Origin of the sequence: Ancylobacter dichloromethanicus (genome assembly GCF_018390645.1) — a bacterium.
Classification (GTDB): domain Bacteria; phylum Pseudomonadota; class Alphaproteobacteria; order Rhizobiales; family Xanthobacteraceae; genus Ancylobacter; species Ancylobacter dichloromethanicus.
On record NZ_JAHBGC010000020.1, the window covers coordinates 1 to 112,797 of the forward strand.

Consider the following 112,797-nt stretch of genomic DNA (forward strand, 5'->3'; position numbering starts at 1 on the left):
GCTCGGATACAGGCGATCTTCACCTCAAACGACACGCCACTTGGGGAATGCAGGTCCATGACGTTCTTCATGAGATCGCGCTTCAGCTCCTTCTTCGCGGTATCGCTGGTCTTTTCGATTTTCATACTGGCGGGGGCGTTGTTTCCGGAACTTCCCCGTGGAATCGCCTACTTCACCAATCCGATCATCGTCGAATTCCTGTTCGGCGCCGCGCTGGCGCTGGTGGTGATGGAGTGGCGCGACCGCGGTGTGGTTCTGGGAGGTCGAGCCGCCTGCGTAGCCGTTGCCGTCGTCGTCCTCGCCGCCGGCTTCGTGATTGCGGTCGAACTGGCCGGCTTCCGCGTGCCCCTCGTCAGCCGGGCGGTCGTCTGGGGCGTGCCGGCCCTGATGATCGTCGGCGGGCTGGTCTGCCTCGAATATGCCGGCTACGCGCTCAAGGGCCGTGGCGTGCTGCTGCTGGGCGCGGCAAGCTACGCGCTCTATCTCTTCCACCCGGTCATCATGCAGGGCGTGGTCAAGCTGTTCGTCTGGTTCACGCCGGTTTCCGGAAGCGCGGGCGTCGTGCTGGTGGCGGTGGCTGCTCTGGTCGCGGCGTCGATCGGCGCCGTCATCATTCATCTGACGGTCGAGACGCGCATCCTGGAGGCGGGGCGCAGAATCGCCCGGCGGATGGACCTCTCCATCGCCCGGGCGCGCTTCGGCGTGTGAGGCGCCGGCCGCCGTACCCTGGCGACAGCGGCGTGCAACGACAGCGGCGCCCCTGAGGCCGAGACCCCCGGGGACGGCGCCTTCCGCGCGGGAGCGGATTACTGCCGGTATTGCTGGATGCGGGTGGTGCGCAGGCCGGCGAGGCCGTGGCGTTCAATCGACGCCTGCCAGGAAAGAAATTCCTCGGTGGTCAATGTATAGCGGCTGCAGGCTTCCTCAAGGCTGAGGAGCCCGCCACGGACGGCGGCGACCACTTCCGCCTTGCGGCGGATAACCCACCGCCGGGTGTTTGGCGGGGGCAGGTCGGCAATGGTCAACGGACTTCCGTCCGGCCCGATTACATATTTCACCCTCGGGCGATAGGGTTCTGTCATGTTTACGCTCACTCAATACACACGACCAATGCCAGAAGCATAGCGCTAGAGATTTAAATATTCTCCTAAGCGAATCACGTATCGGTGAGAGCCAAGTGTTTGCTGCTACGTTAATATTTGCGAAGGACTTTGTTTACTTTTCATGCCGCGACGGCAATGCCGGCGCCGACGGCGTGGGAGCATAAGGTTACCGCGCCGCCGCAGGCGCCGCCGGGCAGGGTTCATGAATCCGCCATCGTGGCCTATATAGGAGGTCACACCGCGCCGTTCCCTGTCCCGTGTCAGCCTGCGTCAGCCCCGCTCATGATCCGCCTCGACGACACCTCCCGTGCCCCCAGCCAGACCCGCGTGGTGGTGGCGATGTCGGGCGGCGTGGATTCCTCGGTGGTCGCCGCGCTCTACGCGCAGGCGGGCTACGACGTGGTGGGCGTGACGCTGCAGCTCTACGACCATGGCGAGGCGATGCATCACCGCCCCGGCGCCTGCTGCGCCGGGCAGGACATCTACGACGCCCGCACCGTGGCCGAGAAGCTCGGCATTCCCCATTACGTGCTCGACTATGAAAGCCGCTTCCGCCACGCGGTGATCGAGCGCTTCGCCGATGCCTATGCGGCGGGGGAGACGCCGATCCCCTGCGTCGACTGCAACCGCACGGTAAAGTTCCGCGATTTGCTGGAGACCGCGCGCGACCTCGGCGCCGATATCCTCGCCACCGGGCACTATGTCGCCAGCCGGCCGCTGGAGGGCGGGCGGCGCGGGCTGTTCCGCCCGCTCGACGAGAGCCGCGACCAGAGCTACTTCCTCTACGCCACCACCCAGGCGCAGATCGATATGCTGCGCTTCCCGCTCGGCGAGACCATCAAGCCGGAAGTGCGGGCGCTGGCCGAGGGCTTCGGGCTGAAGGTGGCGGACAAGCCGGACAGCCAGGACATCTGCTTCGTGCCCGACGGCCATTACACCGCCATCGTCGAGAAGCTGCGCCCGGAGGCGGCCGAGCCGGGCGAGATCGTGCATCTCGACGGGCGGGTGCTGGGCCGGCATGCCGGGGTGATGCGCTTCACCATCGGCCAGCGCAAGGGGCTGGGCATCGCCGCCGCCGAGCCGCTCTATGTGGTGGCCATTAACGCCGCGCAGCGGCGGGTGGTGGTGGGCCCGCGCACCGCGCTCGGCGTGTCGGCGATCCGCATCGACGAAGTGAACTGGCTCGGTGAGGAGACGCTGGAGGCCGCCGCCGCCCGCGCCCGTGAACTTCATGTGAAGGTGCGCTCGGCGCGCGCGCCGGTGCCCGGCCATCTCGCCCCGGCGGAAGGCGGCGGGGTGGAGGTGCGGCTGCACGGCATCGAGGAAGGCGTGGCGCCGGGGCAGGCCTGCGTGTTCTACGAGGATGGCGAGGCCGGCACGCGGATGCTCGGTGGCGGGGTGATCCGCCGCCCGGCGGCGCCGTTCACCGCAGTGACACGTGACGTGGAGATGATGGCACGTTCGGCGTGAGTCGAGCGTTGAGGGTGACACGGGCATGCGCCCGGGGCTGTTCAAGGGGAAACGCATGACGACCGATCTCGATCGCGCCACCGTCGAGGAGGCCTATGCCCGCTGGGCGCCGATCTATGACGTGGTGTTCGGCGCCGTGTTCGAGCCCGGCCGCAAGGCGGCGCTGCAGGCGGCGGAGCGGATCGGCGGGCGCATCCTCGATTTCGGCGTCGGCACCGGCTTCGCGCTGCCGGCCTACAAGCGCAGCAACCGCATCGTCGGCGTCGACATCTCCGAACCCATGCTGCGCAAGGCGCGCGAGAAGGTGGAGAAGGAGGGGCTCTCCCATGTCGAGGGCCTGTGCCTGATGGACGGCGCGCATATGGGCTTCGCCGACAATTGCTTCGACGTCGTCATGGCGCAGTTCGTCATCACCGTGGTGCCGCACCCGGAGGAGACGCTGGACGAGATGGCCCGGGTGCTGAAGCCCGGCGGCGAGATCATCCTGGTCAACCATCTCGGCGCCGAGGACGGGCCGCGCGCGGTGTTCGAGCGCTGGTTCGCCCGCCGCGCCCGCAAGCTGGGCTGGCGCCCGGAATTCCAGTTCGCCCGCCTGCACAACTGGGCGGTGCGCAACGGCACGGTGGACCTGCCGGTGAAGCGCGACGTGGCGCTCGGCATGTACACCATGGTGCGCTTCCGCAAGCGCACGCAGGCGGAGATGGCGGTGGCGGAGGAGAGCGTGGCGCTGGCGGGGTGAGGTTTCTCTCGCAAGGGCCGATGTGATATCTTTCCGTCCATGAAAGAGACCGTCGAAGCCGCCGTTCAGAAGGCTATAAGAGACCTCATCAAACAGGAGATGGGGCGTTTCGACGTTGAAGATGTCGCGGTCGATGTCGCGCCCGACCATGACGGCGATCCCAGTCTCAGAATAACGGTTACCTATGGCGACCGTGGGGAGCCGGTAGACACACGTGTAATGTCGGGTCTCGTTTCGAAACTGCGCGACGAACTCTGGAGGTTGGGCGAGGAGCGCTTCCCTTACATCCAGCATCATTTTCGCAGCGAACCGAAAGTCGTCGGCTTTCGATGAGCGAGGATTTGCTTGCGACAGCGCGGCGTCTCGCCAAGGCTAGTCCGAAGAAACCACGGCAAGCTGATCTGAAAAGAGCGATATCGACAGCTTATTATGCCGTATTCCATGCCGTCGCGCGCAACAACGCGGATCTTCTGATCGGTACGAGCGCCGATCGCCCCGACAAGGCTTGGACGCAAACCTATCGTGCTCTTGAGCATGGCAGCGCCAAGAGCGCTTGCGGCCAGCTAAGAAATCTGGGCTTTCCTCCCGCATTGTGCCTTGTTGGCGACGTGTTCGTCACGTTGCAGGAAGCGCGTCACAAGGCCGACTACGATCCGAGACATCGCGTCACCCGGGCGGATGCCCTGACTGCCGCCAACGAAGCCGCGGCCGCTCTAAGCGCTCTGAAAGCAGCAGACCGAAAGGATCGGAAGGCGCTTGCGATCCTGCTGCTCCTGAAGAAACGCTGATCGCTCACCCCCACCACACCTGCGGTCCCACCGGCACGATGCCGGTCGGGTTGATGGTCTTGTGGCTCTCGTAATAGTGCCGCTTGATGTGGGTGAGGTTCACCGTCTCGGCCACCCCGGGCAGGGCGTGGAGCGCCTTGGTCAGCAGCGACAGGTTGGGGTAGTCGGCGATGCGGCGGATGTTGCACTTGAAGTGGCCGACATAGACCGGGTCGAAGCGGATCAGCGTGGTGAACAGGCGGATGTCGGCCTCGGTCAGCGTGCCGCCCACCAGCCATTGGCGGCCGGCGAGCCGCTGTTCCAGCGCGTCCAGCTCGGCGAACAGCGCGGCCACCGCCTCCTCATAGGCGTCCTGCGTGGTGGCGAAGCCGGCCTTGTAGACGCCGTTGTTCACTGAATCGTAGACCCGCGCATTCACCGCGTCGATCTCCGCGCGCAGGGCGGGGGGATAATAGTCGTGGTGCTCGCCGGTGAAGGCGTCGAAGGCGGAATTGAGCATGCGGATGATCTCCGCCGACTCGTTGCTGACGATGGTGGAACGCCTGCGGTCCCACAGCACCGGCACAGTGACGCGGCCGGAATAGGCGGGGTCGGCGGCAAGATAGACCTCGTAGAGCCGCTTCATGCCGAGCACGGAATCGGCGGTGGCGCCGGCGCTGCGGCGGGCGGCGTGGTCGGCGAACACCCAGCCTTCCTCGCCCATGAACGGGTCGACCACCGAGACCGAGATCACGTCCTCCAGCTTCTTCAGCGCGCGCATGATCAGCGTGCGGTGCGCCCAGGGGCAGGCGAGCGAGACATAGAGATGGTAGCGCCCGGCCTCGGCGGGGAAGCCGCCCTCGCCGGAAGGGCCGGGCGCGCCGTCGGCGGTGATCCAGTTGCGGAACCGGGTCTGGGTGCGCACGAAGCGCCCGCCGGTGCTCTTGGTATCGTACCATTTGTCGACCCATTGGCCGTCGACCAGCAGTCCCATCGGTGCCTCCTGTTATACCGTTGAGAGTAGGGCGGTGCGGCGCATAAGCCAGCCTTCATCGCTTGCGCGACCGGCAGGGCGGTGTTGCGCCGATGCCCCCGGCGGCCGCGTCAGCCGCCTTCGGTGCCGAGGCGCTTGAAGTAGAGCAGCGTCGCGGTGAGCCCACCCCGCGGCTTCAGCGCGTAGTCGGGGAGGGCGCCGGCGCGGATGAAGCCGTGCTTCTCATACAGCCCGGCGGCGCCGTCCTCCTCCGCCGTGTCGAGCACCAGCAGGGTGCGCCCCCGCATCCGCGCCAGCCGCTCCGCCTCTTCGAGCAGCGCGCGGGCGAGGCTGCGGCCGCGAAAAGCGGGGTGCGTCATCATCTTGGCGATCTCGGCGCGGTGCGGCTGGTTCTCCGGCAGGGCGAGCTGGAGCGTCACCGTGCTGGCGAGTTCGCCGCCGACGAAGGCGCCGAGCACGAGGCGCTCGCCCCGCGTCGCCGCCTCCAGCGTGGCACGGGCGAAATCGCGCGCCCTGCCCGCCGCCAGCGGGTGCATGAAGCCGACCGAGCCGCCGGCCGCCACCGTCTCCACCAGCAGCGCGGCGAGGGCGTCGATCGTGGCCGGGTCGGGGGCGAGGGGACGGATGTCGGCAGCGCTCATGGCGGCGTCGAGGCTAATCCATGCGGCGGTGCGCCGGCAACGCTCGACCTTGCGCGCCGGCTGTGCTATCGGGCGCCTCCGATCGAGGAAAGCCGATGTTGCGGATGCCGACCCAGCGACGACGAGACGAGCGAGCCCGCCGCGCGATTGCGCGCGCCTGCCGCACCGTCCTTGTCCGCCGGCGTCCGTGAAACACGGCCGCTCGGCGCGGCAAGCTGCCGACCCTGAGCGCCGAGTATCCCGATGACCGAGCTTTCCATTTCCCTGCTGCCTGAAAACCCCGCCGACGACGCCGCCATCGAGCGGCTGGTGGCGCGCACCTTCGGCCCGGGCCGCTATGCCCGCACCGCCTACCGGCTGCGCGAGAACAACCCGCACCGGCGCGACCTGTCCTTCACCGCCTATATCGGCACCATGCTGGTCGGATCGGTGCGGCTGACGCCCATCGTCATCGGCGAGCTGCCGGCGCTGTTGCTCGGCCCGCTCACCGTCGAGCCGCCGTTCCGCTCGCACGGCATCGGCCGGCGGCTGGTGGAGCGCAGCCTCGTGGCGGCCAAGGCGGCGCTGGAAGGCGAGGGCGCGGCGCGGCTGGTGCTGCTGGTCGGCGACGAGCCCTATTACGGCAGCATGGGCTTCCAGCGCGTGCCGCACGGCCAGGTGAGCCTGCCGGGGCCGGTGGACCCGGCCCGGGTGCTGGTCTGCCCGCTCGACGCCACGCCGATGGACGTGGTGCGCGGCGCGGTGCGCAAGGATTTCGCCCGCGCGCCGATTCAGGAAAGTGCGTAGCGCAGCCGCACCATGCCGTTGGCGTAGCTTTCCGTCTCGACGAGCGTCAGCCGGCGGGCCGGCGTCGCCTCCGCCGGGAACAGCGGCACGCCGCCGCCGAGCAGCACCGGGATGACGAACAGGTCGAGCCGGTCGAGGGCCCCGGCGGCGATGAAGGCGGCCTGCAGCCCGCCGCCGCCGACCACCCAGACATCCTCGCCCGCGCTCTCCCCGAGATGGGCGATCAGCGCCGGCACCCCGTCATGCCAGGGCTCGACGCCGGCCGGGGCGCCGGCGAGCGGACGGGAGGTGACGACGAGGACGCGCGTGCCGGCGTAGAGCCAGTCGCCCGGCATCGCGGCGACCGTCTCGAAGGTCGTGCGCCCCATCACCACGGTGCCGATGGTGGCGATGAACGCCCCATAGCCGGAATCCACGTCGTCGAACGGGGTGAGCCAGTCCAGGCCGCCGTTGCGGTCGGCGATGTAGCCGTCGAGGCTGGCGGCGATGAAGCCGCAGACAATGCCCATGCTCGCGCTCCGATTCGAAAGGGAGCGGGAGCATGGCCGGCGGCGGGCGCCCCGGCCAGACCCTCACAGCGCGCCGAGCAGCGCCTTGTGGAATTCGTCGGGCGCCTCGACCTGCGGCGAGTGGCCGAGCCCCTTGAACTCGATCAGCCGGGCGCCGGGAATGGCCTTGGCAGTCTGCTTGCCCAGCTCGGCATAATTGCCGAGCGACTGCGCGACTTCCTTCGAGGCGCGGTTGGCGCCGGGGGCGGTCTTGTCGTCGGTGCCGATGAACAGCAGCGTCGGCACGCGGATGTTGCCGAATTCGTACACCACCGGCTGGGTGAAGATCATGTCCGAGGTCTGCGCCTGGTTCCAGGCAACGATCTGCTTGCCCGGGCCGGCGGCGAGGCCGGCGGACATGGCGACCCAGCGGTCATATTCCGGCTTCCACTGGCCGTTGTAGTAGAACTTCAGCTGGTAGGCCTTGATGCGCTCGAAGCTGGTCTTCAGCTCGCCCTGGTAGAGCTGGTCGATGGTGGCGTAGGGCACGCCCTTGGCCTTCCAGTCCTCCAGCCCGATCGGGTTGACCAGCACCAGCTTCTCGCTCGCCTCGGGGAAGGAGAGGGCGTAGCGCGCCGCCAGCATGCCGCCCATCGAGTGGCCCATGATCGTCGCCTTGTCGATGCCCAGCGAGGCGAGCAGGCGATGGGTGTTGTCGGCGAGCTGGTTGAGGCTGAACTGGTAGCCCTCCGGCTTGGTCGAGGCGCAGAAACCGATCTGGTCCGGCGCGACGACCCGGTAGCCGGCTTCGGTCAGCACCTTGATGGTCGCTTCCCAGGTGGCGCCGCAGAAATTCTTGCCGTGCAGCAGCACGACGGTGCGGCCATTGGCGTCGCCGGTCGGGGCGACGTCCATATAGGCCATGCTCAGCGTCTTGCCCTGCGAGGTGAAGTCGAAGCGCTTCTGCTCGAAGGGATAGGCGAAGCCCTCCAGTTGCGGGCCATAGGTCGGGTGGGTGTCGGCAAGGGCGAGCGTGCTCAGGCCGACGAGGGCGGCGGACAGGCACAGGCGGACGAGGTTCACGCGGTGGGATCTCCTGGTCAGGCTCCCGAGGCTTTGCAGCGGCAAAGTCTGGGTGGCCGGGTCAAGCCCGGCCATGAGGGAGGATGGGACGCCTGACAATAGAGCGCGCGCTGCCCCGGCCCAGTCACAAGGGCGGGAGACCGCTCACCGCCCCTCGCGCGCCCAGGCGGCGGCGACGCCGGCGAGCAGGATGAGCAGGCCGGACAGGCCGGCGAACAGCGGGAACAGGCCGAGCCCGCGCACCACCGAGACGTCGCGCATGGCGAGGCCCATCCAGTCCTCGCCGGCGAAGCGCTCGCCCGAGCGCACCGCGATCACGCGCGGCACAAAGCCGGCGAGGTCGGCCATGCGCCAGACCCCGCCCCCCGTCGCCTCGACGGTCGGGCGCAGCGTTTCGGTCGTGGAGGTCACCTCGGCGAATTCGCGCGGGTTGAGCGGGCCGATATTGACCAGCGCGGTGTGGGTGCCGTCGGTGGCACGCCACAGGCCCAGCCGGTCGGCCGGGAAGGTGGCGCGGAACAGGCCCGGCGCCGCCGATTCCAGCGTCACGCTCCGGGTCACGCCGGTGGGGGTGGTGACCGTCACCGGCGGGGCGGTGTCGCCCATGGTCTGGCGCTCGACCACGATGTCGCCGCCATGGGCGACCATCTTGAGCCGTTCCTCCTCGAGGTCCGGCTCCTTCATCAGCCAATGCGAGAGCCGGCGCAGCAGGTCGATATGCGGGCCGCCGCCCTCATAGCCGCGCGCCCACAGCCAGAAATGATCGGACAGCAGCAGCGCCACGCGGCCCTCGCCGACGCGGTCGAGCAGCACCACGGGCTTGCCGTTCGGCCCGTCCATCACGCTGGTGCCGCGGGCGCCGTCGGTGTCGACCAGGCGGAAGAAGCGCGACCAGGCCGGCGGCTCGCTCTGCGAGCCCGGCAGGGCGCGGGTGACGGGGTGGCGCTGGCCGGCCTGCGTCAGGTGGGCGCGGTAGGGCGTCTCCGTCATCTGGCCGGTGGGGCCGGCCGGCAGGATGGAATCGAGCGGGGTGTAGTAGACCGAGCCGTCGGAGACGTAGTCGGTGCCAGCGGCGACCAGCAGCGCGCCGCCTTCCTCCACATAGCGCACGATATTGTCGAAATAGATCATCGGCAGCACGCCCTGCTGGGCGTAGCGGTCGAAGATGATCAGGTCGAAATCCTTGATCTTCTGCTGGAACAGCTCGCGCGTCGGGAAGGCGATCAGCGACAATTCGTTGATCGGGGTGCCGTCCTGCTTCTCCGGCGGGCGCAGGATGGTGAAGTGGACGAGGTCGACATTGGCGTCGGATTTCAACAGGTTGCGCCAGGTGCGCTCGCCCACATGCGGCTCGCCCGAGACCAGCAGCACGCGCAGCTTGTCGCGCACCCCGTCGATGGAGACGGCGGCGCGGTTGTTCACCGGGGTGAGTTCGCCCTCCAGCGCGGCGGCCTCGATCTCGACGATGTTGGCCCCGGCATGGGTGATCTCGACATCGACCTGCGCCGGCTGGCCGGCGGTGACGACGGGGCGCGCCACCACCTCGCCGTCGCGGCGCACGGTGACGGCGACGCGCGCCCCGGCCGGGGCGCCCTCGTCCTCGACCCGGTAGCCGATGGTCTGGTTCTGCCCGACAATGCCGAAGCGCGGGGTGGAGGTGAGCGCCACGCGGCGGTCGCGCTCGCCCTCCTTGCCGGAGATGATGGCGTGCACCGGCGCGCGGAAGCCGAGCGCGGCGATGGTGGCGGGGATGTCGTGCACCCGTCCGTCGGTGAGGAAGATGGCGCCGGCCACGCGCTCGGGCGGCACGTCGGCGAGGCCGGCGGAAAGCGCGGTGAACAGCCGGGTGCCGTCCACCTCGCCGGCGCCGCCGCCGGCGTCGATGAAGCGGATCTCGGCGCCCTGCTCCCTCAGCCGGGCGAGGCGGGTGTCGAGTTCGGCGCGCGCGGCCTGCGTCATCTGCGTGCGGTCGCCAAAATCCTGGCTGGCGCTCTGGTCGACGACGACGGCGACCACGGTGGAGAGCGGCTCGCGCTCCTCGCGGGTCAGCGAGGGGTTGGCGATGGCCAGCACGGCGAGCGCGATGGCGAGCGCGCGCAGCAGCGAGCCGCGGGTGCGCGAGACCACCACCAGCAGCGCCACCGCGCCGGCCAGCACGGCGGCGGCGATCAGCCAGGGCAGGGGGATCAGCGGGTCGAAGGCGAGGCCGAGATTCATGCGAGGTGTCCGTCGAGGTGTCCGTCGGCGCGCGCGTTACCCCCTCGCCCCTCGGGGAAGAGGGGTGGGGTGAGGGGTCTACGCCAGCCGGCAGCGTCGTCGCCCCTCACCGACCCGCTGCGCGGGCCACCTCTCCCCGACGGGGAGAGGGAGGTGTGATGGGCGACCCAAGCGAAACTCACTGCCCCAGCCTTTCCAGCAGCGCCGGCACATGCACCTGGTCGGCCTTGTAGTTGCCGGTGAGCACATACATCACCAGGTTGGCGCCGGCGCGGAAGGCGAGTTCGCGCTGGCGCGGGCCGCCATCGGAAACCGGCAGCAGCGGCTGGCCGAACTCGTCGACCGCCCAGGCGCCGGCGAGGTCGTTGGAGGTGATGACCACCGGCGAGACGCCGTCGCCGGCGCGGGCCGGGCGCTCCTCGGCCGCGTCGGCCGCCGGCAGCGCCTCCACCCAGGTGGTGCCCCCGGTGAAGCGGCCGGGAAAATCGCGCAGCAGGTAGAACGCCTTGGTCAGCACATGGTCGCGCGGCACCGGCTCCAGCTCCGGAATGTCGAGGCCGGACAGGATGGCGCGCAGCGTGTCGTTGGCGGGCGAGCCGATGCCGTTCGAGCCGGGCAGGGTGGTCTCGGCGTCGCGCGTGTCGAAGACCACGGTGCCGCCCTGCTTCATGAAGGCGTCGATGCGGGCCAGCGTCTCCGGGCTCGGGGGCGCGGTGCCGGGGACGATCGGCCAGTAGAGCAGCGGGAAGAAGGAGAGTTCGTCGCGCGCGACGTCGACGCCCATCGGCTCGCCCGCCTCCAGCGCCGTGCGCTCGCCGAGAAAATCGGTCAGCCCCTTCAGCCCGGCGCGGCTCACCGCGTCGGTGTCGGCATCGCCGGTGATGACATAGGCGAGGCGGGTCGAACTTGTGGCCCGCACCGCGAAGTCGATCTCGCCCGGCGTCATCGGCTTTTCGGGCGCGGGCGTCGCCGCAACGGGAGGCGCCGGCGTGGTCGGCATCTGGGCGGTCTGCGCCTGCGCCGGCGCTCCCGGCAGGCCGGCGGCGAGGCCGAACGCCAGCAGCATCACGGCGGCCCCGCCGGCGGCGCCCTTCGCGGCGCGGCGGGCGGTGAGGCGGGAAAAGCCGCCGGCGAGCAGGAACACGATCATCGCATCGACCAGAATCAGCGCCAGCAGGGCCACGAGCAGCGGCGCGCGCAGATCGCGCGGGGTGATGTCGCGGTAGGGCTCCAGCCGGCCGAGGCCGGAGAGGTCAAGTGCCACCAGCCGGTCGCGCGGCAGCAGGGCGTTGACCGCCACCATCCCGTCCGGCGGGCCGTAGAAGCCCGGCGGATGATCGGCGCTGGCGCGGCCGCGATAGCCGACCGGGATCGCCTTGGCGGTGGGCATGCTCGGGCGGAAGGCGCCGAAGCCGTCGAGCAGCCGGGTGGGGGCGAGGGTCTCGCCATTCAGCACCGGGGCGCCGGCGGTGGCGGCAGCGGATTCCCCGGCCGCCTCGCTGGCGGCGGAGCCGCCGAGCGCCACCACGCGGCGCAGCATCTCGACGAAGGCGCCCGACAGCGGCAGGTTCGACCACGAGGTGTCGGCGGTGACGTGGAACAGCACCAGCGTGCCGGCGCCGCGCCGCTCGCCGGTGACGAGCGGGGTGCCGTCCGACAGCGTCGCCCAGGTGCGGGCGGCGAGCAGGCCGTCCGGCTCCGCCAGCACCTGGCGTTGCACGGTGATGTCGTTCGGCACCGGCACGTCGCGGAACGGGCCCTCGGCCGAGAAGCCGCCGAGCGATTGCGGCTGCTCCCAGGAGAGCGAGCCGCCGAGCACGCGCCCGCCGCGCCGCAGCGTCACCGGCACGAGGTCGTCCGAGCCATTGGCGAGGCGCGGGCCGGCGAAACGCACCAGCACGCCGCCACCCTCGACCCAGCGGGTGAGGCGGGCCTGCGTCTCCGGCTGCAGCGTGCCGACATCGGACAGGATGATGACCGGCAGCCTGGCGTCGATGAAGCGGTCCACCGCTTCGGAGGTGGAGGCGCCCTCGGCGGCGCGGATGTCGGCGAAGGGGGCGAGCGCCCGCGTCAGGTAATAGGAGGGGGCGAGCAGCGGCTGGCGCTGGTCGGCGCCGACGCCGGAGACCACGCCGACGGCGCGGCGGCGCCAGCGCTTGTCGAGCAGTTGCACCGCGCCGGCGGAAGGTTCGTCGCCAATGTCGAGCCGGGCCACCTCGTTGCGGATCTCCACCGGCAGGTCGAAGCGCGCCTCGGTCTCGGTGGCGCCGGGCTCGAAGCCGAAACGCGCCTCGCCGAGGGCGAGTCCGCGCATGTCGAAGGCGCGCACCGTGCCCGTGCGGGGCATGGTGGCGCGGTCGGCCCGCACCACCTTCACGGTGAGCGCGTCGACCGCGTTGTCGGCGCCCGCCAGCGCCAGCGGCTCGGCCACCCCATCCGCCAGCGTGGTGAGCGGGTGCTGGCCGACGACGGCGCGCAGGTCGGCCGGGGCGGTGCCGGCGCTGTCGAGGGCGACGCCGTCGGAAAGATAGATCACGCTGGCCTGCGGGGCGGCGGCGAGCGCCCTGGCGAGGCTGGCGAGGGCCTGCGCGCGGTCCGGCACGAACGGCACCGGGCTGAGCGTGCGTAGCCGCTCGCGGGCCTCGTTCGGCGCCATCACGCGCGGCTCCAGCGGCGGCTCGCCGGTGGGAATGAGCACCACGCCGCGCCCGTCGAGGTCGGCATCGGCCACCACGCCCTCGGCGCTGGCCTGCCGGGCGGCCCAGCCGGCGGCGGCCGGCCAGCCGGAATCGATCAGCAGCACCACCGGGCCGGAAGAGGCCGGGCCGGCCACGGGCGGATTCCAGATCGGCCCGGCGGCGGCGATGATGATGAGGGCTGCGAGCAGCAGCCGCAGCACGGTGAGCCACCACGGCGTGCGGGCCGGGGTCTCCTCCTTCGGCGGAATGTCGAGCAGCAGGCGCATCGGCGCGAAGGCGATCCGGCGCGGGCGCGGCGGCACGAGGCGCAGCAGGAACCACAGCAGCGGCAGCGCGGCGAGCGCGGTCAGCAGCAGCGGCGTGGCGAAGGCGAGGGGCAGCCCGAACAGACCGGTCATGCGGCATGCCCCGTCGGGTCGGCGGCGAGGGCATCCGCTCCGGTGCCTTCGCGCGGCGGCACGGCGCCGTGGCCGCCGCTCATGCGGGCATGCAGCGCCAGCAGCAATTCGCTCGCCGGGCGGTCGGTGCGGTGGACCAGGAAGCTCCAGGTGCGGCGCTCGGCCTCGCGGCGGATGGCGTCGCGATGGGCGGCGACGCGGCCGACATAGTCGGCGCGCACCGTCTCGGCCCGGCCGATGGTCAGCGTGGCGCCGCTCTCCGGCTCGCGGAACTCGACCCGGCCGGAATAGGGGAAGGTCTCCTCGGCGGGATCGCAGACCTGCACCACATGGCCATGCGCGCCGGAGGCGGAAACGCCGGCGAGGCTCGCCACCACCTCCCGCGTCGGGCTCCACAGGTCGCCGAGCAGCACCACCTCGGCCAGCGGCGAGGGGGAGAAGGGCGGCGGCAGGCTCTGCGGCAGGCTGGGGGCGTGAACCAGCGATTCCGCCATCTTCTCGACGATGCGGCGCGAGGCCGAGGGGGGCATGACGCCGGGAATGCCGACCCGCTCGCCGCCGCGCACCAGCAATTCGGCAAGGGCGAAGGCCAGAACCAAGGCGCGGTCGCGCTTGGTCTCCCACACCAAAGGCGAGGCGAACACCATGGAGGCCGAGAGGTCCGGCCAGATCCACACGGTGTGGGCGGCCTCCCATTCGCGCTCGCGCACATACAGATGGTCGTCGCGGGCGGAGCGGCGCCAGTCGACCCGGTTCGAGGGCTCGCCATCGTTGAAGCGGCGGTACTGCCAGAAATTCTCGCCGGTGCCGGCGCGGCGGCGCCCGTGCAGGCCGTGATAGACGCTGGCCGCGATGCGCCGCGCCTCCAGCACCAGCCGGGGCATCGCGGCAACGAGGCCCGCAGCGTCCTGCGCGGCGCTTCTCACGGCTGTGTCGGCGTCGAACTCCACCCGATCAGGTCCTCGTCACTCTGGTTCGCGGCTGTCGCCGTCACCTGGTTTCGCGGCTGTCGCCGCGGGCAATGCAATCCGTCAGCCAGCCGGCTGAAATGAAGGCGTCAGCCGATCCGCTTCGCCAGCTTGGCGATCACGCCCGGCACCGTCTCGCCATCGGCGCGGGCGGCGAAGGTGAGCGCCATGCGGTGCTTGAGAACCGGCTCGGCCAGCGCCACCACATCGTCGATCGAGGGGGCGTAGCGCCCGTCCAGCAGCGCCCGGGCGCGCACCGCCAGCATCAGCGACTGCGAGGCGCGCGGGCCGGGGCCCCAGGAAATGAACTTCGAGAGGTCGCCAGCGTCCGAGCCGGGACGGGCCGAGCGGACCAGAGTGAGGATGGCCTCGACCACCGATTCGCCCACGGGCAGGCGGCGCACCAGCCGCTGCGCGGCGGCGAGTTCGTCGGCCGTCATCACCGCGCGCGGCTTGGTCTCCTCGGCGCTGGTGGTGTCGAACAGGATCTTGCGCTCCGAATCGCGGTCGGGATAGTCGACGTCGATCTCCATCAGGAAGCGGTCGAGCTGGGCCTCGGGCAGCGGATAGGTGCCCTCCTGCTCCAGCGGGTTCTGCGTCGCCAGCACGTGGAACGGCTTGGGCAGGTCGTGGCGCACGCCGGCCACCGTCACATGGCCTTCCTGCATCGACTGCAGCAGCGCCGACTGGGTGCGCGGCGAGGCACGGTTGATCTCGTCCGCCATCAGCAGTTGGGCGAAGACCGGGCCGGGGATGAAGCGGAACGAGCGCCGCCCGCCGGCGCTTTCCTCCAGCACCTCGGCGCCGAGAATGTCGGAGGGCATGAGGTCGGGGGTGAACTGCACGCGCCGGGCGTCGAGGCCGAGCACGGTGCCGAGCGTCTCCACCAGCTTGGTCTTGGCAAGGCCCGGCACGCCGACCAGCAGGCCGTGGCCGCCGGAGAGCAGGGTGATGAGCGTGCGCTCGACCACCATTTCCTGGCCGAAGATCACCGCGCCGATGCCGGCGCGGGCGGCGCGCACATTGGCGGCGGTGGATTCCGCCGAGCGGATGATCATGTCGTCGAGGGATTCGAAATTCTCGCCGGTGGCGGACGTCATGCCGTTCTCCTGCAATCCCAAATCCCGTCGCGGGCGCGCCCGCTGCGAGACCATCCATGCCCAGCCTTGCCGGCTATTGTGCACCGCAACACGAATATTGCAATGCACCTATGCGGCGCCGCCTCTCGCGGACCCGCCTGCCGGCAAGGGCTTTCGAAGGGTCAAGCTTACGCTATCTTGCAACCGCGTCGACTATCGGGCGGGGGATCACGACTGCGCGATTGCACTGGTGTGACAGGGATTTACCCATGAACTCAGGAGCTTCCGGCCGATTTGACGAATTGGTGCGCTCGGTGGGAATCGGACAGGGGCGGGCCCTGCCGGCTGTGGAGAGCTGGAATCCGCCCGATTGTGGCGAAATCGACATCGTGATCGACCGCGAGGGCGTCTGGCATCACGAGGGCCGGCCGATCCGGCGGCCGGCGCTGGTGCGGCTGTTCGCCTCGGTGCTGAGGCGGGAGGGCGCGCGCCATGTGCTGGTGACCCCGGCGGAGAAGCTCGGCATCACGGTGGAGGACGCGCCGTTCCTCGCCGTCGAGATGGCGGTGGAACCCGGCGAGGGGGAGCCGTGCCTGGTCTTCCGCACCAATCTCGACGATCTCGTCCGCTGCGACCGCGACCATCCGCTGCGCGTCGAAACACGGGCGGATGGCGAGCCGAGACCCTATCTGTATGTTCGTCGCGGCCTGTGGGCGCGGCTGACCCGCGCCGCGTTCCTCGACCTCGCCGAGCGGGCCGAGGCGCGGGTGGTGGACGGGCGGGCGGTGTTCGGTGTCGCTTCGGGCGGGGCGTTCTTCGCCCTCGCGCCCGCCGGGACCGTGCAAGCCGTGACCGTGGAAGAGGAGAGATGAACGGAGTGTCTGTGAACGTTTCGCCCATTCCCGGCATGGAAGCCGCCGCCGGCGCGCCGCTCGATCTCGACGATTTTCTCATGAGGGCCCGCACCCGCCTGCTCGCCAGCCCGGACCTCGATGGAGACCCGGTGCGCGGCGACCACGAGCTGACGCCGGAAATCCGTGCCCTGGTCGCGGCGCTGCCGGCGCGCGGCGCGGCGGTGCTGGTGCCGATCGTCGCCCGCGCGCGGCCCACCGTGCTGCTGACGCTGCGCTCGGCGCACCTGTCCAGCCATGCGGCGCAGATCGCCTTTCCCGGCGGCAAGATCGACCCCGAGGACGACGGCCCGCTCGGCGCGGCGCTGCGCGAGGCGCAGGAAGAGGTGGGGCTGGCCCCGGCGCTGGTGGCGCCGCTGGGCTATCTCGACGCCTATCTCTCGCGCACCGGCTACCGTATCGTGCCGGTGGTCGGGCTGGTGCAGCCGGAATTCGGGCTGACGCTCAACCCGGGCGAGGTGGACGAGGCGTTCGAGGTGCCGCTCGACTTCCTGATGAGCCCGGGCAACCACCAGCGTGAAAGCCGCGAATGGCTCGGCATGATGCGCACCTTCCACGCCATGACCTACGAGAAGCGGCGCATCTGGGGCATCACCGCCGGCATATTGCGCAGCCTCTATGAGAGGATCTACGCCTGATGGCCCGCCTGCTCGCCGAGATCGCCCTGTTCCTGGTGCCGTTCGCCGCCTTCGCGGTCTATCTGCGCTATGGGCGCAAGGTGGATTCCGTGTTCGCCGGCTGGTCGCTGCGGGCGATGATCGGCTGCTCGGTGGTCGCGGTGCTGCTGGTGGCGCTGAGCCTGTATTTCCTGGAGGCTTCCAGCCGCGGCCCGACCACCGGCCGCTATGTGCCGCCGACCTGGGAAGACGGCGTGCTGGTGCCGGGCCATATCGAATGAACCCGCTGGTGGAAGGGCGCCCAAGCCTCGCCCGCGTGCTCGCCGCGCTCGACGGCGAGGGCGAGGAAGCGCGCATCGTCGGCGGGGCGGTGCGCGACTGGCTGATCGGGCGCGGCCTGCGCTCGGACATCGACATCGCCACCACCGCCCGGCCCGACGAGGTGACGCGCCGGGCCAGGGCGGCGGGGCTGAAGCCGGTGCCGACCGGCATCGAGCACGGCACGGTGACGGTGATCGCCGAGGGCGAGCCCTATGAGGTGACGACGCTGCGCGAGGATGTGGAGACCGACGGGCGCCGCGCCCGCGTCGTGTTCGGCCGCGACTGGGCCCATGATGCCGGGCGGCGCGACTTCACCATGAACGCGCTCTACCTCACCCGATCAGGCGAACTGGTCGACCTCGTCGGCGGCGCGGCGGACGCCCGGGCGGGCCGGGTCCGCTTCATCGGCGATCCCGATACCCGCATCCGCGAGGATTACCTGCGCATATTGCGGCTGTTCCGCTTCCATGCCGCCTTCGGCCGGGGACCGCTCGACCTGCCCGCGCTGGAAGCGGCGATCCGCAACCGCGAGGGTCTGGCGCGGCTCTCGCGCGAGCGGGTGCGGGCGGAGCTGATGAAGCTCATCGTCGCCCCGCGCGCCGCCGGGACGCTGGCGCAGATGCAGGCGGCCGGCCTGCTGGCGCCGGTGCTCGGGCGGGAGGGGGCGGTCACCGTCCTGGCGCGCCTCGCCGAGGTGGAGGCCGTGCTGGGGCTGGCGCCCGACGCGGTGCGCCGGCTCGGCGCGCTCGCGGTGCGGGACGAGGCGGATGCGCGGGCGCTGCGCGAAGACCTGCGGCTGTCAAATGCCGAAGCGGCGCGGCTGGAGGCGCTCGCCGGCCCGGCGCCGACGCCGGGCATGTGCGAGAAGGGGCAGAAGGCGTTCCTCTACCGCATGGGCCGCGAAGCGTTCCAGGACCGCGCGCTGATCGCCTTCGCCCGTGCCGGCGCGCCGCTGGAGGATGAAGGCTGGCGCGCGCTGGCGGCGCTGGCGGCCGACTGGCCGATCCCGACCTTTCCGCTCAAGGCCGGGGATTTCCTCGCCCGCGGCATGGCGCCCGGGCCCGCGCTGGGCGCCGCGCTCACGCGCGCCGAGGAAGCGTGGATCGAGGCCGGCTTCCCGATGGGGGAGGCGGCGCTGGAGGGGATCGTCGAGGGGGCGGTGGGCTGAACGCCCTCCCTCATGCCCGGGCTCGACCCGGGCCTCCACCTCCCGCGAGACGTTGTTCGTCATCGGTGTCCGCCATGGTGTTCATGGGCACAGGCTGAAGAATGGCCGACACGACGAGAGTGCTGCCGGTTGACGCGACCTGGAGCCGGGCCTCACTTCCGAGCGAACGTGCCCAGTCCGTTCTCATCGAGATATTCGATGGTAATGGCACCAATACCTGTGCCTTGCTTGCTGAAGGTGGCGAGGGAGATCGAGCCGTCGGTCGCATTCTCGCTGGACGGCTCAAACGTGAAGGCGTCGCCATCCCAATGCGCCAGCGCATATTGCTTCGCTGCCGGACCGAGCCTTACCGCCAGCCCCTCTCCGCTCCGAACGATGTCGAGGTTGCCGTAATAATCGCTGTGGTAGGTGCCGACATAATCCGAAAGCCTGGCGGCCGGTGCCGGGTTGCTCGGCCGTTCCTTCCCAACGAGGCTACCCAGTGGCCGGTTCACCGCGATCAGTCTGGGGCCGTAAGCCGCCAGCCAATCCCGCTCGATGGTGCCGAACTGCACCAGATCGGTGAATTCCGCGGCCAGCGCCTCCGGTACCCCGAGGGGCCACGCATTGGTGAGTACCATGATGCCCACGCCTGCCGACGGCAGCATCGTGAACGCCGTCGCGGCGCCACTTGAGAAGGCGCCGGAATGGGAGAGCTGGACCCGACCTGCGGGGTTAATGCTCACATTGAAGCCATAGCCATAAAAGCCGGGCCGGGCGGCGACGGCCGGCGAAGGGCTGGAGATCATCTCCGCCGAGACAGCCGGCAGCAACGCGTCGGGGTCGATGACCGGCTTGCCGTCATAGGTGCCATCCTGCAGCACCATGGCCATCCAGCGGGCCATGTCGTTTACCGACGAGCTGACGCCGCCGGCCGGCGATTGCGCGTCGGGCTCGCGCTGATATTTGTGAACGAAGCTGCCGTTCACCCGGACATGGTTCACGGCCTTGTTGGCGCGCTTGTCGAAATCGGCGAAGCGCGAACTGGTCGAGGTCATGCCCAGCGGCGTGTAGAGCACATCTTCGGAAAGCGTTGCCCAGTCCTTGCCGGCCGCCACCGCCACCGCTTCCGCACCCGCGGTAAAGCCGAAATTGGTGTAGGCATAGGAGATTCGGAACGGCTCCAGCGGCAGAAGACGCAGGCGCTCCAGCACCGCGCGCCGGTCAAAGCCGATATCCTCCAGAATGTCGCCGCCATGGTCCGGCAGGCCGGAACGATGGGACATCAGATCGGCGATGGTGGCATGCTCGCTGACCCATTGGTCCTTCAAGCGGAACCAGGGCAGATGTTGGATGACCGGGGTTTCCCAGCTCACCGTGCGGGCGCCGACCTCGTGGGCGACGACAGTGCCGGCGACCGCCTTCGACAGCGAGGCCAACTGGAACACGGTATCGGCGTCCACTTTGCCCGGCGCCCCCACCTGGCGGATGCCGAAGCCCTTCGCGTAGACGGTCTTGCCGTCCTTCACCACAGCAACCGCCATGCCCGGAATGCCGGTCTTCTTCATCAGGGCGTCGGCGAGGCCGTCGAGTTGCGTGACGGCCGCGTCGATCCGACCGTCGGGAATGGCAACGGCGGAGATGTACGGAGGCGGCGGAAGATCCTCGGCGCTCGCGGGCACGGCGGCGAACATCAGTGCAGACCCGACCGCAACTACACTACGTGTCTTCATCCAGGCATTCCTCCGCCGTGTCTAAAAATGAACCGCCGCGAAGGCGGCCCCTCTCACCAGCTCACGCTGACGCCGATGCGCCCTCCGATAGCGTGTCCCTGCTCGCTATCTACCCGCAGATCATAGTCCCCTGATGCGAACAGGCGCACGGTTTCGGACATCGTCATCGAGGTGTCGAGGCCGAGCTGGACCCATGTGCCGCCAAGGCCGGAATTGAAGGACGTCGCGTTGGTGCCGGACAGGTCGGCAAATGCGACCTCCGTGCCGTCGCCGAAGGCGTGCCACAGGCTGGCCCGCGCAGAGCCTGTCAGCCTGGTGCCGTTCTCCAGCCGCCACGCATGGCTGACACGCGCGCCGATGCGGCCGAGAACATCGTTGGCCGCGTCGTAGTCGATGAAGCCGAAGCTATCCGCGCCGTCATCGAAGGACAGGCGCTGATAAATGAGCTGCGCCTGCGGCTCTATCGCCCAGCCGTCGCCGAGGTCGAACCGGTAGCCCGTCTCCAGCGCGGCGATCAGGCCGAAGCCGTCCGTGCTCAGTTGCTCGCCAAGAACCGAACGCGCGCGGGCCTCGGTGAAGTAGGTGCCCTGAAGCACCGTATCGATATAGAGGCCGCTGGCCTGCGAATGCGTCCAGTAGGCGCCGAGCGAGTAGGCGTTCATCGACACCTTGCCGGCCGGACCGCCATAGACCGCATCGACGCTGCCGCGCGCCTCACCGGCACCGACATAGAGGCCGATGACATTCTGCACCGTTTCGCCTGGGTTGGAGATCAGAAGATCGTAGCCTGCCTGAAAGCCGGCAAGGTCGATGCTATAGCTCGGGCCGTTGCTCAGGAAGCGATTCAGCTGGGCCGCCGCATTGCCGCCGCTGGAGCCCTGGCTGCCCGTCTTGCCGAACAGGCGGGCCCAGCCGGCACGTGCGTGACCGTCAGGCTGGGTTGCCCGTGCGGCCGCGCGTTCGGCATGGCTGCCAAGCATCGCCATGCTGTAGTGCGAGGCGATGGCGGGCAGAGCGGTATCGACGGCGACTTCCGGCCGCAGGTTCGGCAATGCGCCGGGCCCGGTGGCACCGGCCTGCGTCGATCGCAGGAACCAGTCATCGGTCCCCGACGCGCCGCCGCGATAGAGACCGAACTCGTAGGCGCCGCCAGCGACGCGACGACCGAGGGAGAAGGCGCCCGGATCGGTCTGGCCGCCATTGATCGCCTGGATCAGGCCGATGCCATCGCCCGAGGTCAGGGCCGCAGTACCGAGCGGTTGGACGATGATGCTGGTTTGACCTGTGGCCGTTCCGCCGTCAATGACAAGCCGATCGGCAGTCCCTGCGCCCACGAAGGCGGCGTTCATCATGAGCGTGCCGTGGATGCCCTGATAGTCTCCGACGGTAAGATTCTGGAAGAATGTCGGCGACGAGCCGACCGGCGGCGCGAACGCGATTTTGCTGTCGCTGTTCACCAGTTGATCTACCTGAGAGTTAACGGCGCTTCCAGCGGCGGGAACCAGCCAGGTGCTGCCATTCTGGAGCGCGAGGCTGATGCTGGCATCGTTGGAGCGGGTGACGGCGCCGATCACCTGCGCGTTCGATGCGGTGAACCGCAGGTCGGTGCCGGCCGCGACCACCGCCGTGCCGCTGACGGCGGCGAGCGTGCCCTCGCTCATGGAAAGGTTGGCGGTGCGGCTGGCCGAAGCGCCCTCGATCGAGACGGCGGCGACCGCTGCTGCGGCCCCTCCATAGGCGATCACACTTGTCCCACTCAGATCGACCCGCGCGCCTTCGCCAACCACGATCGCATGCGCCCCGGCGCCATAGGTTGTCACCGAGCTATCGTTGAGGGCGACCGTCGCGCTGTCTCCCTGCGCGAGGATGCCGAGGCTGCCCGCCGCCTGCGTCTCGACCGTGAGGCGCGTGCCGAACAGCTGCGCCGGCCCATTCCCGCCGGTGATATGCAGGCCGCTGCCGGCGCCGTTCAGACGGATGGAGCTGTCGACGAGGGCGACCGTGCCGTTCGGCTCGACCCACACGCCGTCTCCACCGGTGAGGTTGATGTCGACCTCAGCGCCGCCGATCGCGGCCGGCGTCTCACCGCCGGCATGCAGGCCGGCGAGCGCGCTGCCGGTGAGGGTCACACGGGTCAACACGGCTTCGGCGCTGTCGCGCGCATCGATGCCGGTGCCGCTGACCTCGTCGCCGTTCAACAGGATATTCACGTCGGAGAGGACGAGCGAGGCCGTGCCGGTCTCGGCGCGCAGGAACGCGCCGTCCCCGCCGGGGGACGCGGTGATGTCACCCCCCAACCCCAGCTCGACGCGCCCGCCGCCGCCCACGAAGATCGCCGGCACATAGTCCTGCAGCGGCGCGAGCGTGACCCGGCCATCCGCGACGGCCGATCCGCCATTGGCGGCATAGACGGCGGCGCGCGCGCCGAACGGTCCGCTGACGAGTCCGGTCCAGATCGTGCCCGCTCCCACCACCGCGTTCGTGCCATCCGCCGCCACCTGGATCTGGCCGGCCGGGGTCCAGCCGAGGATGGCCAGCAACTCCTTGAACAGATGCGCCGGTGCGTCGGGATCGTCAGGATTGCTGGAATTGATGAGGATGGTGATCGTACGGTCGTTCGCCCGGTCATACATGACCAGCGCCTCGAACCCGAGGCCGTTGCCGGTGTGGCCGATGAACCCGGAGATCTCGCCCATGCCGAAGCCGTAGCTGTCATATTCCGGGCTTTGCGGATCGGACTTTGTGGAGCCGAACGACTTCAACCGTTCGACGAAGTCGCGCTTGCTCAGCAGTTCGCCGCTGCCGACCGCCTTTCCCCAGCGCTCGGCGTCGGCGATGACACCCACCAGCGCCCCCGAGGCGCCCGCGCCGGTGGCGTTGAAGGCGGCGAGCGATTCCGGACCGGTGCCGTCGTTGACGTCGATGTAGCCGACCGCGTTCGGTGTCGGCATCGAGCCGGCGCCCTGGTTGATCACCGAACTCAGGCCGAGCGGGCCTGTCAGGCGGCGACTTACCTCGTCCGACCAGTCATTTCCGGTCGCGGCCGTGATGACCTCGCCGAGCAGGATCGTGTTGCTGTTGGAATACTCATAGGAGGCGCCGGGCGTGAACTGCAGCGGCTCGGCGAAGGCGAAGGCGAGCAGCTCACGCGCGGTCCACGCCTTGCTCGGATCGAGGCCGAACTGCGCGGCGAAAGCGGCTGACTCGGTATAGTTGAACAGGCCGGATCGCATCTGTGCGAGCTGGCGGATCGTCATCACGTCGCCGCCGGGCACGCCGTCCACATAGTCGCTGACCGGATCATCCAGTCCGATGCGCCCCTCTTCGGCCAGTTGCATGATGACCGTGGTCACGAACGACTTGGTGATGCTGCGATAGCCGAAATAGGTGTCTGCGGTGGGTGCAATGCCGTTGGCGACATCCGCGAGGCCGGAATTCGACGTCCAGCGAATATCGCCCTGCCGGATCGCGACCGAGGCTCCCGGGATTCGCTTCTCGATCAGGGCCTGATCGATGGCGGCCTGAAGCTGCGCTGCGGTGGTCGAATTGTCCCACGGCACGCCGCCGGCAGGGGCCTGGGCGAGCGCGATCGTGCCAGGGGCGGAGAACATCAGAAGAGCGGCAAGCCGGGAGAGGCGCCGAGACTTCCTCACAGCCGAAATGTCGTTCAATACCCGCCCCCGATCGCTCGGGCACGATGGCCCATCAACAGGCGGCTCAAACTATCGATCCGCGATATGGCGGCAATCGTCGCAGAGTCCCAAATCACGGCGCCGGGTCTCAGCCCATGGGCAAACAGGAACCCCGTCGCCGGTGCCGCGCCTCGCCGAGCGAGGGCCGCGACCCGCTTTCCTGAGCCACCGATCCGGCTACGCGTCTCAATATTCGTCCTGCTGTATCAGTCGGCCCGCAAAGCCGAAAATCCCGTTGCGCCAGCGTCAACGATGATGCTTTCCAGTTGAATTGAGGATGCATCGCAGCGTGCCGTGAGCGCTCGGCGTGGATCCGCTTGGGAATACCTTGGCTGCCGGCGTCCGGGCAGCTGAACCCATAATCCATGCTTCGAAATTCTATGGAAGGTGCCGATGCCCCCGCTCATCAACCGCCGCCGCCATCTCGATGTGAATGCGACCGCGCTTCTCGGCCAGACGTTTCTGTCCTGCAGCTTTGGCCGCACGCTGCCTGGGCTGCTGCTGGCTCTGGGGCTCGGCATGGTGGCGACGCCGGCGCTGGCGGCGAATTTCGATGTCGCAAACGAGGCCCAGCTCGCCGACGCGGTAGCAAAGGCGGCCAATGGCGACACGATCACCTTCACGGCCGATATCGAGCTGAGCGGCAAGGGCAAGGCCGGCACCATCACGACCAACGTCACCATCAACGGCAATGGTCACAAGCTGCTCGGCAAGGAGGGCACGAACGCCAACGGCCTTTATGTCCAGTCCGGCACGGTGACGATCCAGAATCTCGATCTGTCCGGCCTGACCACCAAGGGAACAACCGGCGGAAATGGCGGCGGCGGCGGCGGCGGCGGGGCGGGCACGGGCGCCGGCCTTTTTGTCGGCACGGCCGCGAACGTGACCCTCACCAATGTGACGTTGCAGAACAACAGTGCCGTCGGCGGCAACGGCGGCGTTGGTGTCATTGATGGTAGAGACACCACCTCCCAGGGCGGTGGCGGTGGCGGCAGCGGCCCCAATGCAGGCAACGGGCAGGCCTCCACAGGCGGCAGCGTTGGGCAGGGCGGCCCCATCGGGGGCGGCGACGGGAATGGCGGCAATGGCCAGTGGGGCGCTGGCGGCGGGGGCAGTGGAAGTCAGGCAAAAGGTGGCAATGGCGGGTTCGGCGGCGGCGGCGGCGGCTCCCTGGATGCGAACATTGGCACCGGCGGATTTCTCGGGGGTAACGGCGGCGCGGGCAGGCCTCCTACGAGCGGCTACACGTGGTTTAACGGTGGTGGTGGCGGCGGCGCGGGAATGGGCGGTGCCATCTTCGTTCAGAATGGCGGCACGCTCTCCATCACCGGCACGCTGACACTTTCGGACAATACTGTCGCGGGCGGAACGGGCGGCAGCAGCAGGGCGGGAGCCGGCGGGATTAGCGGTGCCGCTGGCGGGAACGGCGGCGCCGCCGGCGCCGGCCTCTTCCTCGCGGGAAATGGCAGTCTCAATCTCTCCTCCGCAGCGGGCGAAACGCAGACCATTTCCGACGCCATCACCGATCAGACCGGCGCCGGCGGCACCGGCGCGAATGCCGGCAGCTGGGGGCTGGTGAAGACCGGCGCGGGCACCCTCACCCTCACCGGCGCCAACAGCTACACGGGCGGCACCACGGTGAGCGGTGGCGTGCTGCGCGGCAATTCGACGAGCCTCAAGGGCGGCATCGTCAACAATGCCAGCGTGGTGTTCGATCAGCCCGCCGCCGGGACCTATGCCGGCGCCATGTCCGGCACCGGCGCGCTGACGGTCACCGGGGGCAAGCTGACGCTTACCGGCGCCAACACCTATACCGGCCGCACCTCGGTGACGGGCAGCGGAACGGTCGAAGTCACCGCCGCCAACACGATTGCGGCGGCGAGCACCGTCGCTCTCGACGATGGCGCGCTGCTGATCGGCAGCGGGGTCGGCATCAACAACGCCATCACTGTCACCAACCGGGGCCGCCTCGGTTCCAGTGGCGGCATCGCGACCGTGAGCGGCGTCATCAGCGGTTCCGGGGCGCTGGACGTCAATGCCGGCACCGTCGCTCTGGCGGCCAACAACACCTTTACTGGCGGCCTGAACGTCACCGGCGGCGCGACCGCGCTTTTCACCGCCGATGCCAACCTCGGAGCCGCCGCTGGGTCTGTCACCGTGACAGACGGCGGCATGATCGGCGCGGCGGCGAATGCGGCGGGCAATTTCACGACCAACCGCAACCTTACCGTCTCCGGCACCGGCGGCATTTCCGGCGCGCAGCACGCCGTGAACTGGAAGGGCGCCATCGGCGGCACCGGGACTCTCGTCGTCAGCGGTGCCAATGTCGTCGAACTCAGCGGGACCAACACCTATTCCGGCGGAACCTCGATCCAGGGCGGCGCACTGAAGGTCGACTCCGACGCACGGCTCGGGGATCTCGCGGGCACGCTGGCATTCTCCAACAACGGCCGCCTGCTGGCATCCCAGTCGTTCACGACCGGACGGGCCATCAATGTGGGGACCGGCGAGGGCGGATTCGAACTGGGGGCGGGAACGACCCTCGGGCTGAGCGGCGCGATCACCGGCGGCATCGTCAACCAGACGGGCCAGGGCACGCTCGTCGTCACCGGCTCGAACGCACACGCCGGCTTCGCGAATTATGGCGGCACCCTTCAGGGCGATTCCTCTTCGCTCGGGCGTGGCATCCGGTTCGACAGCGACGCCTCCAACACCGCGTCCCGCAAGGTGGTCTTCGCGCAAGCCACGGACGGCACGTTCACCGGCACTATCGGGAGCACCGGCTCGACCCCGGGGCTTGGCAATGTCGTCAAAACCGGCGCCGGCAAGCTCACCCTGACGGGCGAGAGCAACTTCACGTCCCAGGTGGCCGGCACGGCGGAATTCCAGGTGCAGGAAGGCACCTTGCAGGGCAACAGCAAGAGCCTCGCCGGCAATATCGAGAACAATGCGGCGCTGATCTTCGACCAGTCGTTCGACGGCACCTATGCCGGCGCGATCACCGGCACCGGCTCGGTCACCGTCAGTGGCGCGGGCAAGCTCACCCTGGACGCGGCCAGCACGATTGCCGGCGCCACCTCCGTCACGGGCGGCGGCATCCTCGTCACCACCACCGCCAGCAATTTCGGCGCGTCCTCGACCCTCGGCCTCAGCGGCGGCACGCTGATGCTCGGCACCGGGGCGACCGCGTTCAACAAGGCGGTCACAGTCACCGGCATTGGCGGCATCGCGTCGACGGGCGGCACCACGCCGAACAACGCCGTCGCGACGATGAGCGGCGTCATCAGCGGCTCCGGCCAGCTGGATATCAACAGCAACACCGTCGTTCTGGCGGCGAACAACACCTTCACCGGCGGCCTGCGCGTCATCGGCAGCAATGCACAGGCGCTCTTCACCACCGACGCCAATCTCGGCACCGCCGGACAGGCCATCACGTTGCAGAATGGCGGTATCGTCGGCACGACGGCCGATGCCGCGCCCAATCTCACGATGACCCGCAACCTCAACATCGTCGGCTCGGGCGGGCTCTCCTCCGCGCTCCATCCGCTGGTCTATGCCGGCACCATCAGCGGCAACGGCACCTTCATCAAGTCCGGCGGCGGTATCGTGAACCTCACCGGCACCAACAACGCCACGGGCGGCACGGCGGTGCGCGCCGGCACGCTGCAGGTTGCCTCCGACGACAAGCTGGGTGCGGCGGGGGCGGGGCTGGAGCTCTCCGATAACGGCCACCTCTGGGCGACCGAGAGCTTCACCACCTCGCGGGCCATCACCCTCGGCGGGGTCGCGGGCGGCGGCTTCCAGCTCGACAGCGGCACCACGCTTACCCTCACGGGCGCGATCAGCGGCACTACGCTCAGCCTGCTCGGCACCGGCACGCTGGTGCTCGACGGCACCAGCACCTATGCCGGCATCACCAACAGCGGCGGCACCATCATAGGCAATACCGACACGCTGAAGGGCAACATTGTCTTCGATTACAACGCGGACAATACCAATGCCCGCTCGATCGTCTTCCAGCAAGATAAAGTCTACAGTGTATTTTCGGGCAACATCACAGGCCTCGGCACCGAGACAGGGTACGGCACCGTTGTGAAGACCGGCAAGGGCACCCTCGTCCTGACCGGCGAGACCAAGTTCACGGGGCTGGCCGACGGCTACGCCTTCGATCTGCAGCAAGGTTATCTTGAGGGTTCAAGCAAGAACCTCGTTGGCAAGATCCATATCGCCGAAGGAGCGGAGCTGACCTTCAAGGAGATCGTCGACGGCACCTATGCAGGCGGTCTTGAAGGCGAAGGCGAGCTCGCCAAGAACGGCGAGGGGACGCTGACCCTCAATGGCATCAACAGCGCCCTTGGCGGCACCACGATCAATACCGGTACCCTTGTCTTGAACGGCACCCTGAACACGGCCGGCGAGGGCACCACTGTCTGGGGCACCCTTGCCCTGAACGGCACCCTGAACAGCGCCGGCAACGGCACCAATATCAATAATGACGGCCTCCTCTCCGTGAATGGCACGCTGAACGGCGACGTGTCGGTCAACAAGGGGGGCACGCTTGAGGGGAGCAGCCGGATCAACGGCAAGGTCACCAACAATGGTGGCAAGATCAATCCCGGCAACTCCATCGGCCATATCACCATCAACGGCGATTTCGAATTCGACGATGGCGAGATGGTGGTGGAGGTGAATGCCGAAGGCGACAGCGACCGCATCATCGTCGTCGGCGCCGGCCACACGGCAACCATCAAGGCCGGCACCCTCAGCGTCATTCAGGAGCCCGGCGTCTATACGCCCGGCACTGTCTATACCATCGTCACCGCCGAGGGCGGCGGCACGGCGCATTTCGACTCCATCACCGGCGGCACCGCCTTCCTTTCCCCCGAATTGTTTTCGGACCCGCAGAATCTCTACCTCACCCTCGATTTCGCGGCCGACGCTTTTCGGGCCGCCGCCGTCACCGCCAATGAGCAGGCGGTGGGCAGCGTCCTTGATCTGGTGAACGCCGGCGGCAGTGCTCCCGCGCTTGTCAACGCGCTGGCCAATGTGCCGGCCGGCTCCGGCGCCGCCGCGCTGCAGCAGCTCAGCGGCCAGCCCTATGCCGACTTCGCCACGGTGAACATGCGGGGCAGCCAGCTGTTCATGAACACGGTGGGCCGCCAGATGGCGTCCGATCGCGGCGCGGGCCTTAGTGGCGGTCTTGGCGGCGGGCAGAGCGTCGCCCTCGGTGCGCCCGGCCTCGACGGCCAGTCCCGCTTCAGCGCCTGGGTCAGCGGCATCGGCACCAAGGGCAGCGTCGACGGCAACGGCAATGCGAACGACCTCTCCTATTCGCTGGGCGGCACCGCCTTCGGCATCGGCTATCGGGTCGACCCAAGCTTCCAGATCGGCATCGCCGGCGCGTATGTGGGCGGCTCGCAGTCGGTCGACGGCTTCATGGGCGATGGCGACACGGAGGCGGGCAGCGTCGCCCTGCATGGCTCGTTCACGCAGGGCCCGGTCTATGTGGATGGCCTGCTCGGCTATGCCTATGCCAGCAATGAGCTGGAGCGCATCATCGCGGTGCCCGGCGTCTTCGGCATCGCCAATGGTTCCTCATCCTCCAACCAGTTCCTCGGCCAGATCGAGGCCGGCTACCGCATCGCCATCGACGCCAGCTCCAACAGCGCGATCACGCCGTTCGGCCGCCTGCAGGTGGTGAGCGTCAATCAGGGGGGCTTCACCGAGACCGGCTTCAGCGATTTCAATCTGACCGCGGGCGGACAGACTCTGACCTCGGTACGCACCACGCTGGGCGCCGACGTCAGTACCCGGCTGGACGTCGGCGGCGTGCCGCTGGAACTCAGCGCGCGGCTCGGCTGGGTGCACGAATTCGGCGACACCACCCGCCCGTTCACGGCGGCCTTCACCGCCGCGCCCTGGGCGTCTTTCACCGTGTTCGGTGCGCCTGAGGCGCGGGACAGCGCACTCATCGGCGTCGGTGCGGAGGCCCGAATCCTGGACAATGCAACGCTGTTCGCCAGCTATGACGCGGAACTGGGCGGCGGCAGCGACAACCATCAGCTTTGGGGCGGCGTCCGCTTCTCGTGGTGAGCCGAATGCGGAACTGCTGTCTTGGCGGTTCCGCATATCCCCGCGTCAGCGCTGCTGCGGCGCGGGCTCAACGGAACTGGTCGCGCCACTCGCTGGGCGAGACGCCGAACCGGCTCCGGAACGCCCTTCCGAACGAGGACGCATCCTTGAAGCCGCAATCATAAGCAATGACCGAGATGCTTCGGCCGGTGGCCGCCTCGATCAGCTTGCGCGACATGGCGAGCCTTACCTCGCGAACGGTATCCATGATCGTCGCGTCGTGCTGCGTGAAGGCGCGGTAGAGGGTCGCGCGCGAGCAGCCGAGCGCCCGAGCGATCGCTTCGGGGGAGAGGTCGATTATGTTGTAGTGCGATTGGATATAGCGCTTTGCCGCAAGGAAGAGTGCGTTCACGTCGCTCACACGGGAGCCGTTCAAGTCCCGCCCTATGCGCTGGAGCAGGAGCAGCGCCAGCGTGTGAAGTGCATCGAGCGCGGTCGCCATCTCCTTGGGCTCGAGATGCTCGGCATGGCGATCGAGGCCCAGCATTTGCTCACGGACCATGACGCCGAGCGGGATCGTGTCGAGCGGCAGGAAAAGGCCGGGAATGCCACCGCCTAGGGCTTCGAGCGCCTTGGCACGCGGCAGAAGAAGATAGATCTCCCTCCCCGAACTCCAGTGATAACGCATGGGACGTGTCGCATCATAGGCGGCGAGCCGGCCATGCGGTGAGATGGACTGCGCGCCGCCGGGACTCTCCAGCCCGAGTTTGCCCACCGGCATCATCGAAATCACCACCGCGTCGCCCGCGCCGCTGAGGCTGGCAGCCCGCGAGAATACTGTCCGGTGCTCCGATCCTTCCTGGCTGGCGAACACACCCATTTCGCCGCTGACCGATCGCTTGATGGCGAACAGGTCGGCTTCCTCGGCGCGGGGCGCCTCGAGATCGACGACGCTGTAGGCCGTCTCGCGCCAGGCATCGAAACGCTCGGACAGGTCGAAGTCCGAGGTGGACAGCCTCTTCAGGCGGTAGAGGCCGGTATCGGCCTCCCGTGGGAATACCGTCTTGATATCGGCCCTGCCCCTCCGCTCGCTCATCGAAACAAGGCTCCCTGTTGAGCGCACAGATGAATGGCCGGGCGGGATGTCCAGGCAGCCACGGCAGCCACGGATCGGCCTATATCAGGCGATTGTTTGCCTGATATTTGAAAGCACCATCGTTCGGTGGGCGACCCTGTCGCGCACGATGCCGCTCTCGGCACATGTGGGCCGATCTCGCCCGTCCGCTGCGCCGTGGCAGGAAGAGGGGCAAGGGAACGGCAACGGGAACGGGAACAGGAACAGGAACGGCAGCGCATCCACATGCCCTGACGGCATGGACCGAAGGTCAAGCTTGGGACATTCTGGTATCGTGTGTTTTCGGGATTGTATGCCGTGCCGACCGGCAGTCGGGAGCGCGTGCGGGTGGAATCGGCAATGCTGCGGACGGACGGCTTTCTCTTCGACGATATCGTACTGGATGAGACGTGCCTGTTCGCCCATCGCAACGGGGAGCAGATTCGATTCACGCGCAGCGAGCGCGCACTCCTTCTTGTGCTGTCCCGGAATCCGCACCGCCTGATGCAGCGCAGCCAGTTGCTCGACGCGATCGCGCCAACCCAGGCCGATGCGTCCGACCGCAACGTCGACTTTCTCGTCAACCGCCTGCGCACCAAGCTCGGCGATAACGCACGGTCGCCAAGATTCATCGCCACGCAATATGGCGAGGGCTATGTCTGGATCGCGGCGAAACTGCCGGCCGTTGCACCGAAGCCTGATCCGGCGCCGGTTAGCGGGCTTCTGGCGATAGCCGCTGTCGTTCCACCGCATGACAGGCGCCTTGCCGAACGGGCGGAGGCCATTACCGGTCAAATGCGCGACATGATCGCGGGCCGGCTCGGCACCGACGAGAGCGTGATCGTCGTGGGGCGCGACGAGGGCTCGGTGATGCGGGCGATGCGCTATGTCCTGAAGGTGAGTTTCCAGCACAGCGGGGATCGGCTGGATTGCACCGCCACCCTGCGCGAGGGGCCGTCACGGCGCATCATCCGGGCCTTCCGGCTGGAGTTCGGCGACGCCACGACGGCCCCGCTCGCGCCGGAGGTGGAGCGCGCCTCGATCGGCATCAGCGAGGCGTTGCAGCGCAACTTGGCGGCGGCCTCGGAGGGGCTTGGCACGCCCGTTGACCAACCGCACGAAATCCGCCTGCGCAAGGCATCGACACTGTTGTCGGCGTCCAACCCGAAATGGCTGGAGAAGGGCCGGGAACTGCGCGACGCGCGGGCGCAGAATCCGGCAAGTGCGGACATTGCGCTGCAGTGGTGCCTGCATCTGTTTGCGCGCCTTGTCCTCACCAATCCCTTCACCGGCATAAGCCACGACGAGCGCGACGAGATCGAGAACGAGATCGAGGCGACGGTGCTGGATTGCCTGCCGCTTGTCGACACCAACCCGCTACTGATGCTGACCGCCGCGAAGCTGCTCTATTTCGTCGATCGCGGTCATCTCGAGCTTGCCGAGGATCTTGCGGACAGGGCCTTTGCCCATATGGCGGACTCTCCCGCCGCGCTGCCAGTGCTCGGGCAGCTGCGGCAGGCGCGCGGCGACTTCGCCGCTGCGGTGGCATTCTTCGATCGCGGCATCGCGATGGCGGACCCCGATTCCCCATTCGACTTGCACATGCGCGTCCTCAGATACATCGCGCTGCTGGCGGCAGGCGACCGCGAGGCGCTGAACGTGCCGGCGGCGTTCTTTCACGAGAGCCCGCATTCGCCGCCGGACCTCAGTGTGATGATCACCGTTCTGATCACGCCCGCCAGCCAGCAATTGCCGAAGGCCGTCACCGACGTGCTGATAGCGGCGGGCCGCGACGGGGCACGCAACGCGATCGAGTACACCTACATGACGTCAGTGCGACATCTGACCTCGGTGCCGGCGCGCGCCAACATCATGCAGGGGCTCGTCGGCCATCTGATCCGGCTGCATGGCCAGGACGTGGTTACGCCGTTCGTCCGGGTGGGAGCGGGCCTGAGCGCCTCGACTTGAGCCGGCGTTCACCGCTGTGTATCGCAGTGTTCGTCCGAGCTGGGCGTAACCACGTCTGGAACAGGTCTGACAGGAGTTCGACGAATTGAGCGTGGCGTTCGCAAAAGAGGAAAGTGCCGAGGCGGCATCGGAAACCATTCTGCCCGCGCGTCCGATTTCCGATCGGGCCAATCTTGTCACCGAACTCGGCCTGCAAATGCTGAAGAAGGAGTTGGCGGACGCGAGGAACGAACTCGCGGTCGCCAATGCACTTGAAGACCTAAATGAGAGGCGGCGGCAGTCGGCGGTTCCAATCCGCGACATCCGTTACTTTTCCCAGCGCGTCGAGACGGCACGGGTCTCGTCGCCGCCACCCTCAAATGACGTCGTGGCGTTCGGTCACACCGTTAGCTTCGAACGTGATGATGGACGCGTGCAGACCTACCGCATCGTTGGCGAGGATGAAGCGAACCCAGCGCAGGCGACCATTTCGCATGGTTCTCCCGTCGCCATCTCATTGATGGGTAAAGCCGTTGGCGACGTTGTCCAGCTAGGGCCGCACAATCTCGAAATCCTCTCCATCGCCTGATGGGGCGATAGCAGCAGCTCTCGTGCTCCACCAAGACGCATGCGGCGGGCGTTGAAGGCAGGATCCAGTCGACGCTGCGGGATAGGCTGGCTCCCTCCAAGGCGAGACCGTCAGATGTCGCTTTGGAGGGAGTGTCGGTTTCGGTTGAGACCGGCCCGGGCATGAGGGCGTGTGGGTTGGCGGCCGGGAGGCGTCAAACCCTCACGGCCACTTCACCACCGGGGGCATGGAGGAGAGGATGGAATCGACATTCCCCCCCGTCTTCAGGCCGAACAGCGTGCCGCGGTCGTAGAGCAGGTTGAACTCGACATAGCGGCCGCGGCGGATGAGCTGTTCCTCGCGCTCCTCTTCGTTCCACGGCGTCGCCATGTTGGCGCGCACGAGGTGGGGGTAGACGTCGAGGAAGGCGAGGCCCACCGCCCTGGTGAAGTGGAAATCGGCGTTCCAGTCGCCCGAGTCCAGCCAGTCGTAGAAAAGGCCGCCGATACCGCGCATCTCCTTGCGGTGCGGCAGGTAGAAGTACTCGTCGCACCATTGCTTGTAGCGGGGATAGTCGATCTGCGGGCGGCCCTCGCAGGCGCCGCGCATCGCGGCGTGGAAGGCGAGCGAATCCGGGTCTTCCTGCGTGCGTCGCGCCTCCAGCACCGGGGTCAGATCCGCCCCGCCGCCGAACCATGCCTTGGTGGTGACGACGAAGCGGGTGTTCATGTGCACCGCCGGCACGTGCGGGTTCGCCATGTGGGCGATCAGCGAGATGCCGGTGGCGTGGAAGCGCGGGTCTTCCTCGGCGCCGGGAATCTGCTTGCGGAACTCCGGGGCGAATTCGCCGTGCACGGTCGAGCAGTGGACGCCGACCTTCTCGAACAGCCGCCCGCGCATCAGCGACATGACGCCGCCGCCGCCCGGCGCGCCGGAAGGATCGGTGCGCTCCCACGGCGTGCGGGCGAAGCGACCGGGAGCGCCGGGATAGAGCGCGTCCGGCGCCTCGTCCTCCAGCCGCTCGAAGGCGGCGCAGATGCGGTCGCGCAGTTCCTCGAACCAGGCGCGGGTGGCGGCCTTGCGGCTGTCGATGGTGTCGGTCATGGCAACTCCCCGAGACGCGTGGCGGCGGTTCTAGCCGCTCGCGGGCGGGGCCGGAAGGGCGCGGCTACACCATCGTGCCCGACAGCGCGCCGATCGCCGCCGTCGCCGCCATGGCCAGCGCGCCCCAGAAGGTGACGCGCAGCGCCGCCTTTACCGGGTCGGCGCCGCCCGCCTTCGCCCCGGCCACACCGAGAATGGCGAGGAACACCAGCGCGGCGGCGGAGACGGAGACCGGTAGCCCGGCGACCGGCGCGACCAGCGCGGTGGCGAGCGGCAGCGCGGCACCGGCGGCGAAGCTGGCGGCGGAGGCGAGCGCCGCCTGCACCGGGCGGGCGGCGGTGATCTCGTTCATGCCCAGCTCGTCGCGGGCATGGGCCTCCAGCGCGTCCTTCGCGGTGAGCTGGCGGGCGACCTCGCCGGCGAGCGCCGGGTCGAGGCCGCGCCTGATATAGATCTGCACCAGTTCCTCCTGCTCGCCGGCCGGGTCGGTGGCGAGTTCGGCGGTCTCGCGGGCGAGGTCGGCGCGCTCGGTGTCGGATTGCGAGGACACCGAGACATATTCGCCCGCCGCCATCGACATGGCGCCCGCCACCAGCCCGGCGATGCCGGCCAGCAGCACCGCGTCCCGCTCGGCGCTGGCCGCGGCGACGCCGACGATCAGGCTGGCGGTGGACAATATGCCGTCATTGGCGCCGAGCACGGCGGCGCGCAGCCAGCCGGCGCGGTCGACATAGTGGTTTTCGTCATGGCGCGAGCGCATGCAGTCCTCACCCGTTCAAGGCGCCGGACGCTGGGCCATGAACATTGCAATCATATGATACCTCCGCATGGTTCTCAGTGCGCGGGGCGACACAAAGGTGCCGCATCGGCGGCGCAGAAGGCGCCCCATGTTCGCGCGCATCTTCGCCCTGTTCGAAAAGCTGGTCGATCCCTTCCACCCGGCGCCGGTCGCGCGGCCGCCGGAGGACCTTCTCGCGTTCTACTGGCACTTCGTGCGGCAGACCGGCTGGGTCTATGTGGCGGCGCTCGGCGCCGCCTTCCTGGTCGCCATCATCGAGGTCTCGCTGTTCCGCTATATCGGCCAGATCGTCGACCTGGTGCAGTCCTCGACGCCGCAGACGATTTTCGCCGACCATGGCGGGCTGCTGCTGTGGATGGCGTTCGTCGTGGTGGTGGCGCGGCCCTGCGCCAACCTGCTGCACGATTTGCTGGTGCGCCAGACGATCACCGCCAAGATCGGGCCGATGATCCGCTGGCAGTCCTATCGCTGGGTCATCCGCCAGAGCGTCGGCTTCTTCAACAACGACTTCGCCGGGCGCATAGCCACCCGCGTGCTGCAGGCCGGCCCCGCCGTGCGCGGCTCGGTGGTCGAGGTGATCGACGCGCTCTGGTATGCCGGCATCTATGCGGTGAGCGCGGTGCTGCTGTTCGCCGAGGCGGACTGGCGGCTCGCCATGCCGATGGTGGCGTGGATCGCCTTCTATGTGCTGGCGCTGGCAGTGTTCGTGCCACGCATCCGGCATCTGTCCAAGCGCACCGCCGAGAGCAATTCGGCGCTGACCGGGCGGGTGGTGGACAGCTACACCAACATTCTCACGGTGAAGCTGTTCGCCCATTCCGACCGCGAGGACCGCTATGTCCGCTCGGCGCTGGCGCGCAATGTCGAGGACAACAGTCGCCAGCAGCGCCACATCTCGCGCATGGCGTTCACCATCAGCGTGCTGAACAGCCTGATGCTGGGCGGCGTGGGCGGGCTCGGCCTGTGGCTGTGGTCGATCGGGGCGATCAATCTCGGCGCCATCGCGCTGTCCACCGGCCTCGCCATCCGCATCACCAACATGTCCGGCTGGATCATGTGGGTGGTGACCGGCGTGTTCGAGAATGTCGGCACGGTGCAGGAGGCGATCACCACGCTGTCGCGCCCGCGCGACGTGGCGGACGCCCCCGCCGCCCCGGCGCTGGAGGTGCGCGCCGGCGAGATCCACTTCGAGGATGTCTCGTTCCACTATGGCAAGGGCTCGGGCGTCATCGATCGTCTCTCGCTCACCATCCGCCCCGGCGAGCGGGTCGGGCTGGTCGGCCCCTCGGGCGCCGGCAAGTCGACGCTGATGAGCCTGCTGCTGCGCTTCTATGACCCCGAAGAGGGGCGGGTGCTGATCGACGGGCAGGATGTGCGCGGCGTGACGCAGGATTCGCTGCACGCGCAGATCGGCGTGGTGACGCAGGACACCTCGCTGATGCACCGCTCGGTGCGCGACAACATCGCCTATGGCCGCCCCGAGGCGGGCGAGGAGGCCATCCGCACGGCGGCCCGGCGCGCCCATACCGACGGCTTCATCGACAGCTTGAGCGACCCGCAGGGCCGGGTGGGGCTCGACGCCCATGTCGGCGAGCGCGGGGTGAAGCTCTCCGGCGGCCAGCGCCAGCGCATCGCCATCGCCCGCGTGCTCTTGAAGGACGCGCCGATCCTCATCCTCGACGAGGCCACCTCGGCGCTCGATTCGGAGGTCGAGGCGGCGATCCAGGCCAATCTCGACGAGCTGATGGCCGGCAAGACGGTGATCGCCATCGCCCACCGCCTCTCCACCATCGCCCGCATGGACCGGCTGGTGGTAATGGAGCACGGGTGCATCGTCGAGACCGGCACCCATGCCGAGCTGGTGGCCAGGGGCGGCCTCTACGCCCGGCTGTGGCACCGCCAGTCCGGCGGCTTCATCGACGCCGAGGAGATGGACGCGGCGGCGGAGTAGGGGTCAGGCGGGCCACGGCCCCTTTTCCATCCTCATCCCCGGGCTTGACCCGGGGACCCAGAAACGTTGCCATCGATGGATGGAGAAACATTGGGTCTACATCCTCGCCAGCGCTCGAAACGGCACGCTTTATGTTGGGGTGACGCGCGATCTGGCGAAGCGAATCCACGAACACCGCACAGGGCAGTTCCCCGGTTTCACTGAAAAATATGCGGTGAAGATGCTGGTCTTCGCTGAGCCGCACGACACGGCTGTGGCCGCAATCCAGCGCGAGAAGAACATCAAACATTGGTCGCGCAAATGGAAAATGTCGCTCATTGAGCGAGACAATCCTGATTGGCGCGATCTCTACGAATTTCTGGTGTGAGGAAGCCTGGGTCCCCGGGTCAAGCCCGGGGATGAGGGCGATCTATCGCGAGGCCCCAAATCCCCCCGTCTGCCGCAGCGCCTCGCCGAGGATCATCGCGCCGGCCAGCGCCACGTTGAGCGAGCGGGCGCCTTGCGCCAGCGGGATGACGATTCGTGCCTGCGCCGCCGCGTGCACCGCCTCGGGGACGCCGGCGCTTTCGCGGCCGAGCAGCAGCACGTCGTCGGGGGCGAAGGCGAAATCCGTGTAGGCCACCGCGCCGCGCGTGGTGCACAGCACCAGCCGCCGCCGCGCGCCCGCGCGCCAGGCTTCGAAGGCGGCGAAGCTGGCGTGGCGGGTGATCGCGGCGCGGTCGAGATAGTCCATTCCCGCCCGCCGGAAGCCGGCATCGCCGACCGCAAACCCTGCCGGCTCGATGATGTGCAGCGACACGCCGAGGCAGGCGCCCGCGCGCGCCAGCGTGCCCGCATTCTGCGCGATGTCCGGCTGGTAGAGGGCGAGCGCCAGCGTCATGCCGATCCTGATCCTTCGCGGTTTCCACCCCATCCCTAGCCGAGTGCCGCCGGCGCGGCGACCGCCCGTTCCGCGACGGGAGTGGATGGCAGGGGGGCAGGACGGGTTGCCGCACTGCCTTCATCTGGACAAGGGGCGGTTCGGATGCAATTAGAGGCACTCGAAGGTAGGGTCGACCGCGCGCCACGCGGACGCCTGCCCGTTTCGCGCGAGCGCTCGACATCGAGCCGGAACGGGAATGGCGGGGGCAGCGGTCACGGGTTCGAGGGGAAAGGAAACCATCGTGGCAGCAACAGAGACGGCGGGTACCACGCGCCGCGACTTCCTCTACATCGCGACCGGCGCCATGGGCGCGGTCGGTGCCGCCGCACTCGTGTGGCCCTTCGTCTCCCAGCTCCAGCCCGACGCGTCGGTCCTCGCCATGTCCACCACCGAGGTGGACCTTTCGCAGGTCGCGGAAGGCCAGATGGTGACGGTGAAGTGGCGCGGCAAGCCGGTCTTCGTGTGGAACCGCACCCCCAAGGACATCGCCGAGGCGAAGGCGACCGAGCTCTCCGCGCTGCTCGACCCGGTCGCCCGCAACGCCAACCTGGCGGCGGACGCCCCGGCGACCGACGAAAACCGGGCCGGCATCGACCATGAGAAGTGGCTCGTCGTCGTCGGCATCTGCACCCATCTGGGCTGCGTGCCGATCGGCCATGCGGGCGAATATGACGGCTGGTTCTGCCCCTGCCACGGCTCCGAATATGATTCGGCCGGCCGGGTCCGTCGCGGACCGGCGCCGGAGAACCTCGCGGTCCCGCCCTATAATTTCGTGTCCGACACGAAGATCTCCATCGGCTGAGCCGGCGTTCAGGGATATTCACAGATGAGCGGACACTCCACGTTCGAGCCGAAGCACCCGGCGCTCAAGTGGTTCGAGAGCCGGCTGCCGCTGGTCGGCCTGATCCATTCCTCCTTCGTCGCCTATCCGACGCCGCGCAACCTGAACTACTGGTGGACCTTCGGCGGCATCCTGTCGCTGATGCTGGTCTGCCAGATCGTGTCCGGCGTGGTGCTGGTGATGCACTACACGCCGCACATCACGCTGGCCTTCGATTCCGTCGAGCACATCATGCGCGATGTCAGCTATGGCTGGCTGATCCGCTACATCCACTCGAACGGCGCCTCGATGTTCTTCATCGCGGTGTACATCCACATGTTCCGCGGCCTCTATTACGGGTCCTACAAGGCCCCGCGCGAGGTGCTCTGGATTCTCGGCTGCATCATCTACCTCTTGATGATGGCCACCGCCTTCATGGGCTATGTGCTGCCGTGGGGCCAGATGAGTTTCTGGGGCGCCACCGTCATCACCAACCTGTTCTCGGCCTTCCCGGTGGTCGGCCCGACCATCGTCGAATGGCTGTGGGGCGGCTTCTCGGTCGACAACGCGACGCTGAACCGCTTCTTCTCGCTGCACTACCTGCTGCCCTTCATGATCGCCGGCGTCGTCGTGCTGCATGTGTGGGCGCTGCATGTGGTGGGCCAGAACAACCCGACCGGCGTCGAGCCGAAGAGCGCCAAGGACACCGTGCCCTTCACCCCCTACGCGACCATCAAGGACGCGTTCGGCATGGTGTGCTTCCTCATCTTCTTCGCCTGGTTCCTGTTCTACATCCCGAACTATCTCGGCCACGCCGACAACTACATCCCGGCCAACCCGCTGGTGACCCCGGCCCACATCGTGCCCGAATGGTACTACCTGCCGTTCTACGCGATGCTGCGCGCGGTGCCGGACAAGCTCGGCGGCGTGCTGACCATGTTCGGCGCCATCATCGTGCTGTTCTTCGTGCCGTGGCTGGACACCTCGAAGGTGCGCTCGGGCGTCTACCGCCCGCTGTTCAAGCAGTTCTTCTGGATCTGGATCGTGGTATGCGTCGGCCTCGGCTGGCTCGGCTCGAAGCCGGCGGAAGGCGGCTACGTGATCGCCGGCCGTATCCTGACGATCTACTACTTCGCGCACTTCCTGATCATCCTTCCGCTGCTCGGCCTGTTCGAGAAGCCGAAGGCCGTCCCGGCTTCGATCACCGAGGCGGTGCTGGGCAAGAACAAGGGCGCGGCACCGGCCTCGGCGGGCGTCTCGGCGCCACAGACCAAGGGTTGAGCGGATCATCATGAGCAACACCATGTCCTTCCGTTCCAGCCTTCTCCGCCCGCTCGCCGTCGCCGCGCTCACGCTCGGCCTCGCCGCCCCGGCGCTCGCCGCCGAGGGCGCGCCCCACCCGCACCGCGAGGAGTGGAGCTTTGCCGGCCCGTTCGGCACCTATGACCGGGCGCAGCTTCAGCGCGGCTTCCAGGTGTTCAAGGAAGTCTGCTCGTCCTGCCACTCGGCCCATCTCTTCGCCTTCCGCAACCTCGCCCAGCCGGGCGGGCCGGAATTCAGCGAGGCGCAGGCCAAGACGGTGGCCGAGGAATACCAGATCCAGGACGGGCCGGACGATGCCGGCGACATGTTCGACCGCCCCGGCCGCCTGTCCGACCGCTGGCCCTCGCCGTTCCCGAACGAGCAGGCGGCGCGCGCCTCCAATGGCGGCGCCTATCCGCCGGACTTCTCGACGCTGGCCAAGGCGCGCACTTATGAGGTCGGCTTTCCCGGCTTCCTGATCGACGTCGTGACCCAGTACCAGGAGCAGGGGCCGGACTACATCCATGCCCTGCTGGTGGGCTATGAGGAGCCGCCGGAGGGCTTCGCCCTGCCGGAAGGCGCGCATTACAACAAGTACTTCCCCGGCCACGCCATCAAGATGCCGCAGCCGATCTCGGACGGGCAGGTGACCTACACCGACGGCTCGCCGGAGACGATCGACCAGTATTCGCGCGACGTGACCGCGTTCATGATGTGGGTGGCCGAGCCGCACCTCGAAGCGCGCAAGCGCATCGGCTTCCAGGTGATGATCTTCCTCATCGTCTTCGCCGGGCTGCTCTACTTCACGAAGAAGAAGGTGTGGAAGAGCGTCGGCCACTGAGCGGCGGCGCGTTCCACCGGATACGTCTAAGCGAAGGGCCCCGGGAGGGGCCCTTCTGCTTTTGGGGGCGGGGCCTTTCAACCCGCGCACCGCTCAAATGCACGCGCATGGTCGGCTCGTCTCTGGGTGCCCGGGTCACGCCCGGGCATGAGGGAGGGGAATGCGTCCGGGTCCTGCCCGGCCATGAGGGCGCGGGCGGCGCCCCGCTCACGCCTCCAGCCGCTCGACGAAAACGCAGTTGGTGAACTCCAGCACCGGCGCCCCGGCGGGGTCGGCGGCGCTCTCGCGGGTGAAGACGAGGCCCCATTCCGGGCGGCTGGCGCTCGGCTTCTTCGCCGTCACCTCGCTGGCGAAGGCGAGCGTGTCGCCCGGGCGCACCGGGCGCAGCCATTTGAGGTTTTTGAAACCGGGGGAGGGGCCGAGGCGGGGCACGGGCCTGCCCTCGCGGCGCAGCGCCGCGTGCTGGCGGGCCCACGCCTGCGCCCGCAGCCGGGAGGATATCGCCACCGCGTGCCAGCCGGAGGCGACGAGGCCACCGAAATGGGTGCGCGCGCCCGCCGCCGCGTCGAGATGGAATGCCTGCGGGTCGAAGGCGCGGGCGAAGGCGACGATCTCGTCTTCCGTGAAGCTGTGCGAGCCGAGCCGGGTGATCGTGCCGATTTCGATGTCTTCGAAGAACAGCATGGCGTCCCTCAGGCTGGCCGGAAGCCGGGATTGCGCCGGCCGAACAGGATGGTGCCGACAATCTCGGCCACGACCTCACCGGCGGCGTCGAGCAACTCGAAGTGGAACTTCACCAGCCCCATCTCCGGCCGGCTTTTCGAGGACCGGGTCTCCAGCACCTTGCGGCGCAGGCTCAGCACCGTTCCCGGGTGGACCGGCCGGAGGAACCGCACCTCGTCGAGGCCGGGCGAGCCCAGGCAGTCGCTGCCGGCGAGAAAGCCGTCAACGGCGAGGCGCATGAAGATGCCGCACAAATGCCAGCCGGAGGCCGAAAGCCCGCCGAGCCGCGTCGCCCCGGCGGCGGCATCGTCGAGATGGATCGGCAGGGGATCGTACTCGCGGGCGAAGCCGACGATCTCCTCGCGCCCGACCACGTAGCGCCCGCTGGTCGCCACATGGCCCTCGTGAAAATCCTCCCAGAACAGCATCTGTCCTCCCGCGTCCGCGCCCATGACAGGCGAGCGCGCCGCCAAGGTCAAGCGGGGTGGCTGCAGTCCGATGCGCGCCGGCCGAGGCGGCAGCCGGGACGCTGCACGCCGCAGCCGGATGTTGCAGCTTGACGAAGCAGCCGCGCGTGCAGCCGCTTCTGCAGTTGGGCGCCGTGGCTCAGGTGTTGAAGCGGAAATGCAGCACGTCGCCATCGGCGACGACATATTCCTTGCCTTCCAGCCGCAGCCGCCCGGCGTCGCGTGCCCCCGCCTCGCCATTGCCCTTGACGTAATCGTCGAAGGCGATGGTCTCGGCACGGATGAAGCCCTTCTCGAAATCGGAATGGATCACGCCCGCCGCGCCCGGCGCCTTGGTGCCGGCGGTGATGGTCCAGGCGCGGGCCTCCTTGGGGCCGACGGTGAAATAGGTGACCAGCTTCAGAAGCTCGTAGCCGGTGCGGATGATCCGGTTGAGACCGGGCTCCTCAAGGTCGATGGCCTCCAGATAGTCCTTCTGCTCGTCCGCCGGCAGCACGGCGATCTCGCTCTCGATCTTGGCCGAGACCACCACCGCCTTGGCGTCTTCCTTCTTCGCCAGCGCGAACACCTCGGCGGAAAGCGCGTTGCCGTTCTTGGCCGAGGCTTCCTCGACATTGCAGACATAGAGCACCGGCTTGGAGGAGAGCAGGCCGAGCATGCGGAACGCCTTCTCCTCCTCCGGCTTCACCTCGACGAGGCGCGCCGGCTTGCCCTCGCGCAGCAGCACGAGGGCGCGGGTCATCAGCTCAAGGCTTTCCTTGGCTTCCTTGTCGCCGCCCTTGGCCCTCTTCTCCAGGGCGCCGGCGCGCTTCTCCAGGCTTTCGAGGTCGGCCAGCATCAGCTCGGTCTCGATGGTCTCGATGTCGGAGATCGGCGCCAGCTTGCCCTCGACATGGGTGACGTCGGAATCCTCGAAGCAGCGCACCACATGGGCGATGGCGTCGCATTCGCGGATATTGGCGAGGAACTGGTTGCCGAGTCCTTCGCCCTTGGAGGCGCCGCGCACCAGGCCGGCAATGTCGACGAAGGTGAGGCGGGTGGGGATGATCTGCTGCGAGCCGGCGATCTTCGCCAGCGTCTCCAGCCGCGGATCGGGCACCGCCACGTCGCCGACATTGGGCTCGATGGTGCAGAACGGGTAGTTCGCCGCCTGCGCCGCCGCGGTCTGCGTCAGCGCGTTGAAGAGGGTCGACTTGCCGACGTTGGGCAGGCCGACAATGCCGCATTTGAAGCCCATGGTGCGATGCTCGATCGAGAGGAACGGTTGCCGCCGTGGTTAGGCAAGATGGCGGGCGAGTGCAAGTGAGCGGTGCGCCGGGGAGGGCGCGGGGAGAGCCGTTCAGCCGGGCTTCCTGGCGGGTTTTTCCGCCGGCCCGAAGCCGCGTGCTTCCAGAAACAGGTGCAGCCGGTTCTGGAACTCGTCCAGCCGGTGGGTGGCGAGCAGGCCGGCAAGATCGGCGCAGCCCTCGCACACCGCCTCCACCCAGTCGCGCTCGGCCTTGGCGAAGTCGCTCAGCACATAATGGTGCACCAGCGCCTTGTCGCCGGGATGACCGATGCCGAGGCGGATGCGGGCATAGTCGTTGCCGCAATGGGCGGTGATGGAGCGCAGGCCGTTATGCCCGGCATTGCCGCCGCCGACCTTGTAGCGGATCTTGGCGGGCGGCAGGTCGAGCTCGTCATGGAAGACGAAGAGGTCGCGCAGTTCGATCTTGTAGAAGCGCTGCGCTTCCGCGACCGCGCGGCCGCTCTCGTTCATGTAGGTTTCGGGCAGCAGCGCGAGAATTTTCTGGCCCTCGATCTCGCCCTCGCAGGCCGCGCCCTGGAAGCGCCGCCGCCAGGGTGAGAAGCGGTGCCGGCGGGCGATGGCGTCTACCGCCATGAAGCCGATATTGTGCCGGTTGCCGGCATATTTCGACCCGGGATTGCCGAGCCCGGTGAACAGCAGCACCGCGCGTCTCCTGCTGGCTCAGAGGGAACTGAGAAACGACAAGAGCCGGAAGCGGACTTCCGGCTCTCCTCGCAGCTTCGGTCGGCCGGCACCCGCGGCGCCGGCCCGGATCAGCCGTCCCAAGGATCAGGCCTTGGCAGCGTCCGCGGCAGCGGCTGCGGCCTCATCCGCCTCCGCCTCCTTAAGACCCGACGGCGCGGTGATGGTGGCCAGGGTGTCGTCGCCATGACCGGCCCAGGTCACGCCCGCCGGCAGCTTGATCGCCGAGAGGTGGATCGAGTCGCCGAAATTGTAGTCGGTGAGGTCGACCTCGATGGCGTCGGGAATGGCGTCCGCCGGCACGTTCAGCGCAACGGTGTGGCTGACAATGTTCAGCGTGCCGCCCTGCTTGATCGCCGGCGCGGTGTCGGCGTTGAGGAAGTGCACCGGCACGTCGACCGACAGGCTGGCGCCGACGGCGACGCGCAGGAAGTCGATGTGCAGCGGGAAGTCCTTCACCACGTCGAGCTGGTAGTCGCGCGGGATGACGCGGTGCTTCTCGCCGTTCACATCGACGTTGAACAGCGTGGTGAGGAAGTGGCCGGCATAGATGATCTTGTTGATCTCGACATGGTCGAGCGTGATGCCGACGGGGGCCTTGCCGTCGCCATAGATGACGGCGGGCACGCGACCGGCGCGGCGTTCAGCACGAGCGGCCCCCTTGCCGACCTTCGTGCGCGCCTGCGCCTTCAGTTCCTTGATGGCGGTCATTGTTGTCCTCAATGGTTGCAAACGAACGAGGCCGCTCGCGCGGCCCGTTCCGTCAGGCTTGGTACGGTCAGGGTCTCGGCGCGCCTCCAGGGGTGCGGAAAGGCCGGGACCGGGCGGGCTCATAGCAGCAAAAGCCTTGAACGGCAATGTTGGCCATGCGCCGGGCGGCTCAGAACTTGCCGAGGACGCCCGCCTTGACGATGCCGCTGCCGACGGAATCGGGGCTGATCGAGCGCTGCACCGAGATGAATCGCTCATAGGACCCCACCGGCGCGCGCAGCTCGACCCCGGTGGTGACGGCCTGGACGTTGTTCACCTCGACGCTGGCGCCGAGCTTCTCCTGCCCGAGGCCGAGCGGGGCCAGCGGCACCGAATAGGTGCTGCCGACCGCGACATTGTCATAGATCGCGGCCGCGCCGGGGCTGGCCGAGGCGCCGAGCGTGCCGGTGCTGTAGACGGTCAGATTGTCCTGCTCCAGCCCGACGCGGCCCTTGATCTCGCCGCTGCCGCTGGTGCTGGTGGTGGCCAGCGCCCCGGAGGCCGGCGCGGTGGCGCTGGCGCTGGAGGAGACGGAGAGGCTCGCCGCTCCCTGCCGCAGCTCCATCCGGGTCGGCAGTTGCGCGCGCGCGCGCTTCACCGGCGCCTCGCGCTCGGGCAGGAGCTGATAGGGCTTGGGCGTCTCCGGCTCGGGCTCAGTGGGGATGTCGCCGAGGCCGAGATCGATGGTCTCCCAGAGCGAGGGCATGGCGCCCGCTTCCCGTTCAGGGTCGAACGGCTCGACCGCCGGCGTTTCGGCCTCGGGCTGGTCGGCGACGGTCGTCGCCGCCTCGGCGGCGCGATGGGCCGCCTCATAGGGCGAATCCGCGTCATGCGGCGTGATGATGATGACGCCGTGCCACGGGTCCGGCAGGTTCGGTTTGGTCACCGCGCCAATGGACTGCGCTCCGGCCGGCTGGGCCAAGGCAAGGCCGGCCACCAGCAGCGACAGGCGTGCGAGGGGCGCGGCAAGGCGAATCCCGGAGAGGCGCGACGACGAAGGGCGCGACGGGAGGGGGCGCAGCATGGGGTGGTCCGGATCGTTGAGCGAGCGGGCAGCCTGCGGCGGAACTGTGGAATGAAAATGGCGCAGCGCACCATCGCGTCGCGGCGCGCCTGTCTTCACGGCGGCACGGCGCTCAGTCGAACAGGCTGGAGACGCTTTCCTCGTGCGCGGTGCGCCCGATGGCCTCGGCCAGCAGGCTGGCGATCGAGACGACGCGGATGTTGCGCGCCACCCGCACCGCCTCGGTCGGCTGGATCGAGTCGGTGATCACCAGTTCCTTGAGGTTGGAGGCGGTGACGCGCGAGACCGCGCCGCCCGACAGCACGCCATGGGTGATGTAGGCGTGAACCTCGGTGGCGCCGCGCGCCAGCAGCGCATCGGCGGCGTTCACCAGCGTGCCACCGGAATCGATGATGTCGTCGACCAGGATGCAGCGCTTGCCCTCGACATCGCCGATGACGTTCATCACCTCGCTCTCGCCCGGGCGCTCGCGGCGCTTGTCGACGATGGCGAGCTGGGCGTCGATGCGCTTGGCCAGCGCGCGGGCGCGGACCACGCCGCCGACATCCGGCGACACCACGGTGATGTCGGACAGGTCGAAGCGGGACTTGATGTCCGCCACCATCACCGGGGCCGAGAACAGGTTGTCGGTCGGGATGTCGAAGAAGCCCTGGATCTGCCCGGCATGCAGGTCGACGGTGAGCACGCGGTCGGCGCCGGCATGGGTGATCAGATTGGCCACCAGCTTGGCGGAAATCGGCGTGCGGCCGGAGGAGCGCCGGTCCTGCCGGGCATAGCCGAAATAGGGCAGCACGGCGGTGATGCGGCGGGCCGAGGAGCGGCGCAGCGCATCGGTGATGATGAGCAACTCCATCAGGTGGTCGTTGGTGGGGAAAGAGGTGGACTGCAGGACGAAGACGTCCTTGCCGCGCACGTTTTCCTGGATTTCGACGAAGATCTCCATGTCCGCGAAGCGGCGGACCACGGCCTTGGTCATCGGCGTGCGGAGATACGCCCCGATCGCCTCCGCCAGCGGACGATTTGCGTTGCCGGCGACGAGTTTGATCGAACCGTTATTCTGAGACATTCCGGCGTGCTCCCAGCCGTAACCCTACCGCCCGACCGTCGTACAGCCGTCGCGCTGACCTGATAGGCGGGCCGGCCCGGCCTGTAAAGCTTCCAAAGCCGTGCATCGCCCGCTTGTCCCTAGGCGTGGCCGCATAGGTGGTGTGCGCCCATCAGGGGTGGGCGGCGAAGGTGAGCGCGCGGGTGGAATCGCCCGTCGGCGGGGCTTCCGCAACGACATCGGCCGGTATGTCGTCGGAACCCGCGCCGGCGACGACGGGGCCGTCGCCCGGCATCACCGGCGGCGCATCCGCGGGGTCGAGTTCGGGTGCGGTGGCGGACGACGCACCGGCGGCGGGGACGCCACCGGCGAGGCGGGTCGAAATCTCGTCAAGGCTCTGCGCGGCGATGCGCTGCACCGTCGCGTCGTCGAGCTTGTCCCATACATCCTTGCCGGGACCGAGCTTCTCGCGGCCGGCGACGCGCAGCACGCGGTCGCTGTCGGCGTCGAACACGTCCCACACCCAGTCCACCTCGCCCTTGCCATCGGCGACGCTGGCGGCGAGGTAGCCGCGCACGCGGTAGGCGGCGGAGGATTCGCGCGAGACGACCGGAAGCTGCCGCGCCTTCGCCTCGGTGGTGAGGTTGGCCACCAGCCGGTCGAACACCGGCTCCGGCGGGCCGTCGATGGATTCGAAGGCGATGGTCTTGGTGCCGGAGGATATCGACGTCGCGGCGACCGGCCTGTTGCCATTGGTCTGGCAGGCGCCGAGGGCAAGGGCGGCAAGCAGGATCGCGGTCGTCGGCAGGTGTCGGCTGCTCGGGCGTCGGCTTCCAGGGCATCGGCCCAACTGGCGGCGAAGGCGATCGAGCATGAACCATTCCCTGCGTGCCGGTCGCGCCGCGTATCTCCGCCGACGCGGATTCGCGACCGTCGCCGACGGACGGGGAATGGTTAAGACTAATTAACGATCAGGTCCAGAGGCGCCGGCGTTAAGCACTCGTTACCGTTAACGCCAACGAGGTAGGTGCGCCCGAGGCACATCGCCGTGCCGGTATCGCTGTCCATCAGGATCATGTGGGCGAACAGCACCATGCCGGCCTCCAGCACCCAGGGATTCCCGGCGTAGAACATCGGCGGGTCCATCCAGGAGGGGGTGAACTTGGCGCCGAGCGAATAGCCGCAGGCCGCCAGCCGGTGGCTCGAAAGCCCGTGGCCGTCCATCACATGGGCGTGGGCGGCGAAGACCTCGCCGGCGGTGCGGCCGGGCACCATGACGTGGGCGCAGGCCTCCAGCGCCTGCTTCGCCGCCGCGAACAGCTCCAGGTGCCGGTCGCGCGGCGGGCCGATGACGACCGTCTCCATCATCGCCGCATGGTAGTGGCGAAAGGCGCCGGCCCATTCGAGGGTGAGCTGGTCGTCCTCCCCCAGCACCCGCCGCCCGCTCTTGTAGCGGCAGAGCAGGGCATCGGTGCCGGAGCCGATGATGAACTCGTTGGCGGGATAGTCGCCGCCGCCGCGGAAGATGGCGCCCTGCATGGCGGCGAGCACCTCGCCCTCGTCGACGCCGGGGGCGACGGTGGCAAGCGCCGCCTCGCGCGCGGCCAGCGCCAGCTTGCCCGCCTGTCGGGCATAGAGGATTTCCGCCGGCGACTTCACCGCCCGCAGCCGGTCGACCATCTGCGAGGCGTCGATGAGCGTGGCGACGCCGTCGAACGCCGCGTCGAGCCTTTTGCCGTTGGCGGCGGTGAGGCCGTAGCTCTCATATTCCACGCCGATGCGGCCACCTGTGCCGCCCAGCTCCGCCACCATGGCCCGCAACTGCTGCTGCGGCGTGGCGTCGGCGCGGTCGGTCCAGACGCGGATGTCCTCGATCAGCGAGGTGTGCTGCGCCTGCCGCAGATCCGCCGAGCGGGTGAGCAGAGCGAGCCGCCCGTCGGCGCCGAGCCAGAGCGACTGGAAGAAGCAGAAGCCGAACGTGTCGTAGCCGGTGAGCCAGTACATCGATTCCTGCTGGAACATCAGCAGCCCGTCGAGGCGCTGCTCCGCCATCACCGCGAGCAGGCGCTGCCTGCGGCGCTCGAATTCCGGCCCGGTGAAATGCAGCGTCATGGCAAAGCTCACACCAGGGTGATGGCGGCGATCAGCCGACCGTAGTCCGGTTCGCCGCGATGGGTCGAGCGGCGATAGGAGTAGAAGCGCGCCTCGTCGGCATAGGTGTCGAGGCCGAGATCGTCGATGGTGCCGACGCCGAGCCCCGCAAGCCGCGCGGCGATGTAGCCGGGCAGGTCGAACAGGGCGTGGTCCGGCCGCGCCGAGGGAATGAAGAAGCGCTCATTGGCGAGGTCGAGGCCCGACAGCGTGGCGATGAAATCCGGCCCGACCTCGTAGCTCTGCTGCCGGATCAGCGGGCCGATGGCGGCGACGATGCGCGCGCGCCGGGCGCCGAGTTCCTCCATCCGGGCGAGGGTGGCGTCCAGCACGCCGCCGACCGCGCCCTTCCAGCCGGCATGGGCGGCGCCGACGACGCGGGCCTCCGGGTCGGCGAACAGCACCGGCCCGCAATCGGCGATGGTGACGGCGGCGGCAAGGCCGGGGGTGGCGGTGGCCACCGCATCGGCCTTGGGGCGCTCGTCCCAGAGCCGGTCGGCGACGACGCAATCGGGCGAATGGACCTGCCAGGCGGTGAGCAGGTGCCCGGCCGGCACATCGAGCGCGGCTTCCATGCGGGCGCGGTTCTCCGCGACATGGGCGGGGTCGTCGCGCGAGCCGGTGCCGCCATTGAGGCCGGCATAGATACCCTGCGAGATCCCACCTTCGCGGGTGAAGAAGGCGTGGCGGATGCCCGGCAGCGCCTTCAGGGCAGGAGATTCAACCTTCATGCGGAGATGTCCTCGAATGCCTCGGAGGGGGCGAATCCGGCCACCATGTCCAGCGCAGGATGCACCAGGGCGAGCGCCTTGAAGAGGGCGCCCATCTGGCCTTCGTCCGGCCCGGCGAGGCGCAGGCGCGCGGTCTCGACCATCTCGCGGTCGGCCTCGTTCGCGGCGCGCTTCAGCCGGAAGGCGCGCTCGTCGAGGCCGAGGCGCTCCAGCAGCGCGCCCTGTCCGATCGGGCCGAACACACGCGCGCCGGCTCCCCGTGCCGCGCGGGCGAGGGCGGCGAAATCGACATGGGCGGTGAGGTCGGCTTCGCCCGGATGGGCCAGCACATCGTCATAGGCGTGCCGGTAGAGGGCCTGCAACGTGTCGCCAAAACCTCCGGCGTGGCCATAGTCGACCAGCAGCGCCGCGCCGCCGGAGGCGGCGATGCGGGCGCCGAGCTTTTCCGCGATGGAGAGGCCGAGCGGGCAGATTTCGATGAGCGCACCGGGCGGGGCGGCGGCAAGGCGGGTCTCGGCGCGGGCATCGAGCCGGGCGCCGGGACGCAGGCCGAAGGCGAGGCGGCCCCGATCGTCGAGACCGACCATGCGCTCGGCGATGCCCTCGGGCACGCGCAGGAACTGCCGGATCGGCAGTGCGTCGACGAATTCGTTGGCGAGCGCGATCAGCGGGCCGGGCGGCAGGGCTTCGATCCGCTCCACCCATTCGACGGAGTGGGCGGATAGCGTTTCGGCCTGCTTCGCGCGCAGCCGGGGCGAGGCCTCCACCAGCACCACCCATGCCGCCGCGTGGAAGCCGGGGACGCGGGCGGTGGCGCGCAGCATGTCGGCCATCATCGTGCCGCGCCCGGGGCCGAGCTCGGCGAGGACGAAGGGCGAAGGGGAGCCGAGGCGCAGCCACGTCTCTGCCGCCCACAGGCCGAGCAGTTCGCCGAACATCTGGCTGATCTCGGGCGCGGTGACGAAGTCACCCGTGGCGCCGAACGGCTCGCGCGTGGTGTAGTAGCCGAGCGTCGGGTGGAACAGGCACTGTTCCATATAGTCCGCCACGGTGATCGGCCCGGTGAGCGCGATCTGGCGGGTGAGTGTTTGCGCCAGCGCCGTCATGCCGCGTCGGCGCCCGGGGGCGGACGGCGGCGGGCGTGCCAGACCAGCCAGCTTCCCAGAGCCAGCATCGGCAATGACAGCAGCATACCCATGGTCAGCCAGCCGCCGGCGAGATAGCCGAGCTGCGGGTCGGGCTCGCGGAAAAATTCCACGAAGATGCGGGCGCAGCCATAGAGGAAGACGAACATGCCGGCGACCGTGCCCGGCCGCACCAGCGCGCCGGCCCGTACCGCGATCTGCAAGATGATGAAGATCGCCAGCCCCTCCAGTCCGGCCTCGTAGAGCTGGCTCGGATGGCGCGGCTCCGGCCCGCCATGGGGGAAGACGAAGGCCCAGGCGACATCGGTGGGGCGGCCCCACAATTCGCCATTGATGAAATTGGCCAGCCGGCCGAGGAACAGCCCCACCGGCACCACGGTGGCGGCGATGTCGAGCATCGACACGAAAGGCAGGGCGCGCCGCCGGCAGAACAGGTACATGGCGAGGATGGAGCCGAGAAAGCCGCCATGGAAGGCCATGCCGCCATGCCAGAGGGTGAACGCCTCCCACGGGTTCGCGGCGTAATAGGGCAGATTGTAGAACAGCACATAGCCGATGCGCCCGCCGAGGATGACGCCGACCGCGATCCACACCACCGCATCATCGAACTCCTCGGGCTGGATCGGTGAGCGCCCGCCCCACAGCGCCGGCCGGGCGCACAGCCGCTTGGCCATCCACCAGCCGAACAGCAGGCCGCCAATATAGGCGAGGGCGTACCAGCGTATGGCGAAGGGACCCAGCTCGATCAGAACCGGGTCGATGTTCGGGAACGGCAGGGCGAAGAGCGGCGGGGCGAGCATGGGCATGAAAATCTCGGCGGGGAGGACACGCGGCCGAATGCCGGCGCGTGCGCGAGCAGGCAGGCTCCGCTTTGCCCCCGTTGCGTGACGGGATCAAGGCGTGAGGTTGCAATGCGTGGCCTGCCGGGCGGCCCGGCTCCCCTTGCGATCGCCGCGCCGGCGCCCCATTGTCTCGGCAAAGGCACGGCTCTGTACCGGCCTCAGTCGGGAGATGACCATGACCCAGACCAGCGGCCGAATTTTCGACGATTTCGCCAAGCTGATGAACGATGTGGCCGGCGTCGCCACCGGGGTACGGCGCGAGGCGGAAGGCGTGATGCGCGCGCAGGCCGAGCGCGTCCTGCGCGAACTCGACGTGGTGACCCGCGAGGAATTCGAGACGGTGAAGGAACTCGCCGCCGCCGCCCGCGAAGAGAATGAGCGGCTTGCCGCCCGCATCGCCGCGCTGGAGGCCCGCGAGGCCAAGCTCGAGGCGACGATCGACCCGCCAGATTCGCTCGGCTGACGATTTCGCGCGTAACCCTTGTGGATGCGCGGCCACGGCGCTTGCCGGGCCGGGGCGAATCCCGCGACAAGATTCGGACAGTCAATTTTCGCCGTGGTCGGTTTTTCCGCGGACCATGGTACAACGGTCGTAGCGAGGTACGGATTCAGCGCGATATAGTTGGCGAGGCGGCGATTCGTTCGATTCCTGAACGGCTTGTCGGTAGACCCTGCGCGTTGCGTGCGTTCGACCCCCTCCGCGTCCACCCTCGCGAGGTCGAGCATGACCTATACTAGTGACTTCGAGACCGATACCCGCCTCAACCCCCTCGACCTGGTCGAGCGCATGGCTGCGCTCAACGAATGGGCGTTCGAACGGTCGGCCGACGACGAGATCACCATCTCGCTCGAAGGCCGCTGGACCGACTGCCACGTCTCGTTCCAGTGGATGGACGAGGTCGAGGCGCTGCACATTGCCTGCGCCTTCGACTTGAAGGTGCCGGAGAAGCGCAAGACCGAGGTGCTGCGCCTGCTCTCGCTGATCAACGAACAGATGTGGGTCGGCCATTTCGACCTCTGGTCGAAGGAAGGCGTGATCATGTTCCGCCACGCCCTGCTGCTGGCCGGCGCGGAAGCGACCGACCGCCAGTGCGAGGTGCTGATGGAATGCGCCATCGAGGCGGTGGAACGCTATTTCCCCGCCTTCCAGTTCGTCGTCTGGGCCGGCAAGACCGCGCGTGAGGCGATGGACGCGACCCTGTTCGAGACCGTCGGCGAGGCCTGAGGACCCGGTCAGGATCGATCCTCCCATTGCCAAGGGCGCGCGGGGCCGGCACTAAAGCACGGTGACGGCGCGCGGTGCCGCGCGGGCAGGGGGGTTCGATCATGGCCACACTTTCCGATATTCCCGGCCGGGTGCTGCTCGTCGGCGCCGGCAAGATGGGCGGCGCCATGCTGGAAGGCTGGCTCGGCCTCGGGCTCGACCCGGCGATGGCGGCGGTGATCGATCCCGGCCCGCCGCCCGAAGTCGCGGCGATGATCGAGGCGCGCGGCATCGCGCTCAACCCGCTCAATGGCGGCCCGCCGGCCGTGATGCTGGTGGCGGTGAAGCCGCAGGTGGCGCCCGACGTGCTGGCCCGGGTGGCGCCGCTGGCGGGGCCGCACACGCTGGTCGTGTCGGTGATGGCCGGGCGCACGCTCGGCTTCCTCGAATCCTTCTTCGCGCCGGCGACCGCCGTGGTGCGCTCCATTCCCAACACGCCGGCGGCGATCGGGCGGGGCGTCACCGTGGCGGTGCCGAACGCCGAGGTGACGCCGGAGCAGATGGCCATTGCCGACGCGCTGCTGCGCGCCACTGGCGGGGTCGAATGGGTCGAGGACGAGGCGCTGATCGACGTCGCCACCGCCGTCTCCGGCTCCGGCCCGGCCTATGTGTTCCTGCTGGCCGAGGCGCTGGCCGCGGCGGGCGCGGAGGCGGGGCTGCCGGCCGACATGGCCGGCCGGCTGGCACAGGCCACCGTGGCGGGCGCCGGTGAACTGATGCTGCGCACCGGCATCGACCCGGCGCAGCTGCGCCGCAACGTCACCTCGCCCAATGGCACGACGGCGGCGGCGCTTGCCGTGCTGATGGACGAGGAAAAGGGCTTCGGCCCGCTGCTGGCCGAGGCGGTGGCGGCCGCGGCGCGGCGCTCGCGTGAACTCGCCAGCTGAGCGGCGCTGCCGCATTTGTGCGTTGAACGGCATGCGTCCGGCCGGCAGGGTCTTCTCCTCGGCGAGGGCGCGCCTTAAGTAGAGGTGGGGCACCGTTCAGCACAGGAGGTCATCATGGCACGCTCTCCGGGAACGAAGGCGAACGCCGACAAGCCGTCCGAAGCCCGCACCCTCGCGCTCGACAGCTTCACCACGCTGCTGGCGCGCAAGCCGTTCGAGCGCATCAGCCTGGGCGACGTGGCCGACGAGGCCAAGCTTTCCCTCGCCGAACTGCGCGCGTCGTTCGGCTCCACCTTCGACATGCTGGCGGCCTTCCTGCGGGATGTCGACGCCCGGGTGCTCGCCGACACCGGCGACGACATGGACGACCAGCCGGCGCGCGACCGGCTGTTCGACGTGCTGATGCGCCGGCTCGACGTGCTGGCGCCGCACAAGGGCGCCATCCGCTCGCTGGCGGAATCGGCCCGCCGCAACCCGTTCTTCGCGCTGGCGGTGAACAAGCTTTCGGTCCGCTCGCAGCAATGGATGCTGGCGGCGGCCAAGATCGACACTGCCGGCCTCAGGGGCGCGGTGCGGGCGCAGGGCCTCGCGCTGGTGTTCGCCCGGGTGCTGCAGACTTTTCTGACCGACGAGGACCCGGCGCTGGCCCGCACCATGGCGGTGCTCGACCGCGAGCTGGCCCGGGGCGAGCGGGCGCTGGGCCTGATCGAGGGGGCGGTGTGCCTCGCCACGCGCGGCCGTCGCGGGCGTCGCGGGCCGGCGGCGGGCGCCGAGCCGACGCCGGGACCGGCGACGCCACCCGAAGCGCCGGCGGCGGCTTGACAGCGGCGGCACGCCCGCTTCAGTAGCCAGCCCCGGGACGTGTTGCGGCGCGCCCGCCGTGACCCGCCCGATGGCGATGAGCCCGTTGTGAGGAGGCCCGCGTGAGTCTTGCGCCGCTCGAACAGATCACGATCGCCGATTTCCTCAAGGTGGACATCCGCGTCGGCACCATCATTCAGGCCGAGCCTTTTCCCGAGGCGCGCAAGCCGGCGATCAAGCTGGTGATCGATTTCGGGCCGCATATCGGCTGCAAGAAGTCGTCGGCGCAGATCACCGTGCACTATGCCGCCGAGGACCTGATCGGGCGGCAGGTGGCGGCGGTGGTGAATTTTCCCCCGCGCCAGATCGGGCCGATCATGTCCGAAGTGCTGACGCTGGGCTTTCCGGACGAGGATGGCGCGGTGGTTCTGTTCAAGCCCGACCAGGACGTGCCGAACGGCGCTCGGCTGTTCTGAGCCGTTGCTAGAGCATTTTCGAGCGAAGTGGGTTCCGGTTCGCGTGAAGAAAATGCGTAAAAACAAACGGCTGGAGCCCGTCCGATAACCCGGCTTTCACCGGACGGGCTCTAGACCGGTATCCTTATCGCCGCGCGCAGGCCGCCAAGCGGGCTCTCGCCGAGAATGACGTCGCCGCCATGGGCGCGGGCGGCGTCGCGGGCGATGGTCAGGCCGAGGCCCGAGCCGCCGGCATCCTGGTTGCGCGCCTCGTCGAGGCGGAAGAACGGCCGGAACACGTCCTCGCGCAGCGCGGGGGCGATGCCGGGCCCGTCATCGTCGACGGCGACGGTGAGCCAGCGCTCGTCGCGCGTGCCGCTAAGCGCGATGCGCGAGCCATGGCGCCCGGCATTGCCGACCAGATTGGCGAGGCAGCGGCGGAACGCATCCAGCCGCACCATGACCATGGGGTCGCCGGTATAGCTGGCGGTGACCTTCGCGCCATGGCGCTCGGCGTTGACGCGCGCTTCCTCGATCAGCCGCGCCACATCCGCCACCACCGGCGGCTCGCCGACGTCTTCGCGGGCGAAGGCGAGATAGGCCTCCAGCATGCTCTGCAATTCGTCGACATCCCTGCGCAGCGCCTCGGTGTCGGCGGAATCGCCGAACAGCGCCAGTTCCAGCTTGAAGCGGGTGAGGATGGTGCGCATGTCGTGGCTGACGCCGGCCAGCATGGTGGTGCGCTGCTCGATCTGCCGTTCGATGCGGCGCTTCATCTCAAGGAAGGCCAGCGCCGCGCCGCGCACCTCGCGCGCGCCGCGCGGGCGGAAGCCGGCGACGTCGCGCCCCTTGCCGAAGGCGATGGCGGCGTCGGCCAGCGCCTCGATCGGCTTGATCTGGTTGCGCAGGAACAGGATGGCGACGGCCATCAGCACCAGCGCGGTGCCGACCATCCACAACAGGAAGATGTGCGAGTTCGACAGATAGGCCTGGCTGCGGCGGGCGAACACGCGAATCACCATGCCGTCCATCTGCACTCGCACCTCGATGAGGTTCGAATTGCCGACGGTATCGGTCCAGAACGGCCGGTGCAGCCGCTTCGCCAACTCCCCGGTGAAGGCCGAATCGAGGATGGAGAAGAAGGGCTTCGGGCCGGGCGGCGGCAGGCGCTCGCCGGGCAGGAAATCGACGGTGAGGCCCATGGAGATCTGCGCGATGCGCTTGATCCGGTTCTGGTCTTCCTCGGTCGGGAAGGCGACGGCAAGCTGGGTGACGGCGGCGATATCCTGCGACACCGCGGCCGAGAGGCGGCGCGTGACCGTGTTGTAGTGGCGCTCCATGAAGACGAAGGCGAGCACCGACTGCAGGATCACCACCGGCGTGACGATGATGATGAGCGAACGGGCGAACAGCCCCTTCGGCATGATGCGGTTGAACCACGCGCCGAAGCGGGCATTGTTCTCGCGCATGCGCCGCTGGGTCATGCGCAGCCGCGCGCGGGCGGCGCCGACGACGCTGGTGTCGAGCACGCTCAAGGGGCGACGACCAGCCGGTAGCCCACGCCCCGCACCGTCTGCACATAGGCGGGATTGGCCGGGTCGCGCTCGATCTTGCGACGCAGCCGGTTGACCTGCACGTCCACCGCGCGGTCACCGGCGGCGACGCCGGGCGCGACCAGGTCCTGGCGCGGCACGGTCTGGCCCGGCGCCTCGCCGAGCACGCGCAGCATGTCGCGTTCGCGGTCGGTGAGACGTACCGGATCGCCCTCGCGGGTCAGTTCGCCGCGCGCGAGATGGAAGGCGAAGGGGCCGAAGCGTACGGTTTCGATCGCCTGCGCTGGCGGGGTGGCCGAGCGCTTGATGATGTTGCCGATCCGCAGCAGCAGTTCGCGCGGTTCGAACGGCTTGGCGAGGTAGTCGTCGGCGCCGATTTCCAGCCCCTCAATGCGGTCGCCGGCATCGGACCGCGCGGTGAGCATGAGGATCGGCACCGCCGAGGTCTCGCGCACGGTGCGGGCGAGGTCGAAGCCGGTCTCGCCGGGCATCATCACGTCGAGGATGAGCAGGTCGAAGGTGAGGCCGGCGAGGCGCGCGCGGGCGTCGCCGCCCGATTCCGCCGTGGTCACCCGATAGCCGTGCTCGCTGAGGAAGCGCGACAGCAGGTCGCGGATGCGCCGGTCGTCGTCGACGATGAGAAGATGGAAGGCGTCGTCGGCGGGCATGGTGCGGGCGTTCCTTGCAGCCGCAACCGGGCTTCGGCTGGAGTCGAGCATCGCGTTTCCCCCCGTCAGCCGGCCGTGGGGCCGCGGACGAGGCTGCGCGCCTCCACCGCCTGATCGGCGCGGGCGATAAGCTTTTCCGTCGGGCTGCGATCTTCGGGGTCGATCATGGCGACAAGAAAGCGGCGCACGAGATCGCGCGAATCCGTGCCGCTCTCCTCCAGCGCCCGTTGGATGCGCCGGGACTGGATGGCGACGAATTCCCGCGTCAGCTCCTCGCCCTTCGGCGTCAGATAGAGCAGGCGCTGGCGGCGGTCGGAAGCGCCGGCGCGGCTGTCGATGAAGCCCTGATCGACCAGTTCCCGCAGCACCCGGCCGAGGCTCTGCTTGGTGATGCGCAGGATGTCGAGCAGGTCGGTGACGCGCATGCCGGGGTGCCGATTGACGAAATGCAGCACGCGGTGATGCGCGCGGCCGAAGCCGAAGCCATGCAGTATCTCGTCGGGATCGCTGACGAAATTCCGGTAGGCAAAGAACAGGAGCTCGATCAGGTCGAGCATCGGCTCGCCCTCCGCGGCAGCGGGCGGGCGCGTGGCAGCGGCCGGGTCGCTCTTGCCCGGGCGCGCATTCAGCGAGACATTTATGTCAGCCATGTTGACTTTTTTCGTTATGATCGTTACTCAGATGTCCCGTTCAACGAAAGGATCGTTCGGGTGACCGACCGATCCGCTCCGGAACAGGATCGTGTCGACCCCGCTCTTCGGAGCGGCGAACGATAATGGGACTTCGGCCGCGAGGCAAAGCGTCGCGCTCTCGTGTAACAGGCCGAGGCCACATGCCGAAGGAACAGGAGGGCTCCGGCGCCACCCATGGCGCGTCGGCGCCCCGGTTGGGAGACTTACCATGGCGAGCGAACCTTTCGACAAACGCAGCGGCTGGATCTGGTATGACGGCGCCTTCGTGCCCTGGCAGGACGCGCAGGTTCATGTACTGACCCACGGGCTGCATTATGGCAGCTGCGTCTTCGAAGGCGAGCGCGCCTATGGCGGCGAGATCTTCAAGCTCGACGAGCACACGGCGCGGCTGAAGGAAAGCGCCCGGCTGCTCGACTTCGAGATTCCCTACAGCGAGGACGAGATCAGCGCCGCCTGCCGCGAATTGCTGACGCGGCAGAAGCTGACCGACGCCTATCTGCGCCCGGTCGCCTGGCGCGGCTCGGACATGATGGGCGTTTCGGCGCAGGCCAACCAGATTCACCTCGCCATCGCGGCGTGGGAATGGCCGAGCTATTTCGACCCGGCGCAGCGGCTGAAGGGCATCCGCATCGGCATGGCGAAGTACCGCCGTCCCGACCCGCTGACCGCGCCCTCGACCTCCAAGGCCGCTGGGCTCTACATGATCTGCACTATCTCCAAGCACGCCGCCGAGCGCGAGGGCTATGCCGACGCGCTGATGCTGGACTGGCGCGGCCGGGTGGCCGAGTGCACCGGCGCCAACGTCTTCTTCGTCAAGGACGGGGTGATCCACACGCCGGAGGCCGACGCGTTCCTGAACGGCATCACCCGCCAGACGGTGATGGCGCTGGCCAAGCGTCGCGGCTTCGAGGTGGTGGAGCGGGCGATCATGCCGGAGGAACTGCCGAGCTTCGACGAGTGCTTCATAACCGGCACCGCCGCCGAGGTGACGCCGGTGTCCGAGATCGCCGGCCAGCACTTCCAGCCCGGCGCGGTGACCACGGCGCTGCTGGAGGACTACATGTCCGAGGTGCAGCCGAAGAAGGCCAAGGCGGCCTGAGGGTCGCAAAGATCGCAGAATGGAAATGCCGGCCTTAGGGCCGGCATTTTTCGTTTGTCCGGCTGTTTCGTCGTCATCCCGGCCGCAGGGCGGAGAGCCGGATGGCTTCCCAATCTGCCAACGATCCCGGATCGGCCTGCGGCCGTCCGGGATGACGGGCACTGCGACACGATCTAGTTCCACCGCTCCGCCGCCGCGTCGTCATCGTCCTTGGCGGCGACCCAGCCGTTGCCGTCGTCGCGCTCTTCCATCTTCCAGAACGGGGCGCTGGTCTTCAGCCAGTCCATCAGGAATTCGGCGGCCTCGAAGGCGGCGGTACGGTGGGCCGAGGCGGTGACGACGAGAACGATGTTGTCGCCCGGCACCATGCGCCCATAGCGGTGGATCACCGTGGCGCCGACGAGCGGCCAGCGGGCGCGGGCTTGCTCGACCAGACGGCCGATCTCCTCTTCCGCCATGCCGGGATAGTGCTCCAGCGTCAGCGCGATAAGCGGTGCGCCGCCCGGCGCGTCCTGGGCCCGGCACAGGCCGGCGAAGGTGACGAGGGCGCCGATATCGGTGCGCCCGCGCGCCAGCGCCGACGCTTCCGTGGCCGCATCGAAATCCTGCGCCTGTATGCGGACGGTGAACATGCTCACCTCGCGGGTTCAGCCGCCCGTCATGGGCGGGAAGAAGGCCACTTCGCGGGCGGCGCCCAGCGGTGCATCGGGCCGGGCGTGCCGCCGGTCGAGCGCGGCCCGCACGATGCGCGGATTTTCGAAGGCGTGGGCATAGCCCTCGCCGCGGGTGCCGAGAAAAGTGGCGAGGTCGGCGACGGTGCGCACCGCCTCCGGCAGATCGATCTCTTCCGTCTCGATCCCGATGCGCTCGCGCACCCAGGCGAAATAGAGGATCTTCACCGGTCGTCCTCGATCAGATGGCGCGCGCCGGCACGGAAATAGTCCCAGCCGGTATAGAGCGTCAGCAGCGCCGCGATCCACAGCAGCACGATGCCGAACAGGGTGATGCCGGGCGCCAGCTTGTCGGCGGCCGGGCCGGCGAGCAGCACCGCCACCGCCACCAGCTGCGCCGTGGTCTTCCATTTGGCGAGCCGGGTGACAGGTACGCTGACCCGCAGCTCGACCAGAAACTCGCGCAGGCCCGAGACCAGCAGTTCCCGGCACAGGATCACCACCGCCGCCCATAGCGACCAGCCGCGAATCGTGCCGTCGGAGGCCAGCATCAGCAGCGAGGTGGAAACCAGCAGCTTGTCGGCGATCGGGTCCAGCATGCGGCCGATGGCGGATTGCTGCGACCAGGCGCGGGCGAGATAGCCGTCGAAGAAATCGGTGACGGCGGCGACGACATAGATGGCGAGCGCCACCCAGCGCAGCCAAACCCCGCCCTCGAAAATATCCGACCAGAACAGGCAGGCGGCCACCAGCGGCACTGCCACGCAGCGGCCATAGGTGAGCAGGTTGGGCAAAGAGAAGGCGTGACCGCGAGTCACCTTGACCGGCTCCCGTAGCGTTTGCGGCTGTGATGCGACATCGACCATGCTGTGCCGGCTCCCTTCACAGGCAGGTAAACACGCCGACCCCGAACGTCAATCGCGTCCGGGTGCCTGTGTGCGATCCTGTGGCGCTTTCACCATGCGGCAGCGCTGTGGCCATCCCGTGACGCCGACGGGCCGAGGGGCGGTTCATGTCGGTTTGGCGTGAAAGAAATCGTAGACGGCACGCGCGGTTGCCGCGTTGACTCCCGGAACGCCTTCGAGATCGGCGAGCGAGGCGCGCTCGATCGCCTTCAGCGTGCCGAAATGGTGCAGCAGGGCGCGCTTGCGCGTCGGCCCGATGCCGGGAATTTCCTGCAGGCCGCTCTGGGTGATGTCCTTCTTGCGGCGGGCGCGGTGCGAGCCGATGGCGAAGCGGTGCGCCTCGTCGCGCAGGCGCTGCACGAAATACAGCACCGGGTCGCGCGGCTCCAGCCGGAACGGCTCGCGGCCGTCGATATAGAAGGTTTCGCGGCCGGCGTCGCGGTCGGGGCCCTTGGCGACGCCGACCATCGGCACGTCGGTGACGCCGAGCCCGGCGAGGGTCTCGCGCGCGGCCTTGAGCTGGCCGGGACCGCCATCGATGAGCAGCAGGTCGGGCCAGGCGGAAGAGGTCGCGGAGGCTTCCCTGTCGGAGCCTTCGTCCTCGGCGCCTTCCCTTTCCCCGCCGGGGAGAGACGGCACGCCAGGTGGATCGGTCGGGGGAAGGACGTTGGCCACGTCCGGCGCGGTTTCCCCCTCGGGGAGAGGCGACAGAGCGCGCGGGTTCTCCTTCAGCAGGCGCGCGAAGCGGCGGGTCAGCACCTCGCGCATCATGCCGTAATCGTCGCCGGGGGTCAGCTCGGTCGAGCGGATGTTGAACTTGCGGTACTGGCTCTTGGCGAAGCCCTCGGGTCCGGCGACGATCATGCCGCCGACCGCGTTAGAGCCCATGATGTGGCTGTTGTCGTACACCTCGATGCGCGCCGGCGGCGCCTTGAGGTCGAAGGCGCGGGCGAGTTCCTCCAGCAGCCGGGCCTGGCTGGCGCTTTCCGCCAGCTTGCGGCCGAGCGCCTCGCGGGCGTTCTGCAGGGCGTGCTCGACCAGTTCGCGCTTCTCGCCGCGCCTGGGTGCCGCCACCTCGACGCGGTGGCCGGCGCGGGTGGAGAGCGCCTCCTCCAGCAGTTCGCGCTCGGCGATGTCGTGGCTGATGAGCACGAGGCGCGGGCAGGGCTTGTCCTCGTAGAACTGGGCGAGGAAGGATTCCAGCACCTCGCCGATCCCCAGCGTCCGGTCGGCGCGCGGATACAGCGCGTGGTTGCCCCAGTTCTGGCCGGTGCGGAAGAAGAACACCTGCACGCAGGTCGCCCCGCCTTCCTGATGGATGGCGAAGACGTCCGCCTCCTCCACCGAGCGCGGGTTGATGCCCTGCGTGCCCTGCACCGCGGAGAGGGCGGCGAGACGGTCGCGCAGCGCGGCGGCGCGCTCGAATTCCAGCTCCTGCGCGGCGATTTCCATCTCGCGGGCAAGCTGCTCCTTCACCGCCTTGCTGCGGCCCGAGAGGAAGTCGCGCGCCTCGCGGACATATTCGGCGTAGTCGGTGTGGCTGACCTCGCCGGTGCAGGGGCCGGCGCAGCGCTTGATCTGGAACAGCAGGCAGGGCCGGGTGCGGGCCTCGTAGAAGCTGTCCGAGCAGGAGCGCACCAGGAACGCCTTCTGCAGCGCGTTGATGGTGCGGTTTACCGCCCATACCGAGGCGAAGGGGCCGTAATAGTCGCCCGGGCGGTTGCGCGCGCCACGGTGCTTGGTGATCTGCGGCGAGACGTGGTCACGGGTGATGAGGATATAGGGAAACGACTTGTCGTCGCGCAGCAGCACGTTGAAGCGCGGGCGCAGCTGCTTGATGAGGTTGGCCTCCAGCAGCAGCGCTTCGGTCTCGGTGCCGGTGGAGACGAACTCCATCTCCATGGTGGCCGCCACCATGCGCATGATGCGGGCGGTGAGCCCCGTGGGGCGAGTATAGGCGACGATGCGCCGCTTGATACTCTTGGCCTTGCCGACATAGAGCACGGCACCGCCCTCGCCGACCATGCGGTAGACGCCGGGGCCGTTCGGCGCGTGCTTGATCGCCCGTGCAATGGCGGCGCGGCCCATGGCGACGGAACCCGGCGCGGGCTCCGCCTCCTCGGGCAGGTCGGCAAGGAGGGCCTCGTCCGGATCGAGTTCGGCGATGTCGGAATCGTCGGCGTCGAGGTCGGGCGCGTCGCGGGTCGGTCGGGCGATCATGGGTCCCTAGATACGTATTCGCGGCGACCGCGAACAGGGGGGCGCGCGCGTGTTCCCGCCACGGCACAGGGCGCGAAAATGCATCGGGCGCCGGATGGCCATGCGCCGGCACCCGATGTCAGCGCCGGGAAAAGGGTCTAAGGGAGCGGACCATGTCCAGCTCCGGCAACGCCGTATCCCATCCGCCTCTGCCCCTGACCGGCTACGCCTTCGGCGCCGGCGGCGCGATCCTGTTCGCCTCCAAGGGCATCATCATCAAGCTCGCCTATGCCGAGGGAATCGATCCCGAGACACTGCTGGCGCTGCGCATGGCGTTCTCGCTGCCCTTCTACCTCGTCATCGGCGCGGTGGCGCTGCTGCGGCTGCGGGCGAGGGGCGAGCCGATGCCCGGTGCCCGGCTGGTGGTGCAGTCGGCCCTTGTCGGGGCGCTGGGCTACTGGCTGGCCAGCTATCTCGATTTCGCCGGGCTGCAATATATCTCCGCCTCGTTCAGCCGGCTGATCCTCTTCACCTATCCGCTCTATGTGGCGCTGCTCGGGGCATTGCTGTTCGCCCAGCCGATCCGGCCCAAGGCGATGCTCGCCTTCGCGGTGAGCTATGGCGGGCTCGCGCTCATCTTCCTGCAGAACGTCGCCGCCATGGGTTCGGACGTGGTGAAGGGCGCGGTGCTGGTGACGCTGGCGGCGGTCAGCTTCGCGCTCTACCAGCTCTGCGCCCGCTCGCTGCTGCAGCGGGTCGGTTCCGGCCTTTTCACCTGCATCGCCATGATTTCCGCCTCGGTCATGGCGATCGGCCAGTTCGCGGTGATGCGGCCGGTGGAGGCGCTGATGGTGTCTCCGCACGGGCTGACGCTGGCGGTGCTGGTGGCCATCGGCGCCACCGTGCTGCCGACCTTCCTGATGAACGCGGCGCTCAAGCGTATCTCGGCGCAGGCCAATTCGATGATCAGCACGGTGAGCCCGGTGGCGACGATGGTGCTGGCCGTGCTCTTTCTCGGCGAGACCGCGAGCGTGCCGGAAATCGCCGGCGCGGCGCTGGTGATGATCAGCATCGGCTGGTTCACGCTGAGCGACGCACGGCGGCGCTGACTGCCGGCGGCGCCGGCTTCCGGGGCATGGCGGCTCAGTCGTCCTCGACATCCGCCGTGCGCCAGGCAAGGTGCTGGCCGCCATCGACCGCGATCATCTGGCCGGTGACGCTGGTTGCGCGCGCCAGATAGGCCACCGCTTCGGCGATCTCCTGCGGGCCGGGTCCGCGCCCCAGCAGCACCGCGGCGGACTGGCGGGCGAAGGCGTCGCCGTCCTGCCGGCCATTGGCGAGCGTCGGGCCAGGGCCGACGCCATTGACGCGCACCTGCGGGGCGAGGGCCTGCGCGAGCATCCTGGTCGCCGCCCATAGGGCGTCCTTGGCGACGGCATAGGAGAAATAGGCGGGTGTCGGCTTCAGCACCCGCTGGTCGATGAGGTTGACGATGGCGCCCGGTGCACCCTCCGGCAGTTGCGCCGCGAAGGCGCGGGCGAGGAACACCGGGGCGCGCAGATTGACCGCCATGTGCCGGTCCCACAGCGCTGGGTCCAGGCACCCGACCGTGTCGGGATGGAATTCCGAGGCGTTGTTGACCAGCAGGGCGAGCGGCCCGAGCCCCGCCACCGCGGCGGGAACGAGGCCCTCCACCGCGCCGGCATCGGCGAGTTCGGCGGCGATGACGCAGACCCGCGCGCCGGCGGCCTCCAGCGCCGCCCGAGTCGCCTCGGCGGCGGTGCCGGGGCGGCGCACATGCAGCGCGATGTCGTAGCCCTCGGCCGCAAGGCGCAGGCTGATGGCGCGGCCGATGCGCACCGCGCCGCCAGTGACGAGAGCGACAGGACGGCGCGGCGGACGCGCGCCGGGCGAGGACAGGGGAGGCGAAGCGGGGGCGGTCATCTCATCCCAATGAGCGATGCTGCGGGGCGGCCGGCGATCGGACCGGGCGTCGTTCACTGAGGATACGGTAACCGATGGTGGGTGGATGACGGAGTCTGCCCCTTGTCCGGTATTTTGATGCGGGCGACGTCGCCTCTCCTCAGCCATGCCTGTACCGAGCGGGCGATCTTCTACCTTCTGCGGCAAGGTGCTTTCGCTTCGGATTCAAGCTTCTAAATTATTGAGTTCGGTATTCGAGTATATATCTCAGTATACCGTTCGTTAACCATAATGTAGTCTTTCAAACAAAGGCGCGGTTTCGGACATATATTTATCGTGTCGTCAGACTTATCTCGGTGCCGAGGGTGGTTGCACGCCGGTCTGCGGCCGGAATCGAGATTTGGGAGACGATCATGAAGAACAGCATTTTTGCCGGCCTCGGGGTTGTCGCCCTGATGGCGGCGCCGGCGGCGGCGGCGGACCTGTCCTATCCCGCGCCGGCCACGGAAGCCTACGCGCCGATGCCGGTGTTCACCTGGACCGGTTTCTATATCGGCGCCAATGCCGGCTATGGCTGGGGCACGGCGGACTATTCGCCGGATGTCGACGGCTTCCTCGGCGGCCTGCAGGCCGGCTATAACTGGCAGGGTAGCGGCCCGCTGGTGCTCGGCGTCGAGACCGACATCCAGTATGCCGACATTTCCAGCTCGGTGTTCACGCTGGACTATTTCGGCACGGTGCGGGCGCGCCTCGGCTTCGCCTTCGACCAGTTCCTGGTCTATGGCACGGGCGGCTTCGCCTATGGCGGCGGCAGTTATGAGCGGCTCGGCCTTTCCAACGACCGCAATCATTTCGGCTGGACCATCGGCGGCGGCGCCGAATACGCCATCGACCGCAACTGGAGCGTCAAGGGCGAGTACATGTATGTCGACCTCGGCGAGGAGACCTATGCGACGATCGCCGGTCCCCGCGATGTCGGCACCACCGCCAACATTCTGCGCGCCGGCGTGAATTATCGCTTCTGACCGGCGCGACTCCTCCCACCGGCGGACAAAACCAGCGGCCGCATCCTTCTTGTCGAGGGTGCGGCCGTCGTGTTTGTGACATCGAAGCCACAGTGCTCGACGATGTTTGTCGGATGATGGCGAAAATATTGCAGTCTACACGGTTCTGTGAATGCCCCTTCCGGGTATGTAATCGAACAGTCATGGGGCTTTGCCCGGTTTCGGTCCGGCAATGCTCCCTGAGAGGGGCGGCAATTGCGGCGATCCTGCCCCAATCCAGCCCTCGACATGCCAAGCTGGGCTTCTACCTCACTCTTCGAAACGCATGCGTTCCCCTGGTTCTCAGGTTCTTTCGGAGAGTATCCCTATGAAGAAGATCATCTGCTCGGGCGTTGCCGCGGTCGCCCTTCTCGCCGCCGCCCCGGCCTTCGCCGCAGACATCGCGCAGCCTTACCCGACCAAGGCTCCGCCGATGGTGGTCGAGCCGGTGTTCACCTGGACGGGCTTCTATCTCGGCGCCAATGCCGGCTATGCTTGGGGCTCGGGCGAAAGTGGGGCGGAAATCATCGGCCTCGACCCCTCGGGCTTCCTCGGCGGCGGCCAGATCGGCGTGAACTACCAGTTCGACAACAATGTAGTGCTGGGCGCCGAAGCCGATTTCCAAGGCTCGGACATCAAGGATTCCTACGCCGGTTATGAGTCCAAGATGGACTATTTCGGCACCGTGCGCGCCCGCCTCGGCTACGCCTTCGGCAATGTGCTGCCCTACGTCACCGGCGGTCTCGCCTGGGGCCACACCGAGCTCAAGGACAACTATCTCGGCCTGTCCTCGGACAAGACGGCGGTTGGCTGGACGGTCGGTGGCGGCGTCGAGTACGCCTTCACCAACAACTGGACCGTCAAGGCCGAGTATCTCTACATGGATCTCGGCGAAGACTACTACGACAGCATCGGCTACAAGAGCGGCCTTACCGCCAATGTCGTGCGCGCGGGCGTGAACTACAAGTTCTGACGCCGCGCGGACGTTTGACGGCGACGAAGGCCCCGGATCGACGATCCGGGGCCATTTTCGTGGGACGCAACGGCGAGCGACCCAGCGGCCAGCGACCCGCCGGCCGGCGCCGGCGTGCCGCCGTGTGATCAAACCGGCGGGGTCGTTGCCTCGAAAGCAGGCACCCGTTCGGAAAAGGCATCCAGCCAGCCGACCAGTGCCGGATGGGCGGCGCGCCAGGTGCCGGCAAAGCGCAGGTCGAGATAGCCCAGCGCGCAGGCGACGGCGATTTCGCCGACATGCGCGGCGGCGGTGACCGGCAGAAGCGTGGGCGGCGCGGCCTCAAGGGCGGCGAGCCCGCGCGTCACCTTGCCGGCCTGATGGTCCATCCAGCGCGCGCCGTGGGTCCCGGGATCGCGGAAACGGCTTTCATAGACCTGCAGCAGCGCGGCGTCGGCGATGCCGTCACCCAGCGCCATCAGCGTCAGCGCGGCGATCCGCGCCTCGCCATGCGCCGGAATGAGCACCCCGCCGCCCGCCTGCATGTCGAGATAGTCCATGATCACCCGCGAGTCATAGATCGCCGCGCCCTCGTCGCGCAGCAAGACCGGAATCTTGCCGAGAGGATTCTGCGCGCGCAGCGGGTCTGCCGGATCGGAGGTGTCGGCGGCCACCACGTCGAGATGGAGGTCGCACAGAATGGCGCCGATCTTGACCTTGCGGCCGAACGGGGAAAGGGGGGAGGAGCGAAGCTTCATTGGGCCCGACGCTTGTTGGGGCCAACCGTCCCCGGTGCCGGAAGCCCGGTGACGCCTGCGCCCGGCCGTGGCGGGACGCCCCGGCCTCCGGCGGCAGACGTATCAGTCGGCCGGTTGAAGGTCGATGGCCTTCGGCCCCTTGCCCCGCTTGTCCGGCTCGACCTCGAAACTGACGCGCTGCCCTTCGGCCAGCGTGCCGAGCCCCGAGCGTGTCACGGCGGACACATGCACGAACACGTCGCGTCCGCCGTCATCCGGCCGGATGAAGCCGTAGCCCTTTTCGGTGTTGAAGAATTTGACGGTTCCCGTCGTCGCCATGCGCCTGCTCCTTACCCTCGGACGGCTGCGCCCCATCCGCCGGTTCCTTCCGCAGGCAGAATGAAGCAAGACCGATGCCGGATGATGACGGGCGGCGGGCGATCAGCGCTCCGGGGTCAGCCAGCCGACCCGCGCGCGGCCCGCCCCGTCGGTGGCAAGCACGGGCGCGAGCGCGCCCAGCAGTGTGCGCAGTTCCTCGGCGAGGGTGAAGGGCGGGTTGACCACGATGAGGCCGCAGCCGGTCATCGTGTCGGCCTGCCGCACCGTCCGCAGGTCGAACTGGATGTTCAGCGTTTTCGGGATGCCGGCGCGCTCGATCTCGCGGCGGAAGCCATCGACGGCCCGCACATCCTTGATTGGGTACCACAGCAGGTAGATGCCGCCGGACCAGCGCCGGAGCGCCTCGGCGAGGCCGTGGGCGAGGCGGTGGAACTCGCCCGGCTCCTCGAAGGGCGGGTCGACCAGCACCACGCCGCGCCGCTCCTTCGGCGGCAGATAGGCATTGAGCGCCTGCCAGCCATCGGTGGCCAGCACCTTGGCGCGGGGGTCGCGGCCGACCGCCTCCTCCAGCGCCGCGCGCACTCCGGGCTGGGTCTCGCAGAACAGCATTCGGTCCTGCGGGCGGGCGAGCACCTGGGCGAGCCGCGGCGAGCCGGGATAGCGGCGCAGTTGCCCGGCCAGAACCGAATCGTCCGGTGCCGCCTCGTTCACCGCCCGCACCGCTTCGAGCCACGGGGCGAGCAGTTCGCGGACGGCCGGGGTGAAGCGGGCGCGCAACACCGCCCCGATGCCGCCCTCCCACTCGCCGGTGCGGCGGGCCTCGTCGCCGGCGAGATCGTAGAGACCGGCGCCGGCATGGGTGTCGATGACGCGATAGGCGGCGTCCTTGCGGCCGAGATAGGCAAGGATGCGCGTCAGCACGACATGCTTGACGACATCGGCGAAATTGCCGGCATGGAAGGCGTGACGGTAGTTCATTACGTCCTCTAAGGCGCCCCGGCGCTCTCGCGCGACGGCGGCATCACCACCCGGCTGGCCCGGCAGGCGCGCCGGTCGACCTCCTCGCAGGGCGTGAAGCCGAGCGCGCGGTCCATGCAGATGCGCACCTCGGTGAGGCGGCGGCGGTCGCAGGCGACGGCGATCATGTCAGGCGCAAGGCCGGGATTGGCGGCGCGGAACGCGGCTTCGACCTCGCCGGGCGCGACCATGCGATAGTCGTCGAGGCGGCGGAACGCTTCCGGGATCGTCACGTGCCGATAGGCGCGGCGCACCGTGGCGAAATAGGCGGTGGCATCATCGCCCGAGCAGGTGCCGTGCTTGCGCCATTCGTGCAGTACCAGCCGGCGGCTCGGCATGATGTCGAGCATCGAGCGCAGCACCGGCTCGGGAACGAAAGGCGCGGGCACGAGGCAGTCCTGCGGCCAGCCGCGCTCATATTGCGGCCACAGCCCGTGCACCACGAAGGCGAAGGGGCGGGCGCGCCCGCATTGCGCCGGCTCGGCGCGTGCGCCCATCGCCTCGCAATAGGAGGGCGACCAGGAAAGGGTGAGCACGTAGTGATCGAACCGGCCCGGCTCGCCCTTCTGCTGGGCGCTGGTGGGCGTTGGGCACAGCAGCAGCGCGGCGAGGACCAGCCCCGCCGCCCGCGCCAGCCTCACGGACGGGCCATGCGGCAGTTCGGCGCGTAGGTCCAGGAACGGTCGAAGCCCTCGACGCACCATTCGACGCCCCAGGAGAAGCCGAGGAAGCCGCCATCTTCGATGATCGAATACCACACCGTGTGATGGCGCAGGCCGGAGACAACGGTCTTGGCACCCACCTTGCCGTCATAGGCGCCGCTGCCATAGGCGCCCTCGGTGCCGAAGCTGGGGGTGCCTTCGACACCGGAGACGATGACCTCGGCGCGGCAATAGCGGCGGGGCATGTATTCCTCGCCCCAGGGCCGGAAGGCGACCTCGCGGACACGGTCGATGCTGTCGATGGTGAGACTGGAATTCCAGAACCGCGATTCGGTGGTGGCGAAGTCCCGCTGGATCTTCGACAGCGCGGCCGGGGTGTCGCAGGCCGGCACATTGCCGCTGTAATTGGGGCCCGACAGCCAGAAATTCTTCTCGAAGAAATTGGCGGCCTTGGCGCTGCCAAGGGAGGCGGCCAGCGTGCCCGCGACGGCAAGGCCGAAAGCGGCCCGCACCGCCGCCCGCTTCACCCGTCCCGACTTACCCTTCAGTTCGGCCCGCATCGCACATCTCCCAGATACTGTGCGGCGAAGATGCGTCGCGTCCGCCGCAGGGTCAATGACGGCGAGGCCACACCCCGCCGGATTCGAGCACCGGCGTTCAGATGAGGCGGATGACATAATGCTTGCGGGTCGTCTCGACGACTTCCCACACGCCCTTGAAGCCTGGGCGAAGCACGAAGGTGTTGCCCGCCTTCACCGTGACCGGCGGTTCGCCATCCTCGTGCAGGATGGAGACGCCCTCAAGAATGGAGCAGAATTCCCATTCCTCGTAGTCCACGCGCCAGGCGCCGGGCGAGGACTGCCAGATGCCGGCGAACAGGGCGCCGTCCGGCAGTGTCTCAAGATTCCAGGTGAGGTGGCGGGGCGCGCCGGCGACGATGCGCTCGGCGAGCGGCTCGGTTTCCTCCGGTTCGCCGAGGCTGGCGGGATCGAAGGAAAGCAGGAACGACATGACAGACCTCGCGGTGGGCGCCGGTCTTCCGGCGGTCGGAAACAAGAGCGGCGCGGGCATCCTGATGGATGCGCCGCGCCGTCTCAAGCTGCTTCAATGCCCCCCAGCATCGAAGCAAATGGCTATTCCGCCGGCGCCGGCTGAGCTTCGTCGGCCCGCTCCGCAGTGGGGGCGGGCTCCAGCGCCGTGTATTTCGCGCAGGCGAAGAGGAAGCCTGCAACCATAAGGTAAGCAAACGCTACCGCCGGTGTCACGCCAAATCCGACGGCTTCCCCATGCATGAAGCCGAAGAAGGTGAGTACCGCGCCGGCGAGGGCGAAGGCGGCGGCGTTGACGAACTGGCGTTCGACCACGAACACGCCGATGGCGCCCAGCACCAGCCCGACCAGAATCGCGCCGCCGCCCATCACTTCGAGCCCGTGATAGAGCACGCCGACCTGACCCAGATTTTCCAGCCCCACAGCAGCGGCCGTGGTGCCGGCGACGCCGAGCGCATTGTCGATCAGCAGCTTGGCCCAGGCGGCGAGGTGCGGGGTCAGCGCCAGTACGACGGCGGGGGCGTGCTTGGTTGGGGTGGTCTGGAACGCCTGCGCGCCGATCAGCATGCCGATGTACAGAAGGATCGGCGAAATGGCGACGACCGGGATCAGCGCCAGCAGCAGCGCGATGATGCCGAACCAGGACAGGATGATGACCATCAGTCCGGTGGCGGCGGAATAGCCGATGCGCCCGCCCATCGATTTCCAGCCGGGATGGCCGATATAGACCGCGTTGATGAAAGGATTGCCCATCAGGCAGCCGATCAGGCTGACCACGCCATCGGCGGTGAGCACGCGGGTGGTGGGATAATGATCGCCCGCCGCCTCGGCGCTCTCCACATTGTCCATCGCCTCGACCAGGTCATAGATGCCGAAGGGAATGGCGGTGACGAGGATGATGCCGAGATAGTCGAAGCCGTGGAACACATGGTCGAAGGCCGGCAGCGGCACCGAGAAGCCGAAATTGGCGAAGGCGGCGCCGACATTGTCGAGGCTCATGCCGCCATAGTTCAGCCCGAACAGATTGGAGCCCCAGGCGATGGCCATGCCCACCGCGATGGCGACGAGGCCGGCGGGAATGCCGCGCGGGTATTTCACCCCGCCGAACCAGCTCACCATGATGATGGCGAAGCAGGTAAGGCCGATGACCGGGGTGGCGAAGATCTCGAAGGCCGGGCGCATCGCGATGAAGGCGATGGACACGCCCGCCAGCGTGCCGAGCAGCGCCGCGCGCGGGGTGATGCGCCTGATATAGGGCGCGACGAAGCCGCCGATCATCAGGATGAAGCTCTGGAAGAACACCCAGACCAGACCCGCCTCCCAGCCCTGCACCGGATCGCCGGTGGCGGTGCCGATCGGCAACATGATGACGAAGGTGACGACGAACATGTGCGGCACCGAGATGCCCGAGGGCAGGGCGCACACATCGTCGCGGCCGGTCTTCTTCGCCAGTTGGTAGCCCAGCCAGGCGTAGTAGACGGTAGAGAGGAACATCATCAGCCCGACCGCCGGCAGGATGCGGCCGAAGACGATGTCGGGCGGCATCTTCAGCACGAATTGCAGCAGGCCGGTCAGCACCAGCATGTTGACGAGGATGTTGGTGCCGAAGCCGAACAGGGCGTTCCAGTCGCCGCGCGTCCACAGGGTCGGGCGCATGCCGGTGCGGGCGGGTGAGATCGGGGTCATTTCAGTCGCGGACATGATCGGTATCCCCTCGAAGGACGAATGACGGGTGAACGCGGGGTCACAGGCGGCGCCGGGCGCCGGACGCGGCAGGCATGAGGGCGGGCGGCGGGTCAGGCGGCGCTGGGCCGCGCCAGAGCGGTGGCGGAGGCGGTCTTGTTGCCGAGCGCGGCCAGCAGCGCGGTGGAGTCCGACACCCAGCCGAAGATGCCGCCCTGTGCCTTGATCATCTCCAGGCCGACGCGGTGGAATTCGGGGAAATAGGAGGCGCAGCAATCGGCCAGCGCCACGCAGCGATAGCCGCGATCATTGCCCTCGCGAATGGTGGTGTGGACGCAAACCTCGGTGGTGACGCCGGCCACCAGCAGCGTGTCGACGCCGCGGTTCTTCAGCATGAGTTCGAGATCGGTCTGGTAGAAGGCGCCCTTGCCGGGCTTGTCGAGCACCGGCTCGCCGGCCTCGGGAGCGAGTTCGGCGATGATGTCATGGCCGGGCTCGCCGCGGATGAGGATGCGTCCCATCGGCCCGGCGCAGCCGATCCGCGCGGTCGGCGCGCCGCGCTCGACCTTCGCCGGCGGCGCGTCCATCATGTCCGCCCGGTGGCCCTCACGGGTATGGATGACCAGCAGGCCGGCGGCGCGGGCGGCGACGAGAGCGGCCTTGCAGGGCCCGACCGCCGCCTGCAGCAGCGAGACGTCGTTGCCGAGCGTCTCGCCGAAGCCGCCGGGTTCGAGGAAGTCGCGCTGCATGTCGATGATGACCAGCGCGGCGCGCGCGGGTGCGAAGGCGAGGGGTGCGGGCTCGGCCGCGAGAAGGGCATCGGTCATTGCCATCCACCGTCTGGAACGGGGCCGGCCACGCGGCCCCCAACACGTGCATGCAATAGTGTATGCATCACATATGCCAATGACTAATTAATATGCAAAAATGATGTAAATAGCTGAACAGGAAGAATATTATTCAGAGAGGCCGCGTCCGCCCCCGTCCCGTGATTTGCTCATTTCGAGGGCATCTGATGTCATTGCGGGCGCCGCCGCCGGCAGGGCGCCTGGCCGCGCCGCCTTGTCCATCGTCGGCCTTTGCGCCGACCGAATCTGTCCCCATATTGCGGGCATGGCCAAAGCTGCACGTCCCGGCGGATTCTCCGAGCGCTCCCAGCGCGCGTTCGAGCCCGCCCAATCCGCTACCCTCGACCCCGCCCTCGCCGAGAAGCTCGGCGTGGCGCCGACGTCGGGCGCCTCCGCCACCGTCGCCGCGCTGTCGGCGCTGATCGAGGGCGGGCGCCCCGAGGTGGACGGCCAGCTCTGGGTGCCGCACCGCCCGTCGCGGCCGGAAAAGTCCGAGGGCGGCGTCCGCTTCGTGCTGAAATCCGACTACACCCCCAATGGCGACCAGCCGGAGGCGATCAAGGAACTGGTGGCGGCGGCCAATGAGGGCGAGCGCGACCAGGTGCTGCTCGGCGTTACCGGCTCGGGCAAAACGTTCACCATGGCCAACGTCATCGAGCGGGTGCAGCGCCCGGCGCTGGTGCTGGCGCCGAACAAGACGCTGGCGGCGCAGCTCTATGGCGAGTTCAAGAGCTTCTTCCCCGACAATGCGGTGGAGTATTTCGTCTCCTATTACGATTATTACCAGCCCGAGGCCTATGTGCCGCGCACCGACACCTTCATCGAGAAGGAATCGTCGATCAACGAGCAGATCGACCGCATGCGCCACTCGGCGACGCGCTCGCTGCTGGAGCGCGACGACGTCATCATCGTCGCCTCGGTGTCCTGCATCTACGGTATCGGCTCGGTCGAGACCTATGCCTCGATGACCTTCAAGATCGAGGTCGGCGAGCGCATCGACCAGCGGGCGCTGCTCGCGGACCTGGTGGCGCTGCAGTACAAGCGCACCCAGGGCGATTTCGGCCGCGGCACCTTCCGGGTGCGCGGCGACGTGATCGAGATCTTCCCGGCGCATTACGAGGACCGGGCGTGGCGCGTCTCGCTGTTCGGCGACGAGGTGGAGAGCATCCAGGAATTCGACCCGCTGACCGGGCAGAAGTCGCAGGACCTCAAATTCGTCAAGCTCTACGCCAATTCGCACTATGTAACGCCGCGCCCGACGCTGATCCAGGCGATCCACGGCATCAAGGCCGAGCTGAAGATGCGGCTCGACGAACTGAACGCGATGGGGCGCCTGTTGGAAGCGCAGCGACTGGAGCAGCGCTGCACCTTCGACATCGAGATGATGGAGGCGACGGGAAGCTGCGCCGGCATCGAGAACTATTCGCGCTGGCTCACCGGGCGCCAGCCGGGCGAACCGCCGCCGACGCTGTTTGAATATGTGCCCGACAATGCGCTGATCTTCTGCGACGAGAGCCATGTGACGATTCCGCAGATCGGCGCGATGTATCGCGGCGACTTTCGTCGCAAGGCGACGCTGGCGGAATATGGCTTCCGCCTGCCGAGTTGCATGGACAACCGGCCGCTGCGCTTCGAGGAGTGGGAGGCAATGCGCCCGCAGACCGTCCATGTCTCCGCCACGCCCGGCAAATGGGAGATGGAGCGCACCGGCGGCGTGTTCGTCGAGCAGGTGATCCGCCCGACCGGGCTGGTCGACCCCGAGGTCGAGGTGCGCCCGGCCCGCACCCAGGTGGACGATCTTCTCGGCGAGGTGCGCGCCACGGCGGCGAAGGGCTACCGCACGCTGGTGACCGTGCTCACCAAGCGCATGGCCGAGGACCTGACCGAGTATCTGCACGAGAACGGCATCCGGGTGCGCTACATGCACTCGGACATCGACACCATCGAGCGCATCGAGATCCTGCGCGACCTGCGCCTCGGCGCCTTCGACGTGCTGATCGGCATCAACCTGCTGCGCGAGGGGCTCGATATCCCGGAATGCGGGCTGGTGGCGATCCTCGATGCCGACAAGGAGGGCTTCCTGCGCTCCGAGACCTCGCTGATCCAGACCATCGGCCGCGCGGCGCGCAATGTCGACGGGCGGGTGGTGCTCTATGCCGACACCATCACCGGCTCGATGGAACGGGCGATGGCGGAGACCGAGCGCCGCCGCACCAAGCAGGTGGCGTGGAATGTCGAGCATGGCATCACCCCCGAGAGCGTCAAGAAGGCGATCGGCGATATTCTCAACAGCGTCTATGAGCGCGACCATGTGACCGTCGATGCCGGCCTCGCCGAGGGTGCCGCCACTTATGGCAACAACCTCGCCACCGTGATCGCCGACATGGAAAAGCGCATGCGCAAGGCCGCGGCCGATCTCGACTTCGAGCAGGCGGCGCGGCTGCGGGACGAGATCAAGCGGCTGCAGGCGACCGAACTGGTGCTTTCCGACGATCCGCTGGCCCGGCAGGACAGTATCGACGACCGCACCGGCGGCTATCGCGGCGAGCGCAAATACGGCCGCTCCGCCAATATGCCGGAGAAGAAGGGCAAGGGCGGGGGCAAGGGGAGCGGCGGCAAGTCCGGGCCGCGCTCCTCGCCGGGGCATGTCTCCTCAGGCCATGAGGCGCGCGCCGACGAGGCGCAGGCGGCGTACGAGCCGGGCGAGCCGCCCATGTTCGCCCCGCGCGCGGCGTCGCGCATCGTCAAGCCCTCGCTCGACGATATGGGCCCCGGCACGGACCGGACCGAGCCATTGCGCGTCGAGGACTGGGTGCGCCCGGAGCGACCGGACCCGATGACCAAGGGCTACCGGAAGGGTGGGCGGCGGGCGCCGAAGCGGTGAGGGGAATATGGCAAAATACGATCCGCTCAAATGGTATCTTGGCGGCAGGCTGGACGCGCGCGTAGTGCTCGACTTCGAGCGAATGGAAAAAATACTGGGTTTCGCTCTTCCTCGCAGCGCCCATTTCTATCCGGCTTGGTGGTCGAACGAGGTTGGTGGACGTCACGTTCAGGCTCATGCCTGGATGGAAGCGGGCTGGCACGTAGATGGAATCGATCTGGCGAAGCGGCACGTCGTCTTCGCAAAGCGTGGCGGCTGACGTAGGATCGCTCGCCCCTTAGATTGGCGAGCGACTTCCATGACCTTCACGCAGGCCGTTTCCAGCGTTCTCGGCAAATACGCCACCTTCACCGGACGCGCGCCGCGCTCGGAATATTGGTGGTTCGTCGTGTTCTCGATCTTGGCGAGCATTGCTGCCGGCGTCATCGACACCGCTCTCTTTGGCGCGTTCTCGCTGCTCACTTTCGGCGAAATCGACGCCTTCACGCCCATCAGCACACTGGTCGGTCTGGGGCTGCTGATTCCCTCGATCGCCGTCGGGGTGCGTCGCTTCCACGACATGGACTACGCCGGCTGGTGGCTGCTGCTGATCATCACCGGCATCGGCGCCCTCGTCGTTTTCTTCTGGTTCATGGTGCGGGGCACGCGCGGGCCGAACCGCTTCGGCCCCGACCCGTTGGAATTCTGACGCGCACGAAAAAGGGCGGCCCGAGGCCGCCCTTTCGATTGTTCAAGAGCGATGAGGCGCCGCTCAGCCCTGCTGGATGGCGCTGAGCTTCCATACGCCACGCGGCGGGCGGGCGAAGGTCCAGAACTCGACCGCCTGCTCGGTGCGCTCGGGATCGCCCTGCACGACGCGCCCGGTGGCCTTGTCGAGGGTCACGTCCTTCAGCTCGTAGCGCATGGCGACGGTGGCGTATTCCGCGTCGCCTTCCGACCAGGCTTCCGACAGGTCGCCCTGCAGCAGCTTGACGTCGGTGATCCGGTTCTCCAGCCCCTCACGGGCCATTTCGTCAAGTTCCTCCGCCATATAGCCGGCCATCTCGGGCGTCAGCAGGGTCGCCAGCGCCGCCTTGTCGGCACGGCTATAGGCGGCCTGCACCTCTCCGAGGGTGCGCTCGAAAGCGTCGAAGTCCGCGCCTTCCAGCTTGATCGGCTTGCCGCGCGGGCCGGTGCCGAAGCCCGAGCGGGGCGCGGCCGCGCCGCCGCCGTTCATGGCGTCGCGATTCAGGGCGTCGCGGGCCATCGGGTCGGGCCGGGCGCCGCCGGCATAGGAGGGCTGGTTGCGCGCGCGCATCCAGCCCATGACCAGCCGGACGACGATGAAGATAAGTGCGACCTGGAGCAGCAGGCCGAGAATGCCGGACAGGCTGCCGAGGCCGGAGAAGAAGCCCGAACCCATCAGCAGGCCGAAGATGCCGGCGCCGAGCAGGCCGCCCATCAGCCCGCCCATGAAACCGCCGCGGTTGAAGAAGCCACCAGACTGCATGCCCGGGGCACGAGCGCCTTGCGCCGACTGGGTTTGCGGGGTGGCGGAGCGCTGCATCGGCTGCGCGCTCGGGGCGGTGGGGGTCGGGGCCGGGGTGGACCAGGTACGCGAGCCACGGCTGCCGAAGCTCATCGAGCGGCCGGCGCGGGCTTCGGCGAAATCGCTGGCGACCAGTACGCCGGCGGCGACGAACAGGGCGCCGATCATCAGGCGCAGGGCGGCGGGACGCAGACGCAGGAATCGCAAGGGTTTAGCCTCTCTGGATGGTTCGGGCGACAGATGCCGCAACGTCATCCATATGGGAAGAAGCCGGGCGGAATCCACCCCCTTGCGACATCGCGACCGTGCCACAGGCGCCCCGATCGATGCCGGGACGGGCAAAACGGCGCATTCAGAGGCCGCACACAATCCCGTGAAGCGACCGCTCCGCGGCATTACCCGCGGCTGCAAACGCTGCTGCTTCATCAAGCTGCAGAACCGCGTCTTCACGCTGCAGAACGGCCTGCCGACTGCCGGCCGCGCAGCCGGGCTGCAAGGCCGGTTTCAGAAGCCGAGCTGCGATTCGATGGCGGCGATGGAGCCGACCGGGGCGTTCACCGGCTTCTTCTCGCGCGCGTCGGCGGGACGCTGCGGCGAGCTGGAAGCCGCGAAAGGCGACTTGGGCTGGGGAGAAGCGAGCGGGGCCTGAACCTCGTTGCGGTTCATGACGGGGGGCATTTTCGACGTCCTTCCTGATACGCATACGCTTGGATTTACACCCGGCCTCGCGGCCGGTCTTACTCGTCAACACGGCCCTTCGGCCGCTTGTTCCAAAAGCACCGCCGGGGCGACGCCTCTGCATGCTCACCTTTATGAACCCTCATCGATGAAGCTTTCCTGAGCATGGCGTTCATGCTGAGCGTGGATTCGTTCACAATCGGGGCGGCTCTGGGGCAATTGATTGAAACTCGCGGACTGTGGCGCGGCAGCCGCACTTTCCCGCCGGCCTTCGGTTCCGGCCGGTATTCCGATGCACCCGATGGCGAGGTGACGGACCGTTGCGGTGTCGCTTGCCGGGGATAAGGGCGTGCGCACGGGTGTCATCGACGGCATGGTAATTGCTAAGTTGGTCTACGCCTTAAGGAGTATCGCCATGTCCGTTGCCCTCACCATCGCCCTTTCCGATGCCGAACCCGAAGCCGATGGCGAACTCGACCTGTCGCTGCGCGAGGACATCCGCATGCTCGGCCGCGTGCTGGGCGACACGCTGCGCGACCAGGAAGGCGAGGCGATTTATGAGCTGGTGGAGCACATCCGGCGCGTCTCCACCCGCTTCCACCGCGAGGAGGACGAGGGCGCGCGGCATGAGCTGGAAGCGATCCTGAGCGATCTCGGGCCGGACCAGACGATTTCCATCGTCCGCGCCTTCTCCTATTTCTCGCATCTCGCCAACATCGCCGAGGACCAGAACGTCATCCGCCGGATGCGCGCGGCGGCGGCCAACGGCACTTCCGCCGGACCGGCGACGGTGGCGCGGGCGCTGGAGCGGGCGCGCGAGGCGGGCATCTCCACCGCCGATCTGCGTGCCTTCTTCGAGACCGCGCTGGCGAGCCCGGTGCTGACCGCGCACCCGACCGAGGTGCGCCGCCGCTCCACCCTGACCCATGAGATGAAGGTGGCCGAGCTGCTGGCCGACCGCGCCCGCCGCGACCCCACTCCCGAGGAGCAGGAACTCGCGGCCGCCGAGCTGCGCCGTCGGGTGCTGATGCTCTGGCAGACCAACCTGCTGCGGCGGACCAAGCTGACGGTGCTGGACGAGGTGGCGAACGGCCTCGCCTATTACGACTACTCCTTCCTGCGCCAGCTCCCGAATCTCTACGCCGCGCTGGAGGACCGGCTGGCGGCGATGGAAGGCCGGGACGGGGCGGCGCCGGAAGTCGCCTCGTTCCTGCGCATGGGCAGCTGGATCGGCGGCGACCGCGACGGCAACCCGTTCGTCACCGCCGAGGTGACGCGCGAGACCATGCGCATGCAGAGCGCGCAGGCGCTGCGCTTCTACTTCGAGGAACTGGACGGCCTCGGCGCCGAACTGTCGATCAGCACCATCCGCGTCAGTGTTTCCAGCGACCTGCTGGCGCTGGTCGACGCCTCGCCCGACCTTTCGCCGCACCGTCGCAACGAGCCCTACCGGCTCGCCGTCACCGCCATCGCCTCGCGGCTGCGGGCCACGGCGTTCCGGCTCGAGATCGCCGACCTGCTGGGCATCACCCAGATGCCGCAGGCGCTGCCCTATGCCTCCGCCGCCGAGCTGCGCGCCGATCTCGACATCATCGACGCCTCGCTCAAGGCGCACAAATCGGGCGCCATCGCCGGCGGCAAGCTGCGGGCGCTGCGGCGCGCTGTGGACGCCTTCGGCTTCCATCTGGCGGTGCTCGATTCGCGGCAGAATTCCGACGTGCACGAGCGCTGCGTGGCCGAACTGTTCGAGGTCGCCGCGCCGGGCACGAATTACAAGGCGCTACCCGAGGGCACCCGCGTCGCCCTGCTGCTGCGCGAGCTGGCGACCGCCCGTCCGCTGACCTCGCCCTTCGCCGCCTATGCCGACGAGACGGTGGGCGAACTCGCCATGCTGCGCACCTGCGCCCGCATCCACCAGATCTTCGGCGCCGAGGCGATCCAGACCTGCATCATATCCAAGGCCGAAAGCGTCTCGGACATGCTGGAGCTGGCCTTGCTGCTGAAGGAGGTCGGGCTGGTCGACCCGGCCGGCTCGGCGGCGGTGCACATCGTGCCGCTGTTCGAGACCATCGAAGATCTGCGCAACGCCGCCAAGGTGATGGAGCAGATGTTCCGCCTGCCGGAATACCGCAAGCTGGTCGACAGCCGGGGCGGCGTGCAGGAAGTGATGCTCGGCTATTCCGACAGCAACAAGGATGGCGGTTTCGTCACCTCCGGCTGGGAACTCTACAAGGCGGAGATCGAGCTGATCGAGGTGTTCAAGCGCCATGGCGTGCGGCTGCGGCTGTTCCACGGGCGCGGCGGCTCGGTCGGGCGCGGCGGCGGGCCGAGCTACGACGCCATCCTCGCCCAGCCGGGCGGGGCGGTGCAGGGGCAGATCCGCATCACCGAACAGGGCGAGATCATCTCGTCGAAATATTCCAACCCGGCGGTCGGGCGCGGCAACCTCGAAATCCTCGCGGCGGCGACGCTGGAGGCGACGCTGCTTTCCGGTGACGCCATGGCGCCCCGGGAGGAATACCTCACGGTGATGGAGGCGCTTTCGGCTTCCGCCTTCGCCGCCTATCGGGCGCTGGTCTACGAGACCCCGCGCTTCGAGGACTATTTCTGGGAATCCACCGTCATCAACGAGATCGCGACGCTGAACATCGGCTCGCGCCCGGCCTCGCGCAAGAAGACGCGGCGGATCGAGGACCTGCGCGCCATCCCCTGGGTGTTCTCCTGGGCGCAGTGCCGGCTGATGCTGCCGGGCTGGTACGGCTTCGGCACGGCGATACGCGAATGGCTGGAGGCCAACCCCGACGGGCTGCCGCTGCTGCAGGAAATGTACCGGGAATGGCCGTTCTTCCGTACCCAGCTCTCCAACATGGACATGGTGCTCTCCAAGAGCTCCATCGCCATCGCCTCGCGCTACGCGGCGCTGGTGGAGGATGCGGAACTGCGCGAGAGCATTTTCGGCCGCATCCGCGCCGAGCACCAGGGCGCGATCGACGCGCTGCTGGCGATCTCGCAGCAGCCGGCCCTGCTCGGCTCCAACCCGCTGCTGGAGCGCTCGATCCGCGCCCGCTTCCCCTATATCGACCCGCTCAACCATGTGCAGGTCGGCCTGCTGCGGAAGTACCGCGCCAGCGACACCGACGAGAAGGTGCTGCAGGGCATCCAGCTCACCATCAACGGCATCTCGGCGGGGTTGCGGAACTCGGGGTGAGCGGCGTCGCCGCCGGCGGTCAGGTGCCCGCGATCGGCGGCACCGCCTCCGGCGGCAGGTTGGGGGCCGCGCGGGCGAGGCGGAAGGCGGCCTTGATGAGCGCGGCATTGTCCGTCGCCTCGCTGCCATCGGGCAGGTGCTTGCCGTCCTCCAGCCCGATGCGCCCGTCGAGCCCGCGCATCAGCGCGTCCTGGTAGAGCGGCCAGACGGTGGCGTCGTAGCCGTGCTGCAGCACGGGGATGTCGAGGCTGGCACGGGCCAGCACCTTGCGGATGGCAACGGCGACCGCAAGGCCCTGCCGGACATCCTGCTCGTTGATCTCGATCAGGATGCGCAGGCAGCTCTTGGCCTCGGGCAGGGCGGTGAGGCGCTCGGCGTCGGCCTGCGACCACAGCCCGGCCTCGACGCCGATGCCGCGCGACAGGGCGAGGGCGATCATCTCCGGCGCGTCGTCCTCGATCAGGTTCACCGACACATAGTCCGGCAGGACCTGCCACGCCCTCATCGCCTCCAGCCGCCCGGGGCCGCCCGGCGCGATACCGGCATGGGTGGAGAGACCGATGGGAAGGCCCGGCACCTTGGCGCGGATCGCTGTCAGCGCGGCGGCGACATGGCCGGGGTCGAGCGTTTCGGTGCCGGAGGGGTCGCGCGGGTGCAGGTGAAGCTCGTTCGCCCCGGCGGCCACCACGGCGGCCGCGTCCGCCGCGAGGTGCGCGGGGGTGAGGGGCGTGTGGGCGTGGAAGGCGCTGTCGCGCGCTCCGTTGAGGCAGGCCTGCAACATCGGCGTCTCCTTTTTCCTTGTACCTCTCAACCCGCCACGAAGCCCTTTCGTTTCAATCTCTGCACGGCGCGTTCCAGCGCCTGCAGGAATTCCGAGCGGTCGCGCGGCGAGAAGGGGCGGGGGCCGCGGGTAATCTCGCCGGATTCGCGCAGGTCCGCCATCAGGTTGCGGGTGGCAAGCTGCATGCCGATGGAGGCGGCGGTGAAGGGCTTTCCGGTGGGGCCGATGGCCTCCGACCCCTTCGCCACCACCCGCGCGGCGAGCGGCACGTCGGCGGTGATGACGAGGTCGCCCTCTTCCACCCGTTCGGCGATCCAGTCATCGGCGACATCCGGCCCGGCGGCGACGACGACGCGCTCGACCTCGACGTCGCGCGGCACCGCGATCCACGAATTGGCGACGAGGAACACCTTGATGCCGTGGCGGGCGGCGACCCGGTAGGTCTCGTCCTTCACCGGGCAGGCGTCGGCGTCGATATAGATCTGGATCGGTTTCGACAAAATAGTCCTGGAGGTAGGGGGCTGGCACCAAGAAAGAAGGGCTGCCCGCGAGGGCAGCCCTTCCCATGTCAGACCGCGGTTCGGCCCGGTACTGCCTAGAAGGGCAGTGCGAAATGTCGCATCACGCGGAACGAACCTCATAAGAGGCAAGCGTCCAGGTCACGGATACCGACGACCGCGGATCAAGACGATCAGACACTGGATCACCTCCTTTCAGTTGTTAAAGACATCTGCAGCTTAGACCGATTCGTCGAAAGGTCACGTGCTTGTTGCAGTGCGGGGGGCGAATCCGCTGTTCACTTCGCGTTACGGCGCGCAATCATGAGTGCGCGTCCGGCGGCAGGCGGACAGGAAGAGGCAGACAGGAAGGGGCGGGCATGAAGGGATCGCGCTGGCTGTTCGCGCTGGTGCTGGCGGCGACGCCGCTGCACGCCCAGCAGGTGTCCGACCGCCACGCGCCGGAAGCGCCGAGCGCGGTGGCCGCCGGGCAGAAATCCGCCACCGGCACGCGCTGGATGGTGGCGACGGCCAACCCGCTGGCCAGCGAGGCCGGGGCGGCGATGTTGCGGGCCGGCGGCAATGCGATCGACGCCCTGGTCGCGGTCCAGCTCGTGCTCGGCCTGGTGGAGCCGCAATCCTCCGGCCTCGGCGGCGGGGCGTTCCTGGTCTATTGGGACGCGGCGGCCGGCCGTCTCACCACCTTCGACGGGCGCGAGACCGCGCCGCGCGCGGCGACGCCGACCCTGTTCCAGACGGCCGGGGGCGAGCCGCTGGGCTTCATGGAAGCGGTGATCGGCGGGCGCTCGGTCGGCACGCCGGGCACGCCGGCGCTGCTGGACGAAGTGCACCGGCGCCACGGCCGGCTGGCCTGGGGGCGGCTGTTCGCCCCGGCGCTGGAACACGCGGAGAACGGGTTCCCGGTGTCGCCGCGCCTGGCCGGGCAGATTGCCGGCGACGTCGCCACGCTGTCGCGCGACCCGGCGGCAAAGGCCTATTTCCTCGACGCGACCGGCGCGCCGCTGGCGGCGGGATCGCGGCTCCGAAACCCCGCCTATGCGCAGACGCTGCGGGCGCTGCGGGAAAAGGGGAGCGAGGCTTTATATGAGGGCGAACTGGCAGCGGAGATCGTGCGCACGGTGCGCGCGGCGGCGAATCCCGGCCTTCTGGCACTGGCGGATCTGCGCGATTACGAGGTGAAGGAACGGGAGCCGGTTTGCGCCGGCTATCGCGTTTATGAAGTCTGCGGCATGGGCCCGCCGAGTTCCGGCGCGCTCACGCTGGGCCAGATTCTGGGCCTGCTGGAACCCTATGATCTCAAGGGATTGGGCGCGACCTCGCCGGAGGCCTGGCGGCTGATCGCCGACGCCTCGCGGCTCGCTTTCGCCGACCGCGAGCGCTACATCGCCGATGCCGACTACGTGCCGATGCCGACCAGGGGGCTGCTGGCGCGCGACTATCTTGCCCGGCGGGCCAAGCTGCTGGCCGGCGACGACGCGCTCCCCGAGGTCGCTCCCGGCAATCCGACCTGGGATCACGCCATGGCGGCGCCGGCGCGGGCCGACGGTGCCACGCCGGAACTTCCCTCCACCACGCAGATCACCATCGTCGACGCGGAGGGCAACGTGGTGTCGATGACCTCGACCATCGAGGCCGGGTTCGGCTCGCGGCTGATGGTGGGCGGCTTCCTGCTCAACAACGAGTTGACCGACTTCTCCTTCCGCTCGCAGAAGGACGGGGTGCCGGTCGCCAACCGGGTGGAGCCGGGCAAGCGCCCGCGCTCGTCGATGGCGCCGACCATCGTGCTGAAGGACGGACGCCCGGTGCTGGCGCTCGGCTCGCCCGGCGGCAGCCAGATCATCGGCTATGTCGCCAAGACGCTGATCGCCCATCTCGACTGGGGCATGAGCCTGGCCGACGCCATCGCCGCGCCGAACGTGCTGGCCCGCTTCGACGCGGTGGAGATCGAGGCGGGAACGCCGGCGCTGGCGCTGGAGCCGGGATTGCGCGCCCTCGGCTTCGCCGTGAAGACGGGGCCGATGACCTCGGGCGTGCAGGCGGTGGCGATCACGCCGGACGGACTGGTCGGCGCCGCCGATCCGCGCCGGGAGGGCGTGGCGATCGGGGAGTGAGGGGTTCGGGGATGGCCCGTCATGCCGAGGTGCCGCCCGCGCGGGCGGCCTCGAAGCACGCAGGCGGCGCGCCCGGACGGCATCCTTCGAGGCTCGCCCGCGGCTCGCACCTCAGGATGACGGCGTGTGGGGGATGTCTCGGGAAGGGGGCCGTCATGCCGAGGTGCCGCCCGCGCGGGCGGCCTCGAAGCACGCAGGCGGCGCGCCCGGACGGCATCCTTCGAGGCTCGCCTGCGGCTCGCACCTCAGGATGACGGCGCGAAGGGTGCTTCGCACGTGGCCGCGAGGCCGGGGCGCCGGGTCAAGCCCGGGGACGAGGGCACATGGGGTCTCAGTGGCTGATCATCCACGGGCGGGCGGAGGGGAAGCTCTTGGCGCCTGAGGCGGCGGTCGCGGTCTTGGACTTCTTGGTGCGGCTCTTCATGCCGCCGGCGCAGCAGGAGCAGCTCGACGGGTGCTGCTTCGCCGCGTACTCGCCGGTGGTCATCGGCGCGTGGCTGGCCCGCTCATTGGTGGCGTGGGCCTTGAGGCTGTCGCGCGACAGGCCGGAGAAATGCGGCGCGGTCAGCATCACCCGCGGCGCCATCGCGCTGCAATCGGGGCAGGGCTGGGGCGCCTGATACTCGCTCATCGGCCGCATCGCGGTGAAATCGCCGCAGCTCTCGCATTCATATTCGTAGACGGGCATGAGCGTGTCCCTTTGGGCGGGTCTTGAGGACGACCCCTTGGGCGTTTCCTGGCATTCATAAGAAGGGCGAGGCGGTGCGGAGCACCGCCTCGCATGCACCGGACTAAGCGGGGGTCAAAGGTCCGGTGAAAGCGGCATCTCGACCGAGCCGTCGAGGAACTTGGTCGGCCCGGCGGCGGTGGGGTTGATGTCGAAGTCGAAGATCTCGGTCGGCAGCCACAGCGTGGCGCAGGCGTTCGGGATGTCGACGACGCCCGAGATGTGGCCCTGAACCGGCGCGGTGCCGAGGATCGAATAGGCCTGGGCGCCGGAATAGCCGAACTTCTTCAGGTATTCGATGGCGTTGAGGCAGGCCTGGCGGTAGGCGATGTGGACGTCGAGATAATGCTGGCCGCCGTCCTCGTCGACCGAGATGCCCTCGAAGATCAGATAGTCCTTGTAGTTCGGGGTCACCGGCGAGGGCTTGAAGATCGGGTTCTTGATGCCGTATTTCGCCATGCCGCCCTTCAGCACCTCGACCTTGAGGTGCACCCAGCCGGCCATCTCGATGGCGCCGCAGAAGGTGATTTCGCCATCGCCCTGCGAGAAGTGCAGGTCGCCCATGGAGAGGCCGCCGCCTTCGACATAGACCGGGAAGTAGATCTTGGAGCCGCGCGACAGGTCCTTGATGTCGCAATTGCCGCCATGCTCGCGCGGGGGAACGGTGCGCGCGCCGGTGGCCGCGGCGGCCGCCTTCGCGTCGCCGGTCAGCCGGCCCATATGGGCGGTGGCGGCGAAGGGCGGGGCGGCGAGCGGGGGCACGCGGGTGGGGTTGGTGTCGATGAGGCCCTGTTCGCGGGTGTTCCAGGTCTCCAGCAGCTTCGGGTCGGGCAGGCAGCCGATCAGGCCGGGATGGATCAGCCCGGCGAAGTTCACGCCGGGGACGTGGCGCGAGGAGGTGTACATGCCCTTGAAGTCCCAGATCGACTTCTGGGCCAGCGGGAAGTGGTCGGTCAGGAAGCCGCCGCCATTCTTCTTCGAGAAGAAGCCGTTGAAGCCCCACTGGCTGTCCGGCATGGCGCCGATGTCGAGCAGGTCGACGACCAGCAGGTCGCCGGGCTCGGCGCCCTTGACGCCGATCGGGCCGGAGAGGAAGTGCACGATCGACAGGTCGATGTCGCGCACGTCGTCGGCGGACTCGTTGTTCTTGATGAAGCCGCCGGTCCAGTCATAGGTCTCGACGATGAAATCGTCGCCGGGCTTCACCCACGCCACCATCGGAATGTCCGGGTGCCAGCGGTTGTGAACCATGTCGTTGTCGTAGGCCGACTGGTTCAGGTCGACTTTGATAAGTGTCTCGGTCATGCGTCTCTCTCCCCGGGTACTGGCTGGAAATGTGGGCAGGCTGGGAACGGCGGTCCGGCGGGGGCTCAGACCGACAGGAATCGGGCGACCTTGGCCTCGTCGATGTCGGCGCGCAGGTCCTCGTGGACGATCTCGCCGTTTTCGATGACGAGCACCCGGTCGGCGATGTCGAGGGCAAAGGACAGCACCTGCTCGGACACCACGATGGAGAGCCCGCGCTCGTCGCGGATGCGCTTCAGCGTGCGGGCCATTTCGCGGATGATCGAGGGCTGGATGCCCTCGGTCGGCTCGTCGAGCAGCAGCACCTTCGGCGCGGTGGCGAGCGCGCGGGCGATGGCGAGCTGCTGCTGCTGGCCGCCGGAGAGGTTGCCGCCGCGCCGGCCCTTCATCTCCAGAAGGACGGGGAACAGCTCGTAGATGTCCGGCGGCACCTTGCTCTCGCCGCGCGGGATGAGGCCGGTCTCGATGTTCTCCTGCACCGTCATGGTGGAGAAGATCATGCGGCCCTGCGGCACATAGGCGACGCCATTGGCGACGCGCTCATAGCTCTTGAAGGCGGTGATGTCGGTGTCGCCGACGCTCACCTTGCCGCTTTTCGTCGGGACGATGCCCATGAGCGACTTCATGAGCGTGGTCTTGCCCATGCCGTTGCGGCCCATGATGGCGATGATCTCGTTGGGCGCGACCTTGAAGTCGAGGCCGTGCAGCACCTCGCTCTCGCCGTAGGAGACGTGCAGGTTGGCTACGTTCAGCATGATCCGCCCCTCAATGGCCGAGATAGACTTCGATGACCTTGGGGTCCGCCTGGACCTTGGCCATGGACCCCTCCGAGAGAATCTTGCCCTGGTGCAGCACCGTCACCTTGTGGGCGATGTCCTCGACGAACTTCATGTCGTGCTCGATCACGATCACCGAGCGGTTCTTGATGATGGTGTTGAGCAGTTCGGCGGTCTTCTTGCGCTCGGAGACGCTCATGCCGGCGACGGGTTCGTCGAGCATCAGCAGTTCCGGGTCCTGGATCAGCAGCATGCCGATCTCCAGCCACTGCTTCTGGCCGTGCGAGAGATATTCGGCGCGCTGGTCGAGCTGGTCGGCGAGGAAGATGGTCTCGGCGACCTCCTGCACCCGCTCCTTCACCGCCCGGTCGCGCCGGAAGGTGAGGGCGCCGGGCACCGAGCGGCCCTTGGGGTAGGAGATTTCCAGGTTCTCGAAGACGGTGAGGTCCTCGTAGATCGACGGGTTCTGGAACTTGCGCCCCACCCCGGCGCGCACGATCTCGTGCTCCTTCATCTTGGTCAACTCGCGCTCCTTGAACCGGATCGAGCCGGTGGTCGCCCGGGTGCGGCCGCAGATGAGGTCGAGCACCGTGGTCTTGCCGGCCCCGTTGGGGCCGATGATGACGCGGATCTCGTTCTCGTCGACATAGAAGGACAGGTCGTTGACCGCCTTGAAGCCGTCGAAGGAGACGGTGAGGCCCTCCACCGCAAGGACGAAGTCCTTGTTCATGGTGTCGGCGATGACAGCGGTGTTCATGGCTCGCGCTCCTATTCGGCGGCGGCGGGGGCGGCCGTCCCGGAGGATGGCGCGGCGGGCGGCGTCGCGGCGGGCGGGCTCGCCCGGCGGGCCGACGCGCCGCCGAACAGCGGGCCGAGACGCGGGGCGATGTAGGTCTGCCAGAGGCCGGCGAGGCCGTTCGGGAAGATCAGCACCACGGCGATGAACAGGCCGCCGAGGCCGAACAGCCAGAGTTCCGGAAAACTCTCCGAGAACGAGGTCTTGGCCCAGTTCACCAGCAGCGTGCCGTAGATGGCGCCGAGGATGGACAGCCGCCCGCCGACCGCGGCGTAGATGACCATTTCGATCGAGGGCACGATGCCGACGAAGGAGGGCGACATGAAGCCGACCTGCAGCGTGAACATGGCCCCGCCAATGGCCGAGAGCGAGGCGGCGAGGCAGAACACGAACACCTTGAAGTTGGCGACGTCATAGCCGGAGAAGCGCACCCGGTCCTCCTTGTCGCGCATGGCGACGAGGATGCGGCCGAGCTTGGAGGACTTCACGAAATAGGCGATCAGGATGCAGGCGATGAGCAGGGCGACGCAGACGAAATAGAGGATCGTCTTGGCGCTGTCGGTGCGGATGTCCCAGCCATTGAGCGTGCGCAGGTCGGTGATGCCGTTGATGCCGCCGGTATAGCCCTGCTGGCCGATGATCAGGATGGTCATGATGGCGGCGAGCGCCTGGGTGATGATGGCGAAGTACACCCCGCCGACGCGCCGCTTGAACATCGCGAAGCCGACGATGAAGGCGAACAGGGCCGGTACCAGGATCACTGCGATGATGGTGAGAGTCAGGCTGTTGAAGGGCTGCCACATCAGCGGCAGCGCGGTGATCTGGTTCCAGTCCATGAAGTCCGGGATGCCAGGCGTGGTCTGGATCTTGGTGGCCTCGACGCTGGAGGATTCCAGTTTGAGGAACATCGCCATGCAGTAGCCGCCGAGGCCGAAGAACACGCCCTGGCCGAGCGAGAGAATGCCGGCATAGCCCCAGCACAGCACCAGGCCGAGCGCGACGAAGGCGTAGGTGAGGTACTTGCCGACGAACTGGAGGCGGAAATTGTCCAGCGTCAGCGGCAGGACCACGACGAGCAGGATGGCGAGGATCGCGATCCCGATCATGTCCTGCGGGCGCAGGAAGAAGGTGCGGTCGGACTTGAGCATGTGCGCCTCCTCAGCGACGGACCTTGATGACGAACAGGCCCTGCGGCCGCAGCATCAGGATGATGACCACGCCGAGCAGCGTGAGGACCTTGGCCATCGAACCGGAGAGGAAGAACTCCATGGTCGACTGGGCCTGCGAGATGGTGAAGGCGGAGGCGATGGTGCCGAGCAGGCTCTGCGCGCCGCCGAAGACGACGACCAGGAAGGTGTCGACGATGTAGAGCTGGCCGGAGGTGGGGCCGGTCGAACCGATCATGGTGAAGGCCGAGCCGGCGACGCCGGCGATGCCGCAGCCGAGGCCGAAGGTGTAGCGGTCGACCTTCTCGGTGTTGATGCCGACGGCGCCGGCCATGACGCGGTTCTGCACCACGGCGCGCACCTGCTTGCCCCAGCTCGACTTGTACATCAGCAGCGCGACGGCGATGGTGATGGCGATGGTGAGGCCCATGACGAACAGGCCGTTGATCTGCACCTCGACCATGTCGGTCACCGGCAGCGAGCCCATCATCCATTCCGGCAGCTCGACGCCGACCTCGCGGGGACCGAAGACGGTGCGGTAGAGCTGCTGCAGGATGAGGCTGAGGCCCCAGGTGGCGAGCAGCGTGTCGAGCGGGCGTTTGTAGAGGCGGCGGATCATCAGCCATTCCACCGCCATGCCGAGCGCACCGGCGGCGAAGAAGGCGAGGATCATCGCCAGGAAGAAGTAGGCGCCGAACAGGCCCGGCAGGTAGTTCAGGAAGAATTGCGAGGTGAAATAGGTGACATAGGCGCCGAGGATCATGAACTCGCCATGCGCCATGTTGATGACGCCCATTTGGCCGAAGATGATGGCGAGGCCGAGCGCCATGAGAACGAAGACCGAGAACAGGATGAGGCCGGCGAAGCCCTGCATCACGAAAATCGAGCCAAGCTCGGCCAGCGAATAGTCAGAGAACATTCAGGAATCCCCCGGCATGCGCGCAGTCGCGCGGTCTTGCGTCAACGGCGTAGAGCCCCGGAGAGGGCGAACCCTCTCCGGGTGGGAGCTTCAGGCGATCACTGGTAGCCCTTGGGGAACGGATCGGGCTCGATCAGGTCCGGGGTCTCGAACACAACCTTGAACTGGCCATCCGGCTGGGCCAGGCCGATGCGGGCCTTGGACCACAGGTGATGGTTGTCGTGGATCTTCACATAGCCTTCCGGCGCCTTGTTGAACTCGATGCCCGGCGAGGCCGCGGCGACCTTGTCGATGTCGAAGGAGCCGGCCTTCTCGACGGTCATTTTCCACAGCCAGGGGCCGAGATAGGCAGCCTGGGTGACGTCGCCGATCACGGTCTTCTCGCCCCACATCTTCTTGAAGGCGGCGACGAATTCCTTGTTGTTCGGGTTGTCGAGCGACTGGAAGTACTTCATCGAGCTGTAGGCGCCGGCGATGTTCTCGCCGCCGATGCCGTCGATCTCGTCCTCGGTGACCGAGATGGTCAGCAGGGTCTGCTTGGAGAGGTCGATGCCGGCCGCCTTGAGCTGCTTGTAGAAGGCGACGTTGGAGCCGCCGACGACGGCGGCGTAGATCACATCCGGCTTCTTCAGCTTGATCTTGTTGATCACCGAGTTGAACTGGGTGTGGCCGAGCGGGAAATATTCCTCGCCGACGACCGAGGAATCCTTCAGGTGACCCTCGATGTGCTTGCGGGCGATCTTCATCGAGGTGCGCGGCCAGATGTAGTCCGAGCCGATGAGGTAGAAGGTCTTGCCCTCCTTGGTCTTGGCGACCCAGTCGAGGCCGGCGAGGATCTGCTGGGTGGCTTCCTGGCCGGTGTAGATGACGTTCTTCGACTGCTCCAGCCCTTCATAGAAGGTGGGGTAGTAGAGCATGCCGTTATACTGCTCGACGACCGGCAGCACCGCCTTGCGCGAGGCCGAGGTCCAGCAGCCCATGATGGCCGCGACCTTGTCGTTGACGAGCAGCTTCTTGGCCTTCTCGGCGAAGGTCGGCCAGTCGGAGGCGCCGTCTTCCTGGATGAACTTGATCTTGCGGCCGAGCACGCCGCCCATGGCGTTGATCTGGTCGATGGCGAGCTTCTCGGCCTGCACCGAGCCGGTCTCGGAAATGGCCATCGTGCCGGTGACCGAATGCAGGATGCCGACGGTCACTTCGGTGTCGGTAACCGCGAGGCCGGTGGTGTTGACCTCCGAGGTCGCCGGGGCCTGGGCGAAGGCGGGTGTCGAAAGAAGGCCGGTAGAGGCAAGAAGAGGCACCGCCGGAAGCGCCGCAATGCCCATCAAAAGCTTGCGGCGCGTACTGGAAAACTTGTTCGATTGGTCGTTCTTTGAAGACATACGATTCCCCTCCACGGGTTTGACGTGGCCTCAACAAGCTTCTGATCTGCTTGCATTGGCTGGATCGTGGCGGTCGATGTCGCGATGCAGCAATACGTCGATTGACGTATAGGGGAACCGTTCCGGCTCCTGCACAGTGGCGGAAAGGGTGGAGTGTGTGCCGAAGCGCGAAAGATATTCCTTCGCGTTCGCAGTGGTTTTTTCGCGCGCGCGCGAAGAAGTGTGCGGCGATTCGAGCCGAAAAGTTGTTGAACTGCGCGCTTATTGTGCAGGATTCGGTATTTTTTCTGGTCTTGTGGTATTCAAGTGGGATTCGAGCGTGATGGAATTGACGTTTCGACGCCCGGTGACTTGAGTGGAACGATTTTTGCTTGGCTCTTGGTGCGTCCGCAGGTCGCGGGATTCGCGGTGGTGCAACAAATTCGAAGTGCCCTGGGGAGGGTGAGCGCAGAAGAATGTCTGGCGTCGGCACGGCGAGGCAAAACCCTATGGCGGCGGAACAAAAGATCGTTCGCGTTCGGCGCCGCTACAATCAGTGGGTCGTCAACGAGACGCTGGAGGATTACGCGCTCCGCTTCACGGCGAAGAGCGCGCGCCGCTGGTCGGCGCTCAGGGTGGCCAACACCGCGCTCGGCGCGGTCTCCTTCCTGGCGCTGGAGGCGATCGGCGGGGCGATCACGCTCGCCTACGGCTTTCCCAATGCGGTGGCGGCGATCCTGGTGGTCTGCGTCATCATCTTCGCCGCCGGGCTGCCGATCAGCTATTACGCCGCCAAGTTCGGCGTCGACATCGACCTGCTCACCCGCGGCGCCGGCTTCGGCTATATCGGCTCGACGCTGACCTCGCTGATCTACGCCTCCTTCACCTACCTGTTCTTCGCCATCGAGGCGGCGATCATGGCGCTGGCGCTGGAGATGTGCTTCGGCGTGCCGCTGATGGTGGGCTATTTCATCAGCGCGCTGGTGGTGATCCCGCTGGTGACGCACGGCATCACCTTCATCAGCCGGTTCCAGCTCTGGACCCAGCCGGTGTGGCTGGTGCTGAACATCATTCCCTTCGTCTTCATCTTCGCGCTCGACGACGCGCCGCTGGCCGGCTGGACCTCCTATACCGGCCGGTTCGGCGCGCCGGACGGCTCGTTCGACCTCGTGCTGTTCGGCACCGCGACCACGGTGGTGTTCGCGCTGATCGCGCAGATCGGCGAGCAGGTGGACTTTCTGCGCTTCCTGCCGCGCCGGGCCCCGGGCCGCACCGAGACGCGGCGCAACCTGCTGTGGTGGGTGGCGTTGCTGAGCGCCGGGCCGGGCTGGATCATCCCCGGCGGCATCAAGATGCTGGCGGGCTCGTTCCTGGCCTATTTCGCGCTCACCCAGGGCATCCCCTTCCTGCACGCCGCCGAGCCGACGCAGATGTATCTGGTCGCGTTCAGGACGGTGTTCTCGCCCGAGGTGGCGCTGGCCTTCACCGGCGTGTTCGTCATCCTGGCGCAGCTCAAGATCAACGTGACGAACTCCTATGCCGGCTCCATCGCCTGGTCGAACTTCTTCTCCCGCCTGACCCACAGCCACCCCGGCCGGGTGGTGTGGCTGGTGTTCAACGTCACCATCGCGCTGATGCTGATGGCGCTCGGCATCTACAAGGTGCTGGAGCAGATCCTCGGGCTCTATTCCATCGTCGCGGTGGCGTGGGTGGCGGCGCTGGTGGCGGACCTCGTGGTCAACAAGCCGATGGGCTGGAGCCCGCCGGGCATCGAGTTCAAGCGGGCGCATCTCTACGACATCAATCCGGTCGGCGTCGGCGCGCTGCTCGCCGGCACGCTGATCGGGGTCATCGCCTTTGCCGGCTTCTTCGGCCCGACGCTGAAGGTGTTCGCGCCGTTCCTGGCGCTTTTCGTCTCCTTCGTCGCGGCGGCCGGCATCGCCTACGCCACCGGCGGGCGCTACTACATCGCCCGCCGCACGGCCAAGAACTGGGACGCCCGCCACTCGCTCAAATGCTGCATCTGCGAGCACAAGTTCGAGCCGGAGGACATGGCGCACTGCCCGGTCTATGCCGGGCCGATCTGCTCGCTGTGCTGCTCGCTCGACGCCCGCTGCAACGACCGTTGCAAGGAGGAGGCGCGCTTTCCCGACCAGATACTGGCGGCGCTGCGGGCCACCCTGCCGGGCTGGATGGTGGCGCAGCTCAATTCCCGGCTCGGCCACTATATCGGCGTGATGGCGCTGCTGGCGATCGTGATCGGCGGCATATTGGGGGTCATCTATTTCCAGTCGACCTTCGCCCCGCCGGACCAGACCGAGACGGTCGGCAATGTGCTGTTCACGCTCTACTTCATCCTGCTGATCATCGCCGGCGTCGCCGCCTGGCTGTTCGTGCTGGCGCAGGAGAGCCGGAGCGTGGCGCAGGAGGAAAGCAACCGCCAGACCGCGCTGCTGATGCGCGAGATCGAGGCGCACAAGCGCACCGACGCCAAGCTGCAGAAGGCCAAGGAGGCCGCCGAGGCCGCCAACCTCGCCAAGAGCCGCTATGTCGTCGGCATCAGCCACGAACTGCGCACGCCGCTGAACGCCATTCTCGGCTACGCCCAGTTGCTGGAGCGCGATGTCGCCATTCCCCCGCACCGGCGCGACGCCATCCGCGTGGTGCGGCGTTCGGCCGAGCACCTGTCCGGCCTGATCGACGGGCTGCTCGACATCTCCAAGATCGAGGCCGGGCGGCTCTATCTCAACCGCGACGAGGTGCGCATCGCCGAGTTCCTCGACCAGCTGGTCGACATGTTCCGGCTGCAGGCCACCGCCAAGGGCATCGACTTCGTGTATGTGCGGCCCGAACGGCTGCCGGGAACCGTGTTCACCGACGAGAAGCGGCTGCGCCAGATCCTCATCAACCTGCTGTCCAACGCCATCAAGTTCACCGAGCGGGGCCGGGTGGCGCTGCGCATCGCCTATCGCAACCAGGTGGCGGAATTCGAGATCGAGGACAGCGGCATCGGCATTCCCGCCGCCGACCACAAGCGCATCTTCGAGCCGTTCGAGCGCGGGGAAAGAGCGGGCACCTATTCCACCGCCGGCATCGGCCTCGGCCTCACCATCACCAAGCTGCTCACCGAGATCATGGGCGGGGAAATCTCGCTGAAGTCGGCGCCGGGGGAGGGCACCGCGTTCCGCGTCAGATTGATGCTGTCGGAGGTGACCAATCCCTCCCGCCTCGGCCCGATCCAGCACCGCCACATCGCCGGCTACACCGGCCCGCGGCGCACCGTGCTGGTGGCCGACGACGACCCGGCCCATCGCGACCTGATGCACGAATTGCTGGTGCCTCTCGGCTTCACCGTGCTCGCCGCCACCGACGGCGTGCAGGCGCTCGACATGGTGCGCGAATGGGAGCCGGACATGCTGCTGCTCGACATCGCCATGCCCGGCCTCAATGGCTGGGAAGTGGTGCGGCAACTGCGCGACGAGGGCTATGGGCGGCTGCGCATCCTCATGATCTCGGCCAATGCCGGCGAGATTCTGGGCGACGGGCTGGCCCAGCATGACGACCATCTGGTCAAGCCGGTGCATCTGCGCACGCTGCTGGAGAAGATGGCGGCGCTGCTCGACCTCGAATGGGTCGGCGACGGCGAACTCGCCGCCATCGCCGCCGGCGAGGCGAGCAAGCCGGGCGAGTTGCACGCGCCGGCCGGCGTGCATCTCGACGACCTGCTCAAGCTGGGGGAAATCGGCTATGTGCGCGGCATCCAGGCCAAGCTCAAGGAAATCGAAAGCGTCTCGCCCGACAACATGGCGTTCGTCGCCCATATGCGCGACCTGATGGATACTTTCGACCTCAAGCAATACATGTCGGTTCTGGAGGCGATGCGGCGCGATGATGCCTAGCGTGGAGCGCCGAGACATCGTCCTGGTGGTGGACGATTCGCCGGAGACGCTCAGTCTCCTCACCGACGCGCTGGAGGCGGCCGGCGCCACCGTGCTGGTGGCCACCGAGGGGGCGAACGCGCTGGCGCTGGTCGAGCGCATCACCCCCGACGTGATCCTGATGGACGCGGTGATGCCCGGCATGGACGGCTTCGAGGCCTGCCGCCGGCTCAAGCGCAACAAATCGGTGGCGCATGTGCCGGTCATCTTCATGACCGGGCTTTCCGAAACCGAGCAGATCGTGAAGGGGCTGGAGGCGGGCGGGGTCGACTATGTCACCAAGCCGATCTCGCCGGACGAGCTGATCGCCCGCATCCGGGTGCACCTCGCCAATGCCCGCCAGACCCACAGCGCCCGCGCGGCGCTGGACGCGGCCGGGCGCTACCTGCTCTCCGCCAACCGGGCCGGGCGGGTGATGTGGTCGACACCGCAGGCCACCGCGCTGCTGACCGCCATCAGCGTCTCGCCGGCCGGCGACAGCTTCACCCTGCCGGACGCCGTGCGTCGCTGGCTGGAAGGGCGCAAGGCGGAAGGCGCTGCCATCGAACCCGAGACGATCGAAGTGGCGATGGAAGGCTCGGCGCGCCGGCTGAAGCTGTCCTATGTCGGGCAGATCGGCCCGGAGGAACTGCTGCTGCGCATCGTCGAGGATTCCGGCATTCCGCCCGAGCAGGTGCTGAAGACCAAGCTGGGCCTCACCTTGCGCGAATCCGAGGTGCTGGTGTGGCTGGCGCGCGGCAAGGCGAACCGCGATATCGGCGAAATCCTCGGCCTGTCGCCGCGCACGGTGAACAAGCATCTGGAGCAGATCTACGCCAAGATCGGCGTGGAGAACCGTGCCGCCGCCACGGCACTGGCGGTGACGGCGCTGACGCCGCGGTGAGGGCGTCCGCGTTTAGTCCGCCGCGCCAAAGGCGAGGGGCGTGAGGCGCTCCAGCTCGTCATCCGTGAAAAGCCGCGAGCGGGTGAGGAAGCGCTGGTCGCGCCCGTTCTCCAGGCTGAACATGCCGCCGCGCCCCGGCACCACGTCGATGATGAGCTGGGTGTGCTGCCAGTATTCGAACTGCGACGGGCTCATGTAGAACGGCGCGCCGCCGATCTCTCCCATCCGGACATCGGCATCGCCGACGATGTAGTCACCCTGCGCGTAGCACATGGGCGAGGAGCCGTCGCAGCAGCCGCCGGACTGGTGGAACAGCAGCTTGCCGTGCTCGGCGGTCAGCGTGGCGATGAGCGCGAGCGCCGCCTCGGTGGCGAGCACGCGGGGGATGGTGCCGGATGGCGGATCGGCCAGGGTGGCTGTCGGCGTGTCCATGGATACTCCCGTGAAAGCTCCCTCTCCCCGCCGGGGAGAGGGATGGTGTGAAGGGTGTTCGAGCCGCGCAGGCGCGTTGCCCCTCACCGACCCGCTTCGCGGGCCACCTCTCCCCAATGGGGAGAGGATAGCTCATGCGTGGCTCAGAAGAAGCCGAGCTTCTTCGGGCTGTAGCTGACCAGCATGTTCTTGGTCTGCTGGTAGTGGTCGAGCATCATCTTGTGGTTCTCGCGACCGATGCCGGACTGCTTGTAGCCACCGAACGCCGCGTGGGCGGGGTAGGCGTGGTAGCAATTGGTCCACACCCGGCCGGCCTGGATGGCGCGGCCGAAGCGGTAGGCGCGGTTGCCGTCGCGGGTCCACACGCCGGCGCCGAGGCCGTACAGCGTGTCGTTGGCGATGGAGAGCGCGTCCGCGTCGTCCTTGAAGGTGGTCACGGACACGACCGGCCCGAAGATCTCCTCCTGGAAGATGCGCATCTTGTTGTGGCCCTTGAACACGGTCGGCTTGACGTAATAGCCGCCGGCGAGGTCCCCGCCGAGATTGTTGCGCTCGCCGCCGGTGAGCACCTCGGCACCTTCCTGCTTGCCGATGTCGATATAGGACAGGATCTTGTCGAGCTGCTCGGAGGAGGCCTGGGCGCCGAGCATGGTTGCCGGGTCGAGCGGCGAGCCCTGCACGATGGCTTCCACCCGCTTCAGCGCCTTTTCCATGAAGCGGTCATAGATGCTTTCCTGGATCAGCGCGCGGCTCGGGCAGGTGCAGACCTCGCCCTGGTTGAGCGCGAACATCACGAAGCCCTCGACCGCCTTGTCGAAGAAGTCGTCATCCTCGGCCACCACGTCGGCGAAGAAGATGTTCGGCGACTTGCCGCCCAGCTCCAGCGTGACCGGAATGAGGTTCTGGCTGGCGTACTGCATGATCAGCCGGCCCGTCGTGGTCTCGCCGGTGAAGGCGATCTTGGCGATGCGCGAGGAGGAGGCGAGCGGCTTGCCGGCCTCGAGGCCGTAGCCATTGACGATGTTCAGCACGCCCGGGGGCAGCAGGTCGGCGATCAATTCGGCCAGCACGAGAATGGAGGCCGGGGTCTGCTCGGCCGGCTTCAGCACCACGCAATTGCCCGCGGCGAGCGCCGGGGCGAGCTTCCACACCGCCATCAGGATGGGGAAGTTCCACGGGATGATCTGGCCGACGACGCCGAGCGGCTCGTGGAAGTGGTAGGCGATGGTGTCGTGGTCGATCTCGCTGATGCCGCCTTCCTGGGCGCGGACGGCGCCGGCGAAATAGCGGAAATGATCGATGGCGAGCGGCATGTCGGCCGCGGTGGTCTCGCGGATCGGCTTGCCGTTGTCCCAGGTCTCGGCGAGGGCGAGGAGGTCGAGATTCTCCTCCATGCGGTCGGCGATCCTGTTGAGGACCAGCGCACGCTCGGCGGCCGAGGTCTTGCCCCAGGCATCCTTGGCGGCATGAGCGGCGTCGAGCGCCTTCTCGATGTCGTCCTTGTCGGAGCGGGCGATCTCGCAGATCTTGCCGCCGGTGACGGGCGAAGTGTTGTCGAAATAGCGGCCGGCGACCGGCTCGACGAATTGTCCGCCGATGAAATTGCCGTAGCGGGCCTTGAACGGCGACTGCTTGGTGATGGAGAGTTCTGGCTTGTTCATTGGATCCTCCCAGACAGGGACACTCAAGATTGCAGCGCCCATGCCAGCCCTGTACTGCGCTGCACAAAATCGTCGTTGCGGTACGGCAAAATATTGAAATCGCTGGGATTGGCGTTGTACTCGCGGCGGCTTGAAGAGGATGGCCATGGACGCGGGCCGAAAACTTGGTAGAAACTGTCGGAAAGAACAACAAGACCTGCGACATGTGTGGCATTTTGCAACACTCCGGGAGGATCGCATGCGCCAAGAGGTCTCGCCGCGCGCCGTGCTGGCCGCGCGCAAGCAGTTCTTCCAGCACGGTCTCGGCGACCGCCCGCTGGCGGCGCTGGTGCCCGAGCCGATCCTGCGCTCCTGGAAGCGCTGCGCCGAGCGCGGGCTCGACAGCGCCGCCCTGCCGCGGCTCGAACCGCTGACCGCGCACGAGCTGAGCGCCATCGCCGAGCGGCACGAACGCCTGCGCCGGCTGTGCCGACCGGAAATCGAGAGCCTCTACGCCGATGCCATGCAGACCGGCTGCGTGGTCATTCTCACCGATGCGGAGGGACTGATCCTCGACGCCCTCGGCAATGCCGACTTCGCCGCCCGGGCGGCGCAGGTGGCGCTGCGGCCGGGCGTGCTGTGGGGCGAGAGCTCGACCGGCACCAACGCGGTGGGCACCGCGCTGGTCGAGGGCCGGCCGATCGCCGTGCATGGCGGCGAGCACTATTACGACCCGCACGGCATTCTGAGCTGCTCGGCGGCGCCTATCCTCGATCCCTATGGCCACACGGTCGGTGCGCTCGACATGTCCGGCCCGGCGGCGGTGGACCACCGCCACGCGCTCGGCCTGGTGCGGCTGGCGGTGGAGCAGATCGAGCACCGCTTCTTCGACGAGGATTTCTCCGGCCGCCGCATCCTGCGCCTGCAGGCCGACCGGGCTTTGCTCGGCACCTCGCGCGAGGGCGTGCTGGTGTTCGAGGACGACCGGCTGGTGGCGGCCAACCGGGCCGGGCTCGGCCTTGTCGGCGCCGACTGGTCGGCGCTGGGCGAGAAGCGGGCCGGCGACCTGCTGGAGCGGCTGCCGGAAACGGAGAGCGAGACCCACGCGCTGCGCGGACGCGGCGGCGGCGCGCTCTATGGCCGTATCGAGGGCGCGCGGGCGAGCCTCCACCCGGTCCGCGCCCCGCGTCCCGCCCGGCGCGAGGAAGGGCCGTTGCTCGGCGCCGCCGAGCGGGCGGCGCTGGCGCGTGCCGTGCGCATGGTCGAGGCCGACGTGCCGGTGCTGATCCGCGGCGAGACCGGCACCGGCAAGGAGCTGGCGGCGCGCGAGATCCACCGGCTGAGCGCGCGCGGCGGCGGGCCGTTCGTGGCGGTGAACTGCGCCGCCATTCCCGAAACGCTGATCGAATCCGAACTGTTCGGCTATGAGGACGGTGCCTTCACCGGCGCCCGCCGGCAGGGGCGGCGCGGCCTGCTGCGCGAGGCCGAGGGCGGGGTGCTGTTCCTCGACGAGATCGGCGACATGCCGCTGGCGCTGCAATCGCGGCTGCTGCGGGTGCTGCAGGAGCGCGAGGTCGCCCCGCTCGGCGGCGGCCGGCCGGTGAAGGTCGATTTCGCGCTGCTCTGCGCCACCCATCGCGACCTGCGCCTGCTGGTGGAGGCCGGCAGCTTCCGGCAGGACCTGTATTTCCGCATCGCCCATTACACCGTCGAGCTGCCGCCGCTGCGCAGCCTGCCGGACCGGGTGGAGATCGTGCGGGCGCTGTGGCGGCGGCTGGTGGCGGATGAGCGGCTGACGCTTTCGGAAGGCTGCGAGGCGCGGCTCGCCGCCTATGGCTGGCCGGGCAATTTCCGCCAGCTCGCCGGCGCGCTGCGGGTGCTGGCGGCACTGGCCGAGCCGTTCCGCCCGGTGGGCGAGGACCTGCTGCCGCCGGACATTCTGGCGGCGCCGGCCGCGCCGGCGTCGGCCGAGACGCTCGACGCGCTGACCGTCGAGGCGATGCGGCGGGCGCTCAATGCCTGCGGCGGCAATGTCTCGCAGGCGGCGCGCACGCTGGGCATCAACCGCTCGACGCTCTACCGCCGGCTGTTCCACGCCTGAGCCGGTACCGCGCGAGGGAACTCCCGCCCGTCCCGCCCGTTGCCTCCCAGACAATCATGGAGGCATGCCCGATGGTTCGCGACCCCCGCAAGCTCGACCAGAACCCCGTCGTCGTCGACCCCGCCAATGTCGACGCGGTGCTCGACGACCGGACGACCTCGGTGACCAGCCCGCTCAGGCCGCCGCTGGACGAGGTCGACAACGACAATCACCCGGTCGATGGGAAACCCACGGCGCGTGACGGCGGGCGGTTCGCCCCCGACACCTTCAGGACCGTCGACGGCTCCCCGGACGGGACGCCGAAGAAGCCGGACGATCCGCGCCGCTGAGCACGACGCGGAGGGCGGGGCCTCACAGTTCGGTCGGTTCCGGGTCCTTGCCGGGCGCGGCGTCGTTGCCTTCCACCCGGTCGCGATACAGCGAGGCGCTGGCGAGCAGCATCAGCGTCACCGGGGTGGTGATGGTGACGAACAGGCCGATCAGCACCTCGTGGATCAGCGGCCGGCCCTGCAGCACCGAGAAGCAGACCATCGAGCCGATCAGGATCGCGCCGGTGCCGAGCGTGGCGCCGAGCGAGGGGGCGTGCAGGCGGGCGTAGAAATCCGGCAGGCGCCAGAGACCGACCGAGCCGATCAGCGTCACCAGCGCGCCGAAGACGAGCAGGAAGGAGACCAGGATCGCCGCCCACAGCGGCAGTTCGGGGGCGCCGCTCATTCGATCACCTCGCCGCGCATGAGGAACTTGGCCAGCGCCACCGTGCCGACGAAGCCGAGCAGGCCGATGACCAGCGCGGCTTCGAAATAGAGCGTGGCGCCGCTGCGTATGCCGAGGGTGACCAGCAGCAGCATGGCGTTGATGTAGAAGGTGTCGAGGCCGATGATGCGGTCCTGCGCGCGGGGGCCGCGGATGAAGCGCAGCGCGGCGCAGCCCATGGCGAAGGTGAGCAGCACCTGCGCCAGCGTGATCGACCAGCTCAGGATGGCGACGCTCATTCGAAGATCTCCATCAGCAGGCCCTCATAGCGCTCCTTGATGGTGCGCACCCATTCCTTGTCGTCGACCAGGTCGAGCACGTGCAGCATCAGGATGCGGCGCGAGGGATCGTGCCGGACCCATTGCGTGCCCGGCGTGCAGGTGAGGATGATGGCGAGGATGGCAAGGCCGTAGGGACTGGTGAGGTCGAGCCGCAGGCTCATGAAGCCGGCATGGGTGCGCCGGTCCTCATTGCCGAGGATGATGCTGCCGACGGCGAGGTTGGAGCGGAACACGTCGAGGAACACCCGCCCGGCAAGGCGCGCCGCCGCCGCCGGACGACGCAGCCGCGCCGCCGGCGGGTCGAGCGCCACCATCATCCAGCAGCCGCCAAGGGCGGCCAGCGCGCCGAGCAGCAACTGGCCCGCCGACAGGCTCTGCGCCATCAGCAGCCACATCGCCAGCAGCGCGAGGAACAGGAGAGGGTAGGGCAGCACGCGGCGGAGCAGCTTCATGGCGTGGCTCCGGAAGGCCCGTGCCCGCTGGCGCGCGGATCGCTGGCCGTGTGGTCGGCGGGCCGGCTGCCGAGCACGTCGCGGGCATATTCGCTCGGCCAGTAGAGGATCTGCGCGGTGGCCTCCATGTAGCGCATGGCCGGGCCGCCGGCGAAGGTCATTGCCGCGCACAGCAACAGCAGCGCCCCGACCGGAATCGCCTCGATGGCGCGCACGCGCGGAATCTCCGACTCCGCCGGCACCCAGAGTGTGCGGATGCCGTTGCGGGTCATGGCGATCAGCGTGGCGAGGCCCGACATCATCAGCAACACCACGAAGGCCCAGTGCGCGGCGGGAATGTCGCCGGCCTCGTTCAGCAGCGCCGAGAGCATGGCGAACTTGGCGATGAAGCCGGAGAGTGGCGGCAGGCCGGCGAGCAGCGCGGTGCAGGCGACGAAGGCGCCGCCGAGCACGGCGATGGTGGCGGGAATGGCGACGCCGACCTCCTCGTCCTCGTCCTCGATGTCTTCCTCCGGATCGCCGAAGATCTCCAGCGTCACCGCCAGCACGTCGGCACCGGCGGCCTGGCCGCGCTCGATCAGCTCGACCAGCAGGAAATAGGCGCAGATGGCGAAGGTGGAGGTGACGAGATAATACAGCGCGCCGGAGATCACCGCGCTGTTGCCGGTGCCGATGGCGGCGAGCAGGGTGCCGGAGGAGATCAGCACCGAATAGCCGCCGAGCCGCTGCATCGACTGCGAGGCCAGCACGCCGATGCCGCCGAACAGGATGGTGGCCATGCCGCCATAATACAGCCAGAGCGCGCCGAACTCCTCGGAGGCGCCCGCCTCGTCGCCGAAGCACAGCAGGAACAGGCGCAGGATCACATAGATGCCGACCTTGGTCATGATGGCGAACATGGCCGCCACCGGCGCGCAGGCGGCGGCATAGGTGGTCGGCAGCCAGAAGCTGAGCGGCCACATGCCGGCCTTGACCAGGAAGGCGATGCCGAGCACCGCCGCGCCCGATTCCATCAGGATGCGCTCATCCGGGGGCAGGGTGGGCACGATGCGGCTGAGATCGGCCATGTTGAGCGTGCCGGTGACGCCGTAGATGACCGCGACGCCGACCAGGAACAGCGACGAGGCGACGAGGTTGATCGGGATGTAGTGCAGCCCGGCCCGCACCCGCGCGGTGCCCGAGCCGTGCAGCACCAGCCCGTAGGAGGCGGCGAGCAGGATTTCGAAGAACACGAACAGGTTGAACAGGTCGCCGGTGAGGAAGGCGCCGTTCAGCCCCATCAGCAGCAGCAGGAACAGCGTGTAGAAGCGCGGCCCGGCGCTGTGCCAGCGCGCCATGGCGAACAGCAGCGTGGCGCAGCCCAGCACCGCGGTGAGCAGCAGCATCAGCGCCGCCAGCCGGTCCACCACCAGAACGATGCCGAAGGGCGGCGGCCAGTTGCCGAGCGGGTAGACGATCATGGTCGACCAGCGGTCGCCGGTCGGCGTGTTGACCAGCACCACCAGCGTCACCGCTATTCCCAGCAGGGTGAACACGGTGGCGAGGCTGAGCGACATCTTCAGCAGCCGGCGCCGCTCGTCGAACAGCAGGATGAAGGCGCCGACCGCCAGCGGCAGCACGACGGGCAGGATGGCGAGATGATCGAGGGCGGGGATCATCGCTCCGGCTCCCGCCCGTCGACATGGTCGGTGCCGGTGCGCCCGCGCGCGGCGAGCAGCACCACGAGGAACAGCGCGGTCATGGCGAAACCGATGACGATGGCGGTGAGCACCAGCGCCTGCGGGATCGGATCGGCGATCGCGGCGGGATTGCCGACGCCGCCGGCGGCGAGGATGGGCGGCGCGTCGACCCGCAGCCCGCCGCCGGCCATGGCGAAGATGAACAGGTTCACCGCATAGGAGATCAGCGACAGGCCGATGATCACCTGATAGGTGCGCGGGCGCAGGATCAGCCACACGCCCGAGGCGGTGAAGATGCCGATGCCGATGGCGAGCACGATTTCCATCACTCGCCCCCTTCCGCCGCCTGCGCGGCGCGCGCGCTGCGCAGCGACTGGTGGGCGAGCGCGATCAGGATCAGCACCGTGGCGCCGACCACCAGCGCGAACACGCCGAGATCGAACAGCAGCGCGCTCGCCGCCGGCACCTTGCCGATGAGGGGAAGCTCCACATACTGGAAATGCGAGGTGAGGAAGGGATAGCCGAACCACCACGAGCCGACGCCGGTGGCGCAGGAGGTGAGCAGGCCCACGCCCATCCAGCGCAGCGGCAGCACGCGCAGATGGTCCTCCACCCAGCGCGTGCCGCTCGCCATGTACTGCACCACGAAGGCGATGGAGAGGGTGATGCCGGCGGCGAAGCCCCCGCCCGGCAGGTCATGGCCGCGCATGAACAGGTACACCGCCATCACCGCGATGACCGGGAACAGCCAGTGCATGATCAGGCGCGGAATGAGCATGTAGTCGGCCGCCGTGTCGCCCGGCGAGCGATCCGGGGCGGCCTCGTCGAATTCGTTCTGGATGCGCTGCTGTTCCGGCGCGCGGATGCTCTCCGGGGCGGGGCGGAAGCGGCGCAGCAGGGCGAACACGGTGAGGCCGGCGAGGCACAGCACGACGATCTCGCCCATCGTGTCGAAGCCGCGGAAATCGACCAGGATGACATTGACGATGTTGGTGCCGCCACCCTCGGTATAGGCGCGCTCGACGAAGAAGCGCGACACGCTGCCGGTGAGCGGGCGCGTCATCAGGCAATAGGCGAGGAAGGCCATCACTCCGCCGAGCGAGCAGGCGATGGCGAGGTCGAGATAGCGGCGCAGCAGCACCTTCAGCGGCGGGCGCGAGGGATAGACATCCTCGATCCGCTTGGGCAGCCAGCGCAGGCCGAGCAGCAGCAGCACCGTGGTCACGATCTCGACCAGAAGCTGGGTGACGGCGAGGTCCGGCGCCGACAGCCAGACGAAGGTGATGCAGGTGACCAGCCCCGCCCCGCCCACCAGAACCAGGGCGGCGAACCGGTGATACTTGGCCTGATAGGCGGCGGCGAGCGCGCAGACCCCGCCAACCATCCACAGCAGCGCGAAGGCCGGGGGAAGCGGCGTGCCGGGCAGATCGCCGGTGCCGACGGCGCCATTGACGAGGAAGGGCGCCAGCGCCGCCACCACGGCGAGGGTGATGACGATGCGCATCTGCGCCTGCAGGCGCCGCGTGCCGAGGCCGGCTTCGGCGGCGCGCGCCCATTGCCAGGACAGGGTGGCGAGCACCTTCTCGAAGATGCGCTGGCCCTTGAAGTCGCGCAGGATCGGCGGACCCTCGATGCCGCTTTCCAGATAGCGCCGCAGGGCGAGATAGAGCACCACGCCGCCGGCCATGGCGATCAGGCTCATCAGCAGCGGCAGGGTGAAGCCGTGCCACAGCGCGAGGCTGTAATAGGGCACGGTCCCGTCCAGCAGCCCCTTGACGGCGGTGGCCAGCACCGGGCCGACGGTCAGCCCCGGTACGATGCCGATCAGCAGGCAGATCAGCACCAGCAGCTCGATCGGAAAGCGCATCCAGTGCGCCGGCTCGTGCGGGCGGTGCGGCAGGTCGACCGGCGGCGGGCCGAAGAACACGCCGAGGATGAAGCGCAGCGAATAGGTCACGCTGAACGCGCCGGCCAGCGTCGCCCAATAGGGCAGGCTGTCGTCGAGCAGCGAGCCGGTATGGTCGGCCACCGCTTCGGCGAAGAACATTTCCTTGGAGATGAAGCCGTTGAGCAGCGGCACGCCGGCCATGGCGGCGGCGGCGACCATGGCCAGGGTGGCGGTGATCGGCATGTAGCGGTAGAGCCCGCTGAGCTTTCTCAGGTCGCGGGTGCCGGTCTCGTGGTCGATGATGCCGGCGGCCATGAACAGAGAGGCCTTGAAGATGGCGTGGTTCAGCGTGTGGAAGATCGCCGCCACCGCCGCCAGCGGGCTGCCGAGGCCAAGCAGCAAGGTGATCAGGCCGAGATGGCTGATGGTGGAATAGGCCAGCAGCCCCTTCAGATCCTGCTGGAAGATGGCGATGAAGGCGCCGAGCAGCAGCGTCACCAGCCCGGCCGGCACCACCAGATAGAACCAGGCATCGGTGCCCGCCATCACCGGCCAGAGCCGCATCAGCAGGAAGATGCCGGCCTTCACCATGGTGGCCGAATGCAGATAGGCCGACACCGGGGTGGGCGCCGCCATGGCGTGCGGCAGCCAGAAATGGAACGGGAATTGCGCGCTCTTGGTGAAGGCGCCGAGCAGGATCAGCACCAGGGCGGGAACGTAGAGATCGCTCTGGACGATGAGGTCGCGCGATTCCAGCACCTGGTCGATGTCGTAGCTGCCGACGATGCGGCCGACCAGCAGCACCCCGACCAGCAGGCACAGCCCGCCGGTGCCGGTGACGGTGAGCGCCATGCGGGCGCCGTCGCGCGCGCTCGCGCTGTGGTGCCAGTAGCCGATCAGCAGGAAGGAGAACAGGCTGGTCAGTTCCCAGAAGAAGACCATCTGGATGAGGTTGCCCGACAGCACGATGCCGATCATCGAGCCCATGAAGGCCAGCAGGAACGAGAAGAAGCGCGGCACCGGGTCTTCGCGCGACATGTAGTAGCGGGCATAGAGCACGACCAGCGCGCCGATGCCGAAGATCATCATCGCGAACAGCCAGGCGAGCCCGTCGAGCCGCAGGGTGAAGTCGAGCCCCAGCATGGGCAGCCAGGACAGCCAGAACTGCACCGGCGCGTCGTCCGCCACCGTGGCGTAGAGCCACACCGTGATCGCCATTCCCGCTACCGCCACGCCCCCCGCCAGAACCGCCGCGGCGTTGCGCGCATGGGTCGGCAGGAACCCCGCAGCGAGGCTGCCCAGGAAAGGCAGGGCCAGCGCGACGAGGAGGAGCGTGTCATTGGGCATAGGTAGCGGGGGCCTCCCTGAGGGCGGTTTTCCTTAGCGTCTTGCGAGATGTCGCCCATTATGGTTGATTTGGCCGTCTTCACGCAAGGCAGAAGCGATGGAATTGGCGCCCGAACAATGCCGCGCCGCACGCGGGCTGCTCGACTGGACGCAGGAGCATCTCGCCGAGCGCGCCGGGGTCTCCCGCAGCACGGTGCGCGATTTCGAGCGGCACCGCCATATGCTGCACCGGGGTACCGAGAACCTGCTGGTTCGCACCTTGCAGGAGGCCGGTGTCATGCTGCTGCCCGCCGGCGAATATGGGCCGGGGGTGCGGATACGCTGACATATCCCCACCCTCATGGCCGGGCTTGCCCCCGCCATGAGGGCGTCCGGGCACCGCGTCGGCGGCGAGGCCGGGGCCCCGGGGCAGGCCCGGGGATGAGGGAGACGGCCGCTCCTACTTCCACATCGCCCGCATGCGCGCGCCGAGGTCGACGCTCGCGCGCGGCTCGCCGGTGGCGCCCGGCGCCTCGGCCTGTGCCGGCGGCCAGCTGGCCATGGCAAAGCGGTTGAGGATGGTGGGCGGGATGAAGCGGGTGCGGGCGGCGTAGACGTGGCGGTCGCCGCGCGCCGCCTGACCATGGGTGAAGAAGCGCTGCGGCAGCATCAGGTGCAGGCTGTCCTTGGCCCGCGTCATGGCGACATAGAGCAGGCGGCGTTCCTCCTCGATCTCCTCGCGGGTGCCGGCGCCGAGGTCGATCGGGATGCAGCCATCGACCACGTTGAGCACGAACACCGATTTCCATTCCTGCCCCTTGGCGGAATGGATGGTGGAGAGGATGAGATAGTCCTCGTCGAGATGCGGCGGCCCGGCCTCGGCGCTGGTGGCGCTGGGCGGGTCGAGCGTCAGCTCGGTGAGGAAGCGGGCGCGGGAGGGATAGCTCGCCGCGATCTGCGCGAGCTGCACCAGATCGGCCTGCCGGCTGCCGGCATCCTCGTGCAGGCGCTCCAGCAGCGGCTCGTACCACGCCCGCACGCGGTCGAGTTCGCCCGGCCAGCCGGCGGTATTCGCCTTGAGATCGCGCGTCATGGCGAGAAAGGACGGCCATTCCGTTTCCGCGCGGGCCGGGGGCGTGACGGTTTCCAGCGCCGGCAGCAGCGCGCCGGCGGAAGCCACCGCGTCGAGGATGCGCCCGGCGGTGGCCGGGCCGAGCCCGGACATGAGGCGCAGCACGCGGAAACCGGCGACGCGGTCGCGCGGATTCTCGATGAAGCGCAGGACGCCGAGCACATCCTTCACATGGGCGGAATCGAGGAATTTGAGCCCGCCGAACTTGACGAACGGGATGTTGCGGCGGGTCAGTTCCACCTCCAGCGGCCCGCTGTGATGGGCGGCGCGGAACAGCACCGCCTGCGCCTTCAGGGCGATGCCGTCCTCGCGGTTCTCCAGCACCCGGGTGGCGATGAAATTGGCCTGCTCGATCTCGTCGCGTACCCCCACCAGCACCGGCCGTTCGCTGCCCGTCCGCTCGGACCAGAGGTTCTTGGCGTAGCGCTCGCTGGCGAAGTCGATCACCGCATTGGCGGCGGCGAGGATGGGCTGGGTGGAGCGGTAGTTCTGCTCCAGCATCACCGTGTCGGCGCGGGGGGTGAAATGGCCGGGAAAGTCGAGGATGTTGCGCACCGTGGCGGCGCGGAAGGAATAGATCGACTGCGCGTCGTCGCCGACCACGGTGAGGCCGCGCCCGTCCGGCTTCAGCCCCAGCAGGATGGAGGACTGGAGCCTGTTGGTGTCCTGATATTCGTCGACCAGCACATGGTCGAACCGGCCGGACACCTCGGCGGCGAGCGCCTTCTCGGCCATCATCTGCGCCCAGTAGAGCAGCAGGTCGTCGTAATCGAGCACGTTCTGGCGCTGCTTGGCCTCGACATAAGCGGCGAAGATCGCCTTCAGCTCGGCGTTCCAACCGGCACACCAGGGGAAGGCGCGGCCGATCACTTCTTCCAGCGGCTGTTCGGCATTCACCGCGCGGGAATAGATGGCGATGAGCGTGCCCTTGGCGGGGAAGCGTTTCTCGGTCTTCGAGAATCCCAGCTCGTGGCGGATGAGGTTGATGAGGTCGGCGCTGTCCTCGCGGTCGTGGATGGTGAAGTTCGGGTCGAGCCCGATCTCCCGCGCGTGGTCGCGCAGCAGGCGGGCGCCGATGCCGTGGAAGGTGCCGGCCCAGGTGAGCCCCTCGGTCAGCGCGCGCGCGTCCGCCCCCAGCACCCGCGCGGCGATGCGCTCCACCCGGCGCGCCATCTCTGCCGCCGCCCGGCGCGAGAAGGTGAGCAGCAGGATGCGGCGCGGGTCGGCCTTGTTGACGATGAGATGGGCGACGCGATGGGCCAGCGTGTCGGTCTTGCCCGAACCGGCGCCGGCAATGACCAGCAGCGGCCCGCCGACAACCTCGCCGGCCCCGCTTATGCCGTGCTCGACCGCCCGCCGCTGCTGCGGGTTGAGCCTGTCAAGATAGGCGGCGGGGAGCATGAACGGACGAATCTCCGGAAGCGGATCAGCCTTCCCAGAGAGCACGTTTCGCGTTTTGTTCGCAACCGCCAGCCCGGCCGGTGCGCACGCGAAAAGACCGCCCGGGGGAGAGCGGCCTTTCCGTTGAAGCGACGGTTCGTGGGGATGCGGAGGTCAGCAGGGGGTCTGCTGGCTGGTGCAGTCGCGGTTCGATTTGGTGTCATCGGCCTGGTCGGCATTGGCGGGGACCTTGCTGCCGCTGGTGCCCATGGTGCCGCCGGTGGTGGTGTTGCGCCCCTCCGACCCCATGCCCGACCCGGCCGCCGGGTTCATGCCCCCGGCCGTGCTGTCGGTGGTGCCGGAACTGCCGGAGGCGGCGCCGCCCGTGTTGGACGCGCCGGCGCTCGACGAGGCGCCATCCGAACCGGCGCTCTGCGCGAAGGCGGGGCCGCTAAGGGCGAGCATGGCGGCGAGCACGGCGGCAGAAGTCATCTTGGCGTTGATCATGGATATCCTCCTGTTGATGTAAGGATAATCCCGAATATTGCGTATGGTTCCGTAGATCAATTCAGGCTTTCGTGCCCTAATTTACTACCTTTCGACTGCAATATAGTAGCTATGAAGGGCTTATCTGGCCGAATATTACCGTCTCTGCGTGAATATGGCACCGGTGCGCAGGCCGGGCGCCGCGCAGCGAACGCCGCTGGCGGCGCCTTTTGGCGCGTCGAAAAGGCCGCGCGCCCCGCGGGCGCGCACGGCCGGAAGGGGGAGGCGAGGGGCGCCGTCAGTCGCCGAACAGTTCGTCGGTGGCGGTGATGAGCCCGATGCTCGGATTGGCGGCGCAGTACTCGCCGAGCTCGCCGGCATTCTCGACGAACTTGTCGGTGTCGATCACCGGCGGGGCGTCGACATCCTTGTAATAGGCGTCGAGCCAGGCCAGCGTGAGCATGATCTCGGTCTTGTCGCTTTCGAGGAACTGACCGCAGGTGGTGGTCGAAAGGTCGATCTTGTCCGCCATGGCGGCGAGGGGCAGGCACAGCACGGCGACGCACGCAATGGCAAGGCGTGCGGAAACGTGGCACGCGGAGGCACGGGCCAGGGCAAGCTTTTTCATGGGACAACCTGCGCGATGAAGGTCCGGAACGGGACCGCGCGACGCTACCATGCCACCGCACGGCGCGCCATGATCCCGCCGCCGCCGTCAGCCAGGTTCAGCCGCGCTTGCGCACGAATTCGGTGCGCAGCACCAGGCCCTTGATGGCCTCGAAGCGGCAGTCGATCTCTTCCGGGTTGTCGGTGAGGCGGATGGTCTTGATCACCGTGCCCTGCTTGAGCGTCTGGCCGGCGCCCTTGACCTTGAGATCCTTGATCAGCACCACGGAATCGCCGTCCGCCAGCACGGTGCCGGAGGCATCGCGCACCTCCGGCCGGGCGGCCGCGGCGGCCTTCATTTCCGAGGCCGGGCGCCACTCCCCGGTGGCTTCGTCATAGACATAGGCATCGTCGTCGTCGGCCATGTCGGCCTCCCTGGGGGCGTCCTGGTGGGGCAAGAGAAAAAGGCGGAGCCAGCGGCCCCGCCCTTCGTGTCGTTCTGCCGGGCGATGCCGGCCGTCAAAGAGAGGCGGCTCAGGGCACCTGCCGCACCGCGCCCTTGGCGGCGCTGGTGGCGAGCGCGGCATAGGCCTTGAGCGCGGTGGTGACGTTGCGCTTGCGCGGCGCGGCCGGGGTCCAGCCCTTGGCCTGCTGCGCCTCGCGGCGGGCGGCCAGTTCGGCCTCGTCCACGGCGAGATGGATGCGCCGGTTGGGAATGTCGATCTCGATCACATCGCCCTCGCGCACCAGCCCGATGGTGCCGCCCTCGGCCGCTTCCGGCGAGACGTGGCCGATGGACAGGCCCGAGGAGCCGCCGGAGAAGCGCCCGTCGGTGATGAGCGCGCATTCCTTGCCCAGCCCCTTCGATTTCAGGTAGCTGGTCGGGTAGAGCATCTCCTGCATGCCCGGCCCGCCGCGCGGCCCCTCATAGCGGATAAGCACGATCTGGCCCGGCGCCACGCGGTTGCCGAGAATGCCGGAGACGGCGTCGTCCTGGCTCTCGAACACGCGCGCGGTGCCGGTGAACTTCAGGATGCTCTCGTCGACGCCCGCCGTCTTCACGATGCAGCCATCCTCGGCGAGGTTGCCAAAGAGCACGGCGAGCCCGCCATCCCGGGAGAAGGCGTGCTCGAGGTCGCGGATCACGCCCTTCTCGCGGTCGAGGTCGACCTCGTCGTAGCGGGCGGCCTGGCTGAAGGCGACCTGGGTCGGCACCCCGCCCGGCGCGGCGCGGAAGAATTCGTGCACCGCTTCGCTGCTGTTGCGCTTCACGTCCCAGTGCTCCAGCGCGGCGCCGAGCGAGGCGGCGTGGATCGAGCCGACCGAGGTGTCGATGAGGCCGGCGCGGTCGAGTTCGCCGAGAATGCCCATGATGCCGCCGGCGCGGTGGACGTCCTCCACATGCACGTCGGGCACCGCCGGGGCGACCTTGCACAGCACCGGCACCCGGCGCG

The 112,797-nt window shown here is 68.3% G+C and carries 105 protein-coding genes (1 of these 105 only partly in view); 38 read left to right on the top strand and 67 right to left on the bottom strand.

The features are described 5' to 3' along the window. The first annotated feature begins 57 nt into the window (after positions 1-57). Positions 58-708: an acyltransferase family protein gene (locus tag KHC23_RS08730; RefSeq protein ID WP_246544480.1), complete on the top strand. Its 651-nt coding sequence runs from the start codon at positions 58-60 to the stop codon at positions 706-708. A gap of 98 nt (positions 709-806) precedes the next feature. Here KHC23_RS08730 and sciP read toward each other — a convergent pair whose 3' ends face one another. After that, positions 807-1,082: a CtrA inhibitor SciP gene (sciP, locus tag KHC23_RS08735; protein WP_018963919.1), complete on the bottom strand. Its 276-nt coding sequence runs from the start codon at positions 1,080-1,082 to the stop codon at positions 807-809. Positions 1,083-1,385: 303 nt separating this feature from the next. Between sciP and mnmA the strand changes: the two genes are divergently transcribed. Genes mnmA through KHC23_RS08755 form a run of 4 tightly spaced genes read left to right on the top strand, consistent with a single transcriptional unit; the run spans position 1,386 to position 4,100 of the window. Continuing rightward, entirely contained in the window at positions 1,386-2,573 is a 1,188-nt protein-coding gene (mnmA, locus tag KHC23_RS08740) for a tRNA 2-thiouridine(34) synthase MnmA (protein WP_213371544.1), read from the top strand. Between the two features lie 55 nt (positions 2,574-2,628). Further along, on the top strand, positions 2,629-3,312 hold the full coding sequence (locus KHC23_RS08745; protein WP_213371546.1) for a class I SAM-dependent methyltransferase: 684 nt from the start codon (positions 2,629-2,631) through the stop codon (positions 3,310-3,312). A gap of 39 nt (positions 3,313-3,351) precedes the next feature. Next, the gene (locus KHC23_RS08750; RefSeq protein WP_213371548.1) at positions 3,352-3,645 is read left to right on the top strand and encodes a hypothetical protein; all 294 of its coding nucleotides are present in this window, start codon (positions 3,352-3,354) and stop codon (positions 3,643-3,645) included. After that, positions 3,642-4,100, top strand: a complete 459-nt coding sequence (locus KHC23_RS08755) for a hypothetical protein (protein ID WP_213371550.1) — start codon at positions 3,642-3,644, stop codon at positions 4,098-4,100. The genes KHC23_RS08750 and KHC23_RS08755 overlap by 4 nt, the downstream gene beginning before the upstream one ends. Positions 4,101-4,104: 4 nt before the next feature. Here KHC23_RS08755 and KHC23_RS08760 read toward each other — a convergent pair whose 3' ends face one another. Further along, entirely contained in the window at positions 4,105-5,073 is a 969-nt protein-coding gene (locus KHC23_RS08760) for a glutathione S-transferase family protein (RefSeq protein ID WP_213371552.1), read from the bottom strand. A 110-nt stretch (positions 5,074-5,183) separates the two neighbouring features. After that, positions 5,184-5,714, bottom strand: a complete 531-nt coding sequence (locus tag KHC23_RS08765) for a GNAT family N-acetyltransferase (protein WP_213371554.1) — start codon at positions 5,712-5,714, stop codon at positions 5,184-5,186. Positions 5,715-5,957: 243 nt separating this feature from the next. Between KHC23_RS08765 and KHC23_RS08770 the strand changes: the two genes are divergently transcribed. Beyond that, complete coding sequence (locus tag KHC23_RS08770) at positions 5,958-6,500, top strand: GNAT family N-acetyltransferase (RefSeq protein WP_213371556.1); 543 nt, start codon at positions 5,958-5,960, stop codon at positions 6,498-6,500. Here the strand turns inward: KHC23_RS08770 and KHC23_RS08775 are convergent. The 6 genes from KHC23_RS08775 to KHC23_RS08800 form a co-directional block, all read right to left on the bottom strand. Beyond that, a complete protein-coding gene (locus tag KHC23_RS08775) occupies positions 6,485-7,009 on the bottom strand; it encodes a dihydrofolate reductase family protein (RefSeq protein WP_213371558.1) in 525 nt (174 codons plus the stop codon). The genes KHC23_RS08770 and KHC23_RS08775 overlap by 16 nt on opposite strands. A gap of 63 nt (positions 7,010-7,072) precedes the next feature. Then, positions 7,073-8,071 carry an alpha/beta fold hydrolase gene (locus tag KHC23_RS08780; protein ID WP_271188601.1) on the bottom strand — a complete coding sequence of 333 codons (999 nt, stop codon included), beginning with the start codon at positions 8,069-8,071 and terminating at the stop codon, positions 7,073-7,075. Positions 8,072-8,215: 144 nt separating this feature from the next. Next, the gene (locus tag KHC23_RS08785; RefSeq protein ID WP_213371563.1) at positions 8,216-10,288 is read right to left on the bottom strand and encodes a hypothetical protein; all 2,073 of its coding nucleotides are present in this window, start codon (positions 10,286-10,288) and stop codon (positions 8,216-8,218) included. A 178-nt stretch (positions 10,289-10,466) separates the two neighbouring features. Further along, the gene (locus tag KHC23_RS08790; RefSeq protein ID WP_213371565.1) at positions 10,467-13,385 is read right to left on the bottom strand and encodes a DUF4159 domain-containing protein; all 2,919 of its coding nucleotides are present in this window, start codon (positions 13,383-13,385) and stop codon (positions 10,467-10,469) included. Next, entirely contained in the window at positions 13,382-14,335 is a 954-nt protein-coding gene (locus KHC23_RS08795; RefSeq protein ID WP_213371567.1) for a DUF58 domain-containing protein, read from the bottom strand. The genes KHC23_RS08790 and KHC23_RS08795 overlap by 4 nt, the downstream gene beginning before the upstream one ends. A 107-nt stretch (positions 14,336-14,442) precedes the next feature. After that, complete coding sequence (locus KHC23_RS08800) at positions 14,443-15,453, bottom strand: AAA family ATPase (protein ID WP_213371569.1); 1,011 nt, start codon at positions 15,451-15,453, stop codon at positions 14,443-14,445. A 248-nt stretch (positions 15,454-15,701) separates the two neighbouring features. Between KHC23_RS08800 and KHC23_RS08805 the strand changes: the two genes are divergently transcribed. Genes KHC23_RS08805 through KHC23_RS08820 form a run of 4 tightly spaced genes read left to right on the top strand, consistent with a single transcriptional unit; the run spans position 15,702 to position 18,449 of the window. Then, positions 15,702-16,304, top strand: a complete 603-nt coding sequence (locus KHC23_RS08805) for a DUF1285 domain-containing protein (protein ID WP_213371571.1) — start codon at positions 15,702-15,704, stop codon at positions 16,302-16,304. Beyond that, positions 16,301-16,981 (top strand): CoA pyrophosphatase, encoded by a 681-nt coding sequence (locus KHC23_RS08810; protein ID WP_213371573.1) that lies wholly within the window; start codon positions 16,301-16,303, stop codon positions 16,979-16,981. Before KHC23_RS08805 ends, KHC23_RS08810 begins: the two co-directional genes overlap by 4 nt. Then, positions 16,981-17,241, top strand: a complete 261-nt coding sequence (locus KHC23_RS08815; protein WP_213371575.1) for a DUF6111 family protein — start codon at positions 16,981-16,983, stop codon at positions 17,239-17,241. Before KHC23_RS08810 ends, KHC23_RS08815 begins: the two co-directional genes overlap by 1 nt. Continuing rightward, positions 17,238-18,449 (top strand): CCA tRNA nucleotidyltransferase, encoded by a 1,212-nt coding sequence (locus tag KHC23_RS08820; protein ID WP_213371577.1) that lies wholly within the window; start codon positions 17,238-17,240, stop codon positions 18,447-18,449. Before KHC23_RS08815 ends, KHC23_RS08820 begins: the two co-directional genes overlap by 4 nt. A gap of 152 nt (positions 18,450-18,601) precedes the next feature. On the opposite strand, the gene KHC23_RS08825 is transcribed toward KHC23_RS08820, so the two are convergent. Both KHC23_RS08825 and KHC23_RS08830 read right to left on the bottom strand, forming a co-directional pair. Continuing rightward, on the bottom strand, positions 18,602-20,122 hold the full coding sequence (locus KHC23_RS08825) for a serine hydrolase (RefSeq protein WP_246544482.1): 1,521 nt from the start codon (positions 20,120-20,122) through the stop codon (positions 18,602-18,604). 92 nt (positions 20,123-20,214) lie between these two features. Beyond that, complete coding sequence (locus tag KHC23_RS08830; RefSeq protein WP_213371581.1) at positions 20,215-23,832, bottom strand: serine hydrolase; 3,618 nt, start codon at positions 23,830-23,832, stop codon at positions 20,215-20,217. Positions 23,833-24,246: 414 nt separating this feature from the next. Between KHC23_RS08830 and KHC23_RS08835 the strand changes: the two genes are divergently transcribed. Next, complete coding sequence (locus KHC23_RS08835; RefSeq protein WP_213371583.1) at positions 24,247-29,946, top strand: autotransporter domain-containing protein; 5,700 nt, start codon at positions 24,247-24,249, stop codon at positions 29,944-29,946. Positions 29,947-30,013: 67 nt separating this feature from the next. Here KHC23_RS08835 and KHC23_RS08840 read toward each other — a convergent pair whose 3' ends face one another. Further along, complete coding sequence (locus tag KHC23_RS08840) at positions 30,014-31,021, bottom strand: AraC family transcriptional regulator (protein WP_213371585.1); 1,008 nt, start codon at positions 31,019-31,021, stop codon at positions 30,014-30,016. Between the two features lie 378 nt (positions 31,022-31,399). On the opposite strand from KHC23_RS08840, the gene KHC23_RS08845 reads away from it, so the two are divergent. Both KHC23_RS08845 and greA read left to right on the top strand, forming a co-directional pair. Beyond that, positions 31,400-33,007, top strand: a complete 1,608-nt coding sequence (locus tag KHC23_RS08845) for a winged helix-turn-helix domain-containing protein (RefSeq protein ID WP_213371586.1) — start codon at positions 31,400-31,402, stop codon at positions 33,005-33,007. 85 nt (positions 33,008-33,092) lie between these two features. Then, complete coding sequence (gene greA / locus KHC23_RS08850) at positions 33,093-33,575, top strand: transcription elongation factor GreA (RefSeq protein WP_213371588.1); 483 nt, start codon at positions 33,093-33,095, stop codon at positions 33,573-33,575. Positions 33,576-33,776: 201 nt separating this feature from the next. On the opposite strand, the gene hemF is transcribed toward greA, so the two are convergent. Together hemF and KHC23_RS08860 are read right to left on the bottom strand one after the other, a co-directional pair. Further along, positions 33,777-34,658 carry an oxygen-dependent coproporphyrinogen oxidase gene (hemF, locus tag KHC23_RS08855; RefSeq protein ID WP_213371590.1) on the bottom strand — a complete coding sequence of 294 codons (882 nt, stop codon included), beginning with the start codon at positions 34,656-34,658 and terminating at the stop codon, positions 33,777-33,779. Positions 34,659-34,722: 64 nt separating this feature from the next. Continuing rightward, positions 34,723-35,418, bottom strand: a complete 696-nt coding sequence (locus KHC23_RS08860; protein ID WP_213371592.1) for a VIT1/CCC1 transporter family protein — start codon at positions 35,416-35,418, stop codon at positions 34,723-34,725. A 127-nt stretch (positions 35,419-35,545) separates the two neighbouring features. Between KHC23_RS08860 and KHC23_RS08865 the strand changes: the two genes are divergently transcribed. Both KHC23_RS08865 and KHC23_RS08870 read left to right on the top strand, forming a co-directional pair. Continuing rightward, complete coding sequence (locus KHC23_RS08865; RefSeq protein WP_246544484.1) at positions 35,546-37,408, top strand: ABC transporter ATP-binding protein; 1,863 nt, start codon at positions 35,546-35,548, stop codon at positions 37,406-37,408. Between the two features lie 79 nt (positions 37,409-37,487). Beyond that, complete coding sequence (locus tag KHC23_RS08870; protein ID WP_213371594.1) at positions 37,488-37,775, top strand: GIY-YIG nuclease family protein; 288 nt, start codon at positions 37,488-37,490, stop codon at positions 37,773-37,775. Positions 37,776-37,817: 42 nt separating this feature from the next. On the opposite strand, the gene KHC23_RS08875 is transcribed toward KHC23_RS08870, so the two are convergent. Beyond that, on the bottom strand, positions 37,818-38,288 hold the full coding sequence (locus tag KHC23_RS08875) for a tRNA (cytidine(34)-2'-O)-methyltransferase (RefSeq protein WP_213371596.1): 471 nt from the start codon (positions 38,286-38,288) through the stop codon (positions 37,818-37,820). A 283-nt stretch (positions 38,289-38,571) separates the two neighbouring features. Here KHC23_RS08875 and petA point away from each other — a divergent pair, with 283 nt between their 5' ends. The 3 genes from petA to KHC23_RS08890 are packed head-to-tail and all read left to right on the top strand — an operon-like array spanning position 38,572 to position 41,293. Then, positions 38,572-39,132 carry a ubiquinol-cytochrome c reductase iron-sulfur subunit gene (gene petA / locus KHC23_RS08880; RefSeq protein ID WP_213371598.1) on the top strand — a complete coding sequence of 187 codons (561 nt, stop codon included), beginning with the start codon at positions 38,572-38,574 and terminating at the stop codon, positions 39,130-39,132. 24 nt (positions 39,133-39,156) lie between these two features. Beyond that, the gene (locus KHC23_RS08885; protein ID WP_213371600.1) at positions 39,157-40,431 is read left to right on the top strand and encodes a cytochrome b; all 1,275 of its coding nucleotides are present in this window, start codon (positions 39,157-39,159) and stop codon (positions 40,429-40,431) included. Between the two features lie 10 nt (positions 40,432-40,441). Beyond that, positions 40,442-41,293: a cytochrome c1 gene (locus tag KHC23_RS08890; protein ID WP_213371602.1), complete on the top strand. Its 852-nt coding sequence runs from the start codon at positions 40,442-40,444 to the stop codon at positions 41,291-41,293. A 207-nt stretch (positions 41,294-41,500) separates the two neighbouring features. Here KHC23_RS08890 and KHC23_RS08895 read toward each other — a convergent pair whose 3' ends face one another. The 12 genes from KHC23_RS08895 to lgt all read right to left on the bottom strand — a co-directional run bounded on the left by KHC23_RS08895 (position 41,501) and on the right by lgt (position 52,125). Beyond that, positions 41,501-41,977 (bottom strand): MaoC family dehydratase, encoded by a 477-nt coding sequence (locus KHC23_RS08895; protein WP_213371604.1) that lies wholly within the window; start codon positions 41,975-41,977, stop codon positions 41,501-41,503. 8 nt (positions 41,978-41,985) lie between these two features. Next, on the bottom strand, positions 41,986-42,444 hold the full coding sequence (locus KHC23_RS08900; RefSeq protein ID WP_213371606.1) for a MaoC family dehydratase: 459 nt from the start codon (positions 42,442-42,444) through the stop codon (positions 41,986-41,988). A gap of 178 nt (positions 42,445-42,622) precedes the next feature. Further along, positions 42,623-43,720 carry a redox-regulated ATPase YchF gene (gene ychF / locus KHC23_RS08905; RefSeq protein WP_213371613.1) on the bottom strand — a complete coding sequence of 366 codons (1,098 nt, stop codon included), beginning with the start codon at positions 43,718-43,720 and terminating at the stop codon, positions 42,623-42,625. Between the two features lie 102 nt (positions 43,721-43,822). Continuing rightward, on the bottom strand, positions 43,823-44,434 hold the full coding sequence (pth, locus tag KHC23_RS08910) for an aminoacyl-tRNA hydrolase (RefSeq protein ID WP_213371615.1): 612 nt from the start codon (positions 44,432-44,434) through the stop codon (positions 43,823-43,825). Positions 44,435-44,560: 126 nt separating this feature from the next. Continuing rightward, positions 44,561-45,184 (bottom strand): 50S ribosomal protein L25/general stress protein Ctc, encoded by a 624-nt coding sequence (locus KHC23_RS08915; protein ID WP_213371617.1) that lies wholly within the window; start codon positions 45,182-45,184, stop codon positions 44,561-44,563. Between the two features lie 169 nt (positions 45,185-45,353). Continuing rightward, positions 45,354-46,247, bottom strand: coding sequence for a hypothetical protein (locus KHC23_RS08920; RefSeq protein ID WP_213371619.1), 894 nt, complete (start codon positions 46,245-46,247; stop codon positions 45,354-45,356). Between the two features lie 112 nt (positions 46,248-46,359). Further along, on the bottom strand, positions 46,360-47,313 hold the full coding sequence (locus KHC23_RS08925; RefSeq protein WP_213371621.1) for a ribose-phosphate pyrophosphokinase: 954 nt from the start codon (positions 47,311-47,313) through the stop codon (positions 46,360-46,362). Positions 47,314-47,464: 151 nt separating this feature from the next. Beyond that, the gene (locus KHC23_RS08930; RefSeq protein ID WP_246544486.1) at positions 47,465-48,166 is read right to left on the bottom strand and encodes a hypothetical protein; all 702 of its coding nucleotides are present in this window, start codon (positions 48,164-48,166) and stop codon (positions 47,465-47,467) included. Positions 48,167-48,252: 86 nt separating this feature from the next. After that, a complete protein-coding gene (locus KHC23_RS08935; protein ID WP_213371623.1) occupies positions 48,253-49,404 on the bottom strand; it encodes a M24 family metallopeptidase in 1,152 nt (383 codons plus the stop codon). Positions 49,405-49,412: 8 nt separating this feature from the next. Then, positions 49,413-50,174, bottom strand: coding sequence for a peptidoglycan editing factor PgeF (pgeF, locus tag KHC23_RS08940; RefSeq protein ID WP_213371625.1), 762 nt, complete (start codon positions 50,172-50,174; stop codon positions 49,413-49,415). Continuing rightward, a complete protein-coding gene (locus KHC23_RS08945; protein ID WP_213371627.1) occupies positions 50,171-51,280 on the bottom strand; it encodes a class I SAM-dependent methyltransferase in 1,110 nt (369 codons plus the stop codon). The genes pgeF and KHC23_RS08945 overlap by 4 nt, the downstream gene beginning before the upstream one ends. Next, a complete protein-coding gene (lgt, locus tag KHC23_RS08950) occupies positions 51,277-52,125 on the bottom strand; it encodes a prolipoprotein diacylglyceryl transferase (RefSeq protein WP_213371629.1) in 849 nt (282 codons plus the stop codon). The genes KHC23_RS08945 and lgt overlap by 4 nt, the downstream gene beginning before the upstream one ends. 211 nt (positions 52,126-52,336) lie before the next feature. Here lgt and KHC23_RS08955 point away from each other — a divergent pair, with 211 nt between their 5' ends. The 5 genes from KHC23_RS08955 (at position 52,337) to KHC23_RS08975 (ending at position 55,589) form a co-directional block, all read left to right on the top strand. Next, positions 52,337-52,624: an accessory factor UbiK family protein gene (locus tag KHC23_RS08955; protein ID WP_213371631.1), complete on the top strand. Its 288-nt coding sequence runs from the start codon at positions 52,337-52,339 to the stop codon at positions 52,622-52,624. 261 nt (positions 52,625-52,885) lie between these two features. Next, a complete protein-coding gene (locus KHC23_RS08960; protein WP_213371633.1) occupies positions 52,886-53,386 on the top strand; it encodes a type III secretion system chaperone family protein in 501 nt (166 codons plus the stop codon). 101 nt (positions 53,387-53,487) lie between these two features. Next, a complete protein-coding gene (gene proC, locus KHC23_RS08965; RefSeq protein ID WP_213371635.1) occupies positions 53,488-54,312 on the top strand; it encodes a pyrroline-5-carboxylate reductase in 825 nt (274 codons plus the stop codon). Positions 54,313-54,426: 114 nt separating this feature from the next. After that, positions 54,427-55,134 (top strand): TetR/AcrR family transcriptional regulator, encoded by a 708-nt coding sequence (locus tag KHC23_RS08970; protein WP_213371637.1) that lies wholly within the window; start codon positions 54,427-54,429, stop codon positions 55,132-55,134. A gap of 101 nt (positions 55,135-55,235) precedes the next feature. Beyond that, positions 55,236-55,589: a tRNA-binding protein gene (locus tag KHC23_RS08975; protein WP_213371639.1), complete on the top strand. Its 354-nt coding sequence runs from the start codon at positions 55,236-55,238 to the stop codon at positions 55,587-55,589. Between the two features lie 110 nt (positions 55,590-55,699). Here KHC23_RS08975 and KHC23_RS08980 read toward each other — a convergent pair whose 3' ends face one another. From KHC23_RS08980 to KHC23_RS08990, 3 genes are read right to left on the bottom strand one after another with little or no spacing between them, the layout of a single operon-like run. Beyond that, positions 55,700-57,103, bottom strand: a complete 1,404-nt coding sequence (locus tag KHC23_RS08980; RefSeq protein ID WP_213371641.1) for an ATP-binding protein — start codon at positions 57,101-57,103, stop codon at positions 55,700-55,702. Next, positions 57,100-57,840, bottom strand: coding sequence for a response regulator (locus KHC23_RS08985; protein ID WP_271188602.1), 741 nt, complete (start codon positions 57,838-57,840; stop codon positions 57,100-57,102). Before KHC23_RS08985 ends, KHC23_RS08980 begins: the two co-directional genes overlap by 4 nt. Before the next feature lie 14 nt (positions 57,841-57,854). Next, the gene (locus tag KHC23_RS08990) at positions 57,855-58,439 is read right to left on the bottom strand and encodes a MarR family winged helix-turn-helix transcriptional regulator (RefSeq protein ID WP_213371645.1); all 585 of its coding nucleotides are present in this window, start codon (positions 58,437-58,439) and stop codon (positions 57,855-57,857) included. A 250-nt stretch (positions 58,440-58,689) separates the two neighbouring features. On the opposite strand from KHC23_RS08990, the gene KHC23_RS08995 reads away from it, so the two are divergent. Then, on the top strand, positions 58,690-59,580 hold the full coding sequence (locus KHC23_RS08995; protein ID WP_213371647.1) for a branched-chain amino acid aminotransferase: 891 nt from the start codon (positions 58,690-58,692) through the stop codon (positions 59,578-59,580). A gap of 173 nt (positions 59,581-59,753) precedes the next feature. Here KHC23_RS08995 and KHC23_RS09000 read toward each other — a convergent pair whose 3' ends face one another. The 4 genes from KHC23_RS09000 to uvrC form a co-directional block, all read right to left on the bottom strand. Then, complete coding sequence (locus KHC23_RS09000; RefSeq protein WP_213371649.1) at positions 59,754-60,212, bottom strand: molybdenum cofactor biosynthesis protein MoaE; 459 nt, start codon at positions 60,210-60,212, stop codon at positions 59,754-59,756. 15 nt (positions 60,213-60,227) lie between these two features. Then, positions 60,228-60,479, bottom strand: a complete 252-nt coding sequence (moaD, locus tag KHC23_RS09005; RefSeq protein WP_213371651.1) for a molybdopterin converting factor subunit 1 — start codon at positions 60,477-60,479, stop codon at positions 60,228-60,230. Then, positions 60,476-61,069, bottom strand: coding sequence for a CDP-diacylglycerol--glycerol-3-phosphate 3-phosphatidyltransferase (gene pgsA, locus KHC23_RS09010; RefSeq protein ID WP_213371653.1), 594 nt, complete (start codon positions 61,067-61,069; stop codon positions 60,476-60,478). The genes moaD and pgsA overlap by 4 nt, the downstream gene beginning before the upstream one ends. Before the next feature lie 192 nt (positions 61,070-61,261). Beyond that, positions 61,262-63,376: an excinuclease ABC subunit UvrC gene (uvrC, locus tag KHC23_RS09015; RefSeq protein ID WP_213371655.1), complete on the bottom strand. Its 2,115-nt coding sequence runs from the start codon at positions 63,374-63,376 to the stop codon at positions 61,262-61,264. A 152-nt stretch (positions 63,377-63,528) separates the two neighbouring features. Here uvrC and KHC23_RS09020 point away from each other — a divergent pair, with 152 nt between their 5' ends. Then, positions 63,529-64,464, top strand: a complete 936-nt coding sequence (locus KHC23_RS09020) for a DMT family transporter (protein WP_213371657.1) — start codon at positions 63,529-63,531, stop codon at positions 64,462-64,464. Positions 64,465-64,498: 34 nt separating this feature from the next. On the opposite strand, the gene KHC23_RS09025 is transcribed toward KHC23_RS09020, so the two are convergent. Further along, positions 64,499-65,299 (bottom strand): SDR family oxidoreductase, encoded by an 801-nt coding sequence (locus KHC23_RS09025; protein ID WP_213371659.1) that lies wholly within the window; start codon positions 65,297-65,299, stop codon positions 64,499-64,501. A 392-nt stretch (positions 65,300-65,691) separates the two neighbouring features. Between KHC23_RS09025 and KHC23_RS09030 the strand changes: the two genes are divergently transcribed. Both KHC23_RS09030 and KHC23_RS09035 read left to right on the top strand, forming a co-directional pair. Further along, a complete protein-coding gene (locus KHC23_RS09030) occupies positions 65,692-66,303 on the top strand; it encodes an outer membrane protein (protein WP_213371660.1) in 612 nt (203 codons plus the stop codon). Positions 66,304-66,649: 346 nt separating this feature from the next. Continuing rightward, complete coding sequence (locus tag KHC23_RS09035) at positions 66,650-67,294, top strand: outer membrane protein (RefSeq protein WP_213371662.1); 645 nt, start codon at positions 66,650-66,652, stop codon at positions 67,292-67,294. 128 nt (positions 67,295-67,422) lie between these two features. On the opposite strand, the gene KHC23_RS09040 is transcribed toward KHC23_RS09035, so the two are convergent. The 8 genes from KHC23_RS09040 to KHC23_RS09075 all read right to left on the bottom strand — a co-directional run bounded on the left by KHC23_RS09040 (position 67,423) and on the right by KHC23_RS09075 (position 73,593). Further along, on the bottom strand, positions 67,423-68,031 hold the full coding sequence (locus tag KHC23_RS09040) for a glutathione S-transferase family protein (RefSeq protein WP_213371664.1): 609 nt from the start codon (positions 68,029-68,031) through the stop codon (positions 67,423-67,425). A gap of 102 nt (positions 68,032-68,133) precedes the next feature. After that, positions 68,134-68,349, bottom strand: coding sequence for a cold-shock protein (locus tag KHC23_RS09045; protein WP_144342281.1), 216 nt, complete (start codon positions 68,347-68,349; stop codon positions 68,134-68,136). A 102-nt stretch (positions 68,350-68,451) separates the two neighbouring features. After that, a complete protein-coding gene (locus tag KHC23_RS09050; RefSeq protein WP_213371666.1) occupies positions 68,452-69,327 on the bottom strand; it encodes a 23S rRNA (adenine(2030)-N(6))-methyltransferase RlmJ in 876 nt (291 codons plus the stop codon). A gap of 8 nt (positions 69,328-69,335) precedes the next feature. Next, positions 69,336-70,007, bottom strand: coding sequence for a ribonuclease T2 family protein (locus tag KHC23_RS09055; protein ID WP_271188603.1), 672 nt, complete (start codon positions 70,005-70,007; stop codon positions 69,336-69,338). Then, positions 70,004-70,588 (bottom strand): hypothetical protein, encoded by a 585-nt coding sequence (locus tag KHC23_RS09060; protein ID WP_213371670.1) that lies wholly within the window; start codon positions 70,586-70,588, stop codon positions 70,004-70,006. Before KHC23_RS09060 ends, KHC23_RS09055 begins: the two co-directional genes overlap by 4 nt. 97 nt (positions 70,589-70,685) lie before the next feature. Beyond that, on the bottom strand, positions 70,686-71,039 hold the full coding sequence (locus KHC23_RS09065; RefSeq protein WP_213371671.1) for a cupin domain-containing protein: 354 nt from the start codon (positions 71,037-71,039) through the stop codon (positions 70,686-70,688). Positions 71,040-71,161: 122 nt separating this feature from the next. Next, complete coding sequence (locus KHC23_RS09070) at positions 71,162-72,778, bottom strand: regulator (RefSeq protein WP_213371672.1); 1,617 nt, start codon at positions 72,776-72,778, stop codon at positions 71,162-71,164. 95 nt (positions 72,779-72,873) lie between these two features. Further along, positions 72,874-73,593 carry a cysteine hydrolase family protein gene (locus KHC23_RS09075; RefSeq protein WP_373878500.1) on the bottom strand — a complete coding sequence of 240 codons (720 nt, stop codon included), beginning with the start codon at positions 73,591-73,593 and terminating at the stop codon, positions 72,874-72,876. A gap of 280 nt (positions 73,594-73,873) precedes the next feature. Here KHC23_RS09075 and uvrB point away from each other — a divergent pair, with 280 nt between their 5' ends. From uvrB to KHC23_RS09090, 3 genes are read left to right on the top strand one after another with little or no spacing between them, the layout of a single operon-like run. Beyond that, a complete protein-coding gene (uvrB, locus tag KHC23_RS09080; protein ID WP_213371674.1) occupies positions 73,874-76,492 on the top strand; it encodes an excinuclease ABC subunit UvrB in 2,619 nt (872 codons plus the stop codon). Between the two features lie 7 nt (positions 76,493-76,499). After that, positions 76,500-76,751, top strand: coding sequence for a DUF7662 domain-containing protein (locus KHC23_RS09085; RefSeq protein ID WP_213371675.1), 252 nt, complete (start codon positions 76,500-76,502; stop codon positions 76,749-76,751). Positions 76,752-76,790: 39 nt separating this feature from the next. After that, on the top strand, positions 76,791-77,180 hold the full coding sequence (locus KHC23_RS09090) for a DUF805 domain-containing protein (RefSeq protein WP_213371677.1): 390 nt from the start codon (positions 76,791-76,793) through the stop codon (positions 77,178-77,180). Positions 77,181-77,243: 63 nt separating this feature from the next. Here KHC23_RS09090 and KHC23_RS09095 read toward each other — a convergent pair whose 3' ends face one another. Beyond that, positions 77,244-78,227, bottom strand: coding sequence for a Tim44 domain-containing protein (locus KHC23_RS09095; RefSeq protein ID WP_213371679.1), 984 nt, complete (start codon positions 78,225-78,227; stop codon positions 77,244-77,246). 82 nt (positions 78,228-78,309) lie between these two features. On the opposite strand from KHC23_RS09095, the gene KHC23_RS09100 reads away from it, so the two are divergent. Both KHC23_RS09100 and ppc read left to right on the top strand, forming a co-directional pair. Further along, entirely contained in the window at positions 78,310-78,669 is a 360-nt protein-coding gene (locus KHC23_RS09100) for a hypothetical protein (RefSeq protein WP_213371681.1), read from the top strand. 444 nt (positions 78,670-79,113) lie between these two features. Next, a complete protein-coding gene (ppc, locus tag KHC23_RS09105; protein WP_213371683.1) occupies positions 79,114-81,906 on the top strand; it encodes a phosphoenolpyruvate carboxylase in 2,793 nt (930 codons plus the stop codon). A 19-nt stretch (positions 81,907-81,925) separates the two neighbouring features. Here the strand turns inward: ppc and KHC23_RS09110 are convergent, their stop codons facing one another. Both KHC23_RS09110 and KHC23_RS09115 read right to left on the bottom strand, forming a co-directional pair. Beyond that, positions 81,926-82,687, bottom strand: coding sequence for a 3-keto-5-aminohexanoate cleavage protein (locus KHC23_RS09110; RefSeq protein WP_213371690.1), 762 nt, complete (start codon positions 82,685-82,687; stop codon positions 81,926-81,928). Positions 82,688-82,713: 26 nt separating this feature from the next. Beyond that, positions 82,714-83,187, bottom strand: coding sequence for a YaiI/YqxD family protein (locus KHC23_RS09115; protein ID WP_213371692.1), 474 nt, complete (start codon positions 83,185-83,187; stop codon positions 82,714-82,716). Between the two features lie 377 nt (positions 83,188-83,564). Between KHC23_RS09115 and ggt the strand changes: the two genes are divergently transcribed. Further along, on the top strand, positions 83,565-85,316 hold the full coding sequence (ggt, locus tag KHC23_RS09120; RefSeq protein WP_213371694.1) for a gamma-glutamyltransferase: 1,752 nt from the start codon (positions 83,565-83,567) through the stop codon (positions 85,314-85,316). 331 nt (positions 85,317-85,647) lie between these two features. On the opposite strand, the gene KHC23_RS09125 is transcribed toward ggt, so the two are convergent. The 7 genes from KHC23_RS09125 to urtA form a co-directional block, all read right to left on the bottom strand. After that, positions 85,648-86,004: an FmdB family zinc ribbon protein gene (locus KHC23_RS09125; protein WP_213371696.1), complete on the bottom strand. Its 357-nt coding sequence runs from the start codon at positions 86,002-86,004 to the stop codon at positions 85,648-85,650. Positions 86,005-86,118: 114 nt separating this feature from the next. Then, positions 86,119-87,348, bottom strand: coding sequence for a formamidase (gene fmdA, locus KHC23_RS09130; RefSeq protein WP_213371698.1), 1,230 nt, complete (start codon positions 87,346-87,348; stop codon positions 86,119-86,121). Positions 87,349-87,413: 65 nt separating this feature from the next. Beyond that, on the bottom strand, positions 87,414-88,103 hold the full coding sequence (gene urtE, locus KHC23_RS09135; protein WP_213371700.1) for an urea ABC transporter ATP-binding subunit UrtE: 690 nt from the start codon (positions 88,101-88,103) through the stop codon (positions 87,414-87,416). Positions 88,104-88,113: 10 nt separating this feature from the next. Then, entirely contained in the window at positions 88,114-88,881 is a 768-nt protein-coding gene (urtD, locus tag KHC23_RS09140) for an urea ABC transporter ATP-binding protein UrtD (protein ID WP_213371702.1), read from the bottom strand. 11 nt (positions 88,882-88,892) lie between these two features. Next, a complete protein-coding gene (urtC, locus tag KHC23_RS09145) occupies positions 88,893-90,068 on the bottom strand; it encodes an urea ABC transporter permease subunit UrtC (protein WP_213371704.1) in 1,176 nt (391 codons plus the stop codon). A 10-nt stretch (positions 90,069-90,078) separates the two neighbouring features. Then, the gene (urtB, locus tag KHC23_RS09150; protein WP_213371705.1) at positions 90,079-91,005 is read right to left on the bottom strand and encodes an urea ABC transporter permease subunit UrtB; all 927 of its coding nucleotides are present in this window, start codon (positions 91,003-91,005) and stop codon (positions 90,079-90,081) included. A 98-nt stretch (positions 91,006-91,103) separates the two neighbouring features. Next, entirely contained in the window at positions 91,104-92,387 is a 1,284-nt protein-coding gene (gene urtA / locus KHC23_RS09155; protein ID WP_213371707.1) for an urea ABC transporter substrate-binding protein, read from the bottom strand. Between the two features lie 488 nt (positions 92,388-92,875). Between urtA and KHC23_RS09160 the strand changes: the two genes are divergently transcribed. Continuing rightward, entirely contained in the window at positions 92,876-96,265 is a 3,390-nt protein-coding gene (locus KHC23_RS09160) for a hybrid sensor histidine kinase/response regulator (protein WP_213371709.1), read from the top strand. Next, positions 96,255-97,187 (top strand): response regulator transcription factor, encoded by a 933-nt coding sequence (locus KHC23_RS09165; protein WP_213371711.1) that lies wholly within the window; start codon positions 96,255-96,257, stop codon positions 97,185-97,187. Before KHC23_RS09160 ends, KHC23_RS09165 begins: the two co-directional genes overlap by 11 nt. A gap of 12 nt (positions 97,188-97,199) precedes the next feature. Here the strand turns inward: KHC23_RS09165 and KHC23_RS09170 are convergent, their stop codons facing one another. From KHC23_RS09170 to KHC23_RS09180, 3 genes are all read right to left on the bottom strand, one after another. Further along, a complete protein-coding gene (locus KHC23_RS09170) occupies positions 97,200-97,619 on the bottom strand; it encodes a DUF779 domain-containing protein (protein ID WP_213371713.1) in 420 nt (139 codons plus the stop codon). A gap of 143 nt (positions 97,620-97,762) precedes the next feature. Further along, positions 97,763-99,280, bottom strand: coding sequence for an aldehyde dehydrogenase (gene adh, locus KHC23_RS09175; protein ID WP_213371715.1), 1,518 nt, complete (start codon positions 99,278-99,280; stop codon positions 97,763-97,765). A 23-nt stretch (positions 99,281-99,303) separates the two neighbouring features. Beyond that, positions 99,304-99,504 (bottom strand): hypothetical protein, encoded by a 201-nt coding sequence (locus KHC23_RS09180; protein ID WP_213371717.1) that lies wholly within the window; start codon positions 99,502-99,504, stop codon positions 99,304-99,306. Positions 99,505-99,518: 14 nt separating this feature from the next. Between KHC23_RS09180 and KHC23_RS09185 the strand changes: the two genes are divergently transcribed. Next, complete coding sequence (locus tag KHC23_RS09185; protein WP_213371719.1) at positions 99,519-101,360, top strand: sigma-54-dependent Fis family transcriptional regulator; 1,842 nt, start codon at positions 99,519-99,521, stop codon at positions 101,358-101,360. Positions 101,361-101,431: 71 nt separating this feature from the next. Continuing rightward, positions 101,432-101,689 (top strand): hypothetical protein, encoded by a 258-nt coding sequence (locus KHC23_RS09190; protein ID WP_213371721.1) that lies wholly within the window; start codon positions 101,432-101,434, stop codon positions 101,687-101,689. A 22-nt stretch (positions 101,690-101,711) separates the two neighbouring features. Here the strand turns inward: KHC23_RS09190 and mnhG are convergent, their stop codons facing one another. The 6 genes from mnhG to KHC23_RS09220 are packed head-to-tail and all read right to left on the bottom strand — an operon-like array spanning position 101,712 to position 107,760. Further along, the gene (gene mnhG, locus KHC23_RS09195) at positions 101,712-102,074 is read right to left on the bottom strand and encodes a monovalent cation/H(+) antiporter subunit G (RefSeq protein WP_213371723.1); all 363 of its coding nucleotides are present in this window, start codon (positions 102,072-102,074) and stop codon (positions 101,712-101,714) included. After that, entirely contained in the window at positions 102,071-102,352 is a 282-nt protein-coding gene (locus KHC23_RS09200; RefSeq protein WP_213371725.1) for a K+/H+ antiporter subunit F, read from the bottom strand. Before KHC23_RS09200 ends, mnhG begins: the two co-directional genes overlap by 4 nt. Continuing rightward, entirely contained in the window at positions 102,349-102,846 is a 498-nt protein-coding gene (locus KHC23_RS09205) for a Na+/H+ antiporter subunit E (RefSeq protein WP_213371727.1), read from the bottom strand. The genes KHC23_RS09200 and KHC23_RS09205 overlap by 4 nt, the downstream gene beginning before the upstream one ends. Further along, entirely contained in the window at positions 102,843-104,504 is a 1,662-nt protein-coding gene (locus tag KHC23_RS09210; RefSeq protein ID WP_213371729.1) for a monovalent cation/H+ antiporter subunit D, read from the bottom strand. The genes KHC23_RS09205 and KHC23_RS09210 overlap by 4 nt, the downstream gene beginning before the upstream one ends. Further along, positions 104,501-104,851, bottom strand: a complete 351-nt coding sequence (locus tag KHC23_RS09215; RefSeq protein WP_213371738.1) for a Na+/H+ antiporter subunit C — start codon at positions 104,849-104,851, stop codon at positions 104,501-104,503. The genes KHC23_RS09210 and KHC23_RS09215 overlap by 4 nt, the downstream gene beginning before the upstream one ends. Further along, a complete protein-coding gene (locus tag KHC23_RS09220) occupies positions 104,851-107,760 on the bottom strand; it encodes a monovalent cation/H+ antiporter subunit A (protein WP_213371740.1) in 2,910 nt (969 codons plus the stop codon). The genes KHC23_RS09215 and KHC23_RS09220 overlap by 1 nt, the downstream gene beginning before the upstream one ends. Before the next feature lie 97 nt (positions 107,761-107,857). Here KHC23_RS09220 and KHC23_RS09225 point away from each other — a divergent pair, with 97 nt between their 5' ends. Next, positions 107,858-108,085: a helix-turn-helix transcriptional regulator gene (locus KHC23_RS09225; RefSeq protein WP_213371742.1), complete on the top strand. Its 228-nt coding sequence runs from the start codon at positions 107,858-107,860 to the stop codon at positions 108,083-108,085. Between the two features lie 114 nt (positions 108,086-108,199). Here the strand turns inward: KHC23_RS09225 and KHC23_RS09230 are convergent, their stop codons facing one another. From KHC23_RS09230 to ilvD, 5 genes are all read right to left on the bottom strand, one after another. Next, a complete protein-coding gene (locus KHC23_RS09230; protein ID WP_213371744.1) occupies positions 108,200-110,272 on the bottom strand; it encodes an ATP-dependent helicase in 2,073 nt (690 codons plus the stop codon). A 153-nt stretch (positions 110,273-110,425) separates the two neighbouring features. Next, positions 110,426-110,758 (bottom strand): hypothetical protein, encoded by a 333-nt coding sequence (locus KHC23_RS09235; protein ID WP_213371746.1) that lies wholly within the window; start codon positions 110,756-110,758, stop codon positions 110,426-110,428. 277 nt (positions 110,759-111,035) lie between these two features. Beyond that, positions 111,036-111,365: an HdeA/HdeB family chaperone gene (locus tag KHC23_RS09240; RefSeq protein ID WP_213371748.1), complete on the bottom strand. Its 330-nt coding sequence runs from the start codon at positions 111,363-111,365 to the stop codon at positions 111,036-111,038. A 97-nt stretch (positions 111,366-111,462) separates the two neighbouring features. Then, on the bottom strand, positions 111,463-111,768 hold the full coding sequence (locus KHC23_RS09245) for an alkylphosphonate utilization protein (protein WP_213371750.1): 306 nt from the start codon (positions 111,766-111,768) through the stop codon (positions 111,463-111,465). A 109-nt stretch (positions 111,769-111,877) separates the two neighbouring features. Continuing rightward, positions 111,878-112,797, bottom strand: the 3' portion of a protein-coding gene (ilvD, locus tag KHC23_RS09250) for a dihydroxy-acid dehydratase (protein WP_213371752.1). The gene runs 913 nt beyond the window's last position; only the last 920 of its 1,833 coding nucleotides appear in the window; its start codon lies beyond the right edge, outside the window; it ends in the stop codon at positions 111,878-111,880.

Bases quoted from the DNA above. Each gene is read 5' to 3' on its own strand.
- KHC23_RS08730 (WP_246544480.1), top strand. From the start codon at position 58: ATGACGTTCTTCATGAGATCGCGCTTCAGCTCCTTCTTCGCGGTATCG.
- sciP (WP_018963919.1), bottom strand. From the start codon at position 1,082: ATGACAGAACCCTATCGCCCGAGGGTGAAATATGTAATCGGGCCGGAC.
- mnmA (WP_213371544.1), top strand. From the start codon at position 1,386: ATGATCCGCCTCGACGACACCTCCCGTGCCCCCAGCCAGACCCGCGTG.
- KHC23_RS08745 (WP_213371546.1), top strand. From the start codon at position 2,629: ATGACGACCGATCTCGATCGCGCCACCGTCGAGGAGGCCTATGCCCGC.
- KHC23_RS08750 (WP_213371548.1), top strand. From the start codon at position 3,352: ATGAAAGAGACCGTCGAAGCCGCCGTTCAGAAGGCTATAAGAGACCTC.
- KHC23_RS08755 (WP_213371550.1), top strand. From the start codon at position 3,642: ATGAGCGAGGATTTGCTTGCGACAGCGCGGCGTCTCGCCAAGGCTAGT.
- KHC23_RS08760 (WP_213371552.1), bottom strand. From the start codon at position 5,073: ATGGGACTGCTGGTCGACGGCCAATGGGTCGACAAATGGTACGATACC.
- KHC23_RS08765 (WP_213371554.1), bottom strand. From the start codon at position 5,714: ATGAGCGCTGCCGACATCCGTCCCCTCGCCCCCGACCCGGCCACGATC.
- KHC23_RS08770 (WP_213371556.1), top strand. From the start codon at position 5,958: ATGACCGAGCTTTCCATTTCCCTGCTGCCTGAAAACCCCGCCGACGAC.
- KHC23_RS08775 (WP_213371558.1), bottom strand. From the start codon at position 7,009: ATGGGCATTGTCTGCGGCTTCATCGCCGCCAGCCTCGACGGCTACATC.
- KHC23_RS08785 (WP_213371563.1), bottom strand. From the start codon at position 10,288: ATGAATCTCGGCCTCGCCTTCGACCCGCTGATCCCCCTGCCCTGGCTG.
- KHC23_RS08790 (WP_213371565.1), bottom strand. From the start codon at position 13,385: ATGACCGGTCTGTTCGGGCTGCCCCTCGCCTTCGCCACGCCGCTGCTG.
- KHC23_RS08800 (WP_213371569.1), bottom strand. From the start codon at position 15,453: ATGACGTCCGCCACCGGCGAGAATTTCGAATCCCTCGACGACATGATC.
- KHC23_RS08805 (WP_213371571.1), top strand. From the start codon at position 15,702: ATGAACTCAGGAGCTTCCGGCCGATTTGACGAATTGGTGCGCTCGGTG.
- KHC23_RS08810 (WP_213371573.1), top strand. From the start codon at position 16,301: ATGAACGGAGTGTCTGTGAACGTTTCGCCCATTCCCGGCATGGAAGCC.
- KHC23_RS08815 (WP_213371575.1), top strand. From the start codon at position 16,981: ATGGCCCGCCTGCTCGCCGAGATCGCCCTGTTCCTGGTGCCGTTCGCC.
- KHC23_RS08820 (WP_213371577.1), top strand. From the start codon at position 17,238: ATGAACCCGCTGGTGGAAGGGCGCCCAAGCCTCGCCCGCGTGCTCGCC.
- KHC23_RS08825 (WP_246544482.1), bottom strand. From the start codon at position 20,122: ATGTTCGCCGCCGTGCCCGCGAGCGCCGAGGATCTTCCGCCGCCTCCG.
- KHC23_RS08835 (WP_213371583.1), top strand. From the start codon at position 24,247: ATGCCCCCGCTCATCAACCGCCGCCGCCATCTCGATGTGAATGCGACC.
- KHC23_RS08840 (WP_213371585.1), bottom strand. From the start codon at position 31,021: ATGAGCGAGCGGAGGGGCAGGGCCGATATCAAGACGGTATTCCCACGG.
- KHC23_RS08845 (WP_213371586.1), top strand. From the start codon at position 31,400: ATGCTGCGGACGGACGGCTTTCTCTTCGACGATATCGTACTGGATGAG.
- hemF (WP_213371590.1), bottom strand. From the start codon at position 34,658: ATGACCGACACCATCGACAGCCGCAAGGCCGCCACCCGCGCCTGGTTC.
- KHC23_RS08860 (WP_213371592.1), bottom strand. From the start codon at position 35,418: ATGCGCTCGCGCCATGACGAAAACCACTATGTCGACCGCGCCGGCTGG.
- KHC23_RS08865 (WP_246544484.1), top strand. From the start codon at position 35,546: ATGTTCGCGCGCATCTTCGCCCTGTTCGAAAAGCTGGTCGATCCCTTC.
- KHC23_RS08870 (WP_213371594.1), top strand. From the start codon at position 37,488: ATGGAGAAACATTGGGTCTACATCCTCGCCAGCGCTCGAAACGGCACG.
- KHC23_RS08875 (WP_213371596.1), bottom strand. From the start codon at position 38,288: ATGACGCTGGCGCTCGCCCTCTACCAGCCGGACATCGCGCAGAATGCG.
- KHC23_RS08885 (WP_213371600.1), top strand. From the start codon at position 39,157: ATGAGCGGACACTCCACGTTCGAGCCGAAGCACCCGGCGCTCAAGTGG.
- KHC23_RS08890 (WP_213371602.1), top strand. From the start codon at position 40,442: ATGAGCAACACCATGTCCTTCCGTTCCAGCCTTCTCCGCCCGCTCGCC.
- KHC23_RS08895 (WP_213371604.1), bottom strand. From the start codon at position 41,977: ATGCTGTTCTTCGAAGACATCGAAATCGGCACGATCACCCGGCTCGGC.
- KHC23_RS08900 (WP_213371606.1), bottom strand. From the start codon at position 42,444: ATGCTGTTCTGGGAGGATTTTCACGAGGGCCATGTGGCGACCAGCGGG.
- ychF (WP_213371613.1), bottom strand. From the start codon at position 43,720: ATGGGCTTCAAATGCGGCATTGTCGGCCTGCCCAACGTCGGCAAGTCG.
- KHC23_RS08915 (WP_213371617.1), bottom strand. From the start codon at position 45,184: ATGACCGCCATCAAGGAACTGAAGGCGCAGGCGCGCACGAAGGTCGGC.
- KHC23_RS08920 (WP_213371619.1), bottom strand. From the start codon at position 46,247: ATGCTGCGCCCCCTCCCGTCGCGCCCTTCGTCGTCGCGCCTCTCCGGG.
- KHC23_RS08925 (WP_213371621.1), bottom strand. From the start codon at position 47,313: ATGTCTCAGAATAACGGTTCGATCAAACTCGTCGCCGGCAACGCAAAT.
- KHC23_RS08930 (WP_246544486.1), bottom strand. From the start codon at position 48,166: ATGCTCGATCGCCTTCGCCGCCAGTTGGGCCGATGCCCTGGAAGCCGA.
- KHC23_RS08935 (WP_213371623.1), bottom strand. From the start codon at position 49,404: ATGACGCTGCATTTCACCGGGCCGGAATTCGAGCGCCGCAGGCAGCGC.
- pgeF (WP_213371625.1), bottom strand. From the start codon at position 50,174: ATGAAGGTTGAATCTCCTGCCCTGAAGGCGCTGCCGGGCATCCGCCAC.
- KHC23_RS08945 (WP_213371627.1), bottom strand. From the start codon at position 51,280: ATGACGGCGCTGGCGCAAACACTCACCCGCCAGATCGCGCTCACCGGG.
- lgt (WP_213371629.1), bottom strand. From the start codon at position 52,125: ATGCCCATGCTCGCCCCGCCGCTCTTCGCCCTGCCGTTCCCGAACATC.
- KHC23_RS08955 (WP_213371631.1), top strand. From the start codon at position 52,337: ATGACCCAGACCAGCGGCCGAATTTTCGACGATTTCGCCAAGCTGATG.
- KHC23_RS08960 (WP_213371633.1), top strand. From the start codon at position 52,886: ATGACCTATACTAGTGACTTCGAGACCGATACCCGCCTCAACCCCCTC.
- proC (WP_213371635.1), top strand. From the start codon at position 53,488: ATGGCCACACTTTCCGATATTCCCGGCCGGGTGCTGCTCGTCGGCGCC.
- KHC23_RS08970 (WP_213371637.1), top strand. From the start codon at position 54,427: ATGGCACGCTCTCCGGGAACGAAGGCGAACGCCGACAAGCCGTCCGAA.
- KHC23_RS08985 (WP_271188602.1), bottom strand. From the start codon at position 57,840: ATGCTCGACTCCAGCCGAAGCCCGGTTGCGGCTGCAAGGAACGCCCGC.
- KHC23_RS08990 (WP_213371645.1), bottom strand. From the start codon at position 58,439: ATGGCTGACATAAATGTCTCGCTGAATGCGCGCCCGGGCAAGAGCGAC.
- KHC23_RS08995 (WP_213371647.1), top strand. From the start codon at position 58,690: ATGGCGAGCGAACCTTTCGACAAACGCAGCGGCTGGATCTGGTATGAC.
- KHC23_RS09000 (WP_213371649.1), bottom strand. From the start codon at position 60,212: ATGTTCACCGTCCGCATACAGGCGCAGGATTTCGATGCGGCCACGGAA.
- uvrC (WP_213371655.1), bottom strand. From the start codon at position 63,376: ATGATCGCCCGACCGACCCGCGACGCGCCCGACCTCGACGCCGACGAT.
- KHC23_RS09020 (WP_213371657.1), top strand. From the start codon at position 63,529: ATGTCCAGCTCCGGCAACGCCGTATCCCATCCGCCTCTGCCCCTGACC.
- KHC23_RS09025 (WP_213371659.1), bottom strand. From the start codon at position 65,299: ATGACCGCCCCCGCTTCGCCTCCCCTGTCCTCGCCCGGCGCGCGTCCG.
- KHC23_RS09030 (WP_213371660.1), top strand. From the start codon at position 65,692: ATGAAGAACAGCATTTTTGCCGGCCTCGGGGTTGTCGCCCTGATGGCG.
- KHC23_RS09035 (WP_213371662.1), top strand. From the start codon at position 66,650: ATGAAGAAGATCATCTGCTCGGGCGTTGCCGCGGTCGCCCTTCTCGCC.
- KHC23_RS09040 (WP_213371664.1), bottom strand. From the start codon at position 68,031: ATGAAGCTTCGCTCCTCCCCCCTTTCCCCGTTCGGCCGCAAGGTCAAG.
- KHC23_RS09045 (WP_144342281.1), bottom strand. From the start codon at position 68,349: ATGGCGACGACGGGAACCGTCAAATTCTTCAACACCGAAAAGGGCTAC.
- KHC23_RS09050 (WP_213371666.1), bottom strand. From the start codon at position 69,327: ATGAACTACCGTCACGCCTTCCATGCCGGCAATTTCGCCGATGTCGTC.
- KHC23_RS09060 (WP_213371670.1), bottom strand. From the start codon at position 70,588: ATGCGGGCCGAACTGAAGGGTAAGTCGGGACGGGTGAAGCGGGCGGCG.
- KHC23_RS09065 (WP_213371671.1), bottom strand. From the start codon at position 71,039: ATGTCGTTCCTGCTTTCCTTCGATCCCGCCAGCCTCGGCGAACCGGAG.
- KHC23_RS09070 (WP_213371672.1), bottom strand. From the start codon at position 72,778: ATGTCCGCGACTGAAATGACCCCGATCTCACCCGCCCGCACCGGCATG.
- KHC23_RS09075 (WP_373878500.1), bottom strand. From the start codon at position 73,593: ATGGCAATGACCGATGCCCTTCTCGCGGCCGAGCCCGCACCCCTCGCC.
- uvrB (WP_213371674.1), top strand. From the start codon at position 73,874: ATGGCCAAAGCTGCACGTCCCGGCGGATTCTCCGAGCGCTCCCAGCGC.
- KHC23_RS09085 (WP_213371675.1), top strand. From the start codon at position 76,500: ATGGCAAAATACGATCCGCTCAAATGGTATCTTGGCGGCAGGCTGGAC.
- KHC23_RS09090 (WP_213371677.1), top strand. From the start codon at position 76,791: ATGACCTTCACGCAGGCCGTTTCCAGCGTTCTCGGCAAATACGCCACC.
- ppc (WP_213371683.1), top strand. From the start codon at position 79,114: ATGTCCGTTGCCCTCACCATCGCCCTTTCCGATGCCGAACCCGAAGCC.
- KHC23_RS09110 (WP_213371690.1), bottom strand. From the start codon at position 82,687: ATGTTGCAGGCCTGCCTCAACGGAGCGCGCGACAGCGCCTTCCACGCC.
- ggt (WP_213371694.1), top strand. From the start codon at position 83,565: ATGAAGGGATCGCGCTGGCTGTTCGCGCTGGTGCTGGCGGCGACGCCG.
- KHC23_RS09125 (WP_213371696.1), bottom strand. From the start codon at position 86,004: ATGCCCGTCTACGAATATGAATGCGAGAGCTGCGGCGATTTCACCGCG.
- fmdA (WP_213371698.1), bottom strand. From the start codon at position 87,348: ATGACCGAGACACTTATCAAAGTCGACCTGAACCAGTCGGCCTACGAC.
- urtE (WP_213371700.1), bottom strand. From the start codon at position 88,103: ATGCTGAACGTAGCCAACCTGCACGTCTCCTACGGCGAGAGCGAGGTG.
- urtD (WP_213371702.1), bottom strand. From the start codon at position 88,881: ATGAACACCGCTGTCATCGCCGACACCATGAACAAGGACTTCGTCCTT.
- urtC (WP_213371704.1), bottom strand. From the start codon at position 90,068: ATGCTCAAGTCCGACCGCACCTTCTTCCTGCGCCCGCAGGACATGATC.
- urtB (WP_213371705.1), bottom strand. From the start codon at position 91,005: ATGTTCTCTGACTATTCGCTGGCCGAGCTTGGCTCGATTTTCGTGATG.
- urtA (WP_213371707.1), bottom strand. From the start codon at position 92,387: ATGTCTTCAAAGAACGACCAATCGAACAAGTTTTCCAGTACGCGCCGC.
- KHC23_RS09160 (WP_213371709.1), top strand. From the start codon at position 92,876: ATGGCGGCGGAACAAAAGATCGTTCGCGTTCGGCGCCGCTACAATCAG.
- KHC23_RS09165 (WP_213371711.1), top strand. From the start codon at position 96,255: ATGATGCCTAGCGTGGAGCGCCGAGACATCGTCCTGGTGGTGGACGAT.
- KHC23_RS09170 (WP_213371713.1), bottom strand. From the start codon at position 97,619: ATGGACACGCCGACAGCCACCCTGGCCGATCCGCCATCCGGCACCATC.
- adh (WP_213371715.1), bottom strand. From the start codon at position 99,280: ATGAACAAGCCAGAACTCTCCATCACCAAGCAGTCGCCGTTCAAGGCC.
- KHC23_RS09185 (WP_213371719.1), top strand. From the start codon at position 99,519: ATGCGCCAAGAGGTCTCGCCGCGCGCCGTGCTGGCCGCGCGCAAGCAG.
- KHC23_RS09190 (WP_213371721.1), top strand. From the start codon at position 101,432: ATGGTTCGCGACCCCCGCAAGCTCGACCAGAACCCCGTCGTCGTCGAC.
- mnhG (WP_213371723.1), bottom strand. From the start codon at position 102,074: ATGAGCGGCGCCCCCGAACTGCCGCTGTGGGCGGCGATCCTGGTCTCC.
- KHC23_RS09200 (WP_213371725.1), bottom strand. From the start codon at position 102,352: ATGAGCGTCGCCATCCTGAGCTGGTCGATCACGCTGGCGCAGGTGCTG.
- KHC23_RS09205 (WP_213371727.1), bottom strand. From the start codon at position 102,846: ATGAAGCTGCTCCGCCGCGTGCTGCCCTACCCTCTCCTGTTCCTCGCG.
- KHC23_RS09210 (WP_213371729.1), bottom strand. From the start codon at position 104,504: ATGATCCCCGCCCTCGATCATCTCGCCATCCTGCCCGTCGTGCTGCCG.
- KHC23_RS09215 (WP_213371738.1), bottom strand. From the start codon at position 104,851: ATGGAAATCGTGCTCGCCATCGGCATCGGCATCTTCACCGCCTCGGGC.
- KHC23_RS09220 (WP_213371740.1), bottom strand. From the start codon at position 107,760: ATGCCCAATGACACGCTCCTCCTCGTCGCGCTGGCCCTGCCTTTCCTG.
- KHC23_RS09225 (WP_213371742.1), top strand. From the start codon at position 107,858: ATGGAATTGGCGCCCGAACAATGCCGCGCCGCACGCGGGCTGCTCGAC.
- KHC23_RS09230 (WP_213371744.1), bottom strand. From the start codon at position 110,272: ATGCTCCCCGCCGCCTATCTTGACAGGCTCAACCCGCAGCAGCGGCGG.
- KHC23_RS09235 (WP_213371746.1), bottom strand. From the start codon at position 110,758: ATGATCAACGCCAAGATGACTTCTGCCGCCGTGCTCGCCGCCATGCTC.
- KHC23_RS09240 (WP_213371748.1), bottom strand. From the start codon at position 111,365: ATGAAAAAGCTTGCCCTGGCCCGTGCCTCCGCGTGCCACGTTTCCGCA.
- KHC23_RS09245 (WP_213371750.1), bottom strand. From the start codon at position 111,768: ATGGCCGACGACGACGATGCCTATGTCTATGACGAAGCCACCGGGGAG.